Below are 95,661 nucleotides of genomic sequence, written 5' to 3'. Positions count from 1 at the left end.
CGATGATACTTGGCGGGCAGCTGCCTGGGAAAGTAGGACGTCGCCGGTTTTAAAAGACTTCAGTTTTTACTGGAGTCTTTTTTTATGCTTAAATTTATTTCAGTAAAATTGCTTTTATTAAGAATATGAGTTTAAATTGTTTTGGAAAAGCCTTACGAATTATGCTATAATATTACTCAGTGATTAATAAAAGATATTAGAATTAAAAGTAAGGGAGGAAAGTTTAATGGCTGTTTTAAAGATTATTTTTGTAGCATTACTATGCTTTCCTATACTTTATGTTTCTTTTGTACTTGCATCTAAACTGATGTTGGAAATTACTAAAAAAAAGTAGCTTAGGAGTATAGATTATGAAAAGGGGACTGTTTATTTCAATTGAAGGACCGGATGGATCAGGAAAATCCACTCAGATCAAATTAATAAAAGAATTTTTAAATGATATTGGGATGGATGCAATATTAACTAGAGAGCCTGGTGGGACGGTTATTAGTGAGAAAATTAGGCAGATTATTTTGGATAAAGAACATATTGAAATGGATCCTATGACAGAGGCCCTTTTATATGCTGCTTCAAGAGCACAACATGTAGCAGAAGTAATTAAACCTGGATTACAGTCAGGTAAAACAGTAATTTGTGATAGATTTGTCGACTCAAGTATAGCCTATCAAGGCTATGGAAGACATTTGGGGGATGCAGTAAGAATTATAAATGAATATGCAGTTGCAGGATGTATGCCTGATATTACCTTTTTATTGAAGGTAGACCCAAGTGTTGGGAAAGATCGCATTAAGGAAGAAGAACAAGATCGGCTGGAAAATGAAAAATTAGATTTTCACAATACTGTATTCAAAGGATATTTAGAACTTGAGGAAATATACAAGGATAGAATCATAGGTATCGATGCAACAAAAAATATAGATGAAATAAGTAATCAAATAGTTTCACACATAAACAATATTCTTAAGGTTAAAGATTGAGGGGAAAATGATTTTAAAAGAAATAGACGGCAATGATAAGCTTATAGAAAGATTAGAATATTTGTCTGCTTCAGGAAATTTATCCCATGCTTATGTATTTGAAGGAGACTCTTGTGTAAATAAGGTTTTGTTGGCTGATTGTTTTATCAAAGCCATTCTTTGTGAGGAAAATAAAGGTGATGGGTGTGAAAAATGCATTACCTGTAATAAGATAAATCATGGCAACCATGAAGACATTATATACGTTGACGCCGATGGAAAAAGCATTAAAGATGAGGCAATTGAAGAACTGCAGTCTAAAATTAAGAAAAAACCGTTTTTTGGAGATAGAAATATTGTTGTTATAAAACATGCGGATACTATGACTATTCGAGCACAAAATCGTTTACTTAAGACATTGGAAGAGCCGCCTCAGGGGACAATTATAATATTATTGTCTGAAAACATTGAAAACCTAGTTCAGACCATTTTGTCACGGTGTGTAGTTTTTAGAGTAAATCCTTTTGAGACATTTGAATATGGTGCGATTAAAGAACAGGCACAGCTATTAGTTAAAATGTTGTTTAATAAAGAAGCTTTTTATTTAGTTAAGAGTAAACTCAATGAATTTGCTGAAGATAAAGATAGTGCCATGAAACTTTTAGATTCTATGGAACTAATATATAGAGATTTGACAATAATAAATACAAAGGAAAGCAGAAATTATAGAAAAGATTATATTTATAAAGCAGTTGAACTGATTGAGGAAGCAAGACGAGATTTACAACGGGGAATTAGTACAGGCTATGCTATGAAAAATTTAATCATAAAAATTGGAGGATAAATAATGGTAAAGGTAGCAGGAGTACGTTTTAAAAAAGCAGGCAAAGTATATTACTTTGATCCCAGTGATTTGGACGTAAAAAAGGATACAAATGTAATAGTTGAAACTGCTCGTGGTATGGAGTATGGAACTGTTACTTCAGATATTAAGAGTGTAAGCGAAAAAGAAATTGTTGCGCCTTTAAAAAAAATAATACGAATTGCGAATGAAAAAGATACGCAGCAACATGTGGAAAATTTAAAGAAAAAAGAAAAGGCTATAATGCTTTGTCAGGAAAAAGTGGATAAGCATAAATTGGAAATGAAGTTAATTGATGTAGAATATACTTTTGATAACAGTAAAATCATCTTTTATTTTACTGCAGATGGCAGAGTGGACTTTAGAGAATTAGTTAAGGATTTAGCCGGTGTATTTAAAATGCGAATAGAACTCAGACAGATTGGCGTGAGAGATGAAGCTAAGATGGTGGGAGGTATAGGAACTTGTGGAAGAGGATTGTGTTGTCATTCATGGCTTCCAGAATTTGAGCCTGTGTCTATTAAAATGGCTAAGGTACAGAATCTGTCTTTGAATCCAACAAAAATTTCTGGAATCTGTGGCAGATTAATGTGTTGTTTGAAATACGAAAATGATGTTTATATGGAACTAAGAAAAGGAATGCCGGAAGTTGGGGAACGAATAAAGACAGATGATGGCATCGGAATTGTATTTGATTCTAATATATTAGAAAATAAAATAAAAGTCCGTTTGGTTTTGGAGGAAAAAACAGAAGATAAACCTGAAAAGCTAAGCGTAGATTTCTATATCTATAAGAAAGAGGAAATAAAGCGACTTGAAAGTCATCGTAAAAAGGAAAGCAGTAAGGATATCTTAGAAGAATTAGACGATGAACTTTTAGATGAAATAAAGAATTTACTAAAGGAGTAATTTATTTATATGGAAAATAACTTACTTATGCAAGGAGAGCGGTTAGATGAAATTGGGTTCGGAAGTTTAAAGCTTATTCAAAATCCAGAAGAATTTTGTTATGGTGTGGATGCAGTAATACTTGCGGATTTTGTGGCTAAGTCAGTGGGGAAGAACAGAGGTAGATTTACAAGAGCAATAGATTTAGGAACTGGAACCGGAATTATACCACTTATATTGAGCCATAAGACTTCTATTGAAGAAATATATGCTATGGAAATACAAAAGGATTCCTTTGATAGAGCATGCCGGAATATGGAACTTAATAAGATTATGGAAAGAGTTACCATAATAAATGGTGATGTTTCAGACTTAGAGAAAGATTTTGCTCATTTAAAAGATTCTTTTGACTTGGTTACTAGTAATCCTCCGTATATGATTGGAGGGTCTGGAATTATAAATGCAAATGATGCAAAGAGAATCGCAAGGCATGAGACCACGGCAGATTTAGAAACTTTTATAAAAACATCTGCAGCATTATTAAGAGAAAAGGGCGAATTATTTATGGTGCATCGACCTAGTAGAATTGTAGACATTTGCGAGGCGTGCCGTAAATACAAAGTAGAGCCAAAGGAATTAAGATTTGTGGCTCCAAATAAAAATACTAAACCTAATATTCTTCTAATAAGGTGTGTGAAATTTGGTAGACCTGAACTGAAAATGTTAGATCCCCTATACGTGTATAATGAGACAGGGAATTCTTATACAGATGAAATAATGAAAATATATGAAAGATAGATTGACTAATGATTTTATTCTGCCGGTATAAAATACTGGCAGGATTTTTTACATTTTGAAATATTTAAAATAAATTCGATAATTTATATAAGTTTACATATATACACAGAAGCAAGGACACTTACTATATATCCAACCATACCAGCTACAAAAGAATGGCGCATTTTTTTAACGGCTGTAACCCCAAAATACAAAGCTAAAACATAAAAAATTGTTTCGCAAGTTCCTACCATTATACCAGAACATTGCCCAATGTATGTATCAACCCCATTATCAGCCATAACACGTTCCATAAGAACTAGTGAACCACTGCCAGAGACAGGTCGTAATAGTATCAGAGATATAAGCTCTTTTGGTATGTGTAGAAAAGAAAATACTGGAGCGAAAACAGATTGAAAAAAATCCATTGCGCCTGAAGAAACTAATGCTTCAATGCCTATAAAAATAGCGATAATGAATGGCATTATTTCTACTGCAGATTTTAACCCATCCTTTGCTCCTTCAATAAAGCAGTCATAAATTGATACGCGCTTATATAATCCATAGATAATGACTATACTAAGAATACCTGGAATAAAGAGATAAGAAATAGTACTTAATAATTGTGACATTTGTGCCCTCCATTCTATAGGCTTATGGTTTAGTTTTCTTTCTTTCATAATATTTACAAACGATGACAGATGCTATCATGGAAATGGTACCCACGATGATAGATGGTATAATAATGGATGCAGAGTCTGCGGAACCTAATTGTGAACGTATTTTTATAACAGTAATAGGCACAAGCTGAATCATGGACATATTTAGTGCCAAAAACATACACATGGTATTACTAGCAGTATCACTGTAGTGGTTTTCCATATCAAGCCGCTCCATTGCTTTCAGAGAAAAAACAGTTGCACTATTACCGGCTCCGAAGATGTTTGCCATAAAACTCATAAGTATAATTGCAATTGTTTCAGTATTCTTTTCTTCTGGAAAAAGGTATTTGATAAGCGGCATAAATTTATGAGCAGCTGAATCAATAAGACCAGATTTTTCCGCAATTTTCATGATGCCACACCAGACAGCCATGATTCCTGACAGGCCTATTACAAATTCAACGGCTTCACTACAGCTGTTTAGTAGTCCATCTGTAAAAGAAGAAAGATTATTGTTTATGACGGAAAAGAAGATGCCTATGCAAATCATTCCAGCCCATATATAATTCATCAACGTTTATCACCCCATTTATTATAATATTCAAGATTTTAAAATAAATGTTGAAATTTTACACATTTAGGTAGATAATATACATACGTAGAGTGGAGGTAAAAGTTATGGAAATAACATTGACTTTAAAGGATTTAGGGTTAATTTTAATAGGGGCTGGCATAATTGTATTGCTTGTATATTGTATAGGGTTTATAAAAAATTTAACCGTGACTATTAAACATACAAATAAGATTTTGGAAGATACACAGGTAATATCGGCTATAGCTGCAGCCCGTGCTCAAGATATTGACCAAGCAGTAGGTGATGTTACAGAATCTGTAAGTAATATTTCACAGTCACTTAAAGGTAATCAAAGCACAATTTCTGCTTTATCCTCAATTGTTAACGCATTAGTTTCACTAAAAAATATTATTACAAAGATGGACAAATAGGTTAAATAAATTATAAATTCAAATGTTGACATTGTGTAACTTGAATGTTAAAATTAGGAATAAATGGCTAATGTAAAGAGGATGCTCTTTACATAGAGAGGAGGATTGGAAAATGAAGGCTACTGGTATTGTTAGAAAAGTAGATGAACTAGGTCGTATTGTATTGCCTATTGAGCTTAGAAGAACGCTAAATATAGAGATTAAAGATCCAATTGAAATATTTGTTGAAGGGGAGTATATTCTACTTAAGAAGTATGAACCGGCTTGTGTTTTTTGTGGTAACGCAAAGAATGTTAAACATATTAAGGACAAGAATATTTGTGAGGATTGCATCAAAAAAATTAAGGAACTATAGTTCTAATTTAAACTGAGTAAAATGGCATCTTATGATTATAATATAATTGTAAGATGCTTTTTCCTTTTTGAACAACAAAGTTGTAAAGTAATTTCATAAAATACACGCAAAATCTTACAGTTATGTTACAAAAATCTTTTTTGCAACAAAGATATGAAGTTATGTGATATTATCATATAAAGTAAGAAAATAAATATATTTTTTTACTTTAATTGCAAAAAAGAAGGGGATTAAAATGAAGACAACTAGAACAATTGTGTGTACTGGATTGATTTTTGTATTAACTCTTGCAACGTTACTCGTAGGGTGTGGCGATAAGAATCAAAGTGGATCAACTGTTGATGAACCTAAGATTACGGTCGAATATCTAGAGGGAGATTATGTGAAACAGTTGTTACGTGACGGAGCAGAGCATGTATTTGGAAGCATTGAAGTTTCAAAGGCTAAAGATGGTTCAGTTTTAGTAAATATTGAAGCAAAAGAATATGTAGAAGATACTGAACAGCCAAATGGCTTTTACATTGAAGACAAAAACTATAGTTTATCTTCAGTACTAGCACCAGAAGCAAGATGCACATTTATTTCAGGAGATGTAAGCTTGCCACAAATTATGACAACTGAAGAGTTTGTTGAAGCTTATAATAAAGATATAAACGAATATGGTGGAAAAAATAATCCTGACTATCAAAAGCATAAATTGTATGATATGTACATCATGGGGGATCAAATTGAGCTTATTCTTGAAAGATATATCCCATATTAAGTGCTAAAATACAAATATTAGTGCAATATGATAGCTTAAATAAATTTTTATAAGAAATTATGTAAAAAGGTGTGGCGGATGCTGCACCTTTTTGTATATAATATAATATTGGCGGGTAAATAAATGATTTAATTTGTTATTTGATAGGTCTAAAGTACCAATGATAAGTTATGGTGCTGTTTTAATGATAGAAATAAGGAGGAAAATAAATGCCTATCCCAAATCCAATTGCATTTTCAATTTTTAACATAGATATAAGGTGGTATGGAATTCTAATAGCCTTAGGCATTATTCTTGCTACATTAGTTGTATATAAAAGGGCACCTAAACACGAAATCGATTCAGAGAGAACTTTGGATTTTATTTTAATATGCGTGCCATTAGGTGTAATCGGAGCCAGACTTTATTATGTGCTATTTAACTGGAACTATTACGATGGTGATTTATTCAAGATTATTAATTTAAGAGCAGGCGGGTTAGCAATACATGGTGGCTTAATATTCGGATTAATTTCTGCAGCAATACTTTGTAAGATTTGGAACTATAATCCTCTGAATGTTTTGGATTTAGCTATGCCAGCTATTGCTTTGGCGCAAGCTATAGGAAGATGGGGCAATTATTTTAATTCTGAAGCACATGGCGGCCCTACCAACCTTCCATGGGGCATTCTGGTGGATGGACAAACTGTACATCCTACATTCCTTTATGAATCAATCTGGTGTTTAATCATGTTTGGAGTATTACTAGTTATTGATAATAATAAAAAATTTATGGGTCAAGTATTCTTATCATATGGCATGCTGTATTCTTTAGAAAGATTTTTTGTTGAATATCTAAGAACAGATAGTTTAATGCTATTTGGAATAATAAAACAGGCAATGCTGCTAAGTGCAATAGTTTTTATAGTATGTATGATTGCATATATTATTTTAGATAGGCGCTCAAGACACACCGGTAAAATATTTTATGGTGGTTATAGTAAATACACTGGAAAGTTTAAACAATAGATATAAATAAGGAGAAAGAGTAATGAAATTAGGAATAGTTGGTTTACCAAATGTAGGAAAAAGTACATTGTTTAATGCAATAACAAAGGCTGGTGCTGAAGCAGCAAATTATCCGTTTTGTACCATAGAACCAAATGTAGGAGTTGTAGCAGTACCTGATGAAAGATTAAAAGTACTTACAGAAATGTATAAAGCAAAAAAGACTGTTTATACTGCAATTGAATTTTATGACATAGCAGGTCTTGTAAAAGGGGCATCAAAAGGAGAGGGACTAGGAAATAAATTTTTAGGACATATTCGCGAAGTTGCTGCAATTGTCCATGTAGTACGTTGCTTTGATGACCCTAATGTTGTTCATGTTGATGGTAAAATAAATCCGTTGTCTGACATTGAGACTATTAATATGGAATTGATATTGTCAGATATGGAGATTGTTGAAAGAAGAATCCAAAGAACACAAAAGAACTTAAAAGGTGATAAATCACTTCAAACTGAATTAGATATACTTCATAAAATTCTGGATACGTTAGAGAGAGGTATATCTGCAAGAACAATGGAATTGACTGATGATGAAGATAATTTTGTAAAGTCATTAGATTTGCTTTCTTATAAACCAATTATTTATGCAGCAAATGTGTCAGAACAGGAAATTTCTGATGGCGGTGAGAATGATTATGTTAAGCAGGTAAGAGAGTTCGCGGCAACAGAGGGCTCTGAAGTGGTTGTTATTTGTGCCAAGGTGGAAGCGGAAATTTCTGAACTTGAGGAGGATGAAAAAGCAATGTTCCTTGAAGAATTAGGAATTAGCGAATCTGGATTAGATAAATTAATTAAGTCTTCCTATCATTTGCTTGATTTAATTTCATACCTTACTGCTGGAGAACCAGAGGTTAGAGCCTGGACTATAAAGAGGGGAACTAAAGCTCCCGGTGCGGCAGGTAAAATTCATACTGACTTTGAAAAAGGCTTTATCAGGGCGGAGACTATTGCGTATGATAAGCTTATTGAATGTGGTGGAAATCTTGCAACAGCAAAAGAAAAAGGTTTAATCCGTTCTGAGGGAAAAGAATATGAGGTTAAGGATGGAGATGTAATTCACTTCCTGTTTAATGTGTAAACAAAGAGAGCAGTCACTTAGTGACTGCTTTTAAATTGCATCTACTTGATGGGGAAAGATCTTTGCTATATACTATTTAAAAGTAAGGAGATTAAATTATGCTTATGATTGAAAATAAGAAAACAATTTGTTTATATACTGGGTCTAATCGAACCAAAGAAGTTTTATGTAAGCAGTTACAGGAGATTTTAGGAGCAAATATTAATATTCTTTCTTATGCCATAGACGAAGAAACACCATTACATGAGGATACGGATTTAACAGTATTATCAAGTAATAGTGTTGAAGAAGAGCTTATTGAAAATGGATTTTTCAATTCTAAGAACTCTTATTTTGTTTGTGGCAGAAGAATAAATTTTGATTATATTCAAAGTGTTTTAAGCATACCAAAGGGTGAAACAGCTTTGTTTGTTAACGATACAAAAGAAACAACAGCACTTTGTATACAAAATTTAAAAGATATTGGCATTGATCATATTAACTATGATGCCTTTTTTCCTGGTTGCTCTTTGGAAGGAAAATACAATTTTGCAATAACTGCTGGAGAGATGTGGCTTGTACCTGAAAATATTAAAAATGTTATCGATGTAGGTCCTAGACATATAGATATGCCTTCTTTAATTAAAATTGCAGACTTACTGGAATTAAAAGATTTTGATGCGGCGACAATAATCAAACCTTACACAGATAAAATTATAGATATATCCAAGAAGATGGTTATAGTAAATGTAGAAGTGGAAGGTATAAAGCATATTTTAAAAGAAAAATTAGAAAGTAAGGGGCATACGGCGATTTATGACTTTGAAAATATAAAGGGAAATGCGCAAAGCCTTTTAGAAGTAAAGTATAAAGCTAAAAAACTGGCCAAAACAGATCTTACTATTTTGATTGAAGGAGAAAGTGGAACCGGAAAAGAGTTATTTGCATCGGCAATACACAATGCGTCAAATAGAAAAAACGGTCCATATCTAGCGGTTAATTTTAGTGCGTTGCCTGAAGAATTAGTGGAAAGCGAACTCTTTGGTTATGAAGAAGGAGCCTTCACAGGAGCAAAAAAGGGTGGAAAAATAGGGCTATTTGAACAAGCAGATGGTGGTACTATTTTTCTGGATGAAATAGGAGATATTTCATCTAAAATGCAGACAAAACTACTCAGAGTATTACAGGAAAAAGAAATAATGCCAATAGGTGGAGGAAATATAAAGAAAATAGATATAAGGGTAATAGCAGCAACAAATAAAGATTTAAAGTATATGGTCAGCCAGGGGGCATTTAGGGATGATTTATATTATAGACTAAAAATTGGATATGTTAATGTACCTCCTTTAAGAAACAGAAAAGAGGATATAAGATGTTTGATGAAATTTTTTATAGAAAAGGAAGAAAATGCGTCGGTTAACATTGATAAAGAAGTTTATGAGAGATTTTACCAATATGACTGGCGAGGAAATGTGAGGGAATTAAAAAATACCATTAAGTATATGCTGGCAATTAGAGAAAATCCTTTAAGGATTTCTGCAAACGACCTTCCAGATGTACATTTCTTTGAGGGTATCCCACAGAGGGAAGACAAAGAGTGCGAACTAGATTATCATTTGGAAGCAGTGCTTCAGGCAATTTATGAAATAAACCTAGAAGGGATAAATGCAGGAAGAAATGTAATCGCTCAAAGGTTAAACCAACAAGATATAAAATTAACGGAAGGGCAAGTAAGAAAAAGAATTCAAATGCTACAGCAACAAGATTTTTTGTTGGTGTATAAAGGTAAAATGGGGACAGTATTAACGAAAAAAGGTAAAAATTATATGGATAAAATGATATACAAGAAAAACAAGCAACCAGTTACGACCTAAAAGAACCAAATTAAACCACCAAATACCATTAAAATATAAAATAGCTTGAATTAATAAATAATTCAGGCTTTTTTAGTTAGAAAATACCTATAAACAAGGAACATAGCGTTGGCATGAATTTTGCGTTATATAATTCCCTCAGAGCATACAAACACATTCTGAGGGAATAATTTAATTTTTTTTGAGGAGGAATACAAGATGAAAGGTAAAGAAAAGCTTAATAGCCTGAATAAGGGATTTAAGGTCCCTGATACCTATGTAATTATTTTTTTTGTAGTAGTATTTGCTGCGTTATTAACTTATATCATCCCACAGGGGTATTATGCAACTGAAGATGTGACTTATGTCGTTGATGGTGTTGAAAAAACACGTACAGTTATTCAAGAAGGTAGTTTTCAATATGTTGTTGATGATAATGGAAATGCTGTAAAAAGTGGCGTACCATTTTTTGCAACAGAAGATTTTGGGGGTAGAGCTGGTTTTGTAAATTATATTTTTGAAGGGCTGACTTCTGGAGATAAATGGGGTTCTGCTGTAGGAGTAGTAGCTTTCATATTAGTTATTGGTGGAGCATTTGGAATTATACTTAAAACGGGGGCGGTTGAAGCTGGAATCTTAAATATGATAAAAAAGACAAATGGTAGGGAGAAAATACTTATTCCTATACTATTTGTTTTATTTTCATTAGGTGGGGCTGTATTTGGTATGGGCGAAGAGGCCCTGCCATTTGCAATGATTCTGATTCCATTAGTAATTGCTATGGGCTATGATGCCATAGTGGGAATTTTAATTACATATGTAGCTACGCAGATTGGATTTGGCTCGTCATGGATGAATCCTTTTTCAGTAGCAATTGCGCAAGGGATTGCAGGTATTCCGGTGTTCTCGGGAGCAGCATTTAGGATTACTCTTTGGGTAGTATTTACTGGGGCGGGTATGATTATGACAATGATATATGCTGCTAGAATTAAGAAAGACCCAGTAAAGTCAGTTTCTTATGAAAGTGATGAATATTTTAGAAAAGATTTAACCCAACAGTCTGAAATTGATGTAAAATTCGGAATAGGTCATGTTCTTGTTATTATGACTGTTGTACTGGGTATGGTATGGGTCGTATGGGGGGTTATGACTAAGGGCTATTATATTCCAGAACTTGCATCTCAATTTCTTTTAATGGGTCTTGTAGCAGGTGTTATAGGGGTAATATTTAAGCTAAATGATATGACAGTAGATGACATGTCCTCTGCATTTAAGCAAGGAGTAGGTGACTTAGTAGGTGCGGCTATGGTTGTTGGTATGGCACAGGGGATTATGCTTGTGTTAGGAGGATCAGATCCAACGTCGGGAACCGTATTAAATACTATTTTAAATGGAATTAGTGGGGCTTTTGTGGGATTAAATTCAACTATAGCTGCAGTATTTATGTATTTATTCCAAACCATATTTAATTTTTTCGTTGTTTCAGGTTCAGGTCAGGCAGCGCTTACTATGCCGATTATGGCACCACTTGCAGATTTGCTTGGTGTTTCTAGACAGACTGCTGTACTTGCATATCAGTTAGGTGATGGTTTCTCAAATATGATTGTGCCTACGTCTGGGTGCTTAATGGGAATGCTTGCCATTGCAAGAGTTGAATATACAAAATGGATTAAATTTGCAATCAAGTTCTTTTTAGTGCTGTTTGCTATATCTGTAGCGGTAATGATTATTGCATCAGCAATAGGCTTTAACTAGAACAAAAGGAGTTTCTCATTATGATAAGACTAATAAAAAATGCTGAAGTTTTTACTCCAGAACCAATTGGGAAAAAGGATGTTCTATTTGTAGGCAGCCAAATATGTCAAATATCTGAGGAAATAGCTATTGAAGGTAATGTTGAGATAGAAATTATAGAAGGACAGGGAAAATATCTTTTCCCTGGATTTATTGATAACCATGTACATATTACTGGTGGTGGAGGCGAAGGTGGTTTTGGAACGAGAACACCAGAAATAGGGCTGACAGATATTATTGATGGTGGAATTACTACCATAATTGGCACCCTTGGAACAGATGGCTTTGGAAGAAACATGACAAATTTAATTGGAAAAGCTAATGGAATTGAAAATGAAGGGATTACTGTTTTTGTAAATACGGGTTCATATCAAGTGCCAGTAAAAACTTTTACAGGCAGCATATCGAACGATATAATGTTTATTGATAAAATTATAGGCGTAGGAGAAATTGCAGTTTCTGATCACCGTTCATCATGCCCTACGGTAGCAGAGCTAGAAAAAATAGTTTCCGAAGTAAGAGTGGCGGGAATGCTTTCAGGAAAGATTGGAATAGTGAACGTTCATGTTGGTGATGAGTCTGAAAGACTAGAGAAAATTAAAGATATAACTGCAAGGTGTAAAGCTTATAAAAAACATTTTCACCCTACTCACATCAATCGGAGTTATGAAGTATTTGAAGATGGCTTGGATTATCTGAAAATGGGTGGATCTGTTGATTTTACTACAAGTACCACCCCTTTGTTTTTAGAAGAGGGGGAGGTTGCATGTGCAGATGGAGTTCTTCAGGTTATAAAAGAAGGCTTAGATATATCAAAAGTGACTTTATCCTCTGATGGACAAGGGTCTTTGCCTGTATTTGATAAAGAAGGAAACGTAATCGGAATAGAAGTAGGCAGAGTTACTTCTTTATATGGAGCTGTTAGAGAATGCATACAAAAAAATGTACCTATTGAAATTGCAATTAGCTTGATAACTTCTAATCCAGCAACAATATATGGATTAAAGAAAAAGGGATTTATAAAAAAAGGCTCTGATGCTGATATGGTATTAGTGGATAAGGACACCTTAGAAATTGATACACTAATTGCTAAAGGAGAAATTCTTAAAAAGCAAGGGAAAAATTTAAAAAAAGGGGCCTTTGAGTAAGATGATTTTGTGATTTTTATTGTTATATCCTTGAGATTATGTGATACTATTCATATATACAAAACTAATAGATAAGCGCTTTTACTTGGAAAGTAATGAATATTTAGCTATGTAGGAGGATAAAATGGAAAATATAAAAAATTTAAACAAATATTTTGATCATACGCTTTTAAAAGCTGAAGCCACGGAGAAAGAGATTAAAAAACTTTGTGAGGAGGCAAAACAATATGAGTTTTATTCAGTGTGTGTTAATGGTTGCTATGTTCCCCTTGCGGTAGAAGAATTAAAAGCATCAGAAGTTAAAGTGGCAGCAGTTGTGGGGTTCCCTTTAGGTGCAATGGCTACTGAAGCAAAGGCCTTTGAAACTGACTGGGTTTGCAATTCAGGAGCAAAAGAAGTTGATATGGTAATTAATGTAGGTGCGTTAAAAGAGGGTAAGTATGACTATGTAAGGGACGATATCTGTGCAGTAGTTGCCATGGCAGATGAATATGATTCGACTGTTAAAGTTATACTTGAAACTTGCTTACTTACAGATGCTGAGATTACAAAAGCTTGTGAATTATCTATGGAAGCGGGTGCAGAATTTGTAAAAACTTCTACTGGATTTTCAACTGGCGGTGCAACAGAACATCATGTGGCTCTTATGCGTAAAACAGTTGGGGAGCATGCGAAAGTAAAGGCTTCAGGGTCAATAAGAGACTTAGGGACCACTTTAAAGATGATTGAAGCAGGTGCAGATAGAATTGGTGCCAGTGCATCTGTTGCTATAATGAATGCATTTCAACAAAAATAATAAAAACTATTTATGTTAGAATAAAAAAAGCCCGATAATATGTCGGGCTTTTTGCTTTTGTAGAGCACTTTAATCTACATTCCTCTAAAGCAGCTGGAACAGGAGGAATTTGTTCCAAAAGCTATAGTATTTCCACAGTTTGAATTATCCATAGCTGATTCAACTGATGTTCCATTGCCACAATGGCATTCCTGATTTAATTCTTCTTCCTCTTCTTCTTCACTTTCAACAGCACTTTCTGTTCCTTCGCATGGGAATAGAGCTTCACAAGCGTTTATGCATAAAAGAGCTTGCTTAATAACTTGAACATCTACAGTAGGTTCTACTACAACTGAGGTTGTTAGTACTAGGGATAAAGAATCACAATCAGTATCAGGTACTACTGTAATAACTGGGTTGAGAAGACTCATATCAGCAGAGAAACTGAAAATGATTCTAGGTGACATACCGCCAGAAACACAAGGAATGCTAATTTTAGGAACGGCAATATTGCTAAGTGGAATATTAGAGCATATAGGGGAAGTTGAAAGAGTTGTAAATGTTGCTCTAAAGCAGCAAGTGCTGCCACCAGTAGTGACGGTTCCTTCAATTACAAATTCTGCCTGGAATACCCAAGGTCCTACACAAGAAATTAAGAAGAATGCTTTAGTAGGCAGACCGCTTTCTGCACAAGGAGGTTTAATAATATTTGGCAAGCTAGAATTTAATGTAGCCTCATAGGTTCCACCTGATTCCAATAAGCTATCAACTGGAAAACCATCGACCGTAACCTGATTTGGTGAAAGGCATGATGGCTTTGCAAGATTAAAAGCTGTAACTCTAACATGACTTTTTAATACTTCAAAGACTGCATTTTCATCCAGCTGGCAAGTTGCTGCTCCTGCTACGCTGCCACAATTGCAATTGCAGTTACAATTACAACCAAAATTAGCTATACCATTTGTACCATGATTACAGGAGTTATCATGATGATGACAACGACAATCACAGCCCAAAATTTCCTCGCAAAGATTTTCAGTTTCTGGAGTAGACAAAGGGGACAATAACAGCTGAGTTTGGAATGTAGCAGGAGAAGTTGTTAAATTAAAAACCAGAGGGCTAGCCGTACCCTGGCCCTTTGAATAAACTTTATTTACATATAATAAATGGTTTCTGGATTGTGCAAAATCTAGATCTTCAAGAGCTATGGTTGTGCCACAGATGCTTCTGAGTCCATTTGTACATCCTGGGTGACAAGAATGGGTTTTCATAATACATACCTCGCTATTTTTTAGTTTATAGCAAAGTTTAATTATACTTTGCTATGTATATTTTGGAACTGTTAATCAGCATATATTGCCATATTCCAATATATGAGCAGCCATTATTAAAGGTTCCATTTACGTAAAATTGTTTACATGTCAAAGCATGGTTGAAAAAAAGAACTAATTAAACAACATATAGGCATACAAAGCGACTCGCAATACAAGATATTGTTATGTACAACAAAAAATAATAATTATTATTTAATAAATTGTTAAGAAGTGGATGTATACAAGCAGTTTTTGCCCCTATTTTGTTGCCAAGTGGAGCGTTGTGGAGTATAGTGGAAGAAGTTATAAAATAGGGTGAAAAAGAATCGTTAAGTTAGTAGGTATGGGTGCGCATATGTTGATGGGAAAATATCAAAATTCAATAGATGCTAAGAGCAGAATGATTGTTCCTTCTAAATACAGAGAGAAATTGGGATATCGCTGTGTACTTACGAGAGGCATTGACAAGTGCTTATATATTTATCCAATGGCTCAGTGGGAAAAGTTTATGGAAAAATTAGCAGCACTTCCGACAACAGACCCGAATGCTAGAGCTTTTGTTCGCCATTTCTATGCAAATGCAGTGGAGTGTGAAATCGATAAGCAAGGTAGAATGGGTATACCTCAAGAACTTAGAGAATATGCAAATATAGAAAAAGAACTGGTAACTGTAGGATTATTGGACAAAATAGAAATATGGAGCAAAGCAGAGTGGACAGAAGCTGAAGAGATTGTTGAGTTGACTCCAAATGATTTTGCAACGAAAATGGCAGAATATGGCATTTAGTAAGGAGGACAAAACATGGAATTTAAACATGTATCTGTTTTGTATGATGAATGCATTGATGGTCTTAAAATCAAATCTGGAGGGATTTATGTAGATGGTACATTGGGAGGCGGTGGACATGCTTCTGGCATATGTAATTTACTAGATTCCAAGGGGACTTTAATAGGAATTGATAAAGACCGGGATGCACTGAATGCCGCAGAGAAGCGGTTACAGGAATTTGACTGCAGAAAACAGTTTGTGCAGGACAATTATTCAAATATTGAAGAGGTATTGGACAGGCTTGGAGTTTCGGGTATAGATGGAGCATTACTAGATTTAGGAGTTTCTTCTTTCCAGCTTGACAATTTTGAGAGAGGATTCTCATATATGCAGCAAGCTCCTCTTGATATGAGAATGAATGCAGAAGATTCTCTTACGGCTGAAGAAGTAGTAAATTCCTATACTGGGGCTGAGCTAACAGAAGTTATACGGAAATATGGCGAAGAAAAATGGGCTGCAAGAATTAGTGATTTTATTGTAAAATACAGGAAAAATAAACGAATAGAGAACACAACCGAATTAGTGGATATTATCAAAGCAGCAATACCCGCAGCGGCAAGAAGAGATGGACCACATCCAGCTAAAAGGACATTTCAAGCTATAAGAATTGAAGTGAATGATGAATTAGGACATCTTGAAAGAGCTGTAGAAGCGTTTTGTAATGTACTTAATCCTGGAGGGAGACTTTGTATAATAACTTTCCATTCTTTGGAAGATCGGATTGTTAAAGAATATTTTAACCAGAGATTAAATCCATGTACATGCCCAAAAGAGTTCCCTATTTGCAATTGTGGTAAGGTTACAGATGTTGTTAAAGTTACAGGTAAACCTATTGTTTCCACAAAACAAGAATTAGAGAGTAATCCAAGAGCTAGAAGCGCAAAGCTTAGAATCATTGAGAAAAAGAGGTAAGAAAAATGATGCCTGCTGAACAGTGGTATGAATATCAAGATAATTATAAAAAATATGGGTTTGATATGAAACCTAAAAAAGCACATGTAACAAAACAGCAGAAAAAATCAAGCGTAACACCTAAGGACAGAATTGCGATGATATTTCTTACAATTGTTATAGGTGCACTTTGTGTATCGGTTATAATTACTACAGCATATTCTGCGAGTATAAAATATGAAATAAATGGGGTTATCAAAGATAACGCAGCAATATGCGGTGAGATTGAGAACTTAACGATACAATTAAATAAGGCAAACAACCTTGAAGCAATAGAATATAAAGCTACCACGGAGTTAGGAATGATTTATCCTAATCCAAATGATTTTATTTATGTTAAACCGGCAGAGAAACCGGTTAAAGATTTTGCATTACTTCTTAAAGAGGAAGCATATAATTAGCTGAAAATGGAATAATAGTTTTTAATATTAAATATAATAAAATGAAATCTTTTAACTGCATATTGATTATAACCGGACAATTAAATTAACAAAAATTTTTGAGTCCGGTTTAGTTTTTTATTTAAGGAAGGCACAATGAATAATCCAACACCAAATAGTGTGAAAAAAAGAATAATCATAGGGTTTTTGCTTATTTGCATAGCTACAGCAGGACTATCATTTAGAGTTGGTTGGGTACAAATTGTTAATGGAGATGAATACTCAAAAAAGGCTACAGAATCGCAAACGAGAGATATACCTATTCCAGCCAAACGAGGCATTATTTATGACAGAAATGGTAAAGAACTTGCAGTAAGTGCAGTTACTTTTTCTGTATGGGCAAGACCTGACAAAGTTAGAAATGCAAGTAAAAAGTTTACAGCAGAAGAAAACATAGATAAGGCGTCTGAGTTTTTAGCAAAACAGCTTAAGATGGAAAAGTCTGATGTAAAAGATATCATAAGCCAAAATAAAGCTTTAGTAAAGGTTGCAAAATATGTTGAGAAAGATATTGCAGATACAATTAGGCAGGAAGGTCTTTCGGGAATTGAAATTGCAGAAGACGTTAAACGTTATTATCCATTAGGCGCTTTTGCTTCACAAGTATTAGGAAGTGTAACGGATGATAATAATGGTCTTGCAGGTTTGGAACTTAAGTATAATCAGTACTTAAGCGGAGTTTCAGGTAGATGGATTAAGAACACAGATGTAAATGGAAATAGTTTGGCCTATGGCATGGAGAAATACTACAAAGCTGAAGATGGTCTAAATTTAGTTTTAACTATTGACGAGGTTATACAGCACTATGTGGAAAAGACTTTGGATACTGTACAGAAAAACACTATGGCTGACCGTGTTTTTTGCATAATGATGGATCCAAAGACTGGTGACATTTTAGCGATGGCAATGACTCCTGACTATGATCCAAATAATCCAAGAGTACCTACTGACCCTGCTCAGGCGGCCTATGTAGAAAAATTATCTGACAGTGAAAAGCTAGAATACTGGAATGCTATGTGGAGAAATCCAATGGTAAGTGACACATACGAACCAGGTTCAACTTTCAAGCTTTTGACAACCTCCATGGCACTAGAAGAACAACTGACCAATTTGACAGAAACCTTTGTGTGTAAAGGAAAATATTCAATTGCAGGCACCCCTTTAAAATGCTGGCGGTGGTATAATCCACATGGAGTTGAAACCCTAGTGGAAGCAGTAGGTAATTCCTGCAATCCAGTATTTGCCGAGTTAGCAACAAGATTGGGCATTGATAAGTATTATCAATACTTAGATCTTTTTGGCATAAAAGATAAAACAGGTATTGATTATCCAGGAGAAGGCTATGCAATACTACAGAACAAGGATACGGCAGGTCCTGTGGGAATTGCAACTATGGGATATGGCCAGGGTATTGCTGTAACGCCTATCCAACTGATAACAGCAGTATCCAGTTTCGGTAACAATGGTAAAATGATGCAGCCAAGACTTGTAAAAGAACTTACCGATAGTGATGGAAATGTGGTTGAAAAGTTTGATACAAAAATCGTAAGGCAGGTAGTTTCCAAGAAAACTTCAGAAGAAATGCGTTTAATTATGGAAAGCGTAGTTGCAAAAGGCGGTGGAGGAACTGCAAAAGTACCAGGTTACAGAATAGGCGGAAAAACAGGTACTGCTAATAAGGCCAAGAATGGAGGGTATAGTCAAGAAACTTATTCCTCATTTATAGGTATGGCACCAATGGATGATCCAAAAGTAGCAATTCTTTTAATCGTTGATAATCCTAAGGGCATTAAGTTTGGAAGCCAGACTGCAGCACCTGGAGTAAAGCTTATTTTAGAAGATACACTTAGATATTTAAATATACAGCCTTCTTATACTCAGGAAGAAGAGGCATTGATGAGTAGCGGCAAAACCACTGTACCTGATGTTACAGGAAAGAATTTTGATGAGGCTATAGGTATTTTAGGAGGAATGTCCCTGACATATACCATATCACCTGCTTTAGGTGAGGGCGAGTCTTTAGGAGAATTGGCAGTTGTTGACCAGTATCCTAAGGCTGGTGAAAAGATAAGCGCAGGAGGAAAAGTTTATTTGTATAGGGAGTGATAATGGGTGACCATAGAAGTTTTCGGAATAACGGGAACGAACGGAAAAACCACAGTATCATACATGCTTAAAAGCATATTAGAAGAAGCCGGCAGAGAATGCGGATTAGTAGGAACTATAACCCACACAATTGGGGAAAAACAATATGACGCTATAAATACGACACCATCAAAGGAAGTTTTAGAAAAATATTTTAATGAGCTTGAGCAACAAAATATTGGAAGCTGCATTATGGAGGTCTCATCACATGGGCTGGATCAGGGAAGAATTGATAATATAGATATTCACTACTCTGGGTTTACTAATTTGACGCAGGATCACCTTGATTACCATATAACCATGGAAAATTACTTTAATGCAAAGACCAAACTATTTTATAAAACAAAAAAAGGAATATGCGTTAATATTGATGATTTTTATGGCAAGAGACTTTATGATAAAATAAAGACAGATCAAGATGCAGGAACTATAGACAGCAAAATAAAATTACAATCCATTTCATTTAAGGAAGAGGATGCAGATTTTTTTGGAAAAATTATACAGAATGCTATAAAGGGAATTGTATTAGAACCTTTTGAGGCTGGTGAATCGTGGGGAGAAATTGAAATTGATTTACCAGGTAAGACCACTGCGTATAATGGACTTCTTGCATTAGCTATGTCCAGGCAGGCAGGTATTGACAGGGGATCTGTAATAAGAGGGTTAAAGAGGCTAAAGGGTGTACCAGGAAGGTTTCAGCTGGTTGGGAACTATAAAAATATAGATATAGTAATAGACTTTGCCCATACGCCTGATGCTCTTGAAAATCTGTTGAAAGCTGCAGGTGAGCTGAAAAAGGGAAGACTGATTTGCGTATTTGGTTGCGGCGGTAACCGGGATAAGGAAAAAAGAAGCATTATGGGCAGAATTGCTGGAGAATACAGTGAGTTTTGTATAATAACTTCTGATAATCCAAGGTTTGAAGAACCAAGGACTATTACAGATGAGATCGAAGATGGCATGAAAAAGACTAATTGTAAATATGTAGTGGAAGTCGATAGACGTGAAGCAATTATAAAAGCGATAACTATGTATGAAAAAGGTGATTTAATTGTAATAGCAGGAAAAGGTCATGAAAAATATCAACTGGTTAATGGTAAAAAACTGCCATTTGATGATGAGATGGTAGTTAAAGAAATAATCAATATGAGAGAGTGATATGATGAAAAAACTAATGATGAAGGAGATTTGCAAGGCATTAAATGGTAAGCTTATCTTAGAAAAACACGAAAGTTATATTGAAAGAGTAAGTACAGATTCGAGATCAGCTATGGGAGGGGATTTATTTTTCCCTCTTATAGGTGAAAATCATGATGCTCATAAATTTATTCCTATGGCTATTGATGGGGGATGCAGAGACTTTGTTGTTTCTGATTCAAAAGGGATAATGGAACATCCACTTAAACAACAGTTAAATGTAATTTTAGTGGAGGATACAACAAAGGCATTACAAAATCTAGCGTCCTATTACCTTTCAACTTTCAATATTAAAAAAATTGGAGTGACAGGAAGCACCGGCAAAACTACAACCAAAGACATGCTGTTTTATATTTGTAATGAGAAATATAAAACGGCTAGAAATGTAGGGAATTTTAATAATCACATTGGGCTGCCACTTACGATATTAGGATTTGAAGAAGGTACAGAAGTAGGAATTTTAGAAATGGGAATGAGTGAATTTGGTGAAATAAATTTACTTGCAGATATTGTTAGACCTGATATAGGGATTATAACGAACATAGGTACGTCACATATTGAAAATTTAGGAAGCAGAGAAGGAATACTTAAAGCAAAACTTGAAATCACCAATTTCTTTAATAAAAATAATGTACTAGTGGTTAATGAAATAAACGATTTACTAATTAAACAAAATACACAGGGTGAATATAAACGGCTTTCTGTTGGCAATAATGGTAAAAGTGATTTTATTATATCGGATATTACTGATAGAGGTGAAGAAGGAATTGCATTTACTGTTGAACACAAACTGGAGACTCAAAGGTTTGAACTTACTATTCCGGGAAGGCATAATGCGATTAACGGAACTCTTGCAGTAGCAGCAGCTATGGAATTAGGTATTACCATGAAAGAAGCCGCAAAAGGACTTGCAAAGATGGAACTTACAGATAAACGGCTAAATATAAAAGGTAAGAATGGAGTAAAAGTTATAGACGATACTTACAATGCAAGTCCTGATTCAATGAAAGCAGGAATAGATGTGCTTATGGCAGCAAAGGGGATACGAAAAATTGCCATATTGGCAGATATGTTAGAAATGGGAAAAGAAAGTCCGAAATATCATAGTGAAGTCGGTGAATATGCGGCAAATCAAAAGGTGGATTTGCTAATTGCTGTAGGCGATTATGCTAAATATATTGCAGAGGCAGCTAAATCAATAATGGGAGAGAAAAAGGTCATCTATTATAGTGACAAAGAGAAACTAATGAGCGAAATAAGAACTATGATACAACTGGGAGATATTATTCTGGTTAAAGGTTCAAGGGGTATGGCTATGGATCAAGTAGTTAAAAAAATTATGGAATAGTTTTAGGAGTTTTTATGAGTTATTTACAAATTGGAATTTTAATAATAGTGGCTTTTTTCATAAGTTTAGTACTTACCTATGTAGAAATACCTATTTTGCAGAATTTAAAGGCAGGCCAAAACATTAGAGAGGAAGGTCCAAAATCTCATCAGATTAAAGCAGGAACCCCTTCTATGGGGGGGTTGGCTATAATTGCTGCAACGGTCATAACTTGTTTAACGTCAGGTGGAATGTCAAAAGATATGGGAGTAATTATTGCGGCATTTATTCTTTTTGGATTGTTAGGATTTTTAGATGATTATTTAAAGGTTGCAAAAAAACAAAATCTAGGGTTGAGAGCTTGGCAGAAGCTAGTACTTCAAATTATAATTGCAGCAGCAGTAGCTGCTTATCAATCAAATGTTTCCATTTATGGAACCTCGGTGTATATACCAATTATAAATCAGCATTGGGATTTTGGTATATGGTATATACCTTTTGTTGCTTTTGTGGTTGTAGCAATGGTTAATAGTGTAAATCTTACGGATGGGCTAGATGGTCTTGCATCAGGAGTAACCACTTTGGTAGCGTTGTTCTTTGCTATAGTAGCTGTAAATTTTGGTATAAATGCTGGTGGAATATTTAATTCTGCTTTGGCAGGTGGATGTATGGGATTTCTAATGTTTAACAAAAATCCAGCAAAAGTATTTATGGGTGACACGGGGTCATTGGCATTAGGTGGTGGTTTAGCAGCAGCGGCAATCATTATGAATATGGAACTGATGCTGCCAATTGCAGGATTATTATTTGTATTAGAAGCTCTTTCTGTTATGATACAAGTGGTAAGTTTTAAAACAACAGGGAAAAGAGTATTTAAAATGGCGCCATTACATCATCATTTTGAGCTTTGTGGGTTAAAAGAAACACAGGTTGTTGCATTGTTTTGGGCATTTACACTAATATGCTGTGTGATTGGATTGGTAATAATTTAGAGGTGAAGTAATGAAAAATGACATGGAAAATAAAAAAGTTTTGATAGTAGGAATGGGAAAATCAGGAATTGCAGCAGCACAGGCTATGCTAAGGCTGGGTGCAAAAGTCTTTGTTCAGGATTCTAAACCTGTTTCTGATATTGAACCTCAATTAGCTAATTTCCTAACTAGTAGAGATGTGAAATGCTATTTTGGGGAAAAACCATCGTGTCTTGATGAAATAGATATGATGATTTTAAGCCCGGGTGTCCCTCTAGAAGTAGATTTTGTTCAGGAAGCTATTGCAAAAGGTGTTGAAGTTGCAGGGGAACTAGAAGTTGCTTTTAGGGTAGGAAATGGAAATTATGTAGCCATTACAGGTACGAATGGAAAGACAACCACAACAACACTTGTGGGTGAAATTTTTAAGAATGCAAAGAAAAAAACTTATGTCGTAGGCAATATAGGCGTTGCGGTTATATCTATGGCGGTGAGTGCTGAATTGGATTCGTGGCTTATAACAGAAACCAGCAGTTTTCAACTTGAGACGACTAAATACTTTAAGCCAAAAGTATCTGCCATATTAAACCTAACTCCAGATCATTTAAACAGACATCATACAATGGAAAATTATGGAGCAGCTAAAGCTAAAATTTATGAGAATCAAGATGAAAGTGAATATTTCATAGTTAATTATGATAATCCTGCTAGTTTTGAGTTAAGTAAAGGTTGTAAAAAAGCGAAGGTAGTACCTTTTAGCAGAAAAGAAAAGTTAACATATGGTGCATTCGTGGCGGATGGTCATATGGTAATCATTAACGATGCAGGTAATTTGATTACTTTGTGTAAAGCTGATGAATTGAAAATTCCAGGAAGCCATAATCTTGAGAATGCACTTGCAGCTGCAGCAATATCTTACTTTGCAGGAATTGACCCTGCGGTAATTTCAGATACTTTAAAAAATTTCCAGGGGGTTGAACATCGACTTGAATATTGTGGCCAAGTGGATGGCGTTAGGTTTGTAAATGACTCTAAGGGAACTAACCCGGATGCTTCTATAAAAGCAATTGAAGCCATGAAAAAGGGTGTTATTCTAATTGCTGGAGGGTATGATAAAGGATCAGATTTTACAGATTTTATAAAGGCCTTTGATGGAAGGGTTAAGCATATGGTACTTTTAGGCAAAACAGCGCCTAAAATAAAGGAGCAGGCTGAATCTGTAGGGTATACAGATATAACTATGTCTAAAAACATGGAAGAATGTGTAGCAGAGGCATTTAGACTTGCGGTACCAGGAGATACTGTGTTACTATCTCCAGCATGTGCTAGCTGGGATATGTATACTTGCTTTGAGCAGAGAGGTGAACACTTTAAAAACTGTGTTCATGGTCTGGAAAAATAATTTTCTGAGGGTTGGAAATGTAAATGGCAAAAATAAAAAGAAGAATGAAATCTGGAGACTTTGTTCTGGTTTTAATAACACTGGGACTAGTAATCTTTGGAATAATAATGGTGTTTAGTGCCAGTTACTACACATCAATAAATAAAAGCGGTAACCCGTATTCCTATTTGATTAAAGATACTGTTTGGGCAATGTTGGGACTGGGTGCAATGGTAGTAACGGCATCAGTTGATTATAGGGTTTACGCTAAAGTTGCAAAGCCTACTATGATTATAAGTGTTATACTGTTGTTACTACTTTTTACCCCATTAGGGATAGAACTTAACTACGCTAAAAGATGGCTTGGAGTTGGTGGCATCACTATTATGCCGGGAGAACTGGCAAAACCGGCTGCTATAATTTTTACTGCATGGTTTTTAAGTAAAGATCCAAAAAAAATTAAATCCCTTACAAAGGGTGTTGTACCATTGTTTTTTTTATGTGCAGTTTATGGTGGCTTGATTATTTTACAGCCTAATTTATCAACAGCTATTACTGTCTGCATCATAATCATAGGGATTATGTTTGCGGCTGGTTTAAATTATGTTTACTTAGGAGGACTTGTAGGAGTAGGTGCGCTGGGGATTTGCACGTTGATTATTACAAATCCAGATAGTCACTGGATGAAGCGTTTAACAAGTTTTATGGACCCATTTGCAGATCCGTTAAACACAGGGTATCAGGTAGTTCAATCATTGCTGGCATTGGGGTCAGGCGGATTGTTTGGATTGGGACTGGGAAAAAGCATACAAAAAAATTTGTATTTACCTGAGCCGCAAAATGATTTTATATTTGCCATAATTGGTGAAGAATTAGGATATATAGGATGTCTGATTTTGATTATAGCGTATATAATTTTAGTTTGGAGAGGGATTCATATTGCCATTAATGCAGCAGATTTGTTTGGTTCACTGCTTGCTGCTGGGATATCTATAATGATTGGCATTCAAGTGATTTTGAATATCGCAGTTGTTACTTCATCTATGCCGCCGACAGGAGTTACTTTGCCATTCGTTAGTTATGGAGGCAATGCATTAATGATATTTATGGCGTCAGTAGGAATTTTACTGAATATATCACGCCATACAGTTGCTGTAGAATAAATAAAAGGAAAGACAGACAGTTAGTTAGTATGTCATAGGAGAGAGGTAGTAAGTTATGAAAATTATTATGACAGGAGGAGGAACCGGAGGGCATATTTATCCAGCCATTGCTATTGCTGAAAAAATAAAGCAAAAAAGGCCTGAGGCAGAAATACTTTTTGTAGGTACAAAAAAAGGACTTGAGAAAGATTTAGTACCACAAAATGGGTATCTTATTAAATTCATAACAGTAAGCGGATTTAACAGAAAGCATATGCTTAAAAATGTGAAGGTTGTTAAAGATCTTTGTAAGGGCAATAGAGAAGCAAAAAAAATTATTAAAGATTTTAAGCCGGATGTGGTTATTGGCACAGGAGGTTATGTATGCGGACCGGTAGTTCGGGCAGCACATAAAATGGGAATAAAAACTTTTATACATGAACAAAATGCGTTCCCAGGCATGACAAATAAAATGCTGGAAAAATATGTGGAGAATGTATTTATAAGTTTTGCAGATGCAGAAAAATATTTTAAGAATAAGGAAAAACTGATTCTTTCTGGAAATCCAGTTAGGCGTGCATTTTTTGAAGCCGATAAGATATATTCAAGAAAATTGATTGGTGAAACCGATGATAATTTTATCCTTTTGTGTTTTGGAGGCAGTCAGGGAGCCGGAAAGATTAATGATGTAATGATTGATGTGGCTGAAAGTCTAAATGGAGTTAAAAATATTTCATTGTACTTTGTTACAGGAAGTGCATACTATGAAAGTATATTAGAAAAGATGAGAAACCAAGGCATTGATGGAAAAAATATACACATAAAAAAATATATAACAAACATGCAGGATTACTTAAGTGCTGCAGATTTGGTAATATGCCGTTCGGGTGCATTAACCGTCTCAGAAATTACAGTTTGTGGTAAAGCATCAATTTTGGTGCCATCACCTAATGTTACGGGAAATCATCAATATTACAATGCGAAAGCTGTTGCTGATAAGGGTGGGGCTGTTATAGTTGAGGAGAAGGACTTATCGTCCGAAGCTCTTCTGAAAATAATTTCACATTTTAAAGCAAATCCGCAAAAGCTTATGGAAATGGAAGCGGCAAGTGCAAAAACAGCACCTTGTGATGCAACAAAAATTATTTATGAGCATTTAGGAATATAAACAGTAACAATATTGTCACCTTTTCATATTATATATTAATAATAGTGGAGGTGTATCTGTTTTGGAATCATATCATATACGGGGCGGCAACAAGATTAGTGGTGAATATAGTGTAAAGGGAGCAAAGAATGCTGCACTGCCAATTTTGGCGGCCACCATATTGTGTGGGGCTGAATGTCAACTTTCCAATATTCCGCAAATAACTGATGTTAATAGTATGAAGAAAATATTGAATGAATTGGGATGTAAGACAGACACAAGCGAAGAAACTGTAATCGTTGATTCAAGTGAGCTGGTGGCTGATACCATTTCCTTGAAGCGGATGCGAGAAATGAGGTCATCCGTTTTTTTGTTGGGCGCGTTACTTGGCAGGTGTGGAAGCGCGGTCATTAGCCAGCCAGGAGGATGTAATATAGGGAGCAGACCAATAGATTTGCATTTACATGCTTTAAGAATGTTGGGAACTGAAATCACAGAAAAGGATGATGTAATAATTTGCAAAGCAAGTAAACTTCGGGGGGCAGTTATAGAATTTTCATTTCCTAGTGTAGGAGCTACTGAAAATGCAATAATGGCGGCGGCAACAGCTGAAGGACACACTATACTAAAGAATTGTGCAATGGAACCTGAAATTTGTGATTTACAAAATTTTTTAAATTCCTGTGGTGCTGATATTCATGGTTCAGGAACTAAAACGATACATATTAATGGTAATTCTGCTTTGCATGGTGGAAATCATAGAATTATACCCGATCGCATTGAATGTGGTACATATCTTGTGGCGGCTGCCGCTACAGGAGGAGAAATCGTTGTAAAAAATGCAGAAAGTCTTCATTTGAAAAGTATTTTAGAAAAGCTTATAGAAACTGGTTGCACAGTAGGGGTAAAAAGAGATAGAATATACCTTAAAGCATGTGAAAAGTTAACTGCTTTAGATAAGCTTATTACAGGACCTTATCCTGAGTTCCCTACAGATTTGCAATCACCGTTTTTGACGATGTTAACATTGGCTGAAGGAAAGAGCTATGTGGAAGAAACTATTTTTGAAAATCGTTTTGCTTTTGCAAATGAACTCAAAAGGATGGGGGCTGATTTATTAGTTGAGGATAATCATGCTTTTGTGACCGGAGTTAAAGAACTGCAGGGATGCAGGGTCGCGGCTACGGATTTAAGAGGAGGAGCGTCCTTAGCTATCGCAGGACTGATGGCTCAGGGTGAAACCTTTATAGAAGGTATAGAACATATAGAGAGAGGATATGCAGATTTTTCTCAGACCTTAAGAAGTCTGGGTGCAGATATTAGGAAAACAAATGACTGATAAACCTAGAAAGAAGAAAAAACGAAAGAAAAAGAACTATCTCCTAAGGTTATTAGTAATAATAGCTGTAGGAGCTGGTTTGTATTTTTTGATTACCTCTGAATTGTTCGATGTTGACTCAGTAAAAATAGAAAACAATAGTTACTATACGGTTGAGCAAGTAAAGGACAAGGCGGGGGTAAAAATTGGTGAAAATATTTTTAAACTAAAGAAGAACGACATAAAAGATAAGCTTCTTAAGGATCCTTATTTTGAAAATGTTATGATAAAACGAAAACTGCCGTCAACCGTAGTAATTCATGTTACTGAAAGGACAGAACAGGCTGCGGTACCTAATAAAGGGGGGTATATTATTATTGATCCCAATGGATTAGTGCTAAGAAAAGCAGATGCTGAACCTAAGATTACAATAATAGAAGGCTTAACTCTAAAAAAAGCGAAAGCAGGAAAACCATTAGAGGTAGAAGAAAATTCCATATTAACGGATACACTCGGCATGCTTGAATCTATGGAAGATTCGGATTTGTTCTTTAAAAAAATTGACATTTCAAATGTTGTAATAAAAGCGCATATTTACGATCAGCTTATTTGTGAAGGTACTCCTGAAAATTTAGCAGAAAGTATTAAAAATGGAAATCTAGAAAAGACACTTTATGAAATGTATAATAAAGGTATCGAAAGAGGAATTATAAAAATCGGAAGTGATAATTATTGCTCTTTTGACCCAAATGTTGAGTAGGAGAGTAAAAATGAAGAAGTACAGTGGGTTGATTGTTTTGGGAATGCTGGCTCTTTTTATAGGGCTTATTTTGTCAATTCAGTTGAGGATGACTGCTGGTAGTGATCAGGGTGGTCTTGTCCCGTTAGCAAAAGTAAGAGGCTATGAGGCAGAACTGAAAATGGTTAAAGATGAGAAGGAAAATGTAGTCCAGGAACTTATGGATCTGGAAGCCCGATTAAATTCCATAGAAGGGGACAAAGCAGAAGAAGATGAGTTTATAAATGGTCTTGTTTCTGATTTGGAAAAGTATAAAATGTCCTCTGGGGTTCTGGATGTGCAGGGCCCTGGGATTTTAGTCACCATTAAAGATCCCGTTGTATCAGATGAGTACGAGCAAGATTTTAGCGTTATTATGTATAACTATGATAAACTCTTAAGTCTTGTTAACAAATTGAAGGAAGCTGGAGCCGAGGCTGTTTCTATAAATGAGCAGAGAATTATGGCTACTACGGAAGTTAGCATGGCAGGGAGTAATGTTAACATTAATGGAACACCTACTGCACCTCCATACTATGTTAAGGCCATTGGAAATCCCGAAACTCTTTATGATGCAATTAATATAAGAGGCGGCATAATTGAAAACATGAAAATGGAATACAATCTGATTGTTTCTACTGAGAAGAAAAAACAGATGGTGATTCCTAGATATACGGGAACTATTAAGTTTAAGTATGCTAAGTCTGTTGCTGCTGAAGAAGCTGAACAGTAGGCAGGTGCAGTATGAAAAAGAAAATGGTTTTGATTACATTTGTCATTTGCACTTTAATCGGGATTGGGTTGGCCTGCCAGATGAAGGTCAGTGATGGAGAGCGACTATATGTATCGCCGAAAACTATTGAGGATTATAAGATCACTATTAATAGTGAAAAGGAAGAAATAAAAAAATTACAAGATCTGATTGTTGAAACTAAGACTAAGCTTGAAAATTATGAAAAGGATAACCAGTCTGATGGACAGTCAGAAGAGGAATTTCGGCTAAGCCTTATAAATGAAAAGGAAAAATATAAAATCGCAAGTGGTAAAGAAGCGGTTAAGGGAAATGGTGTGGAAGTAGTAATTGATGATGGAACCAGAGAACTTTCTTATGGAGAAAGCGTAAATAACTTACTTGTGCATGATTCAGACATTATTATGATAATAAATGAATTAAATCGTTGCGGGGCAGAAGCTGTATCTGTAAATGGACAAAGAATTACAGCAAATACAGCAATTTCCTGTTCTGGATATACGGTCAGAATAAATGGGGAAGTTTATGCCAGACCTTTTAAAATAAAGGCTATAGGGGATGGAAAAAGAATGGCAGCGGCTCTTGTGGATCCAGATGGATATGGTACATCTCTAAAAAACTGGGGTGTTCAGTTTGAAGTAAGGTTAAAGGATGACCTTACAATTGACGCTGTTTCGAAGGATTATGTTTACAAATATATGAATAAGCTTCAAAAGGAGGAAACAAATTGATTTTTGCAGTGGTAATAGGCCTGGCACTTGGCCTGGCATTAGGGTTTGGCCTAGATATATCGTATCCAGCAGAATATTCCTTTTATATTACAATGGGACTTCTGGCAGCCATGGACTCTATCGTAGGGGCAACCCGTTCCATGATGGAGGAAAAATATAATAATTTTATTTTCATATCAGGTTTTATTACCAATGCTTTGCTGGCTATGGTTTTGACATATATAGGTGATAAATTGGGTGTACCATTATATTTTGCTGCAATATTCGTTTTTGGGGGCAGACTGTTCAATAATTTAGCTGTTTTAAGAAGACTTGCTATCGATAAATACTTTGAAAGAAAAACTCGAAAAAGTGAACTAAAAAATAATCAAAATATTGAGGAATAGTAGTGCAAACATACATTATTCATGATATAATAAACCATTAATATGTATTTTAATTTTGTGCTATAGTGACAGGAGGTTACTTTATAATGCTGCAGTTTGAGGTAAATGAACAAAATGCTGCCCAGATAAAGGTTATAGGTGTTGGCGGCGGTGGCTGCAATGCTGTAAATCGAATGATTGAACAAGGCCTAAAGGGCGTTACTTATATGGCTGTTAATACGGACAAGCAGGCTTTAGTAGGAAGCTTGGCAGAAACAAAAATTCAGATTGGTGAAAAGCTTACAAAGGGACTTGGGGCAGGAGCTAATCCGGAAATTGGACAAAAAGCCGCTGAAGAAAATATTGATGACATTTCAAAATTTATTCAGGGTTCTGATATGGTTTTTATTACAGCTGGTATGGGCGGTGGCACAGGTACTGGTGCCGCACCAGTAATTGCAAAAATCGCAAAAGACATGGATATTCTGACAGTAGGGGTGGTTACAAAGCCTTTTACTTTTGAAGGTAAAAGAAGAAGACAACATGCTGATTTAGGGATAAGTCTTTTAAAAAAATATGTGGATTCTCTTGTTGTAGTTCCAAATGACAGGCTACTTCAAGTGGCTGAAAAGAACACATCCATGCTTCAGGCGTTTAGTATGGCTGATGAAGTGTTAAAGCAGGGCGTACAAGGAATCTCAGACCTTATTGCTGAAGCTGGTCTGATCAACTTAGACTTTGCTGACGTTAAGACTGTTATGAGTGATAGAGGAATTGCTCATATGGGTGTTGGAAGAGCCGCTGGTGATAAAAGAGTTGAAGAAGCTGTTAAAAATGCTATCGAGAGTCCGCTTCTTGAAACTTCAATTGATGGGGCCAAGGCTATTATACTTAACATCATGGGTGGATATGACATGGGCATGCTGGAAGTCAGTCAGGCGGCAGCTCAAATTGAGGATGCAGCTGGAGAAGATGCAATTGTTATCTTCGGTGCATCCATCAAGGAAGATCTTCAGGATGAAATCTTGGTTACAGTTATAGCAACTGGTTTTGAGCAAAGACCTAGTGAAGTGGCTGCCGGCTTATTTAAACCTGCTACGCAGTCAGCAGAGCAGGAAAATGCAGCAGAAAGCGCTGAGGCTGTGAACAAAGAAGATGACTTGTTGTCAGGAGATAATTCTGACTTTGTGATACCGTCTTTTTTGAATAGAGAAAGAAATGGTTTTTAGAATAATTAGCAGAAAGCCGGTATAACAACCGGCTTTTTCTTTGGTTAATGGAATATGAAAAAAATATATTTTGGGTGATTTATGAAAAAAATTGTTTCACAGGACAACAAAATATTTAAAATGTGCTTGCAGCTAGAAAATAGAAAACATAGAGATAAGTTAGGAAAATATATTATAGAAGGCCCTAATCTTATTGAAGAAGCGCTAAAAAATAATGTAGTGCCCGATTTTCTAATTATAGATGAATCAAGTCTCCAAAGCCTTGAAATCATAGAGCTTTGTAAAAAATATACTATTGAGATTGGTAAACCAGATCAAGATAGGATACTGGTTTTTGAAGAAAAATTATTTCATAAACTAGCTCAGACAGAGAACTCGCAAGGTATTTTGGGGATAGTTGATAAATTTACTTTTACCGTAGGAGAGTTCTTTGGTTATCCAAAAGAGGGTAGTGGGAACATTTTGGTTCTAGATAGATTGCAGGACCCAGGTAATGTTGGAACTATTATAAGAACTGCCGATGCAGCAGGGTACAATGGGATTATGGTACTAAAAGGTACTGTAGACATCTTTTCACCTAAGGTTGTAAGGGCCTGTACAGGTTCTCTTTTTAGAATGCCCATACTGTTTATTGACACACCAAATCATGCACTAGAGATTTTAAAGCGGTATGATAAACGGGTGATAAGTACTGGATTTGAAACACAAAAGTACTATTATCAAGTTGATTTAAAGAAAAACATTGGATTGGTCATAGGAAACGAGGGAAATGGTATTTGTCAAGAGTTCAAGGAACAGTCTGATGAGATTATAAAGATTCCCATGACAGGGTTGATAGAATCGTTAAATGCATCAGTGGCTGCTGCGATACTTATGTATGAGGCTATGAGGCACTGAGTAATATATAAATATTTAGATATGATATAAGAATAAGATATAGAGAGGATTAAAAAATGCAGACTCAATTAAGTAGGATTTTGCAGGAAGCAAAAGAACAAATAAAAAAAGCTTCCTCACAAGTTGAAACAGAAGAAATTAGAGTTAAAGTTCTTGGTAAGAAGGGTGAATTGACTGACATTCTGAAATCCATGGGTAAATTGGCTCCGGAAGACAGAAAAGCTCTTGGAGCAGCCGCAAACAGTGTTAGAGCAGAGGTTGAAGCTTTACTTGAAGAAAAATTTGCTATGGTAAAAGAAGCCGCAAGACAGGAAAAGTTCAGATTTGAGACCATTGATGTGACTGAACCTGGAGTTAAGTATAACCTAGGTGTAAAACATCCAATTACTATTACTATAGAAGAAATTTCAAAGGTATTTATGTCTATGGGATTTTCAATTGCTGAAGGTCCAGAAGTTGAGACTGTTTTTAATAACTTTGATGCTTTAAATGCAGGACCTAATCATCCTGCCAGAGATTTTTCAGATACTTTCTATATTACAGAGGATACATTGCTTAGAACACAGACTTCACCGGTACAGGCGAGGACTCTTATGAAGCAGAAGCCTCCAATTAAGATTATTTCACCTGGTAGATGTTTCAGATGTGATACTCCAGATGCTACCCATTCACCAATGTTCCATCAGATTGAAGGACTTGTGGTGGATGAAGGAATAACTATGGCAGACTTAAAAGGCACTTTAGATAGCTTTGCAAAGCAGATGTTTGGGTCAGATGCTAAAACAAAATTCAGACCACATCATTTCCCATTTACAGAACCTAGTGCAGAAATGGACGTTTCATGCTTTAAGTGTGGAGGTAAAGGCTGTAATGTTTGCAAAGGAAGTGGATGGATTGAAATTCTAGGTTGTGGTATGGTACATCCAAACGTACTTAAAGTTGGAAAGATTGATACTGAAAAGTATACAGGATTCGCTTTTGGTATGGGTGTAGAAAGAATTGCAATGCTTAAATACGGAGTTGATGATATAAGAAATTTCTATGAAAATGATATGAGATTCATCAACCAGTTCAAATAGGAGGTGCCATAGATGTTAGTTCCAGTAGAGTGGCTTAAAGATTATACAGATGCCAATGTAAGCGTAGATGAATTCTGCGATAGAATGATTATGTCAGGCTCAAATCTTGAGTCTGTAGAATATTTTGGTGAAAACACCGATAAAGTAGTTGTTGGTAAAATTTTAAAAATTGACAGGCATCCTGATGCGGATAAGCTTGTTATTTGCCAGCTTGAAGTTGGTCAGGATGAACCAGTACAAATAGTTACCGGAGCATCAAATGTTTTTGAAGGTGCATATGTACCAGTAGCACTGCACGGGAGTACAATTCCTGGGCCACTGCATGGACAGCCAAAGCAAGAGGGCGGAGTTAAGATTAAAAAAGGCAAACTTAGAGGTGTTGAATCCTTTGGAATGCTTTGTTCAGCAGGAGAACTGGGTTTTGAAGATAAGGTCATTCCAGTAGCTCATAAAGAAGGTATTTGGATTCTTGGAGAAGGTTATACTATAGGTCAGGAGATAACAGAAGCTTTAGGACTAAAGATGGCGGTAGTAGACTTTGAAATAACACCAAATCGACCTGACTGCCTTTCCATGATTGGCATGGCTAGAGAAACGGCTGCTACATTTAAAGAAGAACTTCATTATCCAGATACAACATGTATGAACGAACAGGGAGATGCGGCAGATTACATTCGTGTTGAAATAAAAAAGCCAGAGCTTTGTAAGAGATATGCTGCAAGAATTGTGACTGATGTAAAAATCGCGCAATCTCCTTGGTGGCTTCAGAAGAGGCTTATTGCAGCAGGCATGAGACCTATAAACAATATCGTAGACATTACAAACTTTGTAATGCTTGAATATGGTCAGCCTTTACATGCGTTTGACATAAGAAGGGTTGAAGAAAATAAGATAATAGTAGATACTGCGGAGGATGGCGAAATTTTCACTACTCTTGACGGAACAGAAAGAAAGCTGACTAAAGATATGCTTTTAATTAAGGACGGCAAGAAGGGTGTGGCTATTGCTGGTGTTATGGGTGGTATGAACTCAGAAATAGAATCAGATACGACAACTATTTTAATAGAATCTGCAAACTTCAACGGTGATAATATTAGAGCAACTTCAAAGAAGTTAGGACTTCGTACAGAAGCTTCTTCAAGATTTGAAAAAGGGATAGATCCAAATCTTTGTGAAGCTGCTGCAGACAGAGTATGCAGACTAATTGAGATATTAGGGGCTGGAATTGTATGCAAAGGCAGCGTAGATGTGTATCCTACAGTTGAGACTCCTAAAACTTTAGAGGTCAGAGTAGATAGAATTAATAAGGTTTTAGGTATTGAACTGAAACGTGAGGACATGGCAGAAATCTTTGAAAGACTTGAAATGAAGGTAGCTGGTGAAGGCAATATTATGACAGTTACACCACCTACCATTCGTCAGGATCTTGAGATAGAAGAAGATTATATAGAAGAAGTAGCAAGAATGTATGGATATGACAAGCTTCCAGTTACATTACCAAAGAGTGATACGGAGGCTTGTAAATCAACGGAAAGAACCCTTAAAGATCTTGCAAGAGATACCATGTGCGCTCTAGGTGCTAACGAAATCCAGACCTATTCTTTCTGCAGTCCAAAGAGTGTGGACAATGTGAGAATAGATGAAGACTCTTGGGAGAGAAGCTTTGTTAAACTATTAAATCCTTTAGGGGAAGAAACATCTGTAATGCGTACAATTTTAACTCCTAATATGATGGAGGTACTAGGTACAAATTATAGAAGAAATATAGATGCGGTAAGAGCATTTGAATTAGGTAATACATTTATGGCGAACCCAGCAGACCCTGACCAACTGCCAGAAGAATCATATTCAATGTGCATTGGTATTTATGGTAAGGAGGAAACCTTCTATACATTAAAGGGAATGGCTGTTGAGCTGCTAAATGTACTTGGAATAACAGATATAACATTTGAGAGCGAAAGTGAGTATGGTGTATACCACCCCGGCAGATGTGCAAGAATAGTTTTGGATGATATGGAACTTGGTATAATGGGAGAAGTTCATCCAGACGTTACAGAAAAATATGGAATTGCAACTCGCTGCTATGTTTGTGAATTATTCTTTGATAATGTTTTGAGTAAGGCGGACAGAAATACAGTATATAAGCCATTACCAAAATATCCTTCTACTTCAAGGGATATAGCGCTTCTTGTAGATGAAGCTGTTCCAGTTGGGAAAATCAGAGAGATTATAAAGGCAAATGGCGGAAGAATCTTAGAAAAAGTTGAGTTGTTTGATGTATACAGAGGTAAGCAGGTAGCAGAAGGTAAAAAGAGTGCTGCGTTTAATCTTACTTACAGATCTGATGCAATGACTTTAACGGATGAAGAAGTTGCAAAGGTTCACAATAAGGTGTTAGAAGCACTTAAGAATGAACTGGATGCAGTCCTAAGAGAAATGTAATTTTAGTTGCAAGGGGGAAATAAAAAATGGAGAATAACAAAGTAACCGTAAAGATTTTCGGTCAGGAATATACTATTATGGGAAGTAAGTCCAGAGAACATATAATAAAGGTTGCAGATTATGTTGACGTTAAGATGAAGGAAATCTCCCAAGCATTAAATTCTGGCCCAATATCCTCCATTGCGGTACTTTCAGCAGTAAATATGGCAGATGACTACTTTAGTGCTTTAGAAAGATTTCAACATTTAGAAGTAACTAATGCACAGGCTGAAAAGGATACAGAGCATTATACGCAACTCTGGGAAGAAGCCAAAAAGAGTCATATACAGCAGCTGGAAGAAATAAAAGAACTGAATAGCCAAAAAGAGCAATTAAGCAAAAGCTTTGAAACTCAGCTTGCAGACTTGCAGAAATTAGTGGAAGAAAAGGATACTGAGGTAAAGAAACTAAAAGAAGATTCGGCTAAAATAGAGGGACAGATTATGGAATCTTCCAGCGATATGGTTAACGAACTTGAAGCAAAGTATAAGGACTTAGAAAGCAGTTTCTTTGACATCCAGATGGAAAACATTCAGTTAAAAGGAGAACTCGATCGCTATAAAAAGAAGATGGAATAAAAACCAATGAATGAAAAAACATATAGAGTACTTGAATATAATAAAATAATTGAGAAACTGAAAGCTGAGGCAGCCTCTGAAATGACTAAGAAAATTATTTCAGAGCTTAAGCCTTTAGTTGACGTGTACTTAATTAAAGAATTACTAGCGGAAACCTCGGAAGCGGTTTCCGTTATTGTGCATAAAGGAGCATTGCCGCTAGGCAGCTTTTATGATATTGAAAACAGTCTTCATTTGGCACGAAAAGGTGGCACTCTGACTATGAAACAGCTTTTGGAGGTGCTTTACAATCTGCATGTGGCAAGAAATGTTGTTACTTTTTTAAAGGCAGATTTACCAAAACTCCCAATTATTCACGAAATGTCAGAATTACTTTCCATTCAGAAAAGATTAGAGGACAATATTGATAGATGCATAATCTCTGAAGATGAAATGTCAGATAATGCTAGCTCTGAACTAAAACAGATTCGCAGGAGTATAGTCAGACAAAATGAAGCAGTAAAAGCAAAACTTAATCATATATTAAGTTCATCAGATAACAAGACTCTTTTACAGGATTCTATTGTGACTATGAGACAGGGAAGATATGTAATTCCAGTTAAACTGGAGCATAAGACTAAGTTCCCGGGTATTGTTCATGATCAGTCAGCAACAGGAGCTACACTATTTATAGAGCCACAGGCAATTGTCAATTTAAATAATGAACTCACGGAGCTTGAGCTGGCAGAAAAGAAGGAAATACAAAGAATTCTGGCGGAACTGTCAGGAAATGTTGCGGAGCATTTCCATGAAATTATAAATAATCAGGAACTATTAGTAAAGTTAGATTTTATATTTGCTAAAGGTAAACTGAGTGTTCAATATCATGGAAGTGAGGCCCAAATTAATGATACTGGAGAGCTAGATATAAAAAATGGAAGACACCCTTTGCTAAATGTAGAAAAAGTTGTACCAATCAACGTATCTATTGGGATAAATTATGATACATTGGTTATAACAGGACCTAATACGGGTGGTAAAACGGTAACCTTAAAGACAGTAGGGCTGCTTGCTATGATGGCTCAAACTGGCCTGCATATTCCTGCAGGATCTGGAACGGTAATGCCAGTATTTAGAAAGATTTATGCAGATATAGGCGATGAGCAGAGCATAGAACAGAGCTTAAGTACTTTTTCATCACATATGAACAACATTGTGAATATCGTTTCCAGCGCTGACCGTAATACCTTGGTACTAGTAGATGAACTGGGGGCAGGTACGGATCCTACAGAGGGCGCGGCTCTTGCAATTGCAGTGTTAGAAGATTTAAATAAAAAAGGAGCTCATACTATTGCAACTACCCATTACACAGAACTTAAGAAATATGCCATTGAAACAAATGGAGTACAGAATGCGTCTATGGAATTTAATGTTGAGACTTTAAGTCCGACTTACAAATTGACAATAGGTATTCCAGGAAAATCTAATGCTTTTGAGATATCAGAAAAGCTTGGACTTCCAATTGAAATTATAGAAAAAGCAAGAACGTTATTGGATAAAGGTGATATTGAATTTGAAAATGTAATCAGTTCAATTGAGGAAGATAAAAAACTGGCCGAAGCGGAGAGAGATGAAGCTATTTTTATAAACCTTGAAATGAAGCGGCAAAAAGAAGAGTTAGATAAAAAAATTAAAAAGCTGGAAGAACAAAAAGAAAAAATTCTGGCTAAAGCAAAAGAAGACGCTAGAGATATTCTCAAAGAAGCGAAAGAAGTCGCAGAGGAAACTCAAAAGCAACTTAAAGATTTGGATAAAATGGATTCTATGGCAGAAAGACATGCAAGACTTTCTGAAAGCAAGCGGCGAATTAAAGAAGCAGACTCAAAGTATAGAGAAACCATTCAGGTTCCTGAAAATTATAATCCTGTGACTGTTGACAAATTAAAAATTGGAGACAGGGTTAAGGTCTTAACTTTAGGGCAAAATGGAGAAATTATTTCTCTGCCAGATGATAAAGGCGATATGTTTGTTCAGGTAGGAATGCTCAAGGCAAATGTTAATGTTAAAAATCTAATGCTTATTAATGATGGAACTAAAAAGAAAAAGCCATCAGTGAACAGGACCAAATATGGAAGTCTGTATAAATCTAAAGCTGAAAGTGTTTCTTTATCCATAAATGTGAGAGGAAGAAATCTGGAAGATGCTGTGATGGATGTAGACAAATACTTGGATGATGCATATATGGCAGGTTTGAAAGAAGTAACTATAATACATGGCAGGGGAGAAGGAATCCTTCGAAGTGGTCTGCAGGATATGTTCAAGCGGCATAAGCATGTAGAATCATTTAGAAAAGGTGCTTTTAACGAAGGTGGCGACGGTGTTACTGTTGTGAAACTTAAATAATTTCCAATTGAGAATTTTGAAAAGGAATTACGATATGTATATAATAAGTGGATGCTTATTGGGAGAAAATTGCAGATATAATGGCGGAAATAATTATATCGACTGGATTAAGGAGTTTTCTAAGAAACATAATTATATTTCAGTATGTCCTGAAGTGGATGGTGGCCTAGAGATTCCAAGACCTCCGGCAGAAATCACAGAGGGCAGGGTCATAAACTGCGAAGGTACTGATGTAACAGATGCCTTCCTACGGGGAACCGAAATAGTATGGGAAAAAATTGTCCGGAAATCTCAGGAACTGGGTGAAGAAATTGAGGGAGCCATCCTAAAAGCAAATAGTCCGTCTTGCGGAAGCGGAAAAATTTATGACGGAACGTTTTCACGTAAGACAATAGATGGAGATGGATTTTTAGCAGCTTTTTTAAAAGAAAAAGGCATCAAAGTTATGAGTGAATTGGAAATAAATCTGGAGGATTAAAAAATGATAAATTATAAGAAAAAAGTTGCAGAAATAATCTGCGAAGCAGTAGAAGGAATTTCTCTTGAAGAAGTAATGTCAATGGTAGAAGTTCCTACAGACACAAAGATGGGAGACTACGCATTTCCTTGCTTTAAATTAGCGAAGACGCTTAGAAAAGCGCCCCCTTTAATAGCTAAGGATGTTGCTGGCAAGCTTGCAGGAAATGCTGCTTTTGAAAAGGTGGAAAGCGTTAATGCCTATGTAAATATGTTCCTTTCAAGAAAAGGCTTCATGGAGGATGTTGTAAAGGAAGCGGTTGCAGAAGGCGAGAACTATGGTAGAAGTACTATTGGAGGAGAAAAGAAAGTTATAGTAGAGTATTCTTCACCTAACATAGCAAAGCCATTCCATATTGGACATATTAGAAGTACTGTTATTGGTAATTCAATTTATAAAATATATGATTTCCTTGGATATGATACAGTAAGAATTAATCACTTAGGGGATTATGGCACTCAGTTTGGTAAGATGATTGTTGCCTACAGAAAGTGGGGCAATAAGGAAGACGTTATTAAATCACCAATTAAGACATTACTAGAGTATTACACTAAATTCCATGTGGAAGTTGAAAATGATCCGAGCCTTGACGATGACGCGCGAGCTGTGTTTACAAAGCTTGAAAATGGAGCACCGGAGGAGGTTGCGCTTTGGCAGTGGTTCAGAGATGAAAGCTTGAAAGAGTTTAGTCGAGTTTATGAGATGCTGGGCATATCATTTGATTCTTACGCAGGTGAAAGCTTCTATTCTGATAAAATGGGAAGAGTTGTTGACTGGTTAAAGGATAAGGAGCTGCTAGTTGAATCAGAAGGCGCTAATATTGTTGAGCTTGAAGAATACGGTATGTCACCAGCGCTTATTACAAAGAAAGACGGTTCAACTTTATATATTACAAGAGATATTGCAGCAGCTGTATACAGAAAAGAACATTATAACTTCCATAAGAACTTATATATTGTTGCATCCCAGCAGAATCTTCATTTCCAGCAGTGGATTAAGATTGTTGAATTGATGGGCTGTGAATGGGCTAAGGATTGTGTACACATTCCATTTGGTCTTGTAAGCCTGGAAGAAGGCACCATGTCTACAAGACATGGCAGAGTAGTATTCCTTGAAGATGTTTTAAACAGAGCTGTTGAGCAGACTAAGGAAATAATAAAAGAAAAAAATGTTGCGACAGATAATATTGATGAAACAGCGAAGATGGTTGGTATTGGAGCGGTAATGTTCCAGGAACTATCTAATAATAGAATTAAGGATTATGTTTTCTCTTGGGATAAAGTTCTTAACTTTGAGGGTGAAACTGGCCCTTATGTTCAGTATACACATGCAAGAGCAGCAAGTGTTCTTAGAAAAGCTGATGTTGCGTCTGTTGAAAAGGCAAAGAAGGTTTCTGCACTTGATATGTCTCATGTTCTGTCAGATAGTGCTTATGATTTAGCTAAGCTTATTTATGAGTTCCCTCAGGTAATTGTGGAAGCTGGAGATAAGTATGAGCCATCGGTTCTCACAAGACATATTGTGGACATTGCTCAGAGTTTCAACAGATTCTATCATGATGAATATATCTTGGTAGATGATGAGGCTGAAAAACTGGCTAAATTAGCACTGGTCATTGCAGCTAAGAATACGATAAAAAATGGTTTATATCTGTTAGGAATCAAAGCTCCGGAAAAGATGTAAATAAATTTAAAACATGGAGGTTTTATGAGGTACGAAGGAAATATATTCAGACCCCCTAGTGAAGCGTACAGCCTCATTGTGCAGGTTACGATTGGCTGTACTCATAATAAATGTACATTCTGCAGTATGTTTAAGGATAAACAGTTTAGAGTCAGAAATGTACAAGAAGTTTTGGAAGACTTGGAAATGGCCAGAAAATATCACAGACATGTTGAAAAGATTTTTTTAGCAGATGGAGATGCTCTTTGCTTATCCAATAATAAACTTATGGTTATTTTGGAGCGTATAAAAAAATTATTTCCAGAATGTCAGAGGGTTGGTGTTTATGGGGCTCCGCAAGATGTTCTTATAAAGAGTCATGAAGAACTTGTAGAGCTGCGTGAGAATGGAATAGGAATTATATATATAGGTGCCGAATCAGGAAGTCCGAAAGTACTTGAAGCTGTAAAAAAAGGTGTTACAAGAGAACAACTTATTGAAGCCGTAAAGAAAATAGAAAATGCAGGCATTAAAGCTTCGGTTACCTTTATTTCTGGGCTTGCAGGGCCAGAGCATATGGAAGAGCATGCCTTAGAAACTGCCAGCATGGTTTCAGAGATGGAACCTTCTTATGTAGGATTGTTGACTTTAATGGTAGATCCGGCAGCACCAATATATAATGAAATAAAAGCAGGGCGTTTTAAAATAATGAATGCAGAGGAAGTGCTCGGAGAAACTGCACTAATGTTAAAAAATATTAATGTCACTAAAAAATGTGTCTTTAGAAGCAATCATGCTTCTAATTATGTATCCTTAAAAGGTGATTTACCACAAGATAAGGAAAGAATGATGAATCAGCTTAAAAGGGCCATGGAAAATACGAACCTTATTAAGGATGAAAGATTCAGAGCACTATAATTTAAATAGATTATAAGTAAGGGAAACTTTGTATGAAAATATTACTTACAACATTAAATGCTAAATATATTCATTCAAATCTAGCTCTAAAGTATCTGTATATGTCAGCTATTGAAAATAGACGCTCTATTGATATGAGAGAGTTTACTATTAATAATGATGAAGATTATATATATACAGAAATTATTAGAGGTGGTTATAGTGTAATATGTTTTTCCTGCTACATTTGGAATATTGCAAGGACTGTATATTTAGCTGAGACAATAAAAAAAGCAAGACCTGATGTAAAAATATTACTGGGTGGACCTGAAGTCAGTTATGATGCTATTGAGTTTTTAAGAAAACATAAATATGTAGACTATATAATAGTAGGAGAAGGGGAAGAAGTTTTTAAAGATTTTGCTGCAGCTATTATTTCTGGTACAAATTCTTTTGAAAAAATCAAAGGATTGATTTATAGATCCAATGGAAAAATCTATGTAAATCCGCCTGCAGACTTGCAGGATTTTGACAACGTGCCTTTCCCTTATAGTTTTTTGCTTCCAAGAGATGACAAGATTGTATATTATGAATCAGTTAGAGGCTGTCCTTTTAGGTGCAGCTATTGTTTGTCATCTATAGAAAAACATGTTAGACCATTACCACTTGAAAGAGTAAAAAAAGAGTTAAGCTTTTTCCTTTTTAAACATGTTAACCAGGTTAAACTTATAGATAGAACGTTTAATTATGACCGGAATAGGTGCAACGAAATCGTTCAATATATTCTTGAACATGATAATGGTATTACAAATTTCCATTTTGAAATTTGTGGAGAACTTATTGATGAAGAATTTGTGAATTTACTTGGAAGGGCTAGAAAAGGTCTGTTTCAAGTAGAGATTGGAATTCAAAGTCTAAATCCAATAACATTAGAAACGGTAAACAGAAACAAAAATACCAAGCTACTTTTAGATAATATAAGCAAAATTGTTGAGCTTGGTAATATACATACTCATGTGGACTTAATTGCAGGACTGCCTTTTGAGGATTATTTATCCTTTGTAAATTCCTTTAATGGTGTTTATGGATTGGGAGCAGACCAGTTTCAATTAGGCTTTTTAAAATTACTTAAAGGTACGAAAATCAGAGATGAAAAAAATATATACGAATATGTATTCCGGGATGTGGCACCTTATGAGGTTATATCAAATCGGTTTATTTCAGCCGAGGGTATAGCAAGACTTAAGATGATAGAGAACCTTTTAGATTTATATTATAATCGGGGGGGATTTTATAAAACTTTAGAATACGCTATAGCGCGATTTGAAATAACAGCTTTCGATTTTTATGAGGAATTAGCATATTTCTTTTATTTAAAGGGGTACCAAAATCGCTCCCACAAAAAAGAAGATTTATATCGTATTTTTTATGAATATGCCTGTTGGAAGGATAGAAGCCTTCCTGGAGCAGCAGAAGAAATACAACGATTACTTATACTTGATATGAGCAGTACATTGAATCCTGATGCAATTAAAAAATTCAATAGAAAGGGCTGGGAAATGCTATAGGTGAGGTTATGAGAAACGTAACGGAGAAAAAGCAACCTGTAAAAAGAGCAGATACTGAAACGGACATTAGAAAGAGGCCTGACAGAGTGGGTCAGTATTTAAAAAGTTTTTTAAATGATTTTGTGTTTGATGAGTTTTCAGATGCTTTTTTAGAGAAGTCCGGTGTAAAAGAGCTAATGAAAGGTGTGCCTATACCCCTTAGAAAATCGGATGTGGAACAATTTAAAGGAGGTCAGGGCCTAAAAACATTGCATATCGCTGAAAATATGGCATGGATTATGGGCATAAATCCTAAATTTAAGTATACGGAGCATTACATAGCATTTTTATTAAAATTATATAATCATAAAATATTTGAAGGTATGCTGAAGGAAGGCAGGGATGCAGCGGAGAAACAAGAGTTTGATAATGCTTGCATTCATTTTAGAGCATGTCTTTGTATGAAACCGGATTATCTGGACGGTATGTATAGTTATGCCAGAGTCTGCAGGGAAATGTATCTAAAGGGCGGAAATGAGGATTATGTGGGCAATTTTAAAGCGGAGTCCATTGACTACTTTGAATTGCTTACAGAAGCACATCCAGACTTTGCACAAGCTTATTATTATTTGGGATACGCTTATTTAAATTTAGGCTTGTATGCTAAGGCAGACATAACTTGGAGGCAGTTTGTTGAGAAATCAAAGAATCCTCAAGATAAGCGAGAAATAAAGGAACGGCTGCAACAATTAGAAGGACCTGTAAAAATTGAAGCTGGTTGTAATGATGTTATGGCAGGGAGATATGAGGATGGCATTAATAAATTGGACTTATATTTAAATAGTCAGTTTAAAACATGGTGGCCTCTTCCTTATTATCTTGGGGTTGCCTATTCAAGGGTAGGAGCGTTAAATGAAGCTGTGAGCTGCCTTAAAACAGTGCTTACACTTAATCCTAGCCACATAGAAACTATGGAAGAATTAGCTGATATTTATAGTGCACAGGGTGATAAAGAAAACCAGCAAAAATATAGTAAGAAAATAGAACTTATTAAGTCACAAATTTTACAGAATTAGTGATTTTTGAAGTGGCTAGTTCTACTGGCGGAATTAGAAAACAAATTATCAGAGAGAAGTCTATGTGCTCTCAAAATTGAATATCATAGTATTTATGGTAGCTTTTTTCACAAGAGCTACCATGTTTTTTTTAAAATACTAAAGTACTTTTATAGAATTTGGTAGTCTATGTTTGAACTGTGAAGTCTGATTTATAAAAAATATGAATTAAAATATGATGTAAACTTGTCGATTTATATAGGATTTTATAAACTTATATTTTAGAAAACGAAAAAAATGAATAATTAGTATAGGGAAAAACACTCAAATTTCAACGTTTACAGTAAAAATGTAAAAAACATAAAAAAAGTGAAAAAAGGTGTTGACAAATATAGCTATTTTGGCTTATAATTAATCTTGTCGTCAGCGAGAACTGATAAAAATAAATGTTCCAAGGTAGCTCAATGGTGGAGCACTCGGCTGTTAACCGATAGGCTGTGGGTTCGAGCCCCACCCTTGGAGCCAGTTTAAAAAAGCTAATCAGTGGCTCAAAACTGATGACCAATGGTGCGCCGGAGTGGCGGAATTGGCAGACGCACAGGACTTAAAATCCTGCGATCTTTACCGATCGTACCGGTTCGACCCCGGTCTCCGGCACCAATAGAAAATTTAAAAAGGGTATATCGAAACCCTAGACATCGCGGGGTAGAGCAGTTGGTAGCTCGTCGGGCTCATAACCCGGAGGCCTCAGGTTCAAGTCCTGACTCCGCAACCATGTAATTCAACGTTTTCAAGGAATTGAGAACGTTTTTTTTATTGTCGTGGCTTATTTGGTAGCTTACGGTATCTTGTATTAAGTAAATTAAATTTTAAATAAAATTTAATCTCTTTGGGCGTTTTACTTGTTTTTTATCCTTTCGATGAAGTATATCCATGTATACACATTTTTTTATGAAAGGATGATTGAAATGAAAAAACAAGAATCAGTCAAAAGAAAGATAACTGCATCTGCTGGTTATGAATACGTGCAAGGAAAAAGAAAGCAGATTAAAAGGACCGAAACGGTACTTGTACCAATCACGGTTGCAAACAATCCTAAAAAATTTAACGCGTTTATTGAGAAGGAAAAGAAGAGAATCCTTCAAGAACTTGAAGTTGAGCGCCAGACCGAAAGAACTGAACTGACTTTCCGAGAGTATGCTAAAAAGGTGGCAGAAAGAAAGCGGAGCCAGGGGGATGTAAGGGGTATCACTGCTGAATCAAATGAAAGCATATTAAAGTATCTTAATACTTTTATTGGCGATTGTCGGATGAAAGACATCAACAAAGATGTTGTAGATATGGTCAAGGGTGTTATCAATAACAAGACTACAAAAGATGGAGAGCCTATTAGTAGTAAGACAAAATATAATTATTTTTCTTACTTTCGATCGGTTATCAATGCCGCGATGGATGATAATTATTATATATCCAACCCGATTTCTAACGTCAGAAATTTTAAATTTGAGTCTGCAGAAACTACCTATTTAGACCAGGAAGAATTACTTGAAATGATGAAGAAGTTGTATAAGTATCATATAAAAACTCAAATTGAAATTTTGATTCAATTGTTTACTGGTACCCGAAGGGGTGAAGTGCTATGGCTAAGATGGGAGGATATAAAAGAATTTAAAGGACAGTATTTTTTTGAACTTAAAGAAGGTTTTTACTATACAAAAGATGAAGGATACTATAGAGGGAAGCTTAAGACTGATAAATCTCGACGAAAGTTGACTATTCATCCATTACTGTTAAAAAAACTACAGGAATATAAAGAATGGCAAGAAAGGCAAAAATCTGCATATAACGGTGATTGGGGCAACCATGGGTATATTATTTGTTCGGATCGAGGTGAAACATATAACCCAGATTACTTCACCAAAAAAATTGGAAAGAGATTTGAGGAGATGGGCTTTGACGGAATAACAACACACTCACTAAGACGGAGTTTTGCGACTTTAGCTGATTCTGAGAAAGAAACCACAAGTAAGGTTGCAGATTTACTTGGACACAGCGATATTGTAGTCACTAATAATAGCTACATCAGGAAATCAAAACGAATCAATACTGTTGATTTCCTCGATGCTATTATAGAGGAATCATCAGAGCCAAAAGAAAAAAGGCCTAGACGAGAGATTAGACGCTTAAAACAGAAGATATATTCGTAACAATATCAAAAATCACTCCATTACATGGGGTGTTTTTTATTGGTTAGAGAATTTTTGAAAGTAAAATATATAAGTAACAAGCGTACTGTAAGATTTTTCAAGAATAACTACTATTTTGTTGAAATGAGTCAGGCTAAGGGGTAAGATTAAAGTGAAATTATCGATTATACATTCTATCGCTCAAAATGAGGAGGTAATTGCAAATGGCAAATACAGAATTACAGACACTTACAGAAATTTTCAATAATAGATTTTTTCGTATTCCTGATTACCAGAGAGGTTATGCGTGGCAAGATGAACAGCTTGAGGATTTTTGGGAGGATATAGAAAATCTTAAAGAAGGTAAACAGCATTATACAGGTTTAATTACAATTGAGCAGATAAATAAAAAAGATGTAAAAGACCAGGAGAAATGGAAAGATGATTTATGGCTGTTTGACAAAGGATTTAAGGCTTACCACGTAATTGATGGACAACAACGGCTAACAACAGTAATAATTCTTTTAGAATCTATAATTTCTAAATTTAGCGATAATGATTTGCTTAATTATGATCCCGTGAAAAAGCATAAGGACAAGTTCTTATATCAAGAAGCTGGAAATCAATACAAATCTTTTGTTTTTGGATATGAAAAAGATAATCCATCTGATGAATTTTTCAAGACAGAAATATTGGGTCAAAAATCAAGTTTAGGTGATAAAGTCCCTAAGGAAACATTATATACCGCAAATTTGCAAGATGCTAAAGAATTTTTCAAACAAAAGATAAAAAAAATGAACATTGAACAGCTTGATACCCTTTTCAGGAAGATTGTAAACGGTCTCAAATTCAACCTTTATGAAATAGAAGAAGACCTAGATGTTTTCGTCACATTTGAAACTATGAATAATAGAGGAAAGCCATTATCAAAGTTAGAATTATTAAAAAATAGGCTTATATATTTGTCAACACTTATTACAGAGGAAGAAGATATACAGAATAGACTTCGTAGAGATATAAACGAAGTTTGGAAAACAGTTTACGAATATCTAGGAAAGAATAAGGATAATCCTTTAGATGATGATGACTTTCTTTGGATTTGGGGCATTTAAGCCATTAATTATGGCCTGTATTGTTAAGGGGACAAGTCAAGAAGTATTACTGAAATTATTAAAAACCTGTGAACGTTTTGTTTTCTTGGTATTTTCCCTAACAAGAAGACCTACCAATACTCAAAACAATCACTTTTACCGTGTTGCTCATTACTATTATATTGGTGAAAATGATTGGGATATAAAAAATGTAATTGAAAATATTTCCTACCTCACCGATGGAGAGAACGAGGAGGGGGTTAATGAAGGTTGGTTTGGTATAGATAAATTTATGGACTATATCAGTGACCAATTTAAGAAAGAACAAGGATTCTATAGTTGGAACGGAATCCGATACTTTATTTTTGAATATGAACTGAACTTGCAGGAACAGACAAAAGGTGATTCGAAAGTAAATTGGGGAACTTTAAAAAAGCCTTATACTGTTGAACATATATATCCGCAGGATGACAACAAAGAATATTGGAAGAAGAGGTTTGGTAAGTTTACAGCCAAGAAAAGGAAAATGTATACGCATTCGTTGGGGAATTTACTGGTACTCTCACAGTCAAAGAATTCTGAATTGCAAAATGAGGGATTTGATTACAAGAAAAAGCATAAAGACAGAAATAAAAAAGATGCTGGCTACTTTAATGGTTCTTATTCGGAAATTGAAGTGGCACAGTTCTCTGAATGGACTGAAAAAAAGATACTAGAACGTGGATTAAAGCTGCTTGAATTCATGGAAAATAGATGGCAAATAGAAATTGATGAAAAAGAAAAATTGTTAGGATTCATTTAAATATAGAGATTGTTCTAAATTAACAAAAGTAAAATTTATTTATTCAAAAGCGTATTTTAGAGGGGATTAATAATGGTAAATTTATTTATTTCATATTGTCAAAAGGACGGAATTTATGCCGACGACATCGAGTTGTATTTTAAAGATAAAGACATAGTATTACATAGAGATATTAGAGATATCAGTTCATGGAAAAGCATTCGCGAATATATGCAAAGTATTAGGGATATGGATTATGCGGTGCTTATTATCACAGATAATTATTTGAAATCTTTCAATTGTATGTATGAAGTCTTAGAAGTTATGAAAGAAAGAAACTATCAAGATAAGATTTTTCCCGTAGTAGTGGAAAAGAAAATTTTTAATACATCTGGCCGGATACAGTATATAACGTATTGGCAAGAAGAATTTAAAAAACTAAAAGAGGAGATGCTTAAAATTAAAGATGTTATTAATGCGGGCTCCATTATAGACGATTTAAAAAGAACGCAAAACATTACCCTAAATATAGATGAGTTTTTAGGTAAAGTCTCTGATATGAACAATCCCAATATATCAGATATCAGTGTATCTATAAAGAATAAATTAATTGAGCAGGGGATATTAAAGGAGGAACAGGCGAAAAAATCTATTGAAAAAGGTGATGATGATATTTTTTCTAAGCTAGATATCCCTAAAATGGTTTTAAATTCACAGCCTACGGATTTAGAAAAAAACAAATTTATGGCCAATAATTTTAGTAGAATTAACTGTATTCTTGGTAAGCTTTGCAAACAATTAGAAAAAGAAAATCAAAATTTCCAAGTTGAAATAGAAGAGATTGATAGTAGGACAACGACATATGAATTTTATAAAAGTGGTAGCCAAGTAAGAGCTTTGAAATTATCTCTGGGCAACTCATTTGGTGGAAGAGAAAACAATATAGGTATTTCTTGTGAACGATATTCAATGGGAAATAATAATTCATTTAATGGAATATTTTCTGTAAAGGTTGAAGATGGACAGTTGGTTTTATACTCTATGTTTTCAATGTCAGGGCAAAAAACTATGTCAACAGATGATGTAGCGAAAGAAATATGGATAAGCTTTATACAACCTTACATATAAAGGTAGAAAAAATAGAGAAAAATATTTTAATGATATCGTAGATGACTTCGAAACACGCACGTGTAGTGCGTGCCGAATTGTAGAGAGAATTTATCACGCACTGAGTTATATTTTCAAAAGAAAATACCCAAAACAAAGTTTTGAATAGGAAATTTTAGTAAATAAACTTTGACTTTTATGCATAAAAATGCCATAATTATATGCATAAGGTTTTTTATTTTTAAGAGAAGGTGTGTTATGGCAAGTACAGAGTTCATAATGGAAATGATTAAAAAAAATAATGGTGTCATAACTGCTGCTGAGGTAACGAAAGCAGGAATTTCACGTGGCAATCTCAAATACAAGGTTGATACAGGTTTGTTAGAGCGGACAGGACGGGGTGTATATCAATTGTCGGGATCGTGGGAAGATGAAATTTATAATCTTCAAGTTCGCTATAAAAGAGGGATTTTTTCTGGTACTACTGCGCTCTACTTATTTGACTTGACCGACGGAATGCCAGCAAAATTTCAAATGACCTTTCCTCATAATTACAATATTTCAACAGTTAAAGGCCAAAATGTTAAGTGCAATCGTGTGATTATGGATTTGTATGAGCTCGGGGTTGTTGAGGTAAAAACGTCTGCTGGTAATACTGTGAGAGCTTACAATATGGAAAGAACTTTATGTGATATTTTAAGAAAGCATAATAAGACGGATATACAGATTACCGCGGATGCTTTTAAAAGGTATGTTAGAAGAAAAGACAAAAACATTACAATGATCTGTGAATATGGCAAGAAGTTAAAGGTGGAAGAAAAACTTCAAACATATTTGGAAGTACTTTTATAATATAATTCGAGCTTTAGGGCAAGTCTTATATATTTGGAGGGTACCTATGGACCAAAAAGAGCAAACTAGGACTTTTGGAGTTTCCGAGAGTTCTTATTATAATAATTGGAGGTATGCAAATGTCAAGTGCAGCACAACGTGCAGAATTACAATCTCAAATCTGGAAAATAGCCAATGATGTCCGTGGCTCTGTAGATGGATGGGATTTTAAACAATACGTTTTAGGAACTTTTTTTTATCGTTTTATTAGTGAGAACTTTGCTAAATATATTGAAGGTGGCGACGAAAGTGTCAATTATGCAGAACTTGATGATGATATTATAACTGAAGAAATTAAAGATGATGCAATTAAAACAAAAGGTTATTTCATATATCCTAGTCAGTTATTTACTAATATTGCGAAAAGAGCTAATACAAACGAAAGCTTGAATACAGATTTAGCTAAGATATTTTCTGACATTGAAAGTTCAGCAAATGGTTACCCATCTGAACTAGATATTAAAGGCTTATTCGCCGATTTTGACACCACAAGTAATAGATTAGGAAATACGGTAAAGGATAAGAATAGTCGTTTAGCTGCTGTTATAAAAGGCGTTGAAGGACTTAGTTTGGGTGACTTTGAAGATAACCACATTGACTTTTTTGGGGATGCTTATGAGTTTTTAATCTCTAATTATGCTGCTAATGCAGGAAAATCTGGAGGTGAATTTTTTACCCCGCAGTGTGTATCTAAACTTATTGCTCAATTAGCAATACACAAGCAAATAACCATTAATAAAATTTACGACCCTGCAGCTGGTTCGGGTTCGCTTTTATTACAAGCAAAAAAACAGTTTGATGCTCATATTATTGAAGATGGTTTTTATGGACAAGAGATTAACCATACAACTTATAACCTTGCTCGTATGAATATGTTTTTACACAACATAAACTACGATAAGTTTAATATTGCTTTAGGAAATACGCTTTTAAACCCTTACTTTGGTGATGAAAAGCCTTTTGATGCCATTGTATCTAATCCACCTTATTCAGTAAATTGGATTGGCAGTGATGACCCAACGCTTATTAATGATGAAAGGTTTGCCCCTGCAGGCGTATTAGCTCCAAAATCTAAAGCTGATTTTGCCTTTGTACTTCATGCACTTAGTTATCTTTCAAGCAAAGGTCGTGCTGCTATAGTATGTTTCCCCGGTATTTTTTACCGTGGTGGTGCAGAACAAAAAATTAGAAAATATTTGATTGATAACAACTTTATTGAAACTGTTATTTCATTAGCACCTAACCTTTTTTACGGGACTTCAATAGCGGTTAATATTTTGGTTCTTTCTAAGCATAAAAGTGATAATAATACTCAATTTATTGATGCAAGTGGAGTAGATTTTTATAAAAAAGAGACTAATAATAACATACTTTTAGATGAACATATTGAGCAAATTATGAAAATGTTTGATAGTAAAAAAGATGTTGATTATGTTGCAAAATCTGTTGATTATGATGCAATCGTTCAAAATGATTACAACCTCTCTGTAAGTTCTTACGTGGAAGCAAAAGACACAAGGGAAGTCATCGATATAAGTGAGCTGAATGCAGAAATAAAAACGACAGTAGCAAGGATAGACCAACTTCGTGCCCAAATTGATAAGATTATTGAGGTGGTTGAATCATGATTAAGTCGGATTTTATGGATAAATTGCTTGATGGGGTTGAAGTTGAGTGGAAGAGTTTAGGGGATGTTGCAGAGTTAAAACGTGGTCGAGTAATGTCAAAGCAGTATCTTATCGAGAATAAAGGTATTTACCCTGTTTTTAGTTCTCAAACGGCAAATAATGGAATGATTGGAAGTATAGATACGTTTGATTTTGATGGTGAATATGTCAATTGGACAACTGATGGGGCAAATGCAGGTACAGTATTTTATCGAACTGGTAAATTTTCAATAACAAATGTTAGCGGATTAATAAAGATAAATAATGAATCAAGGTTGAATTATAAGTATTTGTTTTATTGGCTATCAATTGAAGCAAAAAAGCACGTATATTCTGGTATGGGGAATCCGAAGCTGATGAGTAATCAGGTCGAAAAAATCCCTATCCCCATTCCACCGCTTAAAGTACAAGAAGAAATCGTTCGTATCTTAGAGGTTTTCACAGAGCTAAACGCAGAGCTTACTGCAGAGCTTACCGCCCGTAAAAAGCAATATGAATATTACCGTGATAAGTTGTTAACTTTTGACGAAGGTCAAGTTGAGTGGAAGACGTTGGGGGAAATAGGGCAGTTTGTTCGGGGCAACGGCTTACAGAAAAATGACTTTGCAGAGAGCGGTGTAGGCTGTATCCATTATGGTCAAATTTATACTTACTATGGGAATTTTGCATATCATACAAAATCTTTTGTTTCACCAACGTTAGCAACTAAGTTGAGAAAAGCGCAGAAAGGCGATTTGATTATAGCGACTACAAGCGAAAATATTGAAGATGTTTGCAAGCCTTTAGTTTGGCTGGGTGAAGATGAGGTTTGTGTCAGCGGAGAAACCTATGTTTTTAAGCATAGCCAAAACCCAAAGTATTTAGCTTATTATTTGCAAACGCCTATGTTTTTTGATTATAAAAAGAAAAATAGAACAGGTACAAAGGTTATTCGAGTACATGGAGACAAGTTGGAAAAATTTGAAATCGCCATTCCCTCCCTATCGGAACAAGCTAGAATAGTATCTATTTTAGATAAATTCCACGCCTTGACATCCTCTATTACCGAGGGTTTACCTAGTGAAATAGAGTTGCGTCAAAAGCAATACGAATATTACCGTAATATGCTTCTTAGCTTTCCAAAAGAGGAGGTAGTAATATAATATGGGTACTTCATTAACTGATATTGCACAACAGTTAAGGGATAATAATAAAAAAGTTCAACTGTTGTATGCTTTTAACGGAACTGGTAAAACTAGGCTTTCACGGGAGTTCAAATCGTTAGTGACACCGAAAGTAGATGGTGATACGGAGCTAGAGGAATCAGAAGTAGTTAGTAAAAAAATCCTTTATTATAATGCTTTTACGGAAGATTTATTCTATTGGGATAATGACTTGCAAAATGATACTGAACCAAAACTTAAAATCCAACCTAACTCATTTACAAGATGGATTTTTGAAGAGCAAGGACAGGATAGGAATATTATTTCAAATTTTCAACAGTATACTGATGAAAAATTAACTCCACATTTTAATGAAGAATATATTAAAAATGAGGATGGAAAAAAAATATCAGTAGGAGCTTTTACAGAAATAGCCTTTTCCTATGAGCGGGGTAATGATGAGCGTTCAGATAATATTAAAATTTCAAAAGGAGAAGAAAGTAATTTTGTATGGTGTGTTTTCTATTCTCTACTTGAACAAGTTATTGATGTATTAAATGTAGTTGAACAAATTGACAGGGAAACAAATCAGTTTGATCAGCTGGAATATGTATTTATAGATGACCCTGTAAGTTCATTAGATGATAACCACTTGATTGAGTTAGCAGTAAATTTAGCACAATTAATAAAATCCAGTGAATCGAACCTTAAATTTATTATAACCACACATAATCCATTATTCTATAATGTGCTACATAATGAGTTTAAGAATGGTACATTTAAAAAATATTTGCTTAAAAAAAATGAAGATGGAGAATATGAGTTAGTTACTCAAAGCAATGATTCTCCTTTTTCCTATCATCTTTTTTTAAAAACTGAAATTGAAAAAGCTATTGAAGCAGGAAAGTTAAAAAAGTATCATTTTAATTTTATCAGAAATATTTTAGAGAAGACATCAACATTTTTAGGCTACGATAACTGGGGAGAACTTTTGTTTAAAATTACAAATGGTAATCCTAGACCTTATGAGGCAAGAATAATAAATATTTCAAGCCATTCAAAGCATTCTGGAGACGAAGTGGCTGAATTATCAGATGATGATGAACGTGTTTTACAGTATTTATTAAAAGAAATTAAGAAAACATATCAGTTTAAATAAGACGAAAAAAAGAAATTTTATTGGGGGAAAATTAATGAGCGATTACAAACCCATTGCAGAATCAAACAACTTTATAGTTTTAGATAAATATACCCAGATAGACCAACGAGGAGCTGGTTATCAAACTGAAGCGGATTTAGAAGTAGAATTCATTCAAGATTTAGTAAATCAAGGTTATGAACCTTTACCAGGCTTAACTACTCCTGAAAAGATGTTTGAAAATGCTAGGGTACAGTTGCAAACTCTTAACAGTGTCCAGTTTTCAGAAGCTGAATGGGTTAGATTTTGTGAGCAGTTTTTAGATAAACCTAGTGACAATCTTATTGATAAGACGCGTAAAATTCATAACGATTATATTTATGACTTTGTCTTTGATGATGGACATATTCAAAACATATACTTAGTAGACAAAAAGAATATTGCAAGAAATAAAGTACAAGTGATTTCACAATTTGAACAAAAGGGAAATCAAGCTAACCGTTATGATGTTACTATTTTGGTTAATGGGTTACCTTTAGTACAAGTAGAGCTTAAAAAGCGTGGAATTGCTATTCGTGAAGCCTTTAATCAGGTTCATCGATATAGTAAAGAGAGTTTTAATTCTGAAAACTCTCTATTTAAATATTTACAGATTTTCGTAATTTCTAATGGTACAGATAGCCGTTATTTTGCTAATACCACTAAACGCAATAAGAACAGTTTTGATTTTACTATGAATTGGGCAAAATCGGATAATACCCTGATTAAAGATTTAAAAGATTTCACTGCTACATTTTTCCAGAAAAATACTTTATTAAATGTACTACTGAAATATTCAGTTTTTGATGTGAATGATAATCTTCTGGTTATGCGTCCTTATCAAATTGCTGCTACAGAAAGGATTTTATGGAAAATAAAAAGTTCATACCTAGCAAAAAAATGGAGAAACACAGAAAGTGGAGGATATATTTGGCATACAACAGGTTCGGGGAAAACTCTTACTAGTTTTAAAGCAGCTCGGTTGGCTACTGAATTGAATTTTATAGATAAAGTATTTTTTGTTGTAGATAGGAAGGACCTAGACTATCAGACTATGAAAGAGTATCAACGTTTTTCACCTGATAGTGTTAATGGTTCAGACAGTACCGCTGGGTTAAAGCGTAACATTGAAAAAGAGGATAATAAAATTATTGTTACGACGATTCAAAAACTTAATAACCTAATTAAAAGCGAAACAGAATTACCTATATATAATAAGCAAGTGGTATTTATTTTTGATGAAGCTCACCGATCACAATTTGGTGAAGCACAAAAAAATATCAATAAAAAGTTTAAGGAGTTCTATCAGTTTGGATTTACAGGTACGCCTATTTTCCCCGAAAATGCTTTAGGCTCTGAAACGACTGCCTCGGTCTTTGGCCGAGAGTTGCACTCTTATGTAATTACGGATGCAATTAGAGATGAAAAAGTTTTAAAGTTCAAGGTAGATTATAATGATGTACGTCCTAAGTTCAAAACGATTGAAAAAGAACAGGATGAAAAAAAGCTATCGGCTGCTGAAAATAAAGAAGCATTACTGCATCCTGAACGGATTAAAGAAATTTCTCAATATATTCTTAATAACTTTAAAGTAAAAACCCATCGTTTAAATGCAAATGGAAAAGGATTTAATGCCATGTTTGCTGTGAGTAGTGTTGACGCGGCTAAACTCTACTATGAAGCATTAAATAACTTGCAAAAAGAAAGCGGTAACCCCCTTAAAATTGTTACCATCTTTTCTTTTGCTGCTAATGAAGAGCAGAATGCCATTGGTGAAATTATTGATGAAACTTTTGAACCATCAGCAATGGATCACAGTGCAAAAGAGTTTTTAAGTTTAGCCATTAAAGACTATAATGCGATGTTTAAAACCAATTATGGCGTAGAAAGTAATGAGTTTCAAAACTATTATCGTGACCTTGCAAAACGAGTAAAAGACAAAGAGATTGATTTATTGATTGTTGTAGGTATGTTTTTAACTGGCTTTGATGCGCCTACATTAAATACTTTATTTGTTGATAAAAATTTGAGGTATCATGGTTTAATGCAAGCCTTTTCGAGAACAAATCGTATTTATGATTCTACCAAAACCTTTGGAAATATTGTTACTTTTAGAGATTTAGAACAAGCAACTATAGACGCCATTACTCTTTTTGGGGATAAAAACACTAAAAATGTGGTGCTTGAAAAAAGCTATAAAGAGTATATGGAAGGATTTACGGATGTGGCAACTGGGGAAACACGTCGTGGGTATGTAGATGTAGTAAAAGAACTAAAAGAACGTTTTCCTAATGTTCATGAGATTGTTACTGAAAAGGATAAGAAACAATTTGTTAAACTTTTTGGTGAATACTTACGTATTGAAAATATCCTACAGAACTATGACGAATTTTCAGGTTTAAAAGCTTTACAAGCAATAGATATTACGGATTCTAAAGCTTTAGAAGATTTTAAATCTACGCATTATGTAACGGATGAAGATATTGCCGTTATGCAAGAGATTCGAGTACTGGAAGAAAGGACTATTCAAGATTATCGTTCTTCATATAATGATATTCGTGATTGGCTCCGCCGTGAAAAAGATGGAAAACAGAAAGAAAATGCCTTTATTGATTGGGATGATGTTGTTTTTGAAGTAGATCTTTTAAAATCCCAAGAAATCAATTTAGATTACATTCTTGAACTTATTTTTGAACATAACAAAAAAGTAAAAGATAAAATATCTTTGGTTCAAGAAGTTCGTCGCTTAATTCGTTCAAGTGTAGGAAACCGTGCAAAAGAAAGCCTAGTAGTTGATTTTATTAACCAAGCTGATTTAGACAGTATTCAAGATAAAGCGAGTATTATTGATGCCTTCTTCTCATTTGCTCAAACTGAGCAAAAACGTGAAGCAGAAGAGTTGATAAATAGTGAGAAACTTAACGAAGAGGCTGCAAAAAGATATATTTTAAATTCATTAAAAAGAGAATATGCCAGTGAAAATGGAACGGAGCTTAATGAAATTCTTCCTAAAATGAGTCCTCTTAATCCTCAATATTTGACCAAAAAACAGTGCGTTTTCCAGAAAATTTCTGCCTTTGTAGATAAGTTTAAAGGAGTAGGTGGAAGGATCTAGTTTAAGTAGTAAAACGTAAACTTTTTAAAACACTGCAGAAAAAGGTACGAGCTAAAGAAAAATGACATAAAAAAACGCCATTGATAAAAACAGTGTAAAAAAATATTTTGAAAGATTGGAAGGAACAAAAATACCATTATTCAAGGTAAACATTAAAGCACATAATCTACTCCAAAAGTTTATTATAAGTGGTGGATTTGAGATTGAAATGCTAGAGTAAATATAATGAAAAATACAAATAGGAATCAAAAGGAGGTTAAATTAGCCTCCTTTTGATTATGTTTAGGATAGAAGATTATAAAGAAAAAAAGACATCAGTTGTCTTTTGATTTTTTTTGTGATGGCATCCATTGGGGCAGCCCTTGCCCTTGTTCCGATTATTAACGGTAGCTTGCCATTCGTGACCACAAAAGCTACATACCCACCAGACTTTTTTTCCGCTTCCATACGAAATCCTGTCCGGAGTCATGTTACCATTTTTATTAATATTCCATTCATTTGCCAACTTTGGATTACATAACGCCAAACTTCCTTCTTTTATACTTAAATGGTATTGATTCAAAATTTCCATCCTATCTCGATCTAAGTTAATATTAAACTTAATATCATACCCAATATTATTTGAAAGAAATTTTGATATGTTATCTAACACAAAATTCATAAATTTATATCCTTCATCTATAATGCAATATATAGTTTTTGTATTTAAATCTATAAAATTAACATCACTAGGCTTGACAACAATAATTGTATTCCCATTATTTATTAATGCTTTGGTTTTTTCTTCATCCTTTAACTGTCTTTCAGGATAGTTGTGGGAGTAATGCCCACGATAATCTATGCCAAATTTAAATGATGGAACATAAACATCAACCTCTTTTCCTACCACTTTTGCTCTATTTATTACTTCACACTTAAGTGTTTTTTTGAAATAATAGTATATCATCTGTTCCGGAAATGATGTCTTTGAGTAATGATTTGGACATTTATCGCCACGATGCGTTCTTTTATCAATTACCGCTTGCCATTCATGCCCACAAGAATTACATTTCCACCAAACTTTTTTATTGCTGCCGGGCAAAACATCTTTTGCAGCTAATGCACCATTTTTTGTTGGATGCCATTCATTCGCAATCTCTGGGAATTTGGATAAAAAAGAATTCTGCTCAATTACTACTTTGCCAGCATCAACAGGGCAACCATCACCACGGAGCGTTCTATTGGCAATCACCGCTTGCCATTCATATCCACAAGAAGATACCCACCAGACTTTTCTATTGCTTCCGGGTAAGACATCTTTTGCTGTCAATGTACCATTCTTTGTTGGATGCCATTCATTCGCAATCTCTGGAAATTTGGATAAAAGAGAATTCTGCTCAGTTACTACTTTGCCAGCATCAACAGGGCAACCATCACCACGGAGCGCTCTTTTGGCAATCACCGCTTGCCATTCATATCCACAAGAAGATACCCACCAGACTTTTCTATTGCTTCCCGGTAAAACATCTTTTGGTGTTAATGTGCCATTCTTTGTTGTATGCCATTCCTTTGCAATCTCTGGGAATTTGGATAAAAGAGAATTCTGCTCAGTTACTACTTTACCGGCTTCAACAGGGCACCGATCGCCTCGATGTGCTCTATTGTAAATCACCGCTTGCCATTCATATCCACAAGAAGATACCCACCAGACTTTTCTATTACTACCATGGGATATGTTATCAGGAGTAGTATCTCCATTTTTATTATAATTCCACTCACTCAAAAGGTATTCCTTATTATTCTCCAAACACCATTCATATAAAGTCATATTTTTACCTACTCTCTTTTATAATAATTAGTAATACTGTAGTCCTTCTGCTTAAGTCGTTTTCTTTTATACTAAGGACTGCATTATATATAAAGTCCTATTTTATAAATAAAAAATAGCCCCTATTAAGGGCTATCGTGTTTAATCTATCTTTATAGTAAAACTTATTTGGTAGGGGTAAATCATAATTTCACTCACCTTCAATAGCATATTATTTCTTCTACTAAAAATGCTGGCTGATTAAATCAATTGCCTTAGTTTAAGAAACAAATTTGATTAAATAAACTTCATAGGAATTTAGACTACGTATTTGTTATTTAAATTGTCCAAATTTTTCTTTATTATGAATTAATTCTATTTGTAGATATATTTAAAAGGGTATCTTTTTCAACAAAGGAGGACACATTAGCAGAATGCTATTGTAGAATCAATGGCTGCATTATTGGAGTGCTAATTTTGAGTATAATAGGAAAAACAAAGTTTTAATTTAATTTTTAATTCTAGAATAGAGAATGCCAAGGCTTTATGCTTTGGCATTATTTTGTTTAAAGCCCAAAAGGGGCTATTTTTTTTGCCCAAATTTATTTTGTATACAATATTGGAATTGTTTTTATTTTGTATTTATTAACTTTTTTATTATTTTTGCCTTTTTTTAGTTGCTTTTGCTATTCGGGATGAAGTAAAACCCTATATCACACAAAAAACAAATAAAAAAAAGCCCTGCCATAAAGTGCTACCAACACTTTATAGCCGGATCCGCAAAGGCGATTGCGAAAACCACTTGAGCTTTAATTTACTAGTATAGTTATACTACATAGAATGCTCAGATGTCAAATCCATCGTTTCAGCGGACCATTGGTCCGCTTTTTTATTGCTAAAAACTGAATAAAGGAAAGCAAAAGCGACAGAAGCTGATACTGCGCTATATAAATAAACAGAGGTCTTCCGAGCCCATGCATTTAAAATCGGACGAGCATATAACATATAATATATGTTTTGTAGGCGAACGCGGCCATATAAAAAACAGCGTGGGCGGAATCCAGTTTGGGGTTTCCGCGCGATTAAGTTGTAGGAGGTAACCAGTCCTTTCTGCAACGCTGCCCCGGAGGGCTGGATTTCCGGGACTTAGCGTGGAAAGGTGAAACGAAACGACGATGTGACGGCAGTCATATGTATTAATTTTCATTTATCTCAAAAATGTCAAAAGTCTCTTAATGAGTATTTTTGGCATTTTTATAGGGGGAGGGCTCTGCTCACTTCCTCCGTTCTGGCAGTCCTCTTTTGTTCTTAAAAAAATACAAAAAAAGCAGAGCCCTCTAAAATAAAAAGGTTTTTGTGTAGCAAAAAGCTACAGATTATAATATATAAGTAAAGCTTATTACTATAATTATATATTATGTAGGGGAGGAAACCTGAGCCCAGAGGCGAAGGGGGGGACCCGTAAACTACGGATACTTTAATATTTGCTTTTTCTTCTATAAAAACAGTATATATAAATTAAAAAAGGAAGGAGAAATTTTGTATGGAGGAGATTTTACAAATTGCAAAAATTATGCGACAAATAAATAATGCAAAAATCATTGCTGCCACATTAGAAAACATCGAATTTGTTGATAATTGGACGAGTAATGAGCTACTACAAGAGATATTAGTAAATTATAAAGCTGCATTAGAATAGATAATATATACATAGGGAGTACATCATCAAGGGTGCTCCTAGCAGCACTCTTTTTTTACGCCTAAACCAAGGCGTAATGTACTCTTTATTAAAATCAATGGATTTTTTAAGGAGGAGCAAAAAAATGAGAAAAGAGATGTTGTATGTTTGCGCCGGAAAAAAGGCGCAAAACAGAGGTAAAAAGTGGGCGTTAGGAGATTCTATTATAATGGGAATTGTAACATTAATGCTTTTTACCGCAATATTAATTTAAAATTAGAGAGCTTTATAGCTCTCCCCCGCATATCCCGCCCCTTGAGGGCGTTTTTTATTTGCTTTTAGCCTTTTAAATAAAGTAAAACAATATATCAATATTTTTTAAAGAGAAGGAGGTTTTTAAATAGCCTCCTTTTAAAATGAAAGGAGCAAAATAATATGAGAAAAATAATAGTTGCAATTTTTATAATTGCAAGCCTTACTGCTACCGCCTTTGCAAGTACTGGCTACAATGATGTAAAATCGTCAAACTGGGCTTATGAATCAGTTAGTGCTATGAGCCAGAAAGGAATTGTTAAAGGCTATCAGGATGGAAGCTTCAAGCCTGGAAATACTGTTACCTATGGAGAATTTATTAAGATGGCGTTAATTGCTGCAACCGGCAATGATGTTGGGAATAGCCATACTGGGAATTGGGCGTTAAACTATTATAATAAAGCCATAGAACTGGGGTATTTTACAACTAGTGACATAGATAGTGCAGTATTGGATTATGGAATTAGTCGGCAAGACATGGCGCTAATAATAGCTGCTATAACAAATGTAACACCTAATGAGAATCTGAAAAGCAACCTATCTGACGTTAATAATGACCATAATGATGCCATCATGGAGGCTTATGCAGCGGGGATAATTACGGGCTACAACAACGGCACTTTTAAGCCCTATTCCCTATTAACACGTGCAGAATCAGCAACAGTTATTTACAGGCTTGTAGATGCAAGCAAACGAGTTTTACCTACGCCTGTTAGCTACACAATAAAAGGAACTGCGAAAATCCAAAGAACAAAAACGGATTATGGGACAGAGGAAGTACGAGAGGTAAAGCTGCCATTTAGGGGTATTACAAAAATTGAAAAACCTCAAAAATGGATTAGAGTGACGAGTTCCACCGAGCAAGATATAGAGCTTTTTAACGGCGATGGAAAGCTTATCCCGGCTGTAGTAAATGCGGACGGGACATGGTGTTTTTTACAGACTGACGGCACGTATTTATACCTCTTTAATGCAGAGAAAGTAGCTTTAAAAGACGGTTTCTTAATCAAATTTGTAGATGACGATAATGCAGTATATAAAATTACGGGGGTGAGCCTAAAATGATGAGAATAATAAAAAAAATAGCATTTATGACTTGTGTTATCGTAGCCATGTGCGCCGCTTATACGGCTACATTCCATCCCGCAGAAGCTCACGCTGCAACGGCGGTGGACATCGGCTACTACGATTGCTGGAGGGCTGCCGACGGGGTGACATGGCAAGGCGGGATAAAGCCAGGTTCTACTATTACAACTACCTTCTCGGTTGCTCTTCCGACCGGCAAAATAAAGAGCTATAATGTAGAGTTTTTAGACTATACTACTGGTAAATTTACGAGCCAATATTATAATTATGCCGTAGATAACGGGAGAATTATATCCAGTAGCATAAGCGGGAGCAAGGTAACATACACGATAAAATCCACGCTTCGTGGAAATGTGATAAACGATGGATTGGATATAACGAAAAATGATCAATCGGAGCTTGTAGCAGGCAAGCGATTTTATATGCCGGTTCTAATTACCTACACAACTGCCTCCGATACGCAAAAAAATGGGCAATATATATTCGCGCTCGGCTGCCGCGCGGCAGGACAATATATAAATGGTACGCTTTATACCATCCAAGACTGTAACGGAAACGCGTGTATGATTAAAGGTACTTTCGTGCACTGCACGGGGAGGTGTACAGGCCAAGGAGTAAAATAAAAATAAATTTAGTTTTTTTATTATTTGCTTTTACTTGCAAAGATGAAGTAAAACCATTTATACAAATTTTTAAATGAGAAGGATTTTTTAGGAAAGGAGATGAAAAAATGTACTTAGACGAAAGAAAATACGAGAGCCTTCTTATATACAAAGGCTTTGAAATTTGTGCATTAAAAGTTGCTTGTCCAACAGATGGAGAGGCAATGGGCTACGTGATTGACGATGAATTTTTTAGTGGTTGCAATTACAGCCACCCAGAAGAGGCTATGAAAGCTATAACTGCAGAAATAAAGGCAGGAAAAATTAAAAAAAAGGAGATTGAAGAATGGTAGTAGAAAGTAATGGCATAACCTTCTATATTGTGCCTTGGACACAGTTTGTAGAAAAATTCGGACTAAAAAATATAGATAAAAACATAGCGTCAGAATTTAGAAACACTACAAAAAAATATACCAAAAAACATATCTGTAGTACAATCCAGAGTGGCAAAATTTTTGCCTGGGAAAGTATATGTAAAGACAAAAACAAAGAGCTACAATTTGCATTAAGCCTTAATTTTAATAGTTTACTTAGAGTTTAAAAGTTAATTTGCTCAAGATTGTTCATTGACCAGTTTTCTGGCCAACGATGTTCTCCTTCTATAGCCTACCCCTTCCTCAGGGGTAGGCACTTTTTTTATGTATTTTTATATTTTTGCTAAATTATTTGCTTTTAGCTTCCTAAACACAGTATAACAATATATTAAATATTTTTAAGGAGAAGGTGTATTTTAACCTACTTCAAAATAAAAGGAGTAAATATAATGAAACAACAAAACACTCAACTGTTTACCGATTTGGGTAAGATATTAAGAAAAATAAGCAAGGAGCAAAAGATAATAAAAATAAAAACCCATGGGGACTTAAGGGCTCTTGGGTTCAATTCTTCATTTGCAGGTAGGCTTCAAGTATCTAAATTTATATCCAATCTTTCTTTTTTTGCACAGAATGATGAGACAAGAGAAGAATTAGAAAAGCTAAGAATTGCTTTTAATGATGCTGGATTGTTAAATTATAAGTTGTCGTCACATCGAAAATTTGAAAGAAATGATGATTATGAAATAGCTTTTTTGCTAGGAATAATGAAAAACTAGAAAAAGAAAGGGTTTTGTCCTAAGATTATAAAAAGTTTTCTGCAAATTCAAGATTGTTAATGGTCAATTTTTGGCCAAGTTCTCCTTCTATATGCCTACCCCTTTTGCTCGGGATAGGCACTTTTTTATGCATTTTTTTATTTTTATAAAATTATTTGCTTTAGCTTTCTTAAATACAGTATATATTCTTCATACCAATTTTTTAATAAAAGAAGGAGGTTTGATTATAGGCTTTGTGCTGGATTTTTAATATCCGTATAAAGGCACCGTAAAGAGCCTGTAGTTGTAGTAAAAATAGGAAATGGGGTGTTCTCCTTTTTCCTTTCCCGGATTGTTGTGGGAGATTAAAAAACTATCCGTTATTGCTAAATCGTTGTTTTTTCTGCATTGCAGAATAGTTGGCGCTCAGGATTTTGCGGTCAGGGGCGATGCTGTACACGAGATGTATATCTTCAGGTACATTTATTTAGAGATTATTTTATTGTAATCTCTGGGCTAGGCCCGAAAAAACGCAAATGAACCTTTACAAGTAAATCCTCCTCCAAGCTATAAGCGCAGGCACGCCATCAGGGCGATGCCGGTGTGAACGTCCGTCTCTCCGGAGGCGGGCGTGAGCAGCGATGGAGGTCTCATATGGCCTCGTCCCCTTCAGTGAGACGGGGCAACTCCTTCCCCCCATGTCTTCCGCTCCGCATTAAGTCCGAAAGGGTTTCGTTTTTGTACCCAAAAACGAAACCCTTTCGGACTTAATGCGGTAGTCAAGCTTATCCTTGGGTCACTCTTTCGACCCGAACTTCGGCGAGCCGCTGTAAACTCGCCGGCTCCTGTGGCGCCTCAAGCGCCACCCAAAATACATATGGCGTTGCACTCAGGCAACGCACGCTAAAAAACGCCGCATCAGGCGGCGAAATCCGAGAAAGGAAATAATCAAAATGGCAAATATATTTTATCAAATGTCAAGTAGTATTGATAAATCTTTCGGTGATGATGGGGGAATATCAAAACGCGCTATAAAGTTTGACAAAACTCAGGATTTGAAAGACAGTGTATACAGCTATAACGAAAAAACTAGATTATTAGATACTGCCCACGATTTTGCAGATTTTATAAAAGAAAATTACCAAGATATTAAATACGTAAGGCAGATAGACCAACCTATAGTAAAAGAGTATCTAGAGTCCAAACATAGATTTAACGATGGAAATTGCAATAGCAACACAGTAAACACATACAGCCAATCATTGGATAAAATTTCCCATCTGATTAATATAAATTTTGGAATAAATACAGACTGGCAGGTTAAAAAGAACGAACTCCCACAAGATGGCGAGAAATTGCGCTCGCTGCGAATGCAAGACGAACATTGGCGTGATGCCCACGACAACATGAAAGACGGCACGAGGGGAAAATTGGGAGTAGAATTGGGGAGGGAATTTGGCCTTCGCGAATCCGAAATTATAAAATTACAGATTAGGGATTTTGATATAGAGCATGGGGTAATACATATTGTGGATAGCAAGGGTGGAAGAAGCAGAGATATACCGCTGTCAGAAGAACAATATATAAAAATAATCGAAAAATCCAAAGAAATCGGCGTAAAGGTTGAAAATCCAATGGCTAAAGTGGTGGACTTGCGGCTCGGCAGCGTATCAAATTTGCTGTCCGAAAATTTGATAAAAACGGGACATCCCGAGTACGCAGCCCACAAAACCAGCTGCCATTCTGTACGCAAAATGTGGGCGCAAGAGCAATATGAGCAAAAATTACAGAGTTACTTGGATGAGGGTATTCCCTTCGAAAAGGCTGAAAAACAAGCTCTTGGAGAGACTTCGCAGCTTTTAGGACACGGATACCAAAGGACGATAGCAGAGTATGTAGAGCGCATAAAATAGCTAGAATGTAAAATTAGAGGGCCTGTAAGCCCTCTAAATATTCGTTACATATTCTTTTCGTCCATCAGCATATTCTACATACGCTTTTTTGGTAGCCATATCGTACCCTGCCACCGGCATTCCCGCCTTGCGCTTCTCTTCTAACAATAACTTTATACCCTCTTTAATCCGCATATCCATTATAGCGTCAGATTCGTCGGTGCCCGCCTGTTCCTCCTCCTGTTCCGCAGGAGGATATTTTTGGTCTAATTTTTTCTGCACAATCTCCCATAAATCTTCTTCTGTTTTCATTTTCTAATCCCCCTTTTTTACTATTAAAAGTATATATAGTATACACCTTTTTACAACTCGTTACAAATCATAACAACGAGTTGTAATTCGTTATAACTCGTTGTTACGAAAAGTAAAATTACAAACGTTTAAATTTCAACAATTTTTTTAAAAAAGTATATAGTAAAACTTGCATAGGTATCCAATATGTGGTATAATATATTATAAGCATTTGATGCTTATGCTTTTTTCAAAGAAGAAGGAGTTTTTTTATAATTTTGACCACGCAGCCCAAAGGGGCGTGCGGTGGTTGTGATTATGTAAAAAGCTCCTATTTTAGTTTTTTGGCCCGCGAAGGGTATTGAGAGGATGGTAAGAACCATGAAAAAGAATATTGAAAAAATGAAAAAGATCGCGTTTGAAGGAAACGAGCAAACCACTCTTGAAGACGAGATACATGATTTCCTTAAAAAGAACGGCTTGAAAACAAATCAGGGCGGAAGATATAAGGTGGATTTCTGGGCACACTTCCGCGAAGAAAAAGCAGAAGGTACCAACATAGTTTACTACTTCCTGAATGCATATTGGGTACTTACAGACGACAGCTGGACATTTAACACGGAATATCATTGGTATCTTGAAAAAACGGAAGAGTGTGATCTGTGTGAGTATTTCCGTGACTATGATGAAGATGAAGATGAAGATGAAGACGAGGACGAGGACGAGGATGAGGATGAGGAGTAAGCCTCCCTGTAATGGGGCGGGTCCCTCACCGATATATTTGGGAGGTAGCCAAATGGCAAAAGATAAAGTCAAAAAAGACGCGGACATCCATATCAGGATAAGCACCGAAAATAAATCGCAGTTGGAAGAGATATGTGAAGCGGAGAAAAGATCGCAATCGCAGCAAATTGAGTATTGGATAACTCAATACTTCGCAAGAAGGAGGTAAAAAAATGAGAAAGAATTTTTTAGTGCTATTGATGGCATTAGTTTTAGCATTTAGTTTTATAGGCTGCGGCAATAAAGATATGGAAGTTGTAACTACAGCAGACGGACAAACGTTTAAGATTAATGGTCCTCTTGTAGACAGCTACCAGGGATACGGAGAATCTGATAAAGATGGTAAAGTTACACAAATCCACAAAAACGATCCTAGAGTAGTGGCGGTCTCTGATGTTGTTACACAGTGGGCAGATTTAACAGGAAACAGAAGCTGGGAAACTATTACGGGCGATGAAGAGTATGGCTTATATTCAGAAGGTTTGGTTGAAGCTTTAGTTAATGAAAATGATGACATAAACTACACGAAGAATACTCATATTGCAGACGAAATGGCATATACTTCAACAAATTTTACAGTCCCTAGGGTAGTAATGCTACCTAATGGACACGCTTTAGCTACAGTAGAATATGATCAAACATTAACACATTGTAATAATGAAGATTCAATAAAAAATAATGGATTTAAGAAAATTGGAGATATTGTGCATTGTTACACAACTTTCGAATTATTGCCAGTTGGTGGGATTTATAAAATAAGCGCTGTGGATGCACATTAAAAAAGGCTAAAAGCCTTAGAGAAGTGTATTATATAAAAGTTTGCTTAACATTTAAGGATTATATTTTTAAATAATTCTTAATTTATAGGTATTTGGAAAGAAGCGAATTTTATGTACAATGCTTTATTTAATAAAAAGTAAGATAAGTGGAAATTAGCTTATTTTATACTGCAATGTCTGAATAAAAAGACATTGCAGTATTAAAACATATTCAAGAAGAAAACGAGTATTTTTAGTTGGAGAATAAAAAATTATTGAAATGTTAAACAAACATTACATTCCAAAACCACTCAATTGTTCCGTCCAAGTCTGGCTTTCACCACCAGGGAACCCTATAACATGAGATCTACAAGAGCCCGTTACAATCTCTCCTATTTTATATGACCAAGAGAATACGACGTCTATTGATGCAACGGCAGCATTATCTGAAATTTCTGTTGATTTATTCTTGAAGTCTGCTGCTGCAAATGGATTATAATTTACTGCGACATATGATTTAAAACTAGTGATGGATGTAACTTTTTTACTAGTCCCTTTGTATTTAAGAGTATTGATTGTTTCAAATATCGTAATACCCAGAACTTCCATTTTTGGTTGATATGAAATTGTGTATGTTTTTTCAGCGCCGTTACTAGCCTTTAAACTTGACTTTAAACTTGAAGAATCTAAACATTCTGAAGTTATACAAATATCACCATTTTTCAGTGAAGTGCTTTCATTTGCAGTTGTACTTAAATCGCTTAAATTATTTATCGCTTTTTTCATTAATGTTGGGTCTGATATATAATTAATGAATTTTTGTTGTTCTTCTTTAGACAGGGATTTAAACTTACTAATATTTGATTCTGCAATAGCAATAGCTGCTGCATCTTTTGAATGTTTTGCGGAACTTAATTTGTCCTGCATATATTTTATATAACTAGTTGGTGTTATATTTTGAGTTTCATTAATCGAATTTCCAGCAAAACAAACCGTGCTGGAAGCAAAAACAATTGCTAAAATTGTTAAAAAACTTATTATTTTTTTTATGTTCATTTCCTTAACTCCTTTTGAAAATAGTTCTACTTTTTCAAAATGATTCTATAAACCCTTTTAAAAAAGTGACCGTTCAATAATCGACTTTGAAATTGTTGTGGTTGTCTTACTATTTTGTTCTCCAAAGCCTTTCATTGTCAATATCGTAAATCCTAAGCTAATAACAGCTAAAATAACAACAGAGATAACAGCTATTATTAGTAATTTTGTTATTTTATTTAATCCTTTATTAGGATTTTTATCATTCATACCGCATTTATCCTCCTTTTTGCCGAACATCAACGCCTATTTTATTTTAACGTTTTTCGTAGTTTTTCAGTTACTTCATTTCTTCTTGATAATTGTACAGTGAATTGCAATTACAATTTTTTTTTACGCGCATACACATTTTACCAGAAGAGTAAGTCATTATATGTCGAATCCTGGCGCTGAAACATTTTTTATTTTATTTAAGCTTTATACCCTACAGCTTTTAGTCCAAAGAAACAGTAAAATTAGACTTTTAATATTGAAAATGGTAGCATTAATGTAGTATATATAAGTGAATATTTAACATATTTGGAAATATAGATAGGAGGAAATGAAGATGAATTTCAAAAATGAATTTTATAAAATATTAGCTATAGTTTTAATTTTGCTATTGATGCCCTGCCAAGCTTTTGCTATGGGAAGAACAGGTACCAGTTCAAACAAAATATCTGAAAGAAATGATGAAGTAGCACATGGAGCAAGTGATGCGCTAAACGAAGCGTTTAAAAGCGTATCTTTTAGCTATAAAAGGCAAGGAACAGCTTCTACAGTAGTAAGTTCCGCGTCTGATTATAAATCGTCAGGGACGTACAACAGCTATTTGAATTTTGGCGTTCATAAAGAAAAAACACCATTTAAAAAAGTTGGAGGATCATTTTATACTCAAGTTTTCTGTGACGGTAAAGAAGTTTCAAAAGGATCTGGGAAAACTTTTAAATTTTCCAGCATAACTCCAGGCAATTATACTATACGTGTAACGGGAAGCATAACATATCGAATAGATCATCCAAGTGAAAAAGGAAAGGCGGCCTGTTCTACTAATACAACGATAAAACATTCTGCACAAAAGTCTTTTACGGTCGGTAAGCCTGCTCTCGTAGCTCCAAGTCTTAGTATCGTTGTACCAGCAGGAATGGTGGTAGGCAAGAGTTATACGATAACTGGGATAGCTAAATTAGCTCCCGGGGCAACAATAAAGACTCAAAAGCTGCAAATCACAAATTCAAGTTCTTGTAAACAGAAACAAACAGGTAACAAACTCGCTATAACTCCTGCGACTCCGTCAAATTGCTATCAAGTAAAATACACAGTAACGGATTCAAATGGGCAAACGGCTACAGTGTATAAGACGTTTGCGGTAACAGAAAATGGTCCAGTGATTACGTTAAACGTTGATACGCCACTTGCTATAAACCAAAAAGGTAACGTTAGCTTCAGGGTAGATCCAAAAGGAAAAATATTAAGCTATAAATGGACTAAAAGCTATATCCCGTATGGAACAAGTAATACAATTGCTGGATTCCCAAATGCGGCAGCGTTTAACGCGATAACAGCTCCAGGAACAACTACTTTTTCATCTAGCGCTCCAGGGGAATATATTTTATCTGTCATAGCAACTGATAAGGCTACTGGTAAAGCATATCCATCTACGTATAAGCATATCCAAGTAGTAAGCGGCTTACAAGCTGCTATTCAAGTTAAGTCCCGGGTTACGCAAGGAGATAAATGCAGTGCAAAAAGTATAAGTATCGTCCCTGCTCCTAGTAAAATAGTAAAAGAGTTCTGGACCGTAACGGATTCTAATGGAAAATCTGTTAAAAAGGTGATAGAGGGTTCTGGTACTACTGTTTCTATAAACACCTCTATTTTGGGAACTCATAATGTTGAGCTATATGTAATGGATAACACAGGGGCAATTAGTAACAAGGTAAATAAAACTGTTAAAGTTGTTGCTCCAGGGGAAATAATTGTCGAAGAGCCTACTAAACCAGCAGAAATTTTCCCAACTAATACAGAAGATCTTATACCTTTTGAGGACATTACAATACCTGATAGTAAAAGTACTAAGGTAAAATGTGCATTACCACAGAGAGGACAAAATGGGCCTTGTGCAGGTTCTGGAAAGAGTCCTCATGTTTATAATGATGCGGGATTAAAAGCACTAGAACTAGCACACGAAAAAGATGGTATTTTCCAATATTGGCGAATATCAGTCCAGCTATCCGGGTATGATGACAATAACAAACCTTTTTTAAAAACATATAAAAATTATGATAACCTACCAGTGTTGAGTAATGATTCGTCTAAATTTACAATAACTTTTGATAAGGAGGGAACTTATCAAGTTTATGGATCAAAGTGGTGGTATTTTGAATGGCAGCATATGGAACATCATAAACACAAAATAAGCTCTAACCCCAATAAATACAAGTATTGTGACTTTTTGCAATACGATGGCGGAGCAGATATTGAAAAAGAGGGCGAAGTAGGTCCTTATAAAGTAGTTATAACACCAGATCAGGTGGGCAAACCTATTGATTTTGATGGGAATTGGAAACAAGAAAAAGTTAAAACAGAAAGTTATCTAGTTGAATAATTATAGGAGGGGCGCTCTTAATAGGGCGTCTTTTAATTAACAAAAACGTAAGAATATGGTATAATATTTAAAGATGTTGCAGAAGGGCTGCTAGTCGGCGTAAGGCCAGCTGTGGAATGTACGAAAAAAGTGTTTATATTTAAATCTTTTTTCGTTGTATTGAAACTATTCAATTGATAATATTTATGTAAAGTTTGGAGGATAACGAAAATGAGTAATGAAGCTTTTTTAGGCATTTTGGTAACTGTAATAATTGGTATTAGTGCATTTTTCGTTGCTACAAAAAAAAGTACACTAAATATTAATCAAAAGACTAAAACAGGAAACAATACAATGAATAATAACACTATTGGTAACGAAGTTAATGTAAACAAATCTGACTATAAAAAGTCTAAGTAATTTGGGAGGAAAATGAATGAAAAAAAACCATTTATTATCTCTGATACAAGACTTATTTCCTTCTAAAAAACTACTCGTTAGCCAAGAAACTGAGCGTGGGGATAATATAATTAAAGATAATGAGATTGCAAATACTATACATAAAACCGTTAACAATAATTTTGAATTAAAAGTTGAAGGCAATCAGCAATTAAGAGAAGCGTATGAATCTGTTATTAATCCCAATTCATCAATTCAGCTTAGAGAGACAATTTTACCAATTGAAGATTTAATAAATGAAGGAAAGTTTACCTTGGCTATCAATAAATATGATCAGTTAATAAATTCTCCATCTTTTAGCAATTATTCAAGGAATGAAATGTTTTCTATTTTAATTGGAATGTTAAATTGTCATATTAATAATAAATCAACGGAAGATGCTATTAATTTTTGGTCTCATAAAATCTTAGCATTAGGTAAAGACATTGAAGAAATTTATCGATACTATTATCTGATGGGAATAAAAGAGTACGGAAAAGATAATTACGAATTAGCACTAATTTATTTAAGACAAGCAATTGACGCTAAACCAGATTATTTAAATGCAGTTACTGGAGAATTGCTTGTGAGTGTTACACTAGGACAAATATCGTATGAAGAGTCTGTTGAAAAAATTAATGAATTACTTAAGAAGCCATTAGGTGTTAAAGATTTTGCCAATGTTCATGCTAATTTTGGTGATATAGCTTTTAAATCAAAAGATTTCAAAACTGCTAAAGGGCAGTATTTTAAGTCCAACACATACTTAAGGGGATTATCGAAAGAGATAGGAATTGCTATTTGTCAGTATTTCATCTCATTTGAGGAATTCTCTGAAGATGGGATAATCGAACTAGATAAAATTGATTTTACTAAAATGGCTGAAGCAGAAGTTATGTTTGATAAGATATATGAAGCGAGAGATAAAGATACAATTGAAACAATTATTAATCTAAGCTTCTCAGTTTACCTAAGTGTCTTAGAACTAATGGGCAAAAACAAGAAGATAGTAGAACTTTATAACGAGAATATTCAATTCTCTAATCTTCTTTCTGATGAATCCATAAATTTTATAGTCGAAGCGCAGATACTTAACAGTATTAAGGATGATACCTTATTCAGTAAATTAGATGAATACCATCAAATTAAGTATGAAGTATTTTACTTTGAAAAGAGAAAAGAATACGATAAAGTTGTTGAGTTACTAACTCCAATATTTGAGTCGAAATATAAGGACGAAAAAGTTTTAAAACTAACTTTCTTAGTAGCACTTAAGGAATTAAATCAATTTGAAAATTTCATGGAATATTATCAGAGATTTTCAGCCCATGAAGATGAAGTAATGAGGATTAACTATATTCAATTTTTAATGGATAGAGGAGAAACTAAAGAAGCTATTAGAGAAGCAAAAGAATTATCAAAGATTGCTAGAAATGGCTTTGTTCTTTATGATCTGATGTTTTTCTTTATCAATAACGATTTAAATGAGGATTTAAATGAATTTTTCGCTAATGTTAATTCAGGAAGATACAGAATAATTGGAATTCATAAATCCTCAGTATTCTTCCAAATGATGATTCATCTTTTGAATCAGAAAGAATATGAAGAATTTTTTAAAGTATATGAGTCTACGAATTTGTCATTTCTAGAGGCAAAGCATCGTCTAATACTGAAAATTAATTACAATATTTTCAAGAATGATTTTGATGAATTAGCAAGCGCATATTATGAATTTTTCCAGATTAGTAACGATTATAATGATTTAATGAAAGCCGTTCAGGTGCAACTTCAAGTTAGTGGTTATCATAAAGCAGAATTTTATCTTTCATTAGTACAACCAATGGAACTAGATAATCCTGAGTATTATTATATGTTTCATGCAATGATATTAAAAGAGAAAAACCAACTTGATAAAGCTTTTGAAGAATTGGATTTTGTTATTGAAAATATTGAACTTAATCTTGAATCATCATTTCATCAATTCTATACAGCTTTTAATATGAATAACAATAGAGCTGAAGTAGCATTTAAATACATGGGAGAATATTACTCAAAGAATCCAAATCCCAAATGGTTCAAAGTTATACAGCATTTAGATAGTGATACAGGCGAAGAAATTCTAGCAAAGCTGGAAGAGGCAGTAGGGGGTAGAAGAGATTTAACACTGTTTAATAACTATTTTAGTGATGGCTTAATAGGAATCTCGGTATACAATAAGATTGTAGGGCAGGGAATAGAGGACATAATAAATATGTCACATTATCCATTTACTAAAAAATCAATTTCGCGAGGAGACATACAAGAAATAAAGAGCAAAGTGGAATTTATTAGGAATGAAATTATTGTTGATACTACTACGTTAATAATTCTATCCTCAGTAAATTCAATTGATTTACTCAATATTTTTGAGCAGATAATAATCCCTACGTCAACAATGATTCACTTAAATGAAATAAAATCCGGGATTTTTTCTTTAAATGCTAAAAAAGTATTGGAATACTTGATTAAGTCACCTAAAATTAAAATGTTGCCAGTTGATGAAGCAATAAGAAGTAAAGAGAAACGTGATGAAGTATTCCATGATGATACTCAAGATTGTATAACTCTTTCAAGAACATTAAATATACCGTTTTTAAATACAGAGGTGTTTGTTAGTCAACAGTATAAACTTAATGAAATTATTGATATCAACACATTATTCTTTTTTTTCAAGGAGAACAATCCAGAACTCAGAAGACAAGTAGCACTAACCATTGCACAAATGAGAGATTTAGGGTTTGGTTTTCTGAGTTTTGATTCTGAGGATATGTTTATACTTTATAAAGAACGAGGAATTGATGGGATTAATCCATTCTTGGAGATGTGTAAAAATGCAGACTATAAAACGTTCTCATCAGCATACACCCTATTCTTAAAATCCGTGTTAGATTCTTGTCCTATAAATGAATTCGAAGTATGTAGTATTAAAGTAATCAAATTTATGGACAAGTACATCGGTAAAACGAGATATTATTCCTCATCAATAATTAGACAATATCCAAGTCTAACCGAATTATTCGATGAATTAGTAAAGAAACCCTCTGCAAGTAAAATAATGACCATGAAAGCAATGATGGAAAGTTTCTCAGTAAGCACAGACTCAGGTCAGGCTGTAAGAACATATGAGTTTAATAAGATATTTGAAATTGCTTCAAGTTTTATGATTTTCGTTTTTCAGTATATTTCAATTGCCATTGATTCTGCTGATATGAAAGCAAAATGCGTAGAACTACTCAAAAATAATGTAAGTTATAACAGTGAATGTGATATTGACTATATACTTAATTATATGAATCTGATGATAGAAGAGAATAAGAGAAAGACTTAAAAAACTGTCTCTGAAAAAATGGGAGTATTATTGTAAAAATAAATCTGCTACATATGGTAGGTTTATTTTTTGACTATATGATATAATTAGAAAAAAATGGTTTGTTAGGAGGAACAATAAATGGCTCTAAGCAATTTAAAATCTATCGCTGATTTATTTCAAGATAGTCTTTATAGAATTCCTGATTATCAAAGAGGATACGCATGGGACGAAAAGCAATTATTCAACGGAAAAATAAACAGGATTACTGTTCCAAAGAAAGAAAAGATAAAACAATATTTATATGAAATAATTTAAAATTTATAAGAAAGTTTATTTGAAATGCAGTGAAATTTGACTTTGGCAATCATAATGCAGTATAATTAATTATAAGAAGTTTAAAAAAAGAAGGAGTTTTTATCTATGAAGAGAAGGGATAAAGGCTCTTTCTCTATTTTTTGAGATATAGGGGGTAATATATGAAGACAGTAACAATAAAAGAGGCGTGCGAAATCACAGGTTTACCACACAGATTTTTGCGCAAAAAAATTGCAAACGGAGAGTATCCAGCATTAAAAGTTGGTTCAGAAAGAGAGACATACAGGGTAGATATTGAGGTCCTGCAAGAATTTTTAAGAGAGGAACAGCTAAAGAATGTAAAAAGTAAAAGCTAAAAAGTGTCTAACACATCGGGGCTTATTCTGCAAAATTATAAAGGGGTTAGCACTATGCAACGCAATAAAAGAAAAATTTAAAGTATTAATTGAAAATCTTTCATTGCGTTGTTTTGTTTTTATTTTTGAAAAGATAAATGCCATACAAATTAAATAATTTGATGTAATTTACAAAGGATTTATAAACAAATTTTTATTAAAAGGAGATAGAAAACATGAAGATTAATATTGAGGATTTATATAAGTTTATACCTAAGGAAATAAGTGATTACCCTGAGTTTGATGCTAAGGCTTTGACCTTTTTTGGTGTTTGCTACGATGAAGAAAGTCAAATATTTGATATACCAGAAGGCTTTGATGTCAACGAAGCAAAAGCAGTCGTAGAGGCATATTTGACAATTATTTTTGATTGTTATGTAAAAAGTGATAAGCAAGGCCTGAAAAAAATACCTACTTACATTTTGAAGAAAGCGAGAAAATACAACAAATTTACAGCTGAATTTCGAGGAGCGGATGATGGAACCTTTGATTATTGTGGAAATCATTTATTAGATATTCTTGGGTTTATTGGAGAGTACCTTGATAGCATAAAAATTCAAAAATAAAATATACAGGTGTAAAGCGCATTCAGGAATGGATGCGTTTTGTATTATATTTATCTATATCTGTATACGATTTCATTAGGGAATCTTAAGGAGGCAATCTAAAATGTAAAGCATAAAATGATAAATCATACTAGTAACAAATAATTGTCGAGGTTGAAATTTACTGAAGAAACTCTGTATTTATTTAACAGAAAAACAAATATTTTGTTGAATTATATAGTATCAAAGAGTAAGATTAATTAGAAAAACAGTTAGATAAAATCAGATAATAGCAATAGTGAGAATTAAAATGTAATAGTAAAGTAGAATCTGTAACTAAGCAGAGGCTCGGGTATCATTTTAAACTCATTTCAATAGAGTTTTACGAAATAATCTAAATATGAATAGATGAATTTCTTTTACAAAAAAGAAGGGATGCTTAGATATATGAAGGAAGAAATAATTGCTTTATATAATGTAGAATGGTGTGGAGAAGAGTATTCTTTAGAAAAAAAATATAGTAAAGCCGGAGTTTGGGCATTATGGGCTGAGAATACAGAGGGAAAAAGAATATGTCTTGAAGTTGCACAAACTGTAAACATATATGGTGAGATAAGTAGTGCACTTTATATACTATCTACAAAAGATGATTCTAAATGCAAAGGGTGTACAGATAAATACCCTGCAAGAAGAAGGAACAATGAATATAGTGTGAGTTTTAATATCCATAAATGCAAATCATGCCAATATATTAGTGGACTAAGAACAAAATCTTGGAAAAGAAACCCTAGATATATTGATAAATATAAAGATATGCTTTTAAATTACCAAAATTTTTATTTTGTACTGGTAGATATGTCTTCTGATATGGAAAAAGGAACCAACAGGTATAATACAGAAAAGGAATATGCAAAAATACACCAAGCGTTATATTGGTGGGGATGAGTTGTTTGCAACGAAGCAAGGCAATATGGGTGGAAGAGTTTTAGTAAGTTTTAAATATACGCTTGAAAGTATTACATCCGTTTGTCGGAGGGTTTTTCATGGGGAGGAGTGGGCCAATTTTAAGAGATGCTTAATGAATCTATAGAAGTAGTAGTGGCCTACAAACTAGATACATTGAAATTGAGGGATATAAGATTTATACCAGATAGATATATGTAGGAGTGACAATGAAAGAATTACATGAAATGGTTAAGCAATTTAAAAGCATTAGTCCTAATACATCATTAGAGGAAAAACTGTCAAGCATTTGTGTTGACGATGATAGAAAGCAAGAACTTATTAATACGCATTGCAAGCAGTGCAATATACCTCATGAATATAAAGGTGAAAACTTAAAACCATTCCTTAAGATAATTGACTTAGATAAGTTGGTAGGTTGGTATAGAACGGATTCAATAGGGAAAAGTAATTGGTTAGAATGTTTACTAGGTTTACATAAACAAATAAATTTTGATTTATATAAAAACAAAGAAGAATTTGAAAAATTTTTGTATTCCATAAAATATTGCGATGAACTTTATGGGTTACCAGAAGTAATAGAATATGAAGGTGAATATTTTATAGGTGGAAATGGAAAGCATAGGTTGACTATAGCCAAATGCGTAGGAATTAAAGCGGTACCGGTTATTGTTACAAAAATAGAACTATAATAAATTTTGGAGATAAAGAAATGTATGAATTAACCTTAGAAAAGAAATTAGAAAGTTTAGGAAAAGAAAATGAGAGATATAAAAGGCTTTGGGAGATTTATTGCTATAATAAAAACTTGATCTGTGAGAAACTAAAACACGTTGAATGGTTTTATTTTCAGTATAGCAAGCATGACCAAAGTCATTCGGAGAGAATTATTATTTCAATAGAAAGGTTGCTTGGAGACAAAGGAATAGAGTGCCTTTCGGCCACAGATATTTATCTTATTTTATTATCAGCGTACTTACATGATTATTCAATGGCGTTGGATTATAATGAAGTAATGAACCTTATCGTTAGTAACGAGTTTAATTCATTTTTACAGAAAGCCAAAAAAAGTGAGGAATTTGAGCAAGATGTAAAAAATGTAACGCAAGAGATTTTAGCTGAAAAAACTAATTTAGAGGAACAGAAAATAGCTATTATAAAATCAAATAAAGATGATAATTCTTGGACAATAAAATGTGCGATTAGTATTTATCGGTTAGTGGCCCAATTTAATAGATCAAGCCATGGAGCACGTAGCTCGTCTATCATAATTGATAGATTCAAGAGAGATGAGATAAACATAAATCCAAATAACATTTTCCCGGATAGAATTGAAGTGCTTCTTTCAGAGATAGTGTGGATGCATCAAAGAAGTATTTCTGAAATTGATGAACTACTGATAAGGGATGGAGGAATATTTAACGAAGAAATACATCCTAGATTTTTAGCATTTTTACTTCGTATAGGAGATCTTCTTGACTTGGATTCAAATAGATATAATGAAATGCTTGTGAAAGATTATTATCCTCTTAGCTCTGATAGTCTCATACACTACGAAAAGCATCACTCGGTTAAAAAATTTCTAATTTCTCCTACGGAAATTTATATAGAAGCGCAAAGCTCTAAAGAAGAGGTTGTACGTAGCATGAGAGAATGGTGCGACTGGATTCAACTTGAAATTACAAATTTTAGAGATAATATTTACAAATTTATTCCTGAAAACTGGAATATTAGAGCTCCACACGTTGATATTAGAATTGTGAAGCAAGGTAGCACAAAACAATATTGTCGAGTTAACATAAATATGCGAATTGATGACAAAAAGGCATTTGAATTAATCACAGGATATAGTATTTACAACGATTCGCTAGCTTTTTTGCGTGAGTACTTACAGAATTGTATTGATGCTTCAAAAATCAAACTTTGGTTAGAAATCTGTCAAGAAAAAAAGGTTGAAGATAGTTTAAATTTGACAAAACAAGACTATCAGCTAAGTTTAACAAAGGAAATTTTAAATGGAGAGCATAATTGTAAAATTTCCAAATTACCAATAAATGTGTATGTGTTTGATTTCCATAATATTAATTTTAATAATTTAGAGGAAGTAAAACTAGATAAAATTCTAGAAAAAGATGATGGTGACATAGATTTACAAATTATTAAAATTAGAACCATTTTATCAAAAATGGATTCCAATATATTTAATTCAAATTTAAACGAGGACGTAAAAAAGAAAATTATTAAAGAGAAAATGGAAAGTTGTTCAAATAAAGTAGTTGTAATTTTTGAAGATTTCGGAATTGGAATTTCAGAAGAAGTACTTAATAAAAGGATATTAATACCCGGTACGCATACCGATTGTCAAGAGATAGACAAGGCTACTGAAGGTATAGTTCAAATCCTTAAACCAACAGGAAGTTTTGGGATTGGTATTCATTCAGCTTTTATGGTTTCTGAAAAAGTGATTTTTGTTACAAAATCTATGCTAGAGAATAAGGGAATAAATGAGATTGTTGTTCACTCAAGTAGTCATAAAGGCTGGGTAGAATATAATGAGCTACAAAATGATTTTGGTTTACTTCCAACTGGGACAAAAACTTTTATTTTCGTTGATCCTGAAAAGATTGATAAAAATCCTAAATATATAGATTATGAATGCAATGAGTCAAATTATTATGGAAGAATAATAAACAGCTATCTAAATGGGACTTACAATGGTAAATTGTTTAAACTGAATATCAAATTGTATTAAAAGGATATGTACATTGGAAAGGATTAACCTAATGCAAAACTATGATTACTATTTTGGTAGAGTAAATGAGAAACCAAAAACATCAAATTTGAATGGTGTACCAAAAGATATATTATTATGGGGTGGGAAAGAAGTAGGAGTTTCAATAGAGTTACTTGATAAATATATAGTTAATGTCTATTTTAAAAGACAAAAACAATATTGTATGGAGATAGAAGTATTTGATTACATCAACGGCCATAATCTCGATATGCTATTATCTGAAGAAATTGATAGGGAAAAAGCAATGTTTTGTTCGTACCAAGGCATAGTTATTCATTCAGAAGAATTAAGGAACTTACTTATGCAGAATATTTTGCGAGGAACCGCAGTTTGTATTGACTTTTCTTTTGATAACACCTCAGAATATTTGAAAATTAATCGTGATGAGGTTACTGAAAGAGCTAAAAGAGAGTTCCCTGAAATATTAAAAAGAATGATTTCTGCGGCATTTGAAGGATTATACTTGATAATATTAAAATCGATGGAAAAAAATAATAGTGTTGCAAAATATAATGAATTAAGGGAGAAATTAGATCCCGAAATAAAAATAATATGGAGTAAATTTAGTGAGTATTTAAAGGAAGGACTAATTGATGACGAAACCAAAGACCTTTTATATAGAAAATTAAATATTATATTTGAAGAAAAGGATTTTAAAGAACTTGCGTTAGAAATTTTTGTAAAGGCAATTGGATTTCTGATTTTAAAGAAGCAAGAATCATATTTAATGGAAGAGCAGGGAAGCGAAAAAATTCAAAATTTAATTATAGATATTTTTAGTCTTAATCAATCTGATAAAGTTGAAGAGAATAAAGGAAGAGAGTTGCTTAAGGCATTTTCATCATTTGGATATGAGGCAGGAGGAGCAATTTGGGAAAGCCATAAAATTTATTCTGATTTAAAGAATCTAACAATTGGTGCAAATAGATATCATCAAATATTTGCTGACATTCCCGTAGAACAAATCTATCTATACCATCTGTTCTACGGGCATAATGATATTTTAAATGATAAAAAATATAGAACGATTATGTCAGCTATAGGGAATTACTACATTAAATCTACGGACTATAGTTATTCGGATATTGCAAAATTTAATGAAACTTTCGAGTTTGGACATTTATATCATGATGATGAAGTGGAAAATATTATTTATGCTTTTGAGTATTTTGATAATGATAACATTTACCTGAATTTGAATTATATATGGGGGTTGGAGGACCAGCATAAAGTTATATCATTATGTCCCATTACAAATCTGGACATTATTAGATCTACTGAAAGAGAAAATTCGAAACTACTAATTAATATGAAATGTACAAATCAGAAAAACATTACTATACAATGTAAAGATGAATTGATATTTGACTATTTTCTACATGACATAGTCAAATACGAACACGATGGACTGAGTTCAAATAGTATGGATTTCTTTACTATGTACAAGTTTGATTATTTTTGTATGCCTGCAATAAAAGAGTTTGAAGAGCTAAGTGTGCCTATGATTGATATGGGGAATGAGCTATTTTATTCCCAATCCAAATTCAAGTACATAAAGCAAGATTTATATCTACTGCTGCCTATTGATAAAAAAACCATAGATGATTTGACAATATATTTTTCTAATCTTGATCAAGATAATGAAAAAGCAGTTAAAGAGTGCTTGATGAAAAACCAAAATAAGTATATTGAAAAATTATGGAAGGATTGTGAATTTAATATTAATAGAGGAGATGGTAATAAACAATTAATAGATTTTGATGAAGATGTTCAAAAATATTTGGATAAAATAATTAGATTAAAACAAGATAGTGGCAGAGAATTAATAAGTGATGAAATAAAAGTAGAAATGGAGAGGAAAACTAAGATTTTAATATTCAAGATTTTAAAGCAAGTGTACAATATTATCTCATTTTAGAACAGACAATTAGCAATTAAACAATATTTGTAATTATTGCAAAGCATATAAATAAAACGATTAGTAAAATGTTTATGATGGAAATAAATAAACGGGCTTATGAGATTGCAGTGTAAGAAGGAAAGGCGATAAGGGTCCAGCAACATATCGACTATTACATCAATAAACGTGGCTTATTTGGTAGCTTATTTTATGGATTCTATTGACAAATAAGCTACGGTTTTGATAGTATTAAAATGCATCAAAAGGAAACGAAAAGCGGCGGAAACGTTGAAAAGTGAGCAAAAGTGCGCTGGTATGCTATTAAGTGAAAAGTACAAGCAATTGGCTCATAACCCGGAGGCCTCAGGTTCAAGTCCTGACTCCGCAACCATGATAACATCCCTGAATTCTAACGGATTCAGGGTTTTTTAGTTTTTGGAATTGGGAGCTAAAATTTTGGTTTGACAACAAGTGTACAACAACTGGAGCATAATTGATTTTTAATATATATTTTGACTTAATTATAGAAAATTTTTATTAAAGCTGATAAAATTATCTTATTGTACTACGGTTTTATTTATTATTTGTGGCTCTACAGCGGTCTTAGTGGCTTTGTCCCTGACCTTTTGCCTGTGTAGTCCAAATCTTTCACTTTGGGGGAATATATCGCATGATTAAAAGGTCTTTGCTTATAGCAGTCTTAGCAATTTTAGTAATCCTTCTGTTTGCACGGGACGTCCAATCAACTCCCCAAACTTTAAATGCTACAGAACAGTATTATCGCACTTTTGAAGATGAGAATGGTTTCTGTATCAAAGACAGCATTCTCTATGCTTACGTAGGGAATGAAACTGAAATTACGATTCCTGAAGGTGTTACTGAAATATATGAATCTGCGCTATCATGGGATTTTGACCATGGTGTCAATTTAAAAAAAGTGATTGTACCAGGTACTGTTGAGAAAATAGACCAGGGAGCATTTGCTTTTACTGTGGCTGATACCATTATCATAAAAGAAGGGGTGAAGGAAATTGGAGAGTGGGCTTTTGGGGACAGTTATATAGATGAAATTTGGTTTCCGGATTCTTTAGAGCTAATCGGGGAGCAAATTATGGAAACGGAAGAAGGATTATGGGATACAAAGATTCACGTATCCAAAGATTCAAAGATTGCCTTGTATTTTGAAAAGTCTATGCCCTATGGAAGTGCAGAGTTGATTTATAACCAGTAAATAACCAGTTTCTCGTCCAACTGTAAATGGGCAAATTGCGTTTTCGACTACATAGTTTATAGTATATACACTTTTTACCTATAGACAGTTTATATTGACAGTTAATGGGGAAAATGATAGCATAAAGATTACAATTAAATAGTAAATTTATGTTCTGTCCTGGATAAAAGTTGGTTATTTTTATTATATGGCAGACTAAGAGGGAAGCAGGTAAAAGTCCTGCGCGGTCCCCGCCGCTGTATATGAAGAGTTCCATCAGATTGTATTTGTGAGGCTTTAATCCTCATAAATGACAAACCACTGAGCTATTAGCTTGGGAAGGTTGAAGGGAATGATGACCCATGAGCCAGAAGACCTGCATAAATTTCTAAAGTTTTCGACGGGTCATTCAGAAGACTTGAACAGGATGGTGTATCCACAGTGTTCACAAAAATTAATAATTGCAGAAAAACGGCTGTAACAGTAATGTTACAGTTTTTGTGTGTTAACGAGCAGGATTGTTTGGAGCTTTATAACGAAAATTTATCATAATGGAGGCGAGTGGAATTGAAAAAAAATACAAAATTTACGGCGGCATATAGTAGTGGCAAAGACAGCACGTTAGCTATATATAAAGCAATTGACATGGGGTTTGAACCTCAAAGTTTAATTATGACATATAATGAGGACAAGGATAGAACGTGGTTTCATGGCATTGGCCAAAATATGATAGACAGGCTTTCGGATTCATTACAAATTCCCATAAGGTTAATAATAACGTCAGGGAAAGATTATGAAATGAACTTTGAAAGAGTGTTAAAAGAGGAAAGAGCTAAAGGTGCAGAAATCTGTGTATTTGGAGATATAGATATAGAAGATCATCTAGCATGGAACACAGATCGATGTAAAAATGCAGATTTGAAGCCACTGCTTCCTCTTTGGAAGAAATCAAGAGAACAGGTGGTTTATGACTTTATAGACAGTGGATTTATAACGTACATCACCGTTGTAGATACAGAAAAAATGGATGCAAAATACATAGGAAAACAGTTGACTAGAGAACTGGTTTTAAAGCTAAAGTCTGAGGGTGTGGATGCATGCGGTGAGAACGGAGAATACCATACGTTTGTATGTGATGGACCACTTTTTAGGAAACCTGTTGAATTTAATCCAGGTGTTCCGATTTTTGACGGCAGATATGTAAGAATAGATATTTTATAGATTGCTTATAGCAAAACCCAAAACCCAAAACCAATAAGTCTTTAGCAAGTATGGAGGTAACAATGAAAACTGAAATAGCAATTTATGGAAAGGGTGGTATAGGGAAATCTACTCTCAGTGCAAATATATCAGCGGCACTTGCTGACTCAGGCAAGAGAGTATTACAAATTGGGTGTGATCCAAAGCATGATTCAACCAGACTTTTGCTAAATGGGAGAAGGATAACAACCATTTTAGACTATATCAAAATAACAGGAGCGTTAGATTATAAAAGAGAAGACATATTGTTTGAGGGATATGGTTCTATAGGATGCGTGGAAGCAGGAGGACCTGAGCCGGGAGTTGGATGTGCAGGAAGAGGAATTATTACATCATTTGAACTTTTGGAGCAGTTTCAGGTAAAGAAGGACTATGAAATAGTTCTGTACGATGTTTTGGGTGATGTCGTATGCGGGGGGTTTGCTGTCCCCATTAGAAGAGAGTATGCAGACACTATATTTTTAGTGACCTCAGGGGAATATATGGCTATGTATGCAGCCAATAATATCCTAAGGGGCATAAAGAATTATGACAGTGGAAAGCCCAGAGTTGCGGGACTGTTATACAACTCCCGTAATATTGAAGATGAAGACAGAAAAGTTCATGCCTTTGCAGCAGCAGTTGGCCTGCCAATTTGTGCTAAAATTCCAAGAAGCAATGTCTTTGCAGAGGCGGAAAGAGAAAATATTACGGTTGCAGAACTTATTTCTCGTAAAATGGTTGTAAATGAAGGGGCGGATATTAATCATGAAGAAAAGAAGATTGATGAAATCTTTAAGTCTTTAAGCAGAAATATAATAGAGGGTGTTCCAATGTATAAAGCAAACCCGCTTACAGATGATGAACTGGAATCCGTTATTTACCAGACTGTAAAAGGGGACGACAGAAACCAGTTCAGTAAATGTAATTCAGAGGAAATGGAAGAACCCCTAAAACAACAGCGTATAAGAGGGCAAAAAGAAAAACATTCTGCCGTAGATGAGGCTACATCATTAAACCGGTATTTGTCAAAGAATGTTATAAGAAATGAGCCTCTGCATGGCTGTGCATTTAATGGGGCTATGACTATGAGCATCCATATCCAGGACGCCGTAATATTGGCACATGCTCCTAAGAACTGTGCCTATTTGTCCTATCAAAGTATTAGTTCCTCAGGCCGACGTAGACTTTTTGAACGGGGATCATTGATGCCTGTTTCCATATCACCTAATTTTCAATGCACAGAAATGAACGAGACCGATATGATTTTTGGGGGTATGGAAAAACTTATTGAAAAGATCAAAGATATAAAAAAAGAAAAACCTAAGGCTATCATAATTATCAGCTCATGCCCAGCGGGGATTATAGGGGATGACATTGATCAAGTAAAAGATTTAGCAGATAAAGATACGCCAATACTTACGGTAAAATCTGATGGAAATTTGTCAGGAGATTATTTACAAGGCATGCTCTTATGCTATACTGAACTGGCAACTCAGATCATAGATAGAAACATTAAACCGGAGAAAAAAATAGTAAACATTGTATTTGAAAAGGTTGTTGCAAAAAATACAGAAAGTAATTTTCAAGTTATTGAAGAATATTTAAAGCAAATGAATGTAAAAGTAAACTGTAGGTTTCTTTGTAATACAACATTTGACAAACTGAAAAATTTCTGTAGGGCTGAATTGAATCTACTTGCATATAAAGACTATACTGGTATGATTCTGGAAAAATTCTTTAAAGAAACATATGGCTGTAAATTTTTTGACAAGCAATTTCCTGTGGGATTTGCTGAAACTGCAGAGTGGCTTAAAGAAATAAGTACAGTAATGGGAGAATGGGACATAGCGGCGAAAATAGTTGAAGAAAATACAATCGTTTATAAGGAAAGAATGAAAACTATTAAAGATACGTTAAAAGGCAAAAGACTTATGATTATTACATATAATCATAGTCTTGACTGGATACTGACGGCGGCCATTGATGCAGGAATTATAATTGTAAAAGTATGTATACTCAACTTTTCACAGGATGAGGGATTTAGGACTCAATTGAATCCTAGTTTTGTCATAGAAGAAAATTATGACAAGGAAAACCGGGAGAGCGATATAGAAAAATATGAACCGGATATTTTATTGTCTAATTATGAGTCCGGTAAAGCATATAAAAACTGCATAACCGATACCATACCTATGTGCCCGGATGCAGGTTTCTTTTCAGGGTGCAGCATGGTAGAAAGATGGGCATCTTTAATAAAATTAGATTTACAGGGAGAATGGAAAAAAGATGAACGATTATTTAAAAAATATTACACCAGATAGTTTCTCAGGCATTGTTTTTGGACTAGAAGGAATTTCTAAAGCTATCGTTTTAATCAATGGACCGACAGGGTGCAAGTTCTATCATTCTGCAACTTCAGATAATCAAAATACAAAGCAGTTAGAACTAGATCCCTTAAACTATCCTGAAAAGTGGTATTTCGGGCAACTCAGAGTCCCGTGTACCTATCTGGATAAAAGAGATTACGTGTATGGAAGCAAAGATAAAATTGTAGAAGCCTTAACTTTTTTTAAGAACAATATGGAGTTTGATATAATCTGCATAGTTAATTCACCGGGAGCATCTTTAATTGGTGATGATCTGAAGGGAATAGCAGAAGAACTGTGTGAAAATATTCCCTGCGTATTTATCCAGACACCTGGCTATTCAAAGACAGTATGTGAGGGGTTTGAATATTCATTAATACAATTGTTCACCCAGCTCTTGGAAAGAGGGTGGATAAAGCAAGAAACAGGCAAAGAAAAGCCGGGTAAGAGCCATAAAAAAATTGTGAATCTTATTGGAATCTCCATCATACATAAACACTTTGAGGGAGACATACAAGAATTGAAACGTCTATTAAATATGTGCGGTATTCAAGTAAATGCAGTTTTATCCTGTGACTTAACCATGGAAAGTATAAAGAAAGTAGGAAGTGCAGATTTAAATATTGTTATAAATGCAGAGTACGGACTAAATATAGCAGAGTATCTAAAGCAGGAATTTGGAACACCTTGTTACCTGTGCCAGGGGATGCCCGTGGGATTTAAAGCGGTTGAGAGTTTCATGAAAGATATTTGCAGATTTTTAGAAACGGATTATAAGGGTATGGAAAAGTTTTTGGAGGAAAGTGAAAAAGCAAGAGCCCGGGCATATATATATTTATCCAGATTAAATTCATTAACCGGTCTTCCAAAAGGTGTGCCCTTTGCAGTGGAAGGAAATTGGTCGGAGTGTTATAGCTATGTAACTTTCCTTGTAGAGTATTTTGGCATGGTGGCAGAAAGCATATCTATATTAAATGCTCAGTGTGATTCCGGAAATATGGAGATAAAGTTGAGAGAATTTCTAAAGATTCACAGTATGGAGGAATCACTTCAAAACAACATTTTAGAGACCAATAGTGAACTGGTATTTGCTAATGCTAATACCATAGCAAAGTTAAAACTTAGAGAACTGAGTTTTAGCGGCATAGAAATCTCTTTACCAACCATGGGTTATATAGATGTAATCCCTAAAACACATATAGGAATAAAAGGGGCACTGCTTTTAATAGAGCAGGTTATAAACGGCATGATGTTTTAATAAAGAAAGGGACAGAATTCATGAAAAAGCTATTTTTAGTATCATCTTTTAAGGATGTAGCCGACATATTTGTAAATTTTCACAAGGACTTGAGCGGCAAAACAGTAACCTTTATACCTACCGCAAGCATAGTAGAAAAATTTGCATTCAATGTGACCACAGGTAAAAAAGCACTTGAAAAAATGGGTTTAATTGTTGATGAACTGGAAATATCAACGGCTACAACTGCTGAAATAATTTCCAAAATCAAAAATAATGATTTCATCTATGTGACAGGAGGAAACACCTTTTTTTTGCTGCAGGAATTGAAAAGAACTGGCACAGATAAAGTGATTATTGATGAAGTTAATTCCGGAAAACTTTATATAGGAGAATCTGCCGGAGCTGTGATTACATCATCGAATATTGAATACATAAAAGGAATGGATAGCATAAAAAAAGCACCGAGTTTAGAAAACTTTGACGCTTTAGGTTTGGTAGAGTTTTATACTGTACCACATTTCACCAATCTACTATTTAAGAAAAGGACGCAAAAAATAATGGATACCTATTCTTCCACATTGAACTTATCTCCCATTAGCAATAACGATGCAATATTAGTTAGTGGCAACGAGGTAAAAAAAGAAAGCAACTGAATAATTCGCAACACTATTTATGAATAGCAAATATACCTACAACCTTATTACAGGTTTCACAGAAATACGCATCATTAAATTTTTCGTCACCTAATAAGCTCATATCCGCAGCATCTATGTTTTTTCCATTACCTCTGTCCCAGGCTTTTAGCCCTTTTTTATCAAACTCATTTTGCGGATACCATGTAAATTCCCCGCACATTTGTTTTCCACTAAGGATTATTCCACCTTTAGACATTTCTTTTCCACAAATCGGACAAATCATATTTTACCTCACAATTTATTTTTAGTATCACTTTGCTTTAGATTTTTTATAATTAAGTTTAGCATAAGGTATAATAGGCAAAATTTCAAGATAATCGGGACAATAATTGGAAAAAATCGATTAAGATGCGATTTTAAATGTTTAAAACAAGTAATAAAAAATGATGTATAATGTCAGCCAATGTCGAAAAAGAGAAGAGGACAATAACCCCTAAAGGTTATAAATTAAAGTATAATTATAGTATTAAATAAAGTTTAATGTAATACTGGTAACATTGTATTTACTCGTAAATGAAAATACTTTTTAATAATAGGTGTTTTTAAAGGGGGACATTATGCAGAAATTCATGAAAATATTGCTAATACTTACTTGCGTGGGTATTAGTGCAGCTTTGGTCTATGGAGGAGCATCTAATCAAAAGAGCCCAGAAGAAATTGCAGATGAGTTGTATAGTTCATGCAATAATCCAGGAAATCCTTCAATCAGTGTATTGGTAGCAAAAGATGGTGAAATAATTGTTGAAAAATCATATGGTTTAAGAAATGTTGAGACTGAAGAAAAAGCTACACCAGCAACTAACTACCGACTGGGCTGTATAACTAAACCATTTACAAGTATGGGGATACTAATACTAAAAGAAAGAGGTCTTATTGAATTAGACTGGCCCGTCAATAAAGTACTCACTGATTTCCCAGAATATGCGAAAAATGTCACGATACGAAATTTACTTCAAAATTCTTCAGGGCTGCCTAAATATGAAAGCTTATGGTCTAAAAATGGAGCAACTTTTTATGATAAAGATGTATATGAATTAATAAAAAAGAATGATAAACTTTTGTTTCATCCAGGTTATAGAGTTGAAATAGATAATGATACTAATTTTGCAATACTTGCATTGGTTATTGAAAAAATATCGGGAATGAAATATCAGGATTTTATGTCTGAGAATATATTTAAGCCGCTTGGAATGAACAATACAGTAGCCCTTGTGGAGGGGTACAACACTGTTCCTGAAAGGGCTTATGGTTCAGTCCGAAAGGAACAAGGCTTTGTTGTTGAAGACCAGTCTGCGTACAGCGCTGTACTGGGAGATGGGGGGATATATTCAAATGTTCATGATTTATATCTTTGGGACCAAGCGTTAGAAGGAAATAAAATAGTAAGTGCTGAAACTACAGAAGAAGCAATGAAAACTGACAAAGGTATCAGTGAACCGTATTTTTATGGGTCATACTATAGTTGCGGTTGGCATTTGGAAACAATGTGGGGACATCCAATAATTCAAATAGGGGGTGAAACTATTGGATTTACTGGGCACTATATCCGTGTTCCGGAAAAAAAGGTGTGTGTAATCATTCTTACAAATTATGATCAACATTGGGGTGTCGTAGAAGATGCGGAGAAGCTAGCTAAATCAGTATTATAATATAACTATGTATGTTTAAAGAAAATGGCAACTCACACGAGTTGTCATTTTTCTCTTTTTGAGGAAAATAGTCTTTGGATAAAGAATGCTATGAATTCATATAAATATAGGTTAAAATTAAAGTATGAGGTGATACGTTTGAATATAAATTACTATTTTAGTTTTGTACTTTTTATATCAACATTCGGGTTGGGTTTTATTGGATATTTTGCATGGAAAAGAGAAAAATCATATATTTCTGTATGTTTGCTGACAGTAGCTATTTATCAATTTGGATATGCATTTGAATTATTGTATGCAAATATTGGATGGATCAAATTTTGGATAAAAGTAGAATATTTAGGCATTGTATTTCTGCCGCTGGCATGGTTTATATTTGCACTGAATTTTACTGGATATAGAGATAAAATAAAAACATATAACATAAAATTATTATTCATCATGCCTGTTATTATACTTATTATGAATTATACAAATGATTTTCATCACTTGTTTTATATTAATTTATCTATAAATTATGATGGAATTTTTCCAATTGCAGAAATTGTGAAGGGACCTTGGTATTGGATAAATATTACTTACACCTATACTTTAATGTTTATTGGTCTGGCTGTCTTTATATCTGCTTATTTTAAATCTATACCAATTGTAAGGAAACAAATCATATTGTTGATTATTGCCTGGGTAATTCCATGGATTTCAGATATGATATATATGTTTAAATTACTGCCTTTTGAACTTGATTTATGTCCCCTTGCGTTCACGATTGCCGGGATTATTTCCAGCTTTGCCATATTGAATGTCAAACTTATAAAACTTACCCCAATTGCTATAGAAAAAGTTTTTTCAAATATGTTAGATGGTGTTATTATACTTGATAATCAAAATAATGTAGTTAATTTTAACGATTCTGCACAGAAAATCATTTCTCAGTTAGAGCACATAGATACCAGAGATAAAGACATTGAAAAATCATTGATAGAATATAAAGAAATTCTAAAAGCTTTAAACAATGCGGGGGAAGAAAGCTTACTATTTATAAAAAACGACGAAAAGTTGAAATATTATAAAATGGATGTTAACAATATATATGACAATCTAGCTAAAACAATCGGGAAAATATTGACATTCAATGATGTTACAGAAATAGAACTAAACAGAAAGAAGCTGGCTGATAATTTTAATTTTCTTCAAACCCTTACGGATGCCATACCTAATCCAATTTATTCTAAGGACGAGCATGGGATATATAACCATTGCAATATTGCATTCACAGATTTTCTAGGTTTAAAAATGGAAGACGTGATAGGTAGTACGGCGAACCAGATATTTGAAAAAGATCTGGCAGAAATTTATGTGGGATTGGACAAGCAGATAATGGACAAAAAACAAACACAGGCTTATGAATCAAAATTGCTGCATAAAGATGGCAGTTACCACGACGTGATTTTCAATAAGTCAGTGATTATAGATGAACAAGGTATTAGTAAAGGTTTAGTAGGCGTTATCTTAGATATTACAGAACAGAAAAAGAATGAAGAAAAAATAAATAAGTTATTAAAATTGAAAGAGGCAATGATAAAAATTGGTTACTCAATTAATGAAATAACTAATATTAATGACTTACTCCAGTTAATATTGAATGAAGTAATAACCTGCATAGATCATAGAAGCAGTGGATCAGTACTGATTTTAGATGAAGATAAAAATCTAAATATTGCCGTAGCCAAAGGATATTCTTCAGACGATATGGTGAGCTTTTCCATTGCCCTAGAAGATCATTTTTTATGGTTCAATAAGGGAGAAAAAATTGATAAAACAGTTATTTTAAATGGTATCGACAAATTAGGCGGTGTCCACATGCTGGATACAGTGGAAGGAATATGTATTAAATCTTCAATATGTGCACCTATTATTATAGAGGGTGATTTGTACGGGTTTTTAAATATTGATAGTGAATATGATGATATCTTCAATGAACTAGAAGTTGAACTGATGGAATATATGAGAAATCAAGCGGCTAATGCCATTATAAAGCATAGAATGTATGAGAAAATTCTATATCTATCTAGATACGATAAATTAACCAATATATACAATAGAAGCTACTTTGAACAAATGTTTTATATGGATATCTATAATAATGAAGATAGAAATAAATTTCTTCTAGTTATATTTGACCTGAATGGATTAAAGTCCACTAATGATAATTATGGTCATTTAATTGGAGACGAATTGATTAAAAGCTTTGCAACAGGTTTAACTCATTTGTCAGGAGAGAATATTATAGCAAGATTTGGCGGAGATGAATTTGTGCTTATTTCCTTTGGCGTGGATTATGAAAATTTAATTAACAGATTGGAATCATTAAAAGGTTATTTTAATGATAATCCAATTATTGTAGAGCATAAGCATATTGTTTGCAGTTTTAGTTATGGCATCGTTGATTATCCGGCAGAAGCTAAGAACTTTAATGAGCTGATAAGAATTGCAGATGAACGGATGTACGAAAATAAACGCAGGACAAAAGCGCAAAATATCTGACATAGTTCATGTAACATATAAGATTAATTTATTAAAAAGGAGAAGATGAAATGAAAATTGTTTTATTAGAGACTTTACAAATTGGTTCTGATATTAATTACGATTGCCTAAACGGCTTTGGTGAGGTAATTGCGTATGAGCAAACCAATACTTACGAGGAGATGCGTGAACGTATCGCAGATGCAGATATCATTATCGTCGATCAATTTCCTATAAATGAACAAAGTATTGGAAAGGCAAACAAACTAAAGCTTGTTACCATGACCTCTACTGGAACAAATTTTGTTGATTTTGATTACACAAATAAGGCAGGAATAGCGGTTGCAAACATAAGAGGTTATTCAACCAACTCTGTTGCGCAGCATACCTTTGCACTTTTACTGTATCTATATGAAAAAATTGCATACTTTGATTATTATGTAAAAAAAGAGGAATATGTAAATGATACATTTAATTCTTCGTTTTCTGTGAAGTTCCATGAGTTGTGCGGTAAAACATGGGGTATTGTAGGAATGGGCCAAATCGGTGTACAGGTTGCAAAAATTGCGTCTGCATTTGGTTGTAAAGTAATTTATAATTCTCCATCTGGGAACCCGCACAATACCGATTATCCTCATGTTCAGTTTGAGGAATTGCTGTCTGAAAGTGACATTATATCAGTTCATACTCCTCTTACTGAAAAAACTGCAGAGATTTTTGGCTATGAAGAATATAAAAAAATGAAACGTTCAGCTTATTTCATTAATGTTGCAAGAGGAGGTGTTATTAGCGAGAAAGGATTAGCAAAGGCATTAGAAGAAAATCTGATTGCTGGAGCTGGATTGGATGTATTAACTGCTGAGCCAATGTCCCCTGAATGTGCTTTGCGGCCTTTTAAGGATAGTTCTAAGCTTGTTATTACACCACATATGGCGTGGGCTTCCGTAGAATCCCGCACACGTGCTATGGAAGAAGTTTATTTAAATATAAGATCATATTTAAATGGTGAAAAACGTAATCTTTGTAGATGAATCACTTATGTCAGGATCGGAAAAGCTAAAAAGTACTTTCTAAGATTTCTAGAAAGTACTTTTGTGTTTGTGTGTTATATTTCTTGTTTTTTATTTTACCTGTTTGATGGGAAGTATGGGCGAAGAGAATCTGCAACGGAGTTGATTGGCAGGGTTTGAAGAATGATTCTCCCTGGCCCCCTTACAACAGTATTAAAAATTCCTTCACCCCCGAATAACATATTTTTCACGCCAGGTACTGTTACAATATCTAAAGAGCATGTATCGCTCATTGCGGCTAGATAACCTGTATCTATTATCATAGATTCACCAGGGCCAAGATTGTATTCAACAGTATGTCCATCTATTTCAATAAAAGCCTTTCCTCTCCCAGAAATCTTTTGCATAATAAATCCTTCACCCCCGAAGAAGCCGGCTCCCACTTTCTTTTGAAAGAAAACAGATAAATCTACAGTTGATTCAGCAGCTAGAAAACCTGATTTTTGTACAATAATAGAATTTTCTGGTGTAATATCGAATTCCATTATAGATCCGGGAAAGCTGGGAGCAAATGCAATCAATCCCTTTCCTCCTTGTGCAGTGTAACGGTTTTGGAAAAGTGCTTCACCAGCAAACATTCGGCCTAAAGCACGGCCTACACCGCCGTTACTTGTAGTTTCCATTTTCATATTAGGAGACATCCAGCTCATGGAGCCTCTTTCGGTAATCATACATTCTCCTGCACTTAAGGTACAAATAAGGACAGAAAGTGGAGCACCTTCAATTTTGTATTCCATAATAACCTCCATTTTTATTCATTTTTAATTTGTTTTATGAT

At 34.4% G+C, this 95,661-nt stretch carries 86 protein-coding genes, 3 tRNA genes and 1 riboswitch; of the genes, 80 read left to right on the top strand and 9 right to left on the bottom strand.

Annotation, left to right across the window (positions count from 1 at the left end; translation table 11 throughout):
* The first annotated feature begins 350 nt into the window (after nt 1-350).
* Genes tmk through RTW14_RS15575 form a run of 4 tightly spaced genes read left to right on the top strand, consistent with a single transcriptional unit; the run spans nt 351 to nt 3,504 of the window.
* A complete protein-coding gene (gene tmk, locus RTW14_RS15590; protein WP_312653096.1) occupies nt 351-977 on the top strand; it encodes a dTMP kinase in 627 nt (208 codons plus the stop codon).
* Nucleotides 978-984: 7 nt separating this feature from the next.
* Complete coding sequence (locus RTW14_RS15585) at nt 985-1,800, top strand: hypothetical protein (RefSeq protein WP_312653094.1); 816 nt, start codon at nt 985-987, stop codon at nt 1,798-1,800.
* A 3-nt stretch (nt 1,801-1,803) separates the two neighbouring features.
* Nucleotides 1,804-2,727: a PSP1 domain-containing protein gene (locus tag RTW14_RS15580; protein ID WP_312653092.1), complete on the top strand. Its 924-nt coding sequence runs from the start codon at nt 1,804-1,806 to the stop codon at nt 2,725-2,727.
* Between the two features lie 9 nt (nt 2,728-2,736).
* A complete protein-coding gene (locus tag RTW14_RS15575; RefSeq protein WP_312653090.1) occupies nt 2,737-3,504 on the top strand; it encodes a tRNA1(Val) (adenine(37)-N6)-methyltransferase in 768 nt (255 codons plus the stop codon).
* A gap of 83 nt (nt 3,505-3,587) precedes the next feature.
* Here RTW14_RS15575 and RTW14_RS15570 read toward each other — a convergent pair whose 3' ends face one another.
* Together RTW14_RS15570 and RTW14_RS15565 are read right to left on the bottom strand one after the other, a co-directional pair.
* Nucleotides 3,588-4,115: a spore maturation protein gene (locus tag RTW14_RS15570; RefSeq protein ID WP_312653088.1), complete on the bottom strand. Its 528-nt coding sequence runs from the start codon at nt 4,113-4,115 to the stop codon at nt 3,588-3,590.
* A gap of 22 nt (nt 4,116-4,137) precedes the next feature.
* A complete protein-coding gene (locus RTW14_RS15565) occupies nt 4,138-4,716 on the bottom strand; it encodes a nucleoside recognition domain-containing protein (RefSeq protein ID WP_312653086.1) in 579 nt (192 codons plus the stop codon).
* Nucleotides 4,717-4,823: 107 nt separating this feature from the next.
* Here RTW14_RS15565 and RTW14_RS15560 point away from each other — a divergent pair, with 107 nt between their 5' ends.
* The 9 genes from RTW14_RS15560 (at nt 4,824) to deoC (ending at nt 13,962) form a co-directional block, all read left to right on the top strand.
* Complete coding sequence (locus RTW14_RS15560; RefSeq protein ID WP_312653084.1) at nt 4,824-5,150, top strand: hypothetical protein; 327 nt, start codon at nt 4,824-4,826, stop codon at nt 5,148-5,150.
* Nucleotides 5,151-5,262: 112 nt separating this feature from the next.
* Nucleotides 5,263-5,505, top strand: a complete 243-nt coding sequence (locus tag RTW14_RS15555; protein ID WP_162362799.1) for an AbrB/MazE/SpoVT family DNA-binding domain-containing protein — start codon at nt 5,263-5,265, stop codon at nt 5,503-5,505.
* A gap of 235 nt (nt 5,506-5,740) precedes the next feature.
* Nucleotides 5,741-6,268, top strand: a complete 528-nt coding sequence (locus RTW14_RS15550) for a hypothetical protein (RefSeq protein ID WP_312653081.1) — start codon at nt 5,741-5,743, stop codon at nt 6,266-6,268.
* Nucleotides 6,269-6,477: 209 nt separating this feature from the next.
* Complete coding sequence (gene lgt, locus RTW14_RS15545; RefSeq protein WP_312653079.1) at nt 6,478-7,275, top strand: prolipoprotein diacylglyceryl transferase; 798 nt, start codon at nt 6,478-6,480, stop codon at nt 7,273-7,275.
* 22 nt (nt 7,276-7,297) lie between these two features.
* Nucleotides 7,298-8,392 (top strand): redox-regulated ATPase YchF, encoded by a 1,095-nt coding sequence (ychF, locus tag RTW14_RS15540; protein WP_312653076.1) that lies wholly within the window; start codon nt 7,298-7,300, stop codon nt 8,390-8,392.
* Nucleotides 8,393-8,490: 98 nt separating this feature from the next.
* Nucleotides 8,491-10,245, top strand: coding sequence for a sigma-54 interaction domain-containing protein (locus tag RTW14_RS15535; protein WP_312653074.1), 1,755 nt, complete (start codon nt 8,491-8,493; stop codon nt 10,243-10,245).
* Between the two features lie 198 nt (nt 10,246-10,443).
* Nucleotides 10,444-11,979 carry a putative basic amino acid antiporter YfcC gene (gene yfcC, locus RTW14_RS15530; RefSeq protein WP_312653072.1) on the top strand — a complete coding sequence of 512 codons (1,536 nt, stop codon included), beginning with the start codon at nt 10,444-10,446 and terminating at the stop codon, nt 11,977-11,979.
* 20 nt (nt 11,980-11,999) lie between these two features.
* A complete protein-coding gene (gene iadA / locus RTW14_RS15525) occupies nt 12,000-13,166 on the top strand; it encodes a beta-aspartyl-peptidase (RefSeq protein ID WP_312653070.1) in 1,167 nt (388 codons plus the stop codon).
* A 124-nt stretch (nt 13,167-13,290) separates the two neighbouring features.
* Nucleotides 13,291-13,962, top strand: coding sequence for a deoxyribose-phosphate aldolase (gene deoC / locus RTW14_RS15520; protein WP_312653068.1), 672 nt, complete (start codon nt 13,291-13,293; stop codon nt 13,960-13,962).
* A gap of 74 nt (nt 13,963-14,036) precedes the next feature.
* On the opposite strand, the gene RTW14_RS15515 is transcribed toward deoC, so the two are convergent.
* Nucleotides 14,037-15,212, bottom strand: a complete 1,176-nt coding sequence (locus tag RTW14_RS15515) for a hypothetical protein (protein ID WP_312653066.1) — start codon at nt 15,210-15,212, stop codon at nt 14,037-14,039.
* Between the two features lie 403 nt (nt 15,213-15,615).
* Between RTW14_RS15515 and mraZ the strand changes: the two genes are divergently transcribed.
* From mraZ to RTW14_RS15325, 38 genes are all read left to right on the top strand, one after another.
* Nucleotides 15,616-16,041, top strand: a complete 426-nt coding sequence (gene mraZ, locus RTW14_RS15510) for a division/cell wall cluster transcriptional repressor MraZ (RefSeq protein WP_312653064.1) — start codon at nt 15,616-15,618, stop codon at nt 16,039-16,041.
* A gap of 15 nt (nt 16,042-16,056) precedes the next feature.
* A complete protein-coding gene (gene rsmH, locus RTW14_RS15505; RefSeq protein WP_312653062.1) occupies nt 16,057-16,995 on the top strand; it encodes a 16S rRNA (cytosine(1402)-N(4))-methyltransferase RsmH in 939 nt (312 codons plus the stop codon).
* 5 nt (nt 16,996-17,000) lie between these two features.
* The gene (locus tag RTW14_RS15500; RefSeq protein WP_312653060.1) at nt 17,001-17,435 is read left to right on the top strand and encodes a hypothetical protein; all 435 of its coding nucleotides are present in this window, start codon (nt 17,001-17,003) and stop codon (nt 17,433-17,435) included.
* 135 nt (nt 17,436-17,570) lie between these two features.
* A complete protein-coding gene (locus RTW14_RS15495; RefSeq protein WP_312653058.1) occupies nt 17,571-19,580 on the top strand; it encodes a penicillin-binding transpeptidase domain-containing protein in 2,010 nt (669 codons plus the stop codon).
* Between the two features lie 6 nt (nt 19,581-19,586).
* Nucleotides 19,587-20,777 (top strand): UDP-N-acetylmuramoyl-L-alanyl-D-glutamate--2,6-diaminopimelate ligase, encoded by a 1,191-nt coding sequence (locus tag RTW14_RS15490; RefSeq protein ID WP_312653056.1) that lies wholly within the window; start codon nt 19,587-19,589, stop codon nt 20,775-20,777.
* A 1-nt stretch (nt 20,778) separates the two neighbouring features.
* Nucleotides 20,779-22,164, top strand: a complete 1,386-nt coding sequence (locus RTW14_RS15485) for a UDP-N-acetylmuramoyl-tripeptide--D-alanyl-D-alanine ligase (RefSeq protein WP_312653054.1) — start codon at nt 20,779-20,781, stop codon at nt 22,162-22,164.
* Between the two features lie 14 nt (nt 22,165-22,178).
* Nucleotides 22,179-23,135, top strand: coding sequence for a phospho-N-acetylmuramoyl-pentapeptide-transferase (gene mraY, locus RTW14_RS15480; protein ID WP_312653051.1), 957 nt, complete (start codon nt 22,179-22,181; stop codon nt 23,133-23,135).
* Nucleotides 23,136-23,145: 10 nt separating this feature from the next.
* Nucleotides 23,146-24,516, top strand: a complete 1,371-nt coding sequence (murD, locus tag RTW14_RS15475) for a UDP-N-acetylmuramoyl-L-alanine--D-glutamate ligase (RefSeq protein WP_312653049.1) — start codon at nt 23,146-23,148, stop codon at nt 24,514-24,516.
* 23 nt (nt 24,517-24,539) lie between these two features.
* A complete protein-coding gene (gene ftsW / locus RTW14_RS15470; RefSeq protein ID WP_312653047.1) occupies nt 24,540-25,658 on the top strand; it encodes a putative lipid II flippase FtsW in 1,119 nt (372 codons plus the stop codon).
* 55 nt (nt 25,659-25,713) lie between these two features.
* On the top strand, nt 25,714-26,805 hold the full coding sequence (gene murG / locus RTW14_RS15465; protein WP_312653045.1) for an undecaprenyldiphospho-muramoylpentapeptide beta-N-acetylglucosaminyltransferase: 1,092 nt from the start codon (nt 25,714-25,716) through the stop codon (nt 26,803-26,805).
* A 61-nt stretch (nt 26,806-26,866) separates the two neighbouring features.
* Nucleotides 26,867-28,123: a UDP-N-acetylglucosamine 1-carboxyvinyltransferase gene (murA, locus tag RTW14_RS15460; protein ID WP_312653043.1), complete on the top strand. Its 1,257-nt coding sequence runs from the start codon at nt 26,867-26,869 to the stop codon at nt 28,121-28,123.
* Nucleotides 28,116-28,862, top strand: a complete 747-nt coding sequence (locus tag RTW14_RS15455) for a cell division protein FtsQ/DivIB (protein WP_312653041.1) — start codon at nt 28,116-28,118, stop codon at nt 28,860-28,862. The genes murA and RTW14_RS15455 overlap by 8 nt, the downstream gene beginning before the upstream one ends.
* 10 nt (nt 28,863-28,872) lie before the next feature.
* Nucleotides 28,873-29,613 carry a DUF881 domain-containing protein gene (locus RTW14_RS15450; RefSeq protein ID WP_312653039.1) on the top strand — a complete coding sequence of 247 codons (741 nt, stop codon included), beginning with the start codon at nt 28,873-28,875 and terminating at the stop codon, nt 29,611-29,613.
* A gap of 11 nt (nt 29,614-29,624) precedes the next feature.
* A complete protein-coding gene (locus RTW14_RS15445; protein WP_312653037.1) occupies nt 29,625-30,362 on the top strand; it encodes a DUF881 domain-containing protein in 738 nt (245 codons plus the stop codon).
* Entirely contained in the window at nt 30,359-30,748 is a 390-nt protein-coding gene (locus RTW14_RS15440) for a small basic family protein (RefSeq protein ID WP_312653035.1), read from the top strand. The genes RTW14_RS15445 and RTW14_RS15440 overlap by 4 nt, the downstream gene beginning before the upstream one ends.
* Before the next feature lie 86 nt (nt 30,749-30,834).
* The gene (gene ftsZ, locus RTW14_RS15435; protein ID WP_312653033.1) at nt 30,835-31,956 is read left to right on the top strand and encodes a cell division protein FtsZ; all 1,122 of its coding nucleotides are present in this window, start codon (nt 30,835-30,837) and stop codon (nt 31,954-31,956) included.
* Between the two features lie 81 nt (nt 31,957-32,037).
* Complete coding sequence (locus RTW14_RS15430) at nt 32,038-32,853, top strand: TrmH family RNA methyltransferase (protein ID WP_312653031.1); 816 nt, start codon at nt 32,038-32,040, stop codon at nt 32,851-32,853.
* Nucleotides 32,854-32,909: 56 nt separating this feature from the next.
* Complete coding sequence (pheS, locus tag RTW14_RS15425; protein ID WP_312653029.1) at nt 32,910-33,932, top strand: phenylalanine--tRNA ligase subunit alpha; 1,023 nt, start codon at nt 32,910-32,912, stop codon at nt 33,930-33,932.
* 12 nt (nt 33,933-33,944) lie between these two features.
* Complete coding sequence (gene pheT, locus RTW14_RS15420; protein WP_312653027.1) at nt 33,945-36,374, top strand: phenylalanine--tRNA ligase subunit beta; 2,430 nt, start codon at nt 33,945-33,947, stop codon at nt 36,372-36,374.
* A 26-nt stretch (nt 36,375-36,400) separates the two neighbouring features.
* Nucleotides 36,401-36,991, top strand: a complete 591-nt coding sequence (gene zapA, locus RTW14_RS15415; RefSeq protein ID WP_312653025.1) for a cell division protein ZapA — start codon at nt 36,401-36,403, stop codon at nt 36,989-36,991.
* 6 nt (nt 36,992-36,997) lie between these two features.
* Complete coding sequence (locus RTW14_RS15410; protein WP_312653023.1) at nt 36,998-39,373, top strand: endonuclease MutS2; 2,376 nt, start codon at nt 36,998-37,000, stop codon at nt 39,371-39,373.
* 34 nt (nt 39,374-39,407) lie between these two features.
* Nucleotides 39,408-39,851, top strand: a complete 444-nt coding sequence (locus tag RTW14_RS15405) for a DUF523 domain-containing protein (RefSeq protein WP_312653021.1) — start codon at nt 39,408-39,410, stop codon at nt 39,849-39,851.
* 3 nt (nt 39,852-39,854) lie between these two features.
* Nucleotides 39,855-41,573, top strand: coding sequence for an arginine--tRNA ligase (gene argS / locus RTW14_RS15400; protein ID WP_312653018.1), 1,719 nt, complete (start codon nt 39,855-39,857; stop codon nt 41,571-41,573).
* Between the two features lie 24 nt (nt 41,574-41,597).
* Nucleotides 41,598-42,470, top strand: coding sequence for a radical SAM protein (locus RTW14_RS15395; protein ID WP_312653016.1), 873 nt, complete (start codon nt 41,598-41,600; stop codon nt 42,468-42,470).
* A 32-nt stretch (nt 42,471-42,502) separates the two neighbouring features.
* A complete protein-coding gene (locus RTW14_RS15390; RefSeq protein WP_312653014.1) occupies nt 42,503-44,017 on the top strand; it encodes a B12-binding domain-containing radical SAM protein in 1,515 nt (504 codons plus the stop codon).
* Nucleotides 44,018-44,025: 8 nt separating this feature from the next.
* Nucleotides 44,026-45,072 (top strand): tetratricopeptide repeat protein, encoded by a 1,047-nt coding sequence (locus RTW14_RS15385; RefSeq protein ID WP_312653012.1) that lies wholly within the window; start codon nt 44,026-44,028, stop codon nt 45,070-45,072.
* Between the two features lie 429 nt (nt 45,073-45,501).
* A tRNA-Asn gene (locus tag RTW14_RS15380) sits at nt 45,502-45,576 on the top strand.
* Between the two features lie 46 nt (nt 45,577-45,622).
* Nucleotides 45,623-45,711, top strand: a tRNA-Leu gene (locus RTW14_RS15375).
* Between the two features lie 39 nt (nt 45,712-45,750).
* Nucleotides 45,751-45,826, top strand: a tRNA-Met gene (locus RTW14_RS15370).
* A gap of 193 nt (nt 45,827-46,019) precedes the next feature.
* Nucleotides 46,020-47,258 (top strand): site-specific integrase, encoded by a 1,239-nt coding sequence (locus RTW14_RS15365; protein ID WP_312653008.1) that lies wholly within the window; start codon nt 46,020-46,022, stop codon nt 47,256-47,258.
* 203 nt (nt 47,259-47,461) lie between these two features.
* The gene (locus RTW14_RS15360) at nt 47,462-48,349 is read left to right on the top strand and encodes a DUF262 domain-containing protein (protein WP_312653006.1); all 888 of its coding nucleotides are present in this window, start codon (nt 47,462-47,464) and stop codon (nt 48,347-48,349) included.
* Nucleotides 48,315-49,130: an HNH endonuclease family protein gene (locus RTW14_RS15355; protein ID WP_312653004.1), complete on the top strand. Its 816-nt coding sequence runs from the start codon at nt 48,315-48,317 to the stop codon at nt 49,128-49,130. The genes RTW14_RS15360 and RTW14_RS15355 overlap by 35 nt, the downstream gene beginning before the upstream one ends.
* Nucleotides 49,131-49,202: 72 nt before the next feature.
* Nucleotides 49,203-50,237, top strand: coding sequence for a toll/interleukin-1 receptor domain-containing protein (locus tag RTW14_RS15350; protein WP_312653002.1), 1,035 nt, complete (start codon nt 49,203-49,205; stop codon nt 50,235-50,237).
* A 237-nt stretch (nt 50,238-50,474) separates the two neighbouring features.
* On the top strand, nt 50,475-51,068 hold the full coding sequence (locus tag RTW14_RS15345; protein ID WP_312653000.1) for a type IV toxin-antitoxin system AbiEi family antitoxin domain-containing protein: 594 nt from the start codon (nt 50,475-50,477) through the stop codon (nt 51,066-51,068).
* Nucleotides 51,069-51,187: 119 nt separating this feature from the next.
* Entirely contained in the window at nt 51,188-52,735 is a 1,548-nt protein-coding gene (locus RTW14_RS15340) for a type I restriction-modification system subunit M (RefSeq protein ID WP_312652998.1), read from the top strand.
* Complete coding sequence (locus RTW14_RS15335) at nt 52,732-53,916, top strand: restriction endonuclease subunit S (RefSeq protein WP_312652996.1); 1,185 nt, start codon at nt 52,732-52,734, stop codon at nt 53,914-53,916. The genes RTW14_RS15340 and RTW14_RS15335 overlap by 4 nt, the downstream gene beginning before the upstream one ends.
* Nucleotide 53,917: 1 nt before the next feature.
* A complete protein-coding gene (locus RTW14_RS15330; protein WP_312652994.1) occupies nt 53,918-55,075 on the top strand; it encodes an AAA family ATPase in 1,158 nt (385 codons plus the stop codon).
* Nucleotides 55,076-55,109: 34 nt separating this feature from the next.
* A complete protein-coding gene (locus RTW14_RS15325) occupies nt 55,110-58,208 on the top strand; it encodes a type I restriction endonuclease subunit R (protein WP_312652992.1) in 3,099 nt (1,032 codons plus the stop codon).
* Nucleotides 58,209-58,503: 295 nt separating this feature from the next.
* Here the strand turns inward: RTW14_RS15325 and RTW14_RS15320 are convergent, their stop codons facing one another.
* Nucleotides 58,504-60,015: a zinc-ribbon domain-containing protein gene (locus RTW14_RS15320; RefSeq protein WP_312652989.1), complete on the bottom strand. Its 1,512-nt coding sequence runs from the start codon at nt 60,013-60,015 to the stop codon at nt 58,504-58,506.
* A gap of 1,522 nt (nt 60,016-61,537) precedes the next feature.
* On the opposite strand from RTW14_RS15320, the gene RTW14_RS15315 reads away from it, so the two are divergent.
* The 8 genes from RTW14_RS15315 (at nt 61,538) to RTW14_RS15280 (ending at nt 66,717) form a co-directional block, all read left to right on the top strand.
* A complete protein-coding gene (locus RTW14_RS15315; RefSeq protein WP_312652987.1) occupies nt 61,538-61,693 on the top strand; it encodes a hypothetical protein in 156 nt (51 codons plus the stop codon).
* Between the two features lie 124 nt (nt 61,694-61,817).
* Nucleotides 61,818-61,946 carry a hypothetical protein gene (locus RTW14_RS15310; protein ID WP_312652985.1) on the top strand — a complete coding sequence of 43 codons (129 nt, stop codon included), beginning with the start codon at nt 61,818-61,820 and terminating at the stop codon, nt 61,944-61,946.
* Nucleotides 61,947-62,107: 161 nt separating this feature from the next.
* Nucleotides 62,108-63,049, top strand: a complete 942-nt coding sequence (locus RTW14_RS15305; protein ID WP_312652983.1) for an S-layer homology domain-containing protein — start codon at nt 62,108-62,110, stop codon at nt 63,047-63,049.
* A 146-nt stretch (nt 63,050-63,195) separates the two neighbouring features.
* Nucleotides 63,196-63,693, top strand: coding sequence for a hypothetical protein (locus tag RTW14_RS15300; protein WP_312652981.1), 498 nt, complete (start codon nt 63,196-63,198; stop codon nt 63,691-63,693).
* Between the two features lie 107 nt (nt 63,694-63,800).
* Nucleotides 63,801-64,025, top strand: coding sequence for a hypothetical protein (locus RTW14_RS15295; protein ID WP_312652979.1), 225 nt, complete (start codon nt 63,801-63,803; stop codon nt 64,023-64,025).
* Nucleotides 64,019-64,273, top strand: a complete 255-nt coding sequence (locus RTW14_RS15290; RefSeq protein WP_312652977.1) for a hypothetical protein — start codon at nt 64,019-64,021, stop codon at nt 64,271-64,273. The genes RTW14_RS15295 and RTW14_RS15290 overlap by 7 nt, the downstream gene beginning before the upstream one ends.
* Nucleotides 64,274-64,495: 222 nt before the next feature.
* Complete coding sequence (locus RTW14_RS15285) at nt 64,496-64,825, top strand: hypothetical protein (RefSeq protein ID WP_312652975.1); 330 nt, start codon at nt 64,496-64,498, stop codon at nt 64,823-64,825.
* 932 nt (nt 64,826-65,757) lie between these two features.
* Complete coding sequence (locus RTW14_RS15280; RefSeq protein WP_312652973.1) at nt 65,758-66,717, top strand: site-specific integrase; 960 nt, start codon at nt 65,758-65,760, stop codon at nt 66,715-66,717.
* A gap of 33 nt (nt 66,718-66,750) precedes the next feature.
* On the opposite strand, the gene RTW14_RS15275 is transcribed toward RTW14_RS15280, so the two are convergent.
* Nucleotides 66,751-67,008, bottom strand: a complete 258-nt coding sequence (locus RTW14_RS15275; protein WP_312652971.1) for a hypothetical protein — start codon at nt 67,006-67,008, stop codon at nt 66,751-66,753.
* 360 nt (nt 67,009-67,368) lie between these two features.
* On the opposite strand from RTW14_RS15275, the gene RTW14_RS15270 reads away from it, so the two are divergent.
* Genes RTW14_RS15270 through RTW14_RS15260 form a run of 3 tightly spaced genes read left to right on the top strand, consistent with a single transcriptional unit; the run spans nt 67,369 to nt 68,549 of the window.
* Nucleotides 67,369-67,731 carry a hypothetical protein gene (locus tag RTW14_RS15270; RefSeq protein WP_312652969.1) on the top strand — a complete coding sequence of 121 codons (363 nt, stop codon included), beginning with the start codon at nt 67,369-67,371 and terminating at the stop codon, nt 67,729-67,731.
* A gap of 52 nt (nt 67,732-67,783) precedes the next feature.
* Nucleotides 67,784-67,939: a RepB family protein gene (locus RTW14_RS15265; protein WP_312652967.1), complete on the top strand. Its 156-nt coding sequence runs from the start codon at nt 67,784-67,786 to the stop codon at nt 67,937-67,939.
* A gap of 4 nt (nt 67,940-67,943) precedes the next feature.
* Nucleotides 67,944-68,549 carry a hypothetical protein gene (locus RTW14_RS15260; protein WP_312652965.1) on the top strand — a complete coding sequence of 202 codons (606 nt, stop codon included), beginning with the start codon at nt 67,944-67,946 and terminating at the stop codon, nt 68,547-68,549.
* Between the two features lie 273 nt (nt 68,550-68,822).
* Here RTW14_RS15260 and RTW14_RS15255 read toward each other — a convergent pair whose 3' ends face one another.
* Together RTW14_RS15255 and RTW14_RS15250 are read right to left on the bottom strand one after the other, a co-directional pair.
* Entirely contained in the window at nt 68,823-69,584 is a 762-nt protein-coding gene (locus RTW14_RS15255) for a hypothetical protein (RefSeq protein WP_312652962.1), read from the bottom strand.
* A gap of 57 nt (nt 69,585-69,641) precedes the next feature.
* Nucleotides 69,642-69,833, bottom strand: a complete 192-nt coding sequence (locus RTW14_RS15250) for a hypothetical protein (RefSeq protein WP_312652960.1) — start codon at nt 69,831-69,833, stop codon at nt 69,642-69,644.
* Nucleotides 69,834-70,170: 337 nt separating this feature from the next.
* On the opposite strand from RTW14_RS15250, the gene RTW14_RS15245 reads away from it, so the two are divergent.
* The 15 genes from RTW14_RS15245 to RTW14_RS15175 all read left to right on the top strand — a co-directional run bounded on the left by RTW14_RS15245 (nt 70,171) and on the right by RTW14_RS15175 (nt 89,599).
* Nucleotides 70,171-72,210 (top strand): hypothetical protein, encoded by a 2,040-nt coding sequence (locus RTW14_RS15245; RefSeq protein WP_312652958.1) that lies wholly within the window; start codon nt 70,171-70,173, stop codon nt 72,208-72,210.
* Between the two features lie 210 nt (nt 72,211-72,420).
* Entirely contained in the window at nt 72,421-72,609 is a 189-nt protein-coding gene (locus tag RTW14_RS15240) for a hypothetical protein (protein ID WP_312652956.1), read from the top strand.
* A gap of 16 nt (nt 72,610-72,625) precedes the next feature.
* The gene (locus RTW14_RS15235; protein ID WP_312652954.1) at nt 72,626-75,994 is read left to right on the top strand and encodes a tetratricopeptide repeat protein; all 3,369 of its coding nucleotides are present in this window, start codon (nt 72,626-72,628) and stop codon (nt 75,992-75,994) included.
* A gap of 120 nt (nt 75,995-76,114) precedes the next feature.
* Nucleotides 76,115-76,291 carry a hypothetical protein gene (locus RTW14_RS15230; RefSeq protein ID WP_312652952.1) on the top strand — a complete coding sequence of 59 codons (177 nt, stop codon included), beginning with the start codon at nt 76,115-76,117 and terminating at the stop codon, nt 76,289-76,291.
* 161 nt (nt 76,292-76,452) lie between these two features.
* A complete protein-coding gene (locus tag RTW14_RS15225; protein WP_312652950.1) occupies nt 76,453-76,647 on the top strand; it encodes an excisionase family DNA-binding protein in 195 nt (64 codons plus the stop codon).
* Between the two features lie 215 nt (nt 76,648-76,862).
* Complete coding sequence (locus RTW14_RS15220; RefSeq protein ID WP_312652948.1) at nt 76,863-77,252, top strand: hypothetical protein; 390 nt, start codon at nt 76,863-76,865, stop codon at nt 77,250-77,252.
* 426 nt (nt 77,253-77,678) lie between these two features.
* On the top strand, nt 77,679-78,176 hold the full coding sequence (locus RTW14_RS15215) for a hypothetical protein (RefSeq protein WP_312652946.1): 498 nt from the start codon (nt 77,679-77,681) through the stop codon (nt 78,174-78,176).
* A 227-nt stretch (nt 78,177-78,403) separates the two neighbouring features.
* On the top strand, nt 78,404-78,886 hold the full coding sequence (locus RTW14_RS15210) for a hypothetical protein (protein ID WP_312652944.1): 483 nt from the start codon (nt 78,404-78,406) through the stop codon (nt 78,884-78,886).
* Nucleotides 78,887-78,906: 20 nt separating this feature from the next.
* Nucleotides 78,907-80,946: an HD domain-containing protein gene (locus tag RTW14_RS15205; protein WP_312652942.1), complete on the top strand. Its 2,040-nt coding sequence runs from the start codon at nt 78,907-78,909 to the stop codon at nt 80,944-80,946.
* Between the two features lie 31 nt (nt 80,947-80,977).
* Nucleotides 80,978-82,906, top strand: a complete 1,929-nt coding sequence (locus RTW14_RS15200; protein ID WP_312652940.1) for a hypothetical protein — start codon at nt 80,978-80,980, stop codon at nt 82,904-82,906.
* A gap of 652 nt (nt 82,907-83,558) precedes the next feature.
* Nucleotides 83,559-84,119 carry a leucine-rich repeat domain-containing protein gene (locus RTW14_RS15195; protein ID WP_312652938.1) on the top strand — a complete coding sequence of 187 codons (561 nt, stop codon included), beginning with the start codon at nt 83,559-83,561 and terminating at the stop codon, nt 84,117-84,119.
* Between the two features lie 163 nt (nt 84,120-84,282).
* Nucleotides 84,283-84,496: riboswitch (cobalamin riboswitch) on the top strand.
* A 169-nt stretch (nt 84,497-84,665) separates the two neighbouring features.
* A complete protein-coding gene (locus RTW14_RS15190; protein ID WP_312652936.1) occupies nt 84,666-85,319 on the top strand; it encodes a diphthine--ammonia ligase in 654 nt (217 codons plus the stop codon).
* Between the two features lie 62 nt (nt 85,320-85,381).
* Nucleotides 85,382-87,661 carry a nitrogenase component 1 gene (locus RTW14_RS15185; RefSeq protein WP_312652934.1) on the top strand — a complete coding sequence of 760 codons (2,280 nt, stop codon included), beginning with the start codon at nt 85,382-85,384 and terminating at the stop codon, nt 87,659-87,661.
* Nucleotides 87,627-88,964 (top strand): nitrogenase component 1, encoded by a 1,338-nt coding sequence (locus RTW14_RS15180; RefSeq protein ID WP_312652932.1) that lies wholly within the window; start codon nt 87,627-87,629, stop codon nt 88,962-88,964. The genes RTW14_RS15185 and RTW14_RS15180 overlap by 35 nt, the downstream gene beginning before the upstream one ends.
* A gap of 20 nt (nt 88,965-88,984) precedes the next feature.
* Complete coding sequence (locus tag RTW14_RS15175; protein ID WP_312652930.1) at nt 88,985-89,599, top strand: peptidase E; 615 nt, start codon at nt 88,985-88,987, stop codon at nt 89,597-89,599.
* A gap of 13 nt (nt 89,600-89,612) precedes the next feature.
* On the opposite strand, the gene RTW14_RS15170 is transcribed toward RTW14_RS15175, so the two are convergent.
* Nucleotides 89,613-89,864: a PF20097 family protein gene (locus tag RTW14_RS15170; protein ID WP_312652928.1), complete on the bottom strand. Its 252-nt coding sequence runs from the start codon at nt 89,862-89,864 to the stop codon at nt 89,613-89,615.
* A gap of 334 nt (nt 89,865-90,198) precedes the next feature.
* On the opposite strand from RTW14_RS15170, the gene RTW14_RS15165 reads away from it, so the two are divergent.
* The 3 genes from RTW14_RS15165 to RTW14_RS15155 all read left to right on the top strand — a co-directional run bounded on the left by RTW14_RS15165 (nt 90,199) and on the right by RTW14_RS15155 (nt 94,844).
* Nucleotides 90,199-91,290 (top strand): serine hydrolase domain-containing protein, encoded by a 1,092-nt coding sequence (locus RTW14_RS15165; RefSeq protein ID WP_312652926.1) that lies wholly within the window; start codon nt 90,199-90,201, stop codon nt 91,288-91,290.
* A 138-nt stretch (nt 91,291-91,428) separates the two neighbouring features.
* Complete coding sequence (locus RTW14_RS15160) at nt 91,429-93,834, top strand: histidine kinase N-terminal 7TM domain-containing protein (RefSeq protein WP_331654483.1); 2,406 nt, start codon at nt 91,429-91,431, stop codon at nt 93,832-93,834.
* 50 nt (nt 93,835-93,884) lie between these two features.
* A complete protein-coding gene (locus tag RTW14_RS15155; protein WP_312652924.1) occupies nt 93,885-94,844 on the top strand; it encodes an NAD(P)-dependent oxidoreductase in 960 nt (319 codons plus the stop codon).
* 95 nt (nt 94,845-94,939) lie between these two features.
* Here the strand turns inward: RTW14_RS15155 and RTW14_RS15150 are convergent, their stop codons facing one another.
* The gene (locus tag RTW14_RS15150; protein WP_312652922.1) at nt 94,940-95,620 is read right to left on the bottom strand and encodes a TIGR00266 family protein; all 681 of its coding nucleotides are present in this window, start codon (nt 95,618-95,620) and stop codon (nt 94,940-94,942) included.
* Nucleotides 95,621-95,661: the final 41 nt, after the last annotated feature.

Origin of the sequence: Aminipila sp. (genome assembly GCF_032051575.1) — a bacterium.
In the GTDB taxonomy this organism is placed as follows: domain Bacteria; phylum Bacillota; class Clostridia; order Peptostreptococcales; family Anaerovoracaceae; genus Aminipila.
Note: the sequence above shows the minus strand (reverse complement) of the source record. Positions and strands in the feature narration are given on the sequence as shown.

What these genes read in the sequence shown, in the direction of transcription:
- tmk (WP_312653096.1), top strand. Translation starts at nt 351, where the DNA reads ATGAAAAGGGGACTGTTTATTTCAATTGAAGGACCGGATGGATCAGGA.
- RTW14_RS15585 (WP_312653094.1), top strand. Translation starts at nt 985, where the DNA reads ATGATTTTAAAAGAAATAGACGGCAATGATAAGCTTATAGAAAGATTA.
- RTW14_RS15580 (WP_312653092.1), top strand. Translation starts at nt 1,804, where the DNA reads ATGGTAAAGGTAGCAGGAGTACGTTTTAAAAAAGCAGGCAAAGTATAT.
- RTW14_RS15575 (WP_312653090.1), top strand. Translation starts at nt 2,737, where the DNA reads ATGGAAAATAACTTACTTATGCAAGGAGAGCGGTTAGATGAAATTGGG.
- RTW14_RS15570 (WP_312653088.1), bottom strand. Translation starts at nt 4,115, where the DNA reads ATGTCACAATTATTAAGTACTATTTCTTATCTCTTTATTCCAGGTATT.
- RTW14_RS15565 (WP_312653086.1), bottom strand. Translation starts at nt 4,716, where the DNA reads ATGAATTATATATGGGCTGGAATGATTTGCATAGGCATCTTCTTTTCC.
- RTW14_RS15560 (WP_312653084.1), top strand. Translation starts at nt 4,824, where the DNA reads ATGGAAATAACATTGACTTTAAAGGATTTAGGGTTAATTTTAATAGGG.
- RTW14_RS15555 (WP_162362799.1), top strand. Translation starts at nt 5,263, where the DNA reads ATGAAGGCTACTGGTATTGTTAGAAAAGTAGATGAACTAGGTCGTATT.
- RTW14_RS15550 (WP_312653081.1), top strand. Translation starts at nt 5,741, where the DNA reads ATGAAGACAACTAGAACAATTGTGTGTACTGGATTGATTTTTGTATTA.
- lgt (WP_312653079.1), top strand. Translation starts at nt 6,478, where the DNA reads ATGCCTATCCCAAATCCAATTGCATTTTCAATTTTTAACATAGATATA.
- ychF (WP_312653076.1), top strand. Translation starts at nt 7,298, where the DNA reads ATGAAATTAGGAATAGTTGGTTTACCAAATGTAGGAAAAAGTACATTG.
- RTW14_RS15535 (WP_312653074.1), top strand. Translation starts at nt 8,491, where the DNA reads ATGCTTATGATTGAAAATAAGAAAACAATTTGTTTATATACTGGGTCT.
- yfcC (WP_312653072.1), top strand. Translation starts at nt 10,444, where the DNA reads ATGAAAGGTAAAGAAAAGCTTAATAGCCTGAATAAGGGATTTAAGGTC.
- iadA (WP_312653070.1), top strand. Translation starts at nt 12,000, where the DNA reads ATGATAAGACTAATAAAAAATGCTGAAGTTTTTACTCCAGAACCAATT.
- deoC (WP_312653068.1), top strand. Translation starts at nt 13,291, where the DNA reads ATGGAAAATATAAAAAATTTAAACAAATATTTTGATCATACGCTTTTA.
- RTW14_RS15515 (WP_312653066.1), bottom strand. Translation starts at nt 15,212, where the DNA reads ATGAAAACCCATTCTTGTCACCCAGGATGTACAAATGGACTCAGAAGC.
- mraZ (WP_312653064.1), top strand. Translation starts at nt 15,616, where the DNA reads ATGGGAAAATATCAAAATTCAATAGATGCTAAGAGCAGAATGATTGTT.
- rsmH (WP_312653062.1), top strand. Translation starts at nt 16,057, where the DNA reads ATGGAATTTAAACATGTATCTGTTTTGTATGATGAATGCATTGATGGT.
- RTW14_RS15500 (WP_312653060.1), top strand. Translation starts at nt 17,001, where the DNA reads ATGATGCCTGCTGAACAGTGGTATGAATATCAAGATAATTATAAAAAA.
- RTW14_RS15495 (WP_312653058.1), top strand. Translation starts at nt 17,571, where the DNA reads ATGAATAATCCAACACCAAATAGTGTGAAAAAAAGAATAATCATAGGG.
- RTW14_RS15485 (WP_312653054.1), top strand. Translation starts at nt 20,779, where the DNA reads ATGATGAAAAAACTAATGATGAAGGAGATTTGCAAGGCATTAAATGGT.
- mraY (WP_312653051.1), top strand. Translation starts at nt 22,179, where the DNA reads ATGAGTTATTTACAAATTGGAATTTTAATAATAGTGGCTTTTTTCATA.
- murD (WP_312653049.1), top strand. Translation starts at nt 23,146, where the DNA reads ATGAAAAATGACATGGAAAATAAAAAAGTTTTGATAGTAGGAATGGGA.
- ftsW (WP_312653047.1), top strand. Translation starts at nt 24,540, where the DNA reads ATGGCAAAAATAAAAAGAAGAATGAAATCTGGAGACTTTGTTCTGGTT.
- murG (WP_312653045.1), top strand. Translation starts at nt 25,714, where the DNA reads ATGAAAATTATTATGACAGGAGGAGGAACCGGAGGGCATATTTATCCA.
- RTW14_RS15455 (WP_312653041.1), top strand. Translation starts at nt 28,116, where the DNA reads ATGACTGATAAACCTAGAAAGAAGAAAAAACGAAAGAAAAAGAACTAT.
- RTW14_RS15450 (WP_312653039.1), top strand. Translation starts at nt 28,873, where the DNA reads ATGAAGAAGTACAGTGGGTTGATTGTTTTGGGAATGCTGGCTCTTTTT.
- RTW14_RS15445 (WP_312653037.1), top strand. Translation starts at nt 29,625, where the DNA reads ATGAAAAAGAAAATGGTTTTGATTACATTTGTCATTTGCACTTTAATC.
- ftsZ (WP_312653033.1), top strand. Translation starts at nt 30,835, where the DNA reads ATGCTGCAGTTTGAGGTAAATGAACAAAATGCTGCCCAGATAAAGGTT.
- RTW14_RS15430 (WP_312653031.1), top strand. Translation starts at nt 32,038, where the DNA reads ATGAAAAAAATTGTTTCACAGGACAACAAAATATTTAAAATGTGCTTG.
- pheS (WP_312653029.1), top strand. Translation starts at nt 32,910, where the DNA reads ATGCAGACTCAATTAAGTAGGATTTTGCAGGAAGCAAAAGAACAAATA.
- pheT (WP_312653027.1), top strand. Translation starts at nt 33,945, where the DNA reads ATGTTAGTTCCAGTAGAGTGGCTTAAAGATTATACAGATGCCAATGTA.
- zapA (WP_312653025.1), top strand. Translation starts at nt 36,401, where the DNA reads ATGGAGAATAACAAAGTAACCGTAAAGATTTTCGGTCAGGAATATACT.
- RTW14_RS15410 (WP_312653023.1), top strand. Translation starts at nt 36,998, where the DNA reads ATGAATGAAAAAACATATAGAGTACTTGAATATAATAAAATAATTGAG.
- RTW14_RS15405 (WP_312653021.1), top strand. Translation starts at nt 39,408, where the DNA reads ATGTATATAATAAGTGGATGCTTATTGGGAGAAAATTGCAGATATAAT.
- argS (WP_312653018.1), top strand. Translation starts at nt 39,855, where the DNA reads ATGATAAATTATAAGAAAAAAGTTGCAGAAATAATCTGCGAAGCAGTA.
- RTW14_RS15395 (WP_312653016.1), top strand. Translation starts at nt 41,598, where the DNA reads ATGAGGTACGAAGGAAATATATTCAGACCCCCTAGTGAAGCGTACAGC.
- RTW14_RS15390 (WP_312653014.1), top strand. Translation starts at nt 42,503, where the DNA reads ATGAAAATATTACTTACAACATTAAATGCTAAATATATTCATTCAAAT.
- RTW14_RS15385 (WP_312653012.1), top strand. Translation starts at nt 44,026, where the DNA reads ATGAGAAACGTAACGGAGAAAAAGCAACCTGTAAAAAGAGCAGATACT.
- RTW14_RS15365 (WP_312653008.1), top strand. Translation starts at nt 46,020, where the DNA reads ATGAAAAAACAAGAATCAGTCAAAAGAAAGATAACTGCATCTGCTGGT.
- RTW14_RS15360 (WP_312653006.1), top strand. Translation starts at nt 47,462, where the DNA reads ATGGCAAATACAGAATTACAGACACTTACAGAAATTTTCAATAATAGA.
- RTW14_RS15355 (WP_312653004.1), top strand. Translation starts at nt 48,315, where the DNA reads ATGATGATGACTTTCTTTGGATTTGGGGCATTTAAGCCATTAATTATG.
- RTW14_RS15350 (WP_312653002.1), top strand. Translation starts at nt 49,203, where the DNA reads ATGGTAAATTTATTTATTTCATATTGTCAAAAGGACGGAATTTATGCC.
- RTW14_RS15345 (WP_312653000.1), top strand. Translation starts at nt 50,475, where the DNA reads ATGGCAAGTACAGAGTTCATAATGGAAATGATTAAAAAAAATAATGGT.
- RTW14_RS15340 (WP_312652998.1), top strand. Translation starts at nt 51,188, where the DNA reads ATGTCAAGTGCAGCACAACGTGCAGAATTACAATCTCAAATCTGGAAA.
- RTW14_RS15335 (WP_312652996.1), top strand. Translation starts at nt 52,732, where the DNA reads ATGATTAAGTCGGATTTTATGGATAAATTGCTTGATGGGGTTGAAGTT.
- RTW14_RS15330 (WP_312652994.1), top strand. Translation starts at nt 53,918, where the DNA reads ATGGGTACTTCATTAACTGATATTGCACAACAGTTAAGGGATAATAAT.
- RTW14_RS15325 (WP_312652992.1), top strand. Translation starts at nt 55,110, where the DNA reads ATGAGCGATTACAAACCCATTGCAGAATCAAACAACTTTATAGTTTTA.
- RTW14_RS15320 (WP_312652989.1), bottom strand. Translation starts at nt 60,015, where the DNA reads ATGACTTTATATGAATGGTGTTTGGAGAATAATAAGGAATACCTTTTG.
- RTW14_RS15315 (WP_312652987.1), top strand. Translation starts at nt 61,538, where the DNA reads ATGGAGGAGATTTTACAAATTGCAAAAATTATGCGACAAATAAATAAT.
- RTW14_RS15310 (WP_312652985.1), top strand. Translation starts at nt 61,818, where the DNA reads ATGAGAAAAGAGATGTTGTATGTTTGCGCCGGAAAAAAGGCGCAAAAC.
- RTW14_RS15305 (WP_312652983.1), top strand. Translation starts at nt 62,108, where the DNA reads ATGAGAAAAATAATAGTTGCAATTTTTATAATTGCAAGCCTTACTGCT.
- RTW14_RS15295 (WP_312652979.1), top strand. Translation starts at nt 63,801, where the DNA reads ATGTACTTAGACGAAAGAAAATACGAGAGCCTTCTTATATACAAAGGC.
- RTW14_RS15290 (WP_312652977.1), top strand. Translation starts at nt 64,019, where the DNA reads ATGGTAGTAGAAAGTAATGGCATAACCTTCTATATTGTGCCTTGGACA.
- RTW14_RS15285 (WP_312652975.1), top strand. Translation starts at nt 64,496, where the DNA reads ATGAAACAACAAAACACTCAACTGTTTACCGATTTGGGTAAGATATTA.
- RTW14_RS15280 (WP_312652973.1), top strand. Translation starts at nt 65,758, where the DNA reads ATGGCAAATATATTTTATCAAATGTCAAGTAGTATTGATAAATCTTTC.
- RTW14_RS15275 (WP_312652971.1), bottom strand. Translation starts at nt 67,008, where the DNA reads ATGAAAACAGAAGAAGATTTATGGGAGATTGTGCAGAAAAAATTAGAC.
- RTW14_RS15270 (WP_312652969.1), top strand. Translation starts at nt 67,369, where the DNA reads ATGAAAAAGAATATTGAAAAAATGAAAAAGATCGCGTTTGAAGGAAAC.
- RTW14_RS15265 (WP_312652967.1), top strand. Translation starts at nt 67,784, where the DNA reads ATGGCAAAAGATAAAGTCAAAAAAGACGCGGACATCCATATCAGGATA.
- RTW14_RS15260 (WP_312652965.1), top strand. Translation starts at nt 67,944, where the DNA reads ATGAGAAAGAATTTTTTAGTGCTATTGATGGCATTAGTTTTAGCATTT.
- RTW14_RS15255 (WP_312652962.1), bottom strand. Translation starts at nt 69,584, where the DNA reads ATGAACATAAAAAAAATAATAAGTTTTTTAACAATTTTAGCAATTGTT.
- RTW14_RS15250 (WP_312652960.1), bottom strand. Translation starts at nt 69,833, where the DNA reads ATGAATGATAAAAATCCTAATAAAGGATTAAATAAAATAACAAAATTA.
- RTW14_RS15245 (WP_312652958.1), top strand. Translation starts at nt 70,171, where the DNA reads ATGAATTTCAAAAATGAATTTTATAAAATATTAGCTATAGTTTTAATT.
- RTW14_RS15240 (WP_312652956.1), top strand. Translation starts at nt 72,421, where the DNA reads ATGAGTAATGAAGCTTTTTTAGGCATTTTGGTAACTGTAATAATTGGT.
- RTW14_RS15235 (WP_312652954.1), top strand. Translation starts at nt 72,626, where the DNA reads ATGAAAAAAAACCATTTATTATCTCTGATACAAGACTTATTTCCTTCT.
- RTW14_RS15230 (WP_312652952.1), top strand. Translation starts at nt 76,115, where the DNA reads ATGGCTCTAAGCAATTTAAAATCTATCGCTGATTTATTTCAAGATAGT.
- RTW14_RS15225 (WP_312652950.1), top strand. Translation starts at nt 76,453, where the DNA reads ATGAAGACAGTAACAATAAAAGAGGCGTGCGAAATCACAGGTTTACCA.
- RTW14_RS15220 (WP_312652948.1), top strand. Translation starts at nt 76,863, where the DNA reads ATGAAGATTAATATTGAGGATTTATATAAGTTTATACCTAAGGAAATA.
- RTW14_RS15215 (WP_312652946.1), top strand. Translation starts at nt 77,679, where the DNA reads ATGAAGGAAGAAATAATTGCTTTATATAATGTAGAATGGTGTGGAGAA.
- RTW14_RS15210 (WP_312652944.1), top strand. Translation starts at nt 78,404, where the DNA reads ATGAAAGAATTACATGAAATGGTTAAGCAATTTAAAAGCATTAGTCCT.
- RTW14_RS15205 (WP_312652942.1), top strand. Translation starts at nt 78,907, where the DNA reads ATGTATGAATTAACCTTAGAAAAGAAATTAGAAAGTTTAGGAAAAGAA.
- RTW14_RS15200 (WP_312652940.1), top strand. Translation starts at nt 80,978, where the DNA reads ATGCAAAACTATGATTACTATTTTGGTAGAGTAAATGAGAAACCAAAA.
- RTW14_RS15195 (WP_312652938.1), top strand. Translation starts at nt 83,559, where the DNA reads ATGATTAAAAGGTCTTTGCTTATAGCAGTCTTAGCAATTTTAGTAATC.
- RTW14_RS15185 (WP_312652934.1), top strand. Translation starts at nt 85,382, where the DNA reads ATGAAAACTGAAATAGCAATTTATGGAAAGGGTGGTATAGGGAAATCT.
- RTW14_RS15180 (WP_312652932.1), top strand. Translation starts at nt 87,627, where the DNA reads ATGAACGATTATTTAAAAAATATTACACCAGATAGTTTCTCAGGCATT.
- RTW14_RS15175 (WP_312652930.1), top strand. Translation starts at nt 88,985, where the DNA reads ATGAAAAAGCTATTTTTAGTATCATCTTTTAAGGATGTAGCCGACATA.
- RTW14_RS15170 (WP_312652928.1), bottom strand. Translation starts at nt 89,864, where the DNA reads ATGATTTGTCCGATTTGTGGAAAAGAAATGTCTAAAGGTGGAATAATC.
- RTW14_RS15165 (WP_312652926.1), top strand. Translation starts at nt 90,199, where the DNA reads ATGCAGAAATTCATGAAAATATTGCTAATACTTACTTGCGTGGGTATT.
- RTW14_RS15155 (WP_312652924.1), top strand. Translation starts at nt 93,885, where the DNA reads ATGAAAATTGTTTTATTAGAGACTTTACAAATTGGTTCTGATATTAAT.
- RTW14_RS15150 (WP_312652922.1), bottom strand. Translation starts at nt 95,620, where the DNA reads ATGGAATACAAAATTGAAGGTGCTCCACTTTCTGTCCTTATTTGTACC.